We start from the raw sequence: 115343 nt of genomic DNA, 5'->3' as shown, positions 1-115343 counted from the left end.
CTTGAAGGATCTTTCTTTGGATCTTGTCCGCAGTTTCAGGATTTTTGTGCAGATAATTATCTAAATGTGTTTTTAAAAAGTCGTTTACGTAGGTTCTTACCGTTGGCAAATCCCCTCCCATATCAGTGGATCCCAGTTTGGTTTTGGTCTGACTTTCAAAAACAGGCTCCATAACCTTAATGGAAATGGCGGACACCACAGATTTTCGCACATCGGAGGCATCATAGTTTTTTCCGAAGAATTCTCTAAGAGTTTTCACCAGCGCCTCTCTAAAGGCCGCTAAATGTGTTCCTCCTTGTGTTGTATTTTGTCCGTTTACGAATGAGTGGTACTCCTCGCTATATTGTGTTTTACTGTGAGTTAACGCAACCTCTATATCATCTCCCCTTAAATGGATGATTGGATATGCCAAATCAGACTCATTGGTATTATCTCCCAATAAATCCTTCAAACCATTTTCACTATAGAATTTTTCACCATTGAAAACTATGGTCAATCCCGGGTTGAGATACACATAATTTCGGAGCATTTTCTCTACATACTCACTTCTATACTTATAGTTTTTGAAAATGGTATCATCAGGTACAAAGGACACTTTGGTCCCCTTGCGTCTAGAGGTATCCTCCAACATTTCTTGATTGGTAAGGTTTCCTTGGTGGAATTCTGCCGAAGCCGACTTTCCATCTCTAGTGGACTCTACCCTGAAATAAACGGACAAGGCATTTACTGCCTTGGTACCAACCCCATTTAATCCCACCGATTTTTTAAAGGCCCGGGAATCGTACTTCCCCCCTGTGTTCATTTTTGAAACAACATCCACAACCTTCCCTAAAGGGATACCACGACCATAGTCACGTACAATCACCTTATTTCCCTGAATGGAAATTTCGATGGTCTTTCCAGCTCCCATGACATACTCATCAATAGAGTTGTCTAAAACTTCCTTCAATAGGATATAAATACCATCATCTGGGGAAGAACCGTCACCAAGCTTCCCGATATACATACCAGGACGCATCCTGATGTGTTCTTTCCAATCGAGTGAGCGAATATTGTCTTCGGTGTAATTGGTTTGTTCAATCATATAACAAGCCTATGCATTTATTTTTTTGAGTTAGATGCTAATATAATATTTCGGCACAAAAATGCGAAATAAACGGATACAAATTACACATAAAAAAGCCAACATCCCATAGGATATTGGCTTTTAGATTTGTAGGAAAAGTAGTTTTATACGTTAAACAAGAAATGCATAACGTCTCCATCTTTTACAATATAATTCTTTCCTTCCACTCGCATTTTTCCAGCTTCTTTTACTTTTGCTTCACTACCGAAGTTCACATAATCTTCATAACCGATTACTTCAGCTCTAATGAAACCTTTTTCAAAATCGGTATGGATTACTCCTGCTGCTTGAGGTGCTGTCGCTCCTATATTCACGGTCCAAGCTCTTACTTCCTTTACTCCTGCAGTGAAATAAGTTTGTTGGTTCAATAATTTGTAAGCCGAACGGATCAATTTTGAAGACCCTGGCTCCTCCAAGCCAACGTCCTGTAAAAACATTTGACGTTCTTCATAATCGTCTAATTCATTAATATCTGCTTCTGTAGCAACTGCCAATACCAAAACTTCGGCATTTTCATCCTTAACAGCTTCGCGAACCTGTTCCACATATTTGTTTCCAGATACCGCAGATCCTTCATCTACATTACAAACGTACATTACCGGCTTGTCTGTAATGAATTGGGAAGGCTTTACAAAATCATTGTAATCATCCTCACTAAACTCCAAAGCTCTTACAGAAATACCTGCTTCCAAACCATTTTTTATAGTCAACAAAACAGCCTCCTCTTTTTGAGCTTCTTTGTTCCCGGTTTTTGCAGCTCGCTTAACTTTTTCCAGCTTTTTATCAACGGTCTCCAAGTCTTTCAACTGCAACTCCATATCGATGGTTTCTTTATCTCTAATCGGGTTCACGTTACCATCTACGTGCACAATATTGTCGTTCTCAAAACAACGCAAAACATGAAGAATCGCATCAGTTTCACGAATATTTGCCAAGAATTGATTCCCTAATCCTTCACCTTTACTAGCTCCTTTTACCAAACCTGCAATATCCACAATCTCTACCGTTGCTGGCAATACGCGCTCAGGCTTTACTAATTCCTCCAATTTTTGCAATCTAGGATCTGGTACGTTTACCACCCCAACATTAGGTTCTATGGTACAAAATGGAAAGTTTGCACTTTGCGCCTTAGCATTGGACAAACAATTGAATAAGGTTGATTTACCCACATTAGGCAATCCTACAATTCCTGCTTTCATATTTTAGTATTAGTTCATTACGTTATGTTCCACCGCCGTGGAAATGCGGTGGCAAAGTTAACCATTTATACGATGTTTTAAACAAAAAATCCCGAGTGTTTACTCAGGATTTAATGATGTGTTGTAAAAATTGCCTCTGAATTAATCTTCAGGGTGCATAAAGCGTTGTTTTCCTAACAATTCATCTTCCGTTTCCACATGGTCATCATCTGGAACACAACAATCCACCGGACATACCGCAGCACATTGAGGTTCTTCATGGAATCCTTTACACTCGGTACATTTATCAGGAACTATATAATATATTTCATCACTTAATGGTTCCTGTGCCTCATCAGCATTCACCGATTTACCGTCTGGCAAAATAACGTCCCCACTCAAACTGGTTCCATCATTGTACCTCCAATCATCGGCGCCTTCATATATAGCTGTATTAGGGCATTCCGGTTCACAGGCTCCACAATTTATGCATTCATCTGTTATAATTATTGCCATAGCATTTTTTCTATTTCAGCGTTTAAATTTTCTAACTTTGTACAAAAATAAAGCCAAAACCATTCATAACCAAACACAGAATGAATTTACCACAAAGAATTGATGCATTTGTAAAATTAGGTGATTTTTTAAGTCAGTTTGCACAAGATAATTTTATTAAAAAGGAACATATCCCTCATAACGACCTATTCTTTGACGGCTTTAAACATCAAATTAATTTGGCCAATGAACACAATGGCTGGTTCACAAAAGAAAATATTGTTTACGCGCTGAACGGATGGTCTAACTCATTGACAAAAAACAACATTGAAAAGTGGCTCTTAAAGTACCACTTTAACAACGAATCTCCTAAAAAAGTAGCCATTATTATGGCTGGAAACATTCCTTTGGTAGGATTTCATGACTTTGTTTCCGTGCTTATTTCTGGTCACGATGTTATGGTAAAGCAATCCAGCAACGATAAGCAGCTACTTCCCTTTTTGGCCAAATATTTAGAATTCGTTGAACCTGGTTTCAAAGGAAAAATAAGTTTTACGGAAGCAAAACTAGAGAATTTTGATGCCGTAATTGCCACCGGAAGTGACAATACTGCGCGCTATTTTGAATACTACTTCAAGGACAAACCTTCCATTATTAGAAAAAACCGCAATTCCGTAGCAGTTCTCACAGGAAACGAAACCGAAGAAGAACTCAAAGAGCTCTCCAATGACATATTCAGATATTACGGATTGGGCTGTAGAAATGTTTCCAAAATATTCATTCCTAAAGACTATGATTTCAATCACTTCTTTCAAGCCATGTATGATTGGAATCCTATTATTAATGAAGCTAAATATGCCAATAACTACGATTATAACAAAGCGGTGTATTTAATGAGTGAGTTTGACATTTTAGAAAACGGCTTTTTGATGATCAAGGAAGACCCAAATTATAGCTCACCAATAGCGACGGTTTTTTACGAATATTATGATTCCATTGAAGACTTAAAAAACAAATTAGAAAACGACAAAGAAGACATTCAATGTGTTGTTTCTAAAAATGTTATCATCAATGAAATCCCTTTCGGACAAACTCAAAACCCGCAACTTTGGGATTATGCCGATAACGTAGATACTATTGAATTTTTGCTAACGATTTAGCTGATAAATTATTAATTTATTAACGCCTTTTTTAATATAATTTATCAACTTTGCGGTCAACACAAACAAATTAATCAATAAAACTGTTTTTAGGACAAAAATCTATCAAACAACTTATTAAAACTACATTGTCGATCATACATTCTAACAAACACAATTATAATTATATTCAAAAATGAAAAGACACAATTTTAGTGCAGGGCCATGCGTATTGCCGCGTGAAGTAATCCAAAAAGCATCTGAAGCGCTATTGGATTTTGATAACGGCCTGTCACTTATTGAAATATCCCACCGTAGCAAAGCCTTTGTTGATGTCATGGAGAATGCCAGAGCTTTAGCATTGGAGCTTTTAGGTCTTGAAGGCAAAGGTTACAAAGCATTGTTTTTGCAAGGTGGCGCCAGTACACAGTTTTTAATGGTAGCTTTAAATTTACTTGAAAAGCGCGCTGGTTACCTTAACACGGGAACTTGGGCCGATAAAGCCATCAAGGAAGCTAAAATTTACGATGACATCTATGAAGTAGCGTCCTCAAAAGATGCCAACTATAATTATATCCCGAAAGGATACGATATCCCGACAGATTACGATTATTTCCATTGTACATCAAACAATACCATTTTCGGAACACAGATAAAGGAATTTCCAGACTGTCCGATACCGATGGTTTGCGACATGAGTAGTGATATTTTCTCTCGCACATTGGATTTTAGCAAATTCGATTTAATTTATGCGGGTGCTCAAAAAAACATGGGACCTGCAGGAACCACTTTGGTTGTTGTTAAGGAAGATATTTTAGGGAAAGTTTCCCGTAAAATTCCTTCCATGATGGACTACAAGCAACATATCGACAAAAGCAGTATGTACAATACGCCTCCTGTATTTGCGGTATACACATCTATGTTGACATTGGAATGGCTTAAAAATCTTGGAGGCATTTCAGAGATTGAAAAGATAAACGAGAAAAAAGCACAGCTTATTTATTCTGAAATAGATTTAAACCCATTGTTCAAAGGTTTCGCCAGCAACAGTGACCGTTCTATAATGAACGCCACCTTTAACCTTACAAATGAAGATTTAAAGGAAACTTTTGACACTATGGTGAAAGACGCAGGTATTAATGGGCTTAATGGTCACCGAAGCGTAGGCGGCTATAGAGCCTCTATGTACAACGCACTTTCCTTGGAGAGTGTGGCGACGCTTGTTGAAGTAATGAGTGAACTTGAGCGCAAAGCTTAAAACATCACCAATAAATCAAGATATAATTTGGAGCAACCAACATAGGTTGCAACTGTAAAACATAAGCTTTAATATTTTAAAATAAGAACATGAAAGTATTAGCTAACGACGGAATTTCTAAAAGTGGAATTGAAGCCTTGGAAAAGGCCGGTTTCGAGGTAAGCACCACTACCGTTGCACAAGAACAATTGATCAATTACATCAATGAGAATGAAGTAGATGTATTGTTGGTTAGAAGCGCTACAAAAGTAAGACAGGATATCATAGATGCCTGCCCAAGTATAAAAATCATTGGCCGTGGTGGTGTTGGTATGGACAATATCGATGTAGACTATGCTCGCAGTAAAGATATCCACGTAATCAATACACCTGCTGCTTCCTCTCACTCTGTGGCAGAATTGGTATTTGCCCATTTATTAGGTTTGGCGCGCTTTTTACACAATTCCAATCGTGATATGCCACTTGATGGAGATACGCGTTTCAAGGATTTAAAGAAAAGCTACTCCAAAGGAATTGAATTAAAAGGTAAAACTATCGGAATTCTAGGATTTGGAAGAATCGGGCAAGCTACCGCTAAAGTTGCTATTGGCTTAGGAATGAAAGTGGTTGCCTACGATCCATTTATGGAAACCGTAAACTTGGAATTAGATTTCTTTGATGGTCAAAAATTGAATTTTGAAATCAATACCATTTCAAAAGATGACGTTTTAAAGCAATCAGACTTTATTACCCTACACGTCCCTGCTCAAAAAGAGTATGTGATTGGTAAAAAGGAATTTGACGAAATGAAGGACGGCGTGATTTTGGTAAATGCTGCTCGTGGTGGCGTTATCGACGAGGTTGCCCTTGTAGAAGCCATTGGTACCGGAAAAGTTGCAAGAGCCGCTCTAGACGTTTTTGAAAACGAACCAAAACCGGAAATTCAATTACTTATGAACCCTTCCCTATCGTTGACGCCTCATACAGGAGCAGCGACCAATGAAGCTCAAGACAGAATTGGAACCGAATTGGCTTCCCAAATAATACAACTCCTTAGAGGATAAGGTTTTACAAATCTAAAACTTACTAACAAAAGCCTGTAAATCAATTTTTTACAGGCTTTTTTTCGTACATTATAGTCTCAATCAAAAGCACATTACAATGGACTGAATTTTAGATTTATTCAATACGGATTTAGGCAAATCCATCATTAACGGAGTGTCCCAACAAACCAATCAACCTCATGACAAAACACAGGACATTCTCACCATGGCACTACCCATAATGACTCAGGCCATGAAAAACAATGCACAATCACCACAAGGCGCCGAAGGACTTTTAAATGCTTTAAATAACCATCATGACACAGGACTTTTAGATGATTTGGAAGGATTGTTCAAGGGCGGTGTGGACCAAAATGTTCTAGCAGATGGCGAAAAAATACTGGGCCATGTATTAGGTAACAAACAACAAAATGTTACCAATGTTCTAGGGCACCAATCGGGAATTGATTCTGGTACTATAGCTAATATCCTAAAGGTTGCCGCTCCTATCCTTATGGGGTATTTAGCGAAACAATCCAGACAAAGCAATGTTTCGGGCTCCTCAGACCTTACAGACATGCTTGGAGGCTTGCTGGGAGGAAGTTCAGCACATAAACAACAGGATTTCTTAACCTCCATTTTAGATGCCGATGGAGATGGCAGCGCTATAGATGACATTGCCGGTATGGTTTTAGGAAACAACAAAACAAAGGGAGGCTTAGGTGGAATGCTTGGAGACATTCTGAAAGGAAACACCTAACCACCTTTCTTTTTAAATTCTAAAGGCCAAGACAATCTCTTGGCCTTTTTGCTGCAAAAGGATTTGTAAGGTAATTACAGGCATTTTTCGTATCTTTAATAGAAATTCAAGCCATGAGAACCTTTGTTTCTGCAATATTGTTCGTTATTCTACTCTACAGCTGCCACAGTACTCAAAAAGTGGCCAGCACTACTGACGACGCAAAAATATCGGAAACTGACACGGTAAGGATTGCCAATGACGAATTGGAATATGAAATTATCATTTTTGATCCGGGATTCAGCACATGGCTAAGAAGCATGGCAAGACCTGAAGGCTACTATTCCCAACAGTTTATGGAAAGTAGAAACTACCAATACGTGGTTGCCTGGAACCAAAGAGTGCTCCAACCTCAAGTTTATGATCCCAATTTATATGGCATGCAAATAAACTATGATTCCAATATTGATTATGGCTACGAGGTCAACTATAAACTCTACAATTATTTCATTTACTTTCAATTGACTTACCGACAACAATTAACAGGCTTTATTCCTAGAATTTAAAGTATATTTGCGCAGATTATTTTTGTCTATGGAAAAATTCAAAACAAAATGGGAAATACAGCGCAATTGGCAATTGATATTTCCCCTTTTCGGAGTTATAGCCCTACTCTACAGCAGTTATAAATTAGCAAACCTATTTTTTCAAAGCCCTACACTACTCTATATTACCCCTGTAACCTTAGTGATTTTTTATGCACTCATAAAACTTACGTTGTGGATTTTCAAAAAATTGGAGCATAAATGGGTAGTCACATATAAATGGGAAATGATCCGTATTTTTATTGTGTTTGCCATAACCGGTTCCTCTTCTGTTTTTGTGGGAAGACCCTTGATTGCATGGGCAGGAATTACTAAAGAAAACTTAAATCCTGCGCTGTATTGGGTATTATTCATTATCATTGGCCTCATTTTCTACCAAATCCTCTTGGTAACCTTTGGTTGGTTGCTGGGGCAATTTCAATTCTTTTGGGAATTCGAAAAGAAAATGCTTCGCAGATTTGGACTGGGAAAGTTGGTAGATTAGAGCTTTAACAAATGCAACGCAAAAAGCAACAACATACCGTTTTTAAGCTAGCCACTGCTCTTTTAGTGGTTGCCTTGTTGCTTCCTTTTATTACCAAGTTAACTCACGTTTTCACCCATCACCACCACGAAGTTTGCAAGGGAGAAAGCCAAACACACCTCCACAGTTTAGACCAAGACTGTAGCTTCTACCAGTTCAAAATAAATCAAACCTTCACTTTTGAACTATACGATTTCGAATTATTCACCCCTACAGATAATCATAAAATCCTAACATCCCAATATCAGTTTGTTAGCGAGTACCAAAGATTACATTTTTCCCTCCGGGGACCACCTACATATAGTTAATACCTTAAAAATGTGGAGTTAGACTTCACACAAAATATTATTAACTATAACATATAATTCATGAAAATAATTATAAATGTCTTGCTATTGCTGGCAACGACATATTCTTTTTGTCAAAATACCCTTTCTGGTATTGTCATTGACCGCAATACCCAGGAACCTATTATTTACGCCAACATTTATCTTCCTGAACTGGAAAAAGGTGCTGCAACCGATGAAAATGGGAAATTCACATTTAGCCGAATACCCAATGGGAGTCATAAACTTGTGATTTCTTACGTAGGCTATGAAACCTATTCACAAACCATTGAAGTCCCTAGCCAAACCAATTTAACCATTGCTTTGAATCCTACCGCGATTGAAATGGAAGTAGTAATTGTATCTACACCTTTCCATAAGCTGCAAAGTGAAAATGTCATGAAAGTAGAGCAAAAAAAGGTTGCCGAATTAAAAACAAATGGAGCAGTCACTCTAGCTGATGGCATCAAGGACATACCTGGAGTTGAAAGTATAACAACAGGTTTGAGCATTGGAAAACCTGTTATACGAGGGCTTAGCTCCAATCGGGTTTTGGTGTATACTCAAGGTGTAAGATTGGAAAATCAGCAATTTGGAGGAGAACATGGACTTGGCCTCAATGATGCCGGTGTTGAGAGCGTAGAAGTCATTAAAGGCCCAGCTTCACTGCTTTATGGAAGCGACGCTATTGGGGGCGTCTTGTACTTAAACCCTGAAAAATTTGCTCAGCCCGATCAAGTTGCAGCCGATTTCAACGGAAATTATTTCAGTAACACCCAAGGTTACAGCACCAATGCAGGATATAAATCATCTGGAGAACATTTTAAATTCCTTTTTAGAGGAAGCTTGACTGAGCACAGTGATTACAACACCGAAGATTATCGTGTTACCAACTCCAGATTCAGGGAGCAGGATTTCAAAGCTGGAATAGGCTATCAATCCACCCAATTAATAACCGAATTACGTTATAACGTTAACCATTCTAAATTAGGTTTGCCTGAAGAAATTGGTCTGCAATCTACCAATAAAGCACCTTTGCTACCATATCAAGATCTAACGAACCACATTTTAAGTTCTAGATCTACGGTTTATTTTGAAGATTCCAAACTTGACGTCAATCTTGGTTTTATCTACAACGATCGTAAAGAATTTGAAGAAGAACATGATCATGACCATCATGACGACGAACACGAGGATGAAGACGACCATGAAGAGGGACATGATGAACATGAGTTGGAGCACCCTGCTTTACACATGAAATTAAAAACCTTTAACTACGATATCAAATACCATTTGCCAAAAATGGGAAAATTTGAGACCATCATTGGCGCCCAAGGAATGCACCAAAAAAACACTAACTACGGAGAAGAACAGTTAATTCCTGATGCCACTACCAATGACATTGGAATCTTAGCGACTTCTCATGTGCATTTGGAAGCTTTAGATATTCAATTGGGTGCTAGATACGACAATAGATCCATTGATGTGAACAACCAATTCACTAAGGATTTTAATAGTTTCAACGGGGCTTTAGGGTTTAAAACAAACATTTTCAAAAAGATTACGGCACGTTTAAACTTCGCTTCTGGATTCAGGGCACCAAACCTGGCCGAGCTTACCTCGGATGGGATTCACCATGGTTCCAACCGCTATGAAATTGGAAATGCAAACTTGAACAATGAACAGAACTTCCAAACCGATTTGGCTTTGGAATTTAAAAATGAGCACATCGAAATTTTTGCCAATGGGTTCTACAATATTATCAGCGATTATATTTATTTAGCTCCAGACGGTACAGAAATAGACAATACGCCTGTTTACCATTACGTGCAGGAAAATGCCAATCTTTACGGAGGTGAATTTGGATTCCACCTACACCCTCACCCATTAGATTGGTTGCATTTTGAGAGTAGTTTTGAAACAGTTACAGGGAAGCAGGATAATAGTGATTACCTGCCTTTAATCCCGGCAAATTCCTTGAACAACACCATTAGAGTGGAATTTAGCAACACAAAGAAGCGTGACAACTCACCTAGCTTTTCAATGCAGAACAACTATGCTTTTGTGAAACTTCAATCTATCTTTAAGCAAAATAATGTCAGTGATTTTGAAACACCTACTGATGGATATAATTTATTAAGTGCAGGATTAGGTGGCACTTTAAAAATGAAGAATAATCGCCAATTAGACATTAGCCTTTCAGGGACTAATTTAACCAATGCCACTTATATCAACCATCTTTCCAGACTAAAGTCTGATGGTATTTACAATATGGGGCGAAACATAACTCTTGGTCTAAGTTATAAGATCTAAACTTAACAACAATTACAAAAAAGAGCGGCTATTTAAGCCGCTCTTTTCATTTATTAAACTTCGATAATGGTTTCTTTTTTCTTGCTAAAAACATAGGTGTACAACCACATGATGGTAAAGGTTGGAATGACATCTAAACCGGGCATAGCCTCTTCTACAAATGAAATGCCCGCAGCTATATTCCCTTTTTGGCCTTTATACATTTTGGTCATGATCCAGGCAGAAACTGGCGCCCAAATGATATCTGAAAATTCACCAATCCCAGGAATGGCAAAACTTACATATCCCATAGCATCCAAAAGCACACTAAGGGCCAACTTACCATAGGGTTTATTACTTTTATATTTCATTTTTAAATATTAATCATCTGAAAGCAAGAAGCATACCAAAAGAAAACTATGACAATTTTTCACTTATAAGCTTCAAAAACTCATTCCGGGTTTCTATTTTTTCAAACTGACCTCGAAACCCAGAAGTGGTCGTCACCGAATTTTGCTTTTGCACTCCACGCATCATCATACACATATGGGACGCTTCAATAACCACTGCCACCCCTTGAGGTTTTAGAGTATCGTTAATACAATCCAATATTTGCTCTGTTAGGCGCTCTTGCACCTGAAGCCGTCTCGCAAATACATCCACAATTCTAGGAATTTTACTCAGCCCGACGATATAGCCATTTGGAATATAAGCTACATGCGCCTTCCCAAAAAACGGTAAAATATGATGTTCGCATAAGGAATACAATTCAATATCCTTAACAATAACCATTTCGTTGTAAGATTCCTTAAACATGGCGCTTTTCAGAATTTCTGCGGCATCTTGAGAGTAGCCTTGGGTTAAATACAACATGGCCTTTGCTGCGCGTTCAGGTGTTTTCAATAGACCATCCCTTGTAACATCCTCCCCCAATTCTTCAATAATTCCATTATACCGAGCTTTAATATCATCGGTAATTTGGATGTTGTACTCTTCAAATTTTTCGTAAGGCATGATGTTAATAATAAGTTTACTTCCTTAAAAATAAACAAATTTACCGAGTTAAACCATTCAAACACGATAGCTTTCACTCATTTAAACGCCTCTGTTTTTATAATACATCAGCTCCCCTCCTTTTTATATGAATTTCTAATTGTGCATCACACCTTAAAATAGTATTTTCACCCTATGATTCACAACAATATGATAGAGGCGAAAAACATCCATAAATATTACAATAACTTACATGTTTTAAAGGGTGTAGACCTCTCAATTTCCAAAAGCGAGATTGTATCCATTGTAGGTGCTTCAGGCGCCGGAAAAACCACATTGCTGCAGATTTTAGGAACTTTGGATAAGGCGTCACAAAAAGAAACCAATAGCTTACTGATCAATGGCACGGATATTTTAAAGCTGAATGATAAAGCTTTGGCTAAATTCAGAAATGAGCATATTGGTTTTATTTTTCAGTTTCATCAATTGCTTCCTGAATTTACGGCTTTGGAAAATGTGTGTCTTCCTGCTTTTATTAAAAACACCCCAAAACCACAAGCCGAAAAACGCGCTAAAGAGTTGTTGGATTTTCTAGGACTGAGTAAACGTTACAATCACAAACCTAGTGAACTTTCCGGTGGTGAGCAACAACGTGTAGCTGTAGCCAGAGCTTTGGTGAATAATCCAGACTTGATTTTTGCTGATGAACCTTCAGGAAATTTAGACAGTGAATCTGCCGAAAACCTTCACAAATTGTTCTTTAGGCTTCGTGACGAATTTGGACAAACTTTTGTCATTGTAACCCACAACGAAGACTTGGCCAATATGGCGGACAGAAAATTAACGATGGTAGATGGAAATATTGTGGGATAATCTAAATTTCAAACGCTACTTTAATCCCTTGAATGATCATGCTTGTACCGATAATGGCAATGATTAATCCCATTATTTTACTGATTACTGTAATAACGTTATTACCCAATTTCCTAACAATAAAGTCGCTAATGTTAAAGGCTAGGTAGGTTAGATAACAGATAACTCCAAATACCACAATTACAATGGCTATTTCGGTTAAATCGCCTTTAGATACGAAGTTCATGGCTGTTACAATAGTTCCTGGCCCTGAAAGAATTGGGATAGCCAAAGGAGACACCGCAATGTTCTCATCGATTACCGCATTTTCCTTTAAGTGCTTCACACTTGATTTTTTGGACTGAAGCATTTCAAATCCAACAAAAAATATCAAAATCCCCCCTGTAATCTTAAAGGCAGGAATGGTAATGCCGAACAATTCAAAAATAAACTTACCCAATACCACAAACACTACCACAATAAGAAAGGCGATAATGGTTGCATTTTTACTGATTTTCTTTTTGGTAGCTTCATCAGCATCCTGTACCAAAGATGAAAATATTGGTACATTTGCAATGGGATTCATAATTGCAAAAAAGCCCGTAAAAACAGTTAATATAAAAGGTAAAAGTGTATTCATATATTCAATATGTGTATAAAGATAGCTTTTTTAATCAGCTATCAAAACACTTGCAAATGTATTAATATCGCGACAGCAAAATAATGTTTCAATCCACAAAAAAGTTCTAAATAAACAAATAAAATGCAGCAGCTTACTCCTGAAGAACTTACAGAGTTCCTCAATGAAAAGACCATCCTTTATAACAATCCTAAGTTCATTGAAAGCGACCCAATTCAAATTCCTCATAGTTTTTCCTTAAAAGAAGATGTTGAAATAGCAGGATTTCTGACAGCAACCATTGCTTGGGGCAACAGAAAAAGCATTATCAATAATGCTAAAAAAATTATGGCGTTCTTGGAAAATGCACCTTATGATTTTGTAATGAATCACCAAGAGCAAGATTTGGAACCATTAAATTCCTTTGTCCACCGAACTTTCAACGGCATAGATCTTATCACGTTTATCAAGGCATTACGTCATATTTACCAAAAGCACGAAGGATTGGAAAATCTGTTTCATAAACACGCTTCTCCAGCCAGTATGCAAAATGCCATCCATCAATTTAAAAATGTCTTTTTTGAAATTGAGCATCTGCCGCGCACCAAAAAACACATCAGTGATCCCTTGAAAAATTCAGCCGCCAAACGCATCAACATGTATTTACGCTGGATGGTGAGAAATGACAATGCTGGTGTAGATTTTGGCATCTGGAAATCCTTATCCCCCGCTCAACTCTCCTGCCCATTGGATGTGCATTCGGGCAACGTGGCAAGAAAATTAGGCATCCTAAAAAGAACTCAAAATGATGGTAAGGCTTTGGCTGAATTGGACACCGCATTACGCTCCATGGACCCCACAGATCCAGTAAAATATGACTACGCATTATTTGGATTAGGGGTTTTTGAAAAATTCTAAAAAGAAGACCTATCTTTAACCATATTTATTAAACATTACATAATGAAAATCAAATTACTAACACTATTCTTACTCTCTGCAATTAGCGGATTTTCACAAAACCGAACAATTCCTTCGGACACGTTAATCACGACGGCACATTCTATTGAGGTTAAAGGACAAAAAATTGATTATGATGCCACCTTTGGAATGCAGCCGGTTTGGGATGACAAAGGAGAATTGGTAGCCTCCCTTTCTTTTACCTACTACAAACGCAAAAACATTAAGGACGATAACCGCCCGATTATTTTTTCGTTTAATGGAGGACCAGGTTCTGCTTCAGTTTGGATGCACATTGCCTATACCGGACCAAAAATGTTGAATATTGACGAAGAAGGCTACCCTTTGCAACCATACGGCGTTAAGGATAACCCTTATTCCATCATTGATGTGGCTGATATTGTCTTTGTGGACCCTGTAAACACGGGGTATTCCAGAAGTATCGCTAACAAAGACGGAAAACTGCCAGACAACAACCTGTTCTTCGGAATTAATGCTGATATCAAATATTTGGCGTCTTGGATGAACACCTTTGTAACCAGACATAACCGCTGGCAATCGCCTAAATACATAGTTGGCGAAAGCTATGGCGGTACACGTGTGATGGGATTATCGCATGAATTACAGAATGCACAAAACATGTATTTAAACGGTGTGATTATGGTTTCCCCTGCCGATTATAAAGTATTGACCTCTGGAAATCCAATATCGGATGCGGTTCATGTACCCTATTACACTGCAACAGCATGGTACCACAAAATGTTGCCTTCCCATTTGCAAAGCAAAGATCTTGAAGACATCCTTCCTGAAGCTGAAAATTTTGCCATCAACACCTATTTGCCTGCCATTTCAAGAGGAGGTTTTGTTTCTGCAGAAGAAAAAGCAGCTATTGCCAAACAATTGGCCAGTTATTCAGGGCTAAGCGAGGATATCATCCTGAAAAATAATTTGAGAGTACCTTCAAGCTTCTTTTGGAAAGAATTATTAAGAGATAAAGGCATGATTATTGGAAGACTAGATTCCAGATATTTAGGGATTGATTACGACGATGCGGCTGACAGCCCAAGCTATAACCCTGAATTGGATTCTTGGTTGCATTCCTTCACGCCTCCAATCAACATGTACATTAAAAATGAATTGAAATTCGAAACCGATGTGCCTTATCACATGTTGGCCAATGTACATCCTTGGGACCGCCAAAATGACAACACTCGTGAAGGCTTAAGAATGGCAATGGCCCAAAACCCTTATCTAAAGGTGTTTTTCCAATCTGGATATTATGATGGCGCCACCACCTATTTCAACGCTAAATATACCATGTGGCAAATTGATCCGAGTGGCAAAATGAAAGACCGTTTTAGCTTTAAAGGCTACAGAAGCGGACATATGATGTATTTGAGACAGGAAGACTTAAAAACTGCCAACGAAGACCTTAGAACCTTTATAAAGGCTTCCCTGTCCAACGGAAAAGCTGCCAAATACTAGGAAACGTTTTCCTCAAACAAAAAAGAGCCCGAAATAAATCGGGCTCTTTTCATTTATAACTATTTAGCTTTTACATATTCTCGCTTTGATTCAACCATGCATTTCTTAAAGCAATCTGCTTTTTAGTAGCGTTTGGATTTTCAACCAAAGTTCTACTTGTGGTAAATGCAGGAGTCAGTGTTGTTTTGATTTCAATTGTTTCTCCATTTCTATCCAAAGTAACATCTACTTCCTTACCAGTTTCCCAAGCAAAAATCTGGCTTACCACAAATTTGATATTCATATCTGAAATATTGAAGCCATTAATGCCAACCAACTTGTCTCCTGGCTGTACCCCTTGTTCCTTCCAGAAAGAATTATCTTCTACATTATCCGTAAAGAACATTTCTTCGGTTTCCTTATTTCTGTCCATCACCAAACCGTTTGCAGCCTGAACATAATTGGTTGCTACTTTTGTTTCTTCATAATACAAACCTACTTTTTCAAAAAACTCACCATAATTGATTGGCTCACTACCCACTACATGGTTTTGCAAAAAAGCTGCCACCGACGGATAGGTCATATTTGAAATTTCATCAATGATGCTATCATCCTCAAAAGGTTTGTCCTTACCATATTTTGAAGATAATTCTTTGATTAAAGACAACATACTTCGTGTTCCGTCACTTTCTTCTCTCATCAAGATATCCATACACATCCCAATCAATGCTCCTTTTTGATATACGTTTACATAATTGTAAGCATAAGGCTCATCCGTGATGTTTTCGCTCATTTCCGTAAAGCTTAAAGCATCATTAAAATAGCTGGCATGATCAATCTTTTTATCCATAGTTGCAAAAAATTCCCTTGGCGTCACCAAACCTTCATACACTTGGAAATGTTGTGCAAAGTATTCCGTTACACCTTCATACATCCATAAATGCTTGGAGAATGTTGGATTGTTATAATCGAAATAATGAATGTCTTCAGAATGCACTGTAAGCGGCGTCACGATATGGAAAAACTCATGAGATACGATATCCACCATAGATTGGGCAAGAGATTCTTTGGTATCCCATTCTCTTAATACAACCACTGTAGACGTATGATGCTCTAAGGCTCCAAAACCTTTTGGCGCTTTGGCACTACCATCTGATAAATACAGATAAATGTCATATCTAGACGTACTGTTGATGGATCCCAAATAGTTTTTCTGAGCTTCTATCATTTTGTACATGGTTTCTTTTAAACTTTCAGCAGTGTGCTTTTTGTTTGGAGAATACACGCTTAATACAATCTTGACATCCCCAACCATAAACTCTTCAACATCCAATTTCCCATACATCATTGGATTGTCAGTTATATCAAAATAACGTGGCGCAAAATAGCTAGTTGTCATTTTTTCGCCATTGGCACTAGCGCTTTCCGCAACCTTTTGTAATGCTGAAGTTCTTTCAAAATTAGCAGGAGACACTACATCCAATGTATACTGGCTGTTTTTCAAGCTATCGAAATACCCTATAAATCCATGAAGATTCAACACATAGTTGTTAGGCTCGATATTGGTTCCTCCTGGAGAAAACAAATTAGGATAGTTGGGGTTGCTTTCAACATCAAAAGAATCGTTAACCCAATACGTCAATTTATCCAATTGGGTAGCATTGGTGATTACCCAAGTGTTTTTATCCACTTTTTCTACGGGAAGTGCCTTACCATCATAATCCAAGGCTTTAAAATCATCAACAAAGGCACCAAAATCACTGATATCGTAAGTCCCTTGTACTACGCGAGGCAATCTGTAGGTTACGGTATCTTGGATAAAACGTCCCGGATTAATGGTTACGGGCACCTTATCATTCACAACAGCGGTTAAGTCCATGGAGGATTCAATTGGGTTTGAAACTGCTAATTCATTAGAAGTTCTTGGGGAGGAACCACAGGATAACATCATCATTCCAAACCCTATTAGGGCCATTACTCTCTTCATAAGCTCATTTTTTTAAAACGAGGGGCAAATCTACGCAATCGGATGCGTTTTTTCAGTAAAGGTTTTGTTAAAATATTTTTGTATGTACCTTAGTACCATGCAACAAGCCCTCATAAGTGTGTTAACACCATTTAAAAATACAGCCGGTTTTTTGCCCGCCTGTATCAAGTCTATTCAAAGCCAAACTCATACGTTTTGGGAACTAATTATAGTAGATGACAATTCTACCGACAATAGTTACGAAATCGTCAATTCCTATGCTGAAAAAGACCCACGGATTAAACTTTTCAAAAACAATGGAACAGGAATCATTTCGGCACTTCGCCTAGCCTTTAACGAAAGTAAGGGAGCATTTATTACTCGAATGGACAGTGACGATATCATGAGTCCTGATAAACTACAATCCATGCTTCATGACCTTAAAGTTCATGGAAAAGGCCATATTGCTTTGGGGTTGGTTCAATATTTTTCCAATTCTGGACACTTAGGCAATGGATTTCAGCGCTACGAAACTTGGCTCAACAAACTTACCATAAAAGGCGATAATTTTAAGGAAATCTATAAAGAGTGTGCCATCCCCTCTCCTTGCTGGATGGTTTACAGGACTGATTTGGAGGCCTGCAAAGCCTTTCAACCTGAACGTTATCCTGAGGATTACGACTTAGCTTTTAGATTTTATAAAGGGCAATTGAAATGCATCCCTACCAATAAAGTATTGCATCAATGGCGGGATTACCCCGATAGAGCTTCCAGAACAGACGAACACTACTCCAAAAACCATTTCATTCCTTTAAAAATTCGTTATTTCCTCAAACTGGATTACGACAACAAAAGGCCTTTAGCACTTTGGGGAGCTGGATATAAAGGAAAAATGGTTGCCCGAAGACTGATAGCAAATAGAATTCCCTTTACATGGTTGTGTAATAATGAAAAGAAAATTGGAAAGCATATTTACGGTCAGGAGCTTCACAGTTTTGAACATTTAAAGACTTTTAAGCAACCACAATGCATCATCACCGTTGCAAATCCTGATGAGCAAACCAAAATCGTGCATCACTTACAGTCATTAGGTATGAAGTCCATAGAGGATTACTATTTCTTTTGTTAAAATTCTTAAAAGCCAAAGAGTATAATCCTCTATCATTTTCTATATTTGAATACTTGTACATTTAATCAACACGAATGCAGTTTAAATACCCGGAACTTCTTTACGCACTTTTCCTACTTATCATCCCTATAATTGTCCATTTGTTTCAATTAAGACGTTTTGAAAAAGTGCCTTTTACCAATGTGCAGTTTTTGAAGAATGTGACACTTCAAACCCGCAAAAGTTCCCAAATTAAAAAATGGCTTACCCTAATTACAAGATTATTGTTGCTTGCAGCCATTATCATTGCATTTGCACAACCCTATATTACAAAATCTAATAGCTTTATTAGCAGCACAGAAACCGTTATTTATTTGGACAATTCCTTTAGTATGGAAGCCAAAGGGAAAAACGGGACCTTATTGAATACGGCTGTACAGGATCTTTTGGAAACAGTTCCAGAAAATGACCAGATTACCTTTTTTACTAACGATTCTTATCACCCAAATACCACGATAAAAGCATTAAGAAATGAATTGATTCGCTTAAAAACATCATCCAATCAATTAACCTATGAGGCAGCTGTGCTAAAAGGAAGAAAGGCATTTTCCAATGACAAAAGTTCTACTAAAAATTTGGTAATGATATCAGATTTTCAGGAAAAGGGAACTCCTTTCACCTTTATGGCAGACAGTACTTTTCATTTAAATACAGTGCAATTGGAACCTGTCAACACCCGGAACGTGAGTATTGACAACGCCTACATTTCTAAAAAGGATGTTGAAAATCTAGAGCTAACTATAACTTTAAACAATCACAATCAAAATATTGCAAATCAATCAGTTTCACTTTTCAACAATGATAATTTAGTTGCTAAAAATTCTGTTGCTTTTGAAGAAAGTAACACAGCCGTTTTCACTCTTCCAATCAATCAGGAAATAGATGGTAAATTGCTTATTGATGATCCCAACCTTCTTTATGATAACACACTTTATTTTAACCTAAACCAACAGGATAAAATCAAAGTGCTGTCTATAAATGAAGTAGACGATACTTTTTTAAGTAAAATATTTACCAATGATGAATTTGTATATACTTCATCTCAATTCAAATCTTTGGATTACAATACAATTGAAGACCAAAATTTAATTATCGTCAATGAGTTGAAAGACATTCCAATGTCACTAACCACAGCCTTAAAAGCTTATAGTGACAATGGTGGATTTGTTTTAATTATCCCTTCAAATAACACAAACTTAAACACATTAAATCAATTATTTACAAATTTAAACACAAGCTCATTCAACAACTTCATTGAAAGCGAAAAGAATATTACCAATATTAATTTTGACCACCCCCTTTTCACCAATGTATTCGACAAAAAAGTAAACAATTTTCAATACCCAAAAACCAATTCTTATTTCACGTTACAAGCTCCCAATCCTTCAGCCGTTTTGAAATTTGAAGATGGCTCTTCATTTCTATCACAATACCAACATGTATTTGTCTTTTCGGCGGCCTTGAATGACGACAATTCCAATTTTAAAAACTCGCCTTTAATTGTTCCCGTAGTTTATAATATTGGCAAGCAAAGTTTGAAATTACCGCAATTGTACTACACTATAGGCAAGGAAAACACGATTGATATCAATACCCAACTGCAGCAGGATGATATCCTTTCCCTAAAAAGTGATGAGCAATCTGTGATTCCTCTGCAACAAACCTACATGAACAAGGTGGAATTGAAAACCAATGAATTTCCTGAAACCGCTGGAATCATCACGGTTATGAATAAAGACAAGGCGCTCAAAAAGTTAAGTTTCAACTACGATAGAAGCGAAAGCCAATTAACTTACCACAACCTTGCATCCCTTGATGGAATTTCAAGCAGTAACAGTGTTTCCTCCATGATTAACGAGATAAAAAGTGCCTCTAATGTTAATGAGCTATGGAAATGGTTTGTTATTTTTGCAGTAGCTTTTTTAATCATTGAAATGCTTATCTTAAAATTCCTAAAATGACCTTACTTATAAAATCTGCAACAATAGTTGATTCCAAAAGCGATTTTCACAATCAAACTGTTGATATTTTAATTGAAGACGGGAAAATCTCCCAAATTTCCGAAACCATTGAAAACACCAAAAACTACGAAGAATTAACTTTGGAAAACCTGCACGTTTCCCAAGGATGGTTCGATAGCAGTGTAAGTTTTGGAGAGCCAGGATACGAAGACCGCGAAACGATTGCAAACGGATTAAAAACAGCGGCACTTTCAGGCTTTACGGATGTGGCTGTAAATTCTAACACGCACCCTGTAATAGATTGTAATACGGACATTTCATTCCTTAAGGCAAAATCTTTTGGAAATGCAGTAAACCTTTACCCTGTGGGCGCTTTGACAAGAAACAGCGAAGGTATTGATTTGGCGGAATTATATGATATGCAAAATGCAGGTGCTGTTGCTTTCTATGATTACCAAAAACCTATCTCCAACCCTAACCTTGTAAAAATTGCGCTGCAATATGCAGGTAACTTTGGAGGTTTGGTATTGTCATTCCCTCAGGAATCAAAAATTACCGGGCTTGGAGTCATGAACGAACACATAACAAGCACTTCCCTTGGTTTAAAAGGAAATCCTGCCCTTGCGGAAGAACTGCAAATAGCTCGTGACCTTTTTATTTTGGAATACACTGAAGGAAAACTACACATTCCTACCATCTCTACTGCCAAATCTGTAGACCTTATTAGAAAGGCAAAAGCAAAGAGTTTAAATGTGACTTGTAGCGTGGCTGTACATAATCTCGTGTTTTCAGATGAAAGCTTGGTAGGTTTTGACACCAATTTCAAAGTATTACCTCCTTTGAGAACTCAAGAAGATATCGATGCCCTAATTGAAGGCTTGAAAGATGGCACGATAGATATGGTTACAAGCGACCACAACCCGATGGATATAGAACATAAAAAAGTGGAGTTTGATCACGCCTCTTATGGAACCACCGGTTTGGAAAGTGCCTTTGGTGCCTTAAACTCAACCTTCACTACTAAAAAAGCGGTAGAATTGCTCACGAAGGGTAAAGACCGTTTTGGCATAGAAAAGCATCCAATAAAAGTTGGCGAAACGGCTTGCATCACTTTATTCAACCCTGATGAATCTTATAAATTTGCTTCTGAAGACATTATAGCGACTTCCAAAAACAGCTGCTTCGTTGACCATGAGTTAAAAGGAAAAGCCTACGGGATTTTTGCAAATAATCAATTGGTAATAAAATAATGACAGAACAGACGATAAAAGAAGGCAAAACATTGGCGATTGTAAGCTACATGACGTTTGTTGGCTTGATTATAGCCATTATCATGAATTTGGAAAAGAAAAACCCTTTTACCAGCTTCCATATCCGCCAGATGTTGGGGTTAATTTTAATGCTATTGGTTTCCAATGTTTCCGAACAATATATCAATAGTTGGCTGGGAACTGTGCTTTGGACCATCACTTTTGTGTCTTGGTTGTTCGGTTTGTATAATGCCATTCAAGGTTCGGACAAACCAATTCCTGTAGTGGGTGAATATTTTCAAGACTGGTTTCGTAACATTAACTAATCCCAAATGACAAATTTAGCTCTATACCATATTACCAGACCTTCGTCTTTAAAAGAAAATGCACCGTTATTGATTATGTTTCATGGCTATGGCAGTGATGAAAACGACTTGTATTCCTTTGCTTCGGAATTACCAGAAGAACTATTTATCATCTCTGTAAGGGCACCCTACCCTATGCAGCCTTACGGCAACGCTTGGTATGCCATCAATTTTGATGCAGAAATGAACAAATGGAACGACAATGTGCAAGCTGCGCAATCTCGTGATTTAATTGCAACCTTTATCGATCAAGCCTGCGACACTTATCCAGTAAACAAAGATAATGTTACACTTTTAGGGTTTAGCCAAGGAAGTATTTTGAGCTATGCCGTAGCAATGACTTACCCAGAAAAAGTAAAGAATGTCATTGCTTTGAGTGGTTATATCAATGAAGAAATTTTGCCAGAAAACTTAGATAGTAAAGATTTTAGCTCATTGGACATTTATGCATCCCACGGCAGTGTCGATCAAGTAATTCCTGTGGAATGGGCTCGCAAAATTCCTAAATTCTTAAGCGCACACAATATCAAACACGCCTATTCTGAATTTCCTGTAGGGCATGGCGTTGCCCCACAGAACTTCTACGAATTCAGAAAATGGTTATCTGAACGCATTTAGATTGAAGGTGGTGGATACATAAAGTACTCCACCACTTTAAATTTCAGCTCCTCTGTTTCTGAAATTTCATAGGTCATAAAAATCTGCCCCCAGTATTTCCCATCACTAAAATCGGCAATGATCCATTTATGGTTCAATAATTTAATTTTATTGACCATCATCTTTCCGTCGGTCATTGAGGCATAAGGTACTAATGGATGGTCGTCACCTTCGTAAACATTCAACTTGTAAATTTCGTCCTTAATAAAAGGAATCAATTCTTCAACATCGTAACCTTTGTTTTCAAAATAAGAAAGGGCATCTTCATCTGTTTCAATATCAAAGTACATCAACTCCAAATTTTCATCATGCAACGCTTCAATTTCTACTTTGTCCTTTTCCAATTTTTCCTTTAGCTGCTTGATATCCTTTTCATAGGAATCCAAAATGTTTTTAGAATTCGCATATTGGAAAACGATTAACAATACCGAAAAAATAAACAGGTACATAAAAATTCTGCTCTTCATAATTTAAATTGAAATTTGTAGGTTATCATACGCCAAGAAAACATTGCTTGGTAATTTTTGTTGTACTTCGTCGTGAAATCCCAAAAGATGGCTTATATGCGTTAGATACGCTTTCTCTGGCTTCACTTTTTCTATAAAATTCAGGGCTTCTTCTAAATTAAGGTGTGACATATGTGGCTCTATACGCAGGGCATTAACCACCAAAACTTTTAAATTCTTCAACTTCTCCATCTCCTCTTCTTCTATGGTCTTCATATCCGTTAAATAGGCAAAATCACCAAAACGGTATCCAAAAACCTGGAGTTCGTGGTGCATTAAATTCACAGGGATGATTTCTAAACCTCCCAAAGTAAAAGGTTTGCTAGTGATAACATTAGATATTACGCCTGGCGCCCCTGGATATTTGTTTTCGGTTTCAAAAATATAATCGAAACGCCTTTGCAATTCCCCAATGACTCTTTTATGTGCATAGATGGGCATATCACCTTGCATAAAATTGAAAGGTCTAATATCGTCAAGTCCAGCGGTGTGATCTGCATGCTCGTGGGTAAACAAAATACCATCCAGTTTTGTACATTCTGCTCGTAGCATTTGCTGTCTGAAATCTGGACCACAATCTACAACATAAGCATGGTCATCCCACTCTACCAAAACAGATACTCGTAACCTTTTGTCTTTAGGGTTTTTACTCAGGCACACGGGATGTGTACTACCTATAATGGGGATTCCTTGGGATGTTCCTGTGCCTAAAAACGTAACTTTCAAATCATCTGAGTTTGGAACAAAAATAATGTTATTTTTTTGTTTACCATGGTATTTTAATACCTTTGTGCAGTACTTAAAACCCGGATTTAAAAGATGGAAATAACCTTAAAGGGAGATAAAGAATTCGATGATGTTCCTTCGTTAAAGTCGAAAGCACTTCGAATCAACCTTAATGAGAATATTTATGGAACTTTTGCTGAAATTGGCGCTGGACAGGAAACTGTACGCCAGTTCTTTAGAGCAGGAGGCGCTTCTGGGACCATCGCTAAGGCCATGTCTGCCTATGACAAAGACTTTAGTGATGCCATCTATGGTATTGAAGACGACAAACGTTACGTAACCGAAGCCCGTTTGCGTAAAATGCTTAACCACGAGGTTAACTTAATAGAAAAACGACTTCCTAGAGATAAACACCCACACAAATTGTTCTTTTCGTATGCCAACACTGTGGCTACCATAGATTTTGCAAAGAACTATAAAGGACATGGTTGGGTAGGTATTAAATATCAAGTAGATCCAGAGCAAGAATACAACGAAATTATCCTTCACTTGCGTTTTAAAGAAAACGACGCAAGACTGCAGCAGGAAACTTTGGGGGTACTTGGTACCAACTTGATTTATGGGGCATTCTATAAATACAACGAACCAAAAAAGCTTTTAAGATATCTATATGACCACTTGGACAAAGACCAATTGGAAATTGATACTATCAACTTTAGTGGTCCTATCTTTAGTGAGGTTGACAACCGCTTAATGAGTTTACAATTGGTAAAAAACGGCATGACCGATGCGGTAATGTTCGCACCAGATGGAAACAACGTACTTCCTGCGAGAGTGTTGTACAAAAAGAACATTTTGGCATTCCGTGGAAGTTTTAGACCGGTAACCAAAGTAAATATGGACATGTTCCATAAGTCTTACGACATGTTTGTTAAGGAGAATAAAGTAGATCCTAAAAACACTCAAGTGGTGTTTGAAATCACGCTTTCCAACTTACGTGCTGAAGGAGAAATCAATGAGCAGGACTTTATGGACCGCGCCAAATTATTGTGTTCTTTGGGACAAACGGTTTTGATTTCCAATTTCCAGGAGTATTACCGTTTGGTGGAGTATTTCTCTCAATATTCTAAAAACAGAATGGGATTGGCCATGGGAGTAAATAACCTGGTAGATATTTTCGACGAGAAATATTACCGTCACCTAAGTGGAGGTATTTTGGAGGCCTTCGGAAAATTGTTCTTTAAGGATCTTCGCGTATATCTTTATCCAATGGTTACCAAAGATGGTACGTTGGTAAACAGTGAAAACCTTAAGGTACACCCACGTATGAAAGAATTGTATAAATTCTTTAAATACAATGGAAAAGTGGTAGATATCACCGATTATGATCCAAGTGTTTTAAACATTTTCTCTAGAACCGTATTAAAAATGATTTCCAACAGCAAAAATGGTTGGGAAAACCTCCTACCTGAAGGAGTTGCGAAATTAATTAAGGAAGAGAACTTGTTTGGTTTTGAAACTGAAGAAGTTTACCACGAAGAATAGTTCGTGAAACGATATATTATAAAAAAGCCCTTTTGAGAACTTCAAAAGGGCTTTTCTTTTATGCCAAAATTTGATCGGCGTGCGCTTTGGTTTTCACTTTAAGGATAATATCCTGAATAATCCCATGTTCATCAATAACAAAAGTAGTTCTATGGATACCGTCAAACTCACGACCCATAAATTTCTTAGGCCCCCAAACACCATAGGCATTGATGACTTCTTTGTCTTCATCTGCCAATAAAGGATAAGGAAAGCCATATTTCTTCTTAAAATTGGATTGACGCTTTTCCGAATCGGCACTTACGCCTAAAATATCGTATCCCATGCTTTGGAAACGTTCATAATTATCACTTAAATCGCAAGCTTCAGCCGTACAACCAGGTGTACTTGCCTTTGGATAAAAGAAAAGAACCAGCTTTCTTCCTTTATAGTCTGTAAGTGATACTGTGTTTCCTTGTTCGTCTTTTGCCGTAAAATCTGGAGCCTTATCTCCTACCTTTAATTGAGTCATAATTATTAACTTTGAATTTTGTACAAAAATACAATTTATGACCAAGCAAGAAAAAGTGGATTTCGTAATTACCACTTTAAAGGAACTATACCCAACCATTCCAATTCCTTTAGACCATAAAGATCCTTATACCTTATTGATAGCAGTCTTGATGTCTGCACAAAGTACCGATGTTAGAGTGAACCAAATTACGCCTCTACTGTTCGAGAGAGCAGACAATCCGTATGACATGGTGAAACTTTCGGTGGAAGAAATTAGGGAAATCATTAAGCCAGTTGGCCTTTCTCCAATGAAGAGTAAAGGGATTCATGGATTATCTGAAATATTGATTGAAAAACATAATGGCGAGGTCCCGCAAACCTACGAAGAACTAGAAGCATTGCCTGCCGTAGGCCACAAAACAGCCGCAGTAGTGCTATCACAAGCCTTTGGCATTCCCGCATTTCCTGTGGATACGCATATTCACCGCTTAATGTACCGTTGGAATTTAAGCAACGGAAAAAATGTAGTCCAAACCGAAAAGGATGCGAAACGATTGTTCCCAGAAGAATTATGGAACGATCTTCATTTACAGATTATTTGGTACGGAAGAGAATATTCTCCAGCCAGAGGTTGGGATCTTGATAAAGATATCATCACCAAAACTATTGGAAGAACAACAGTAATTAATGACTATTACAAAATGAAAAAGCCCTGATGTCTCAGGGCTTACAAAGTCTAGTTTAGAAGTGCTTCAAACTTCAATTTATTACAATGTATAACACTTAAAGCCTTCGAATAATTTAAAAGAAACTCTATGGTCTCCTTTTTAGGATTCAGATTGTCTTTCTTTGGGGGTGTGCATTCTGAGTAAAGTTTTGCCATTATTAAATTTTTAGGTTCTTATAATTTCAATAACGTACAAAAAATCACTTTATTATATCAATTTGTTAAAATTATATTATTTTTTTCAATCACCTTTCGCAAATTGATCAAGGCATAGCGCATTCTACCTAAAGCTGTATTAATACTCACTCCCGTAATATCAGAGATTTCCTTAAAACTCATATCCTTATACATACGCATTACCAAAACCTCTTTTTGGTCATCAGGCAACTCTTCAATCAACCGTCTAAGATCGCTTTCTACCTGATCTTTTATAAGCTGCTTTTCGGCATTTAAGTTATCATCTCCCAATACAGAGAAAATACTGAATTCCCCTGCATTATCAAATTTGGGCATTCTGTTGTTCTTCCTAAAATAATCAATGACCAAATTGTGGGCAATACGCATCACCCAAGGCAAAAACTTCCCTTCTTCGTTGTATTTTTTCAACTTCAAGGTACGTATAACCTTAATGAAGGTATCCTGAAAAATATCTTCGGTAACATCTCTATCCAAGACTTTGGAGTAGATAAAACTGTAAATTTTTTGTTTGTGCCTATAAATAAGTACGGAAAGAGCGCTCTCATCTCCGTTAATATAATTCCTTACTAAAACAGCATCAGTGATAAGTTCGTTTTTCATAATAATTACTTTAATGGCTCGAAGTAAAACTTCCTAGCTTGGGGTTAATTTTTTTAAAGTAATATTATGCTATAGGCAAGTGGTTTTAGACTGATTAATGACCAAATATAACAACTATAAAGACAAAAAAGCAAAATTTAACAACAAACTTTAACATTTTATTTATACTAAAAGAGGAAAACCAATATAAAGCTTGCACAATTTTTACCGGAAATATTTTAGGATTTTCCGTTCAACTTTATCAATATCAAATTAATTTATTCAGATAAAATACTTGTAGTATCTTTGCAAATCTATTAGCAAAAGGCATTATGAACATTAATATTTCCGAAGTAAATCCAAAAGAGAATATCATCATTAAAGGTGCAAAACTTCACAACTTAAAAAATATTGATGTTGTTATTCCACGGAATAAATTAGTGGTAATCACAGGGCTGTCTGGTTCTGGAAAATCCAGTTTGGCGTTTGACACGCTTTACGCCGAAGGGCAAAGACGCTATGTAGAAAGTCTGTCCAGTTATGCACGCCAGTTTTTAGGAAGGCTCAATAAACCAAAAGTAGATTATATCAAGGGAATTGCCCCTGCCATTGCCATAGAACAAAAAGTAAACTCTACAAATCCGCGCTCTACGGTAGGAACCACCACCGAAATTTACGACTATTTAAAACTCTTGTTTGCCCGCATAGGTAAGACCTATTCTCCCATTTCCGGAAATGAGGTAAAGAAACATACCACACAGGATGTTTTGGAGTATATTAAACAATTTGAAGATGGCGCAAAATTGTTGCTTCTCTCTCCTATTATTCTTGAAGAGGGCCGCACGATGGAGAATAAACTTAAAGTATTACAGCAACAAGGGTATGCTAGAGTAAAATATCAAGACGAGGTCCTTAGAATTGAAGATGCCCTTCAAAAAGGATTGACTTCGGATATTGTTTTGGTTGTGGATCGCGTTATTGTAAGACATGAAGAGGACTTCTTTAACCGATTGGCCGATGCCATTGAAACTGCCTTTTTTGAAGGGAAAGGTGCCTGTACAGTAGAATCCCTTTCCAACGAAGAACAACGTTCCTACAATAACAAATTTGAACTGGACGACATGACCTTTTTGGAGCCTAACGTCCATTTGTTCAGCTTTAACAATCCTTACGGTGCCTGTCCTAAATGCGAAGGCTATGGAGATGTTATTGGTCTTGATGAAGATTTGGTCATCCCAAATACAGGCTTATCCATTTATGAAAATGCCATTTTCCCATGGAGAGGAGAAAGCATGAGTTGGTACAGGGATCAATTGGTGAACAACTCACATAAATTCGATTTTCCTATTCATAAACCTTATTACCAATTATCCGACGCGCAAAAACAATTGGTTTGGGAAGGCAATAGCTATTTTGAAGGCTTGAATTCCTTTTTTGAAGAACTGGAAGCCAAAGCTTATAAAATCCAAAACAGGGTCATGTTATCCCGTTATCGAGGCAAAACCAAATGCAGTACTTGTCACGGAAAACGCTTAAGACCTGAAGCGAATTATGTAAAAATTGGAGGAGCAACCATAACGGATTTAGTAGAATTGCCATTAAATCAATTAGCTGATTTTTTTGATACTCTTGAACTAAACGAATACGACACAAAAATTGCCGAACGATTGCTGAAGGAAATCACCAATCGCTTATCCTTCCTAAAAAATGTAGGACTTGAGTATTTAACCTTAAATAGACGTTCCAACACCTTGTCTGGAGGAGAAAGCCAACGTATTAACCTTGCTACATCTCTTGGAAGCAGTTTGGTAGGTTCCATGTATATTTTAGATGAACCTAGTATAGGGCTCCATCCAAAAGACACCCAAAAGCTTATTAAAGTTTTGGAAGCCCTTCGTGATTTGGGCAATACGGTGATTGTGGTAGAACATGATGAAGATATCATGAACGCCGCAGATGAAATCATTGATATAGGCCCCGAAGCGGGAACTTTTGGAGGTGAAGTTGTGGCTACAGGTACTTACAAGGATATCCTAGCGTCCAATTCATTAACGGCCCAATACCTTAATGGACAATTGGAAATTGAAGTCCCACAAAAAAGACGCACGTCAAAATACCATATCGATATTCTTGGAGCTAGAGAAAACAACCTTCAAAATATCGACGTAAGATTTCCTTTGGAAATGCTCACGGTAATTACCGGGGTTTCTGGTAGTGGAAAAAGTACCTTGATCAAAAAGATCCTCTATCCCGCCATTCAAAAGAAACTAACCGATTTTAGTGAGAAACCAGGCCAGTTTACAGAGCTTCAGGGCAACTTTAAAAATATCAAACATGTGGAGTTTGTTGATCAGAACCCAATTGGAAGGTCGTCACGCTCCAACCCAGTTACTTATGTTAAGGCATATGATGATATCAGGGCGTTGTTTGCTTCACAAAAGCTGAGCAAGATTCGTAACTATCAAGCTAAACACTTTAGTTTCAATGTAGATGGTGGCCGATGTGAAACCTGTAAAGGTGAAGGTGAAGTGACTATTGAAATGCAGTTTATGGCCGATGTGCACCTAACCTGTGAAACCTGTAACGGAAAGCGCTTTAAAAAGGATATTTTGGAAGTGACGTTTGAAGGCAAAAGTATCGACGACATTTTAAACCTTACCATTGATGAGGCCATTGCATTTTTCACCCAACATAAAGAAACCAGAATCCAATCGAAGCTGCAACCTCTCCAAGATGTTGGTTTAGGCTACGTAACCTTGGGACAAAGTTCATCTACCCTTTCCGGTGGAGAAGCTCAACGTATTAAGTTGGCTTCTTTCTTGGGAAAAGGAAGTAAAAGTGATAATGCCCTATTTATTTTTGACGAACCCACCACCGGGCTGCATTTCCACGACATTCAAAAACTGCTCAAGTCATTTCAGGCACTTATTGCCAAAGGCCATTCCATAATTGTTATTGAACACAATTTGGATCTTATAAAATGTGCCGATTTTATTATTGACTTAGGTCCTGAAGGCGGAAAGCAAGGCGGACAACTAGTAGCTGTGGGGACTCCTGAAGAAATTGTAAGAAACGAAAACTCGATTACAGGTAAATTTCTCAAAGAAAAACTTTAATCGATTTTAACAATTATTAGACTTTTTATTCCTCTAAAATACAGTATCTTGCAGCCCTCTTTAAAAGAAAGAGCAACGTTATTGAAACCCCTTTAATTTATTAATCTACATATAGCAGGAAGCTTGTCTCATTAGTTTGAGGCAAGCTTTTTCAGTAAAATAGAAATGCTGTAAGTCCCATTACTATCACTGCCAACGGAATTACAAACAATAAGAAAGCAAAAGAGATAGTGCTGCTCTTCAAAAAACATACAAACCATCCTTGCCCATAAAATCTTTTAATGGCTATCCACAGATAAAAGAATGTAGAAAACATAATGACACTGTTGATCCAACCAGGAAATCCCTTCCAAATTAGATTGCAGATTACCAAAATGCTAAACACCATAAATAAGAACGAAAAGAAATAAAAGGTAAACACCAAATGGTGCGCATACTTCCCTTTTCTGTAGAAAAACACTTTTAGAATCAAAGCAAAAATTGGAAGCAAAATGAACATGGAAATGGGGATACTATCATAGAAAGCCTGAAGGATAGACCCTCCGCTTCTGTTCTTATAAAATTTTAATGCTTGATGGTACAAACGTCTCGAAAAAGCACTGTTATCGTCGTCCATACCCATTTCTTTGTAAATCTCCTCATCTGAGGCTCCCGAAGCAATTAATGAATCTATGGCTTCCTGATTAAAATTAAATCCTGTTTTCACTACCTTTTTGTCTTCTGAAGATTTTATGGAATCCAACACTTTAAATCCAGATTCATCCAGTTGAAAGCCCACCTTGGAATCCTTTAACTTCTGATTCACCTCCGCCACTTTCACCGAATCTGAAACAGCTTGCTTGATGGAATCTATATATTCTTGTTTATGTTCAAATTCCGTTTTTAAAACGGTATCCAATTTTTGTGTTTGTTCACGAGTCACAAATGAGAACACAAAGAAAAAAATCACGGAAATAAACAGATACATCTGTGCTGGATGTAAATACAATAAGCGCTTCCCTCCTATAAATTTACTCGCCAAATAGCCAGGTCTTGTCATTAATGGAATGAAACTCTTGAAAAACCGAGCATCGAAAGAAAAATAATTACTAATGGTATTGTAGAACAAGACTCCTAAAGTTAACTGCTCATCTACCTTTTGACCGCAAAACGGACAAAACTCAAAATTGGCATCAAATTCGTTTTCGCAATTTTTACAAGTAATCTCAGATTCACTCATCTGCTATAATTTGGCGGTTAATAAGTTAAAAGTAATAAAAAAGAATTTTACTACATATTTAAACGCATGGATTAAAATGACTAAACCACAAATTAAATTAACCGCATAAAAAAGACCTTAAATAAGGTCTTTCCAAATTCATATTTTCATTGAATCTTACCTAGCCACAAAATCACTTAAGAAAATAAAGATATGTCCAGTTTTACTATCTATTTCCATATTGTATTTCGTTGGATAGTTGCTTCCTGGGTTTTCAAACTGCAAGGGCTGGGTAAAATCTGAAGTAAACTCTGTAGCGGTTTGCAAAAAATCTAACGCAAACTTTGTTTCTACAAACACATGTTTTTGATTATAAGATCCATGTATGATTCCTGTGTCAAAGTCATTGTTTACTGCTAAGAAATCAAAAGGCAACCAATGCTTTCCAGCATAAGGGTAATACCCCAATTGTCCTGGTAATTTTAAAAAGCCCACAGGCATTTTATTCACATCGGGGAACACATTTACAGCATCTACAATGGCTTGATTATTGTCATCATACGGAAGGATTTGCAAGCGTTCTTCTTCAGGAATCTCAAAAAAATGAACATCAAAATGAGGAATCCAATAGGCCGGTGCGTGCCCCATTGGTTCCCAATTAAGGGTAATATGCTCATAGGCCGTCAATTGTTTGGCCTTTAAATGAAGAGGAATTGAAGTAATTGCATCATCTTCTGGCAAACTTTCTAAATCTCCCAATGCTTCAGGGGTAATTTCAATGCCGAATGCCACAGGAAAATCATTGTCATCCACACTTACCCAAGATCTCACCTTCCCAATTCCAAAAGCAACCTGAGGGCCTTTAAACACTAGTAATTTATCAGCCTCTCGCTTGGCTGATGGAACATTTTCCGTTGGTATTGACACAACGGATTCTTCAATTAAATCTGTTTCCTGAGTAGAACAGGAATACATCAAAAAAGCCACAAATATCCACAGATATACAGTAGCACAACTGCAACGTTTTTTCATGATTATTGGTATTAGAATTAATAATAATAATAATAATAATAATAATATTGCTCAAGTATATGCTGGCATAAACTCTTCAAAGAGCTTATGACTCTGCCTACTATTTTTCAGAATACCTTAGAGAGAAAATTTCAGTTTAGGGATAACAACTGCATTACTACATAAAAATAGGTAATTTAAAAAGAGGAAATTGTTGTGATAGATAAAGGAAATGGTTTGGTGGATAGAAACATGTTTTTAAAAGACAAAATGAAAAAGCTACACCCTTCCTTCATACAATTGATCTATAACGTGGCCATAACTACTTCCCACGGGAATGGACACATTCCCTATTTCAATATCGTAATTGGTGAACGCCGTAATTTTTTTAATCGCCAAAATATACGAGCGATGTGTCCGAATAAATAAGTGTTTTGGCAAAATGGCTTCGGTGACGCTTATGGACTGCTTCACTTTGAGCTCAGGATGATCTTCACGATGGATGATGATATAATCCTTGAAACTCTCTATATAAAGAATGCTTTTCAAAATTACCTTAACCGTTTTTCGTTGTGCCCTGAAATACAAAAATTCCTTGTTTAAAGCTCCTTCTGCTGAAAGGTCAAAATAATAACCATTGGTGTACTTTTTTACGGCCTCCAAAAACCTATCGTAAGAAATGGGTTTGGACAAATAATCCAATGCTTCCAACTGAAAGGCCTCTATTGGTTTGTTTTTATGGGAAGACATGTAGATAACCTTAGGTGTATTTTTATGAATTTTCATAAATTCCATAACGGGTAAACCTAAACAGCCCACATCCAAAAACAGCAAATCTACCTGCTCTCCTTCAAATGCACCAAAAGACTGTTGGGCACAACTAAATACCCCCACTACTTCCATTTGTTCAATAGATGCAATATGGTCCTTCAAAATTTTAATTGAAGGAGGTTCATCATCTACTATCAAACATCTACAGATCATGATTGGTTAAAAAGCACAGAAGTGCAGTTAGCTATTCTAAAGTTACATAATTATAAATTATGTGATACTTTTTTTTAATTATATGGATTTTAACTGGTATCACTCAGTATACAATTCAATAAATATCCATCTAATAAACAAGGCTATAGCCAAATAAAATCGAATGTTTTAAAATAATTTTCACTAATTCATTTCAATATCGAATCAGATTTGGCACGCTGTTTGTTTTGTATAAACCGAACCCTTAAAATCTTCTAATATGAAAAAGATTATTTTATTATTTACGAGTTTACTTCTAGCAGGGGTATCTGTAAACGCAACATCTACTTTTAACAATACAACAGTTTCCCATACGTATGTGGGAGGTTATGGCAATTCTTTTATCTTTATGGAGGACGGCATTGAATTTTCGGTATTTCCAGATGGACAATTTGATTTTTATGTTCCAAAATATGGCCCCGATGTAAATGTAGCTTTCTCTTCTCCAAACTTCTCCATTAGTTTCAATTCTGGATACAACTACAGCCCATATATTCAGTATGACGATTTTGGAGCCATCATTCAAATTGAACATGTGCCAATTTTCTATGATTACTATGGAAGAATTGTACGTGCAGGAAACGTAAACATATTTTACAACAATTTTGGTCGCATTGCGAGAATAGGTGGTTTATATGTTCACTACAACAATTACAGAACTTATACCCACTGTACTGGTTACATTAACGTGTACAATAGAGCCTATGTATACCGCCCTTGGCATAAATATTATGTAGTTCCAACCTACAATTATTGCATGGTAAGTCCGCAACCTTATAGAAGATATTATACACCGGTAAGACATACTTATTACAGACCTTACCATAATAATGTAAGACATGTGAATGTAAATGGACACAGAAATGCTGTTGCCAACAATTCTAGACGAACCAATGCGCAACAAACCCGAACTCACGAGCGATATAGACAAGAAGCTGTTCCGCAAAGACAGGTAACTAGGACCAATAACAGCAATAATAGAAGCACAAACCGCTCTCAAGTGAATACCAACGAGCGAAGAACTGCAAATTTTTCAAATAACAACAGTAGAAGTCAAAATTCTAGAACACAAACAACTAGAACGACCAATTCTAGACAAACCGTTAGTACTTCTACAGAAAGAAGAAAAAAATTAGAATCGAAACAACCAAATCGATCTAATGAACGTACATATACTAGCAGACAAACTAACAATAGATCTGCTCAAGTAACACAAAGTAGAAAGACTACTTCTTCAAACAAAAGAGCAAGCAGCAATGCTTCTCAAAGAAGTTCTGGAAGAAGATAACATATAGACGACTTTTTGGTTGGTTAGTTAGAAATCCCCTGTGAGAAGTATGCCTCAAAGCACCTCACGGGGTTTTCTTATTTTATACCTTATTTAGATTTTGGTAAGAAACTTTTTTACGACACTATTAATGTCCTCCGAAATGTGAAGCTTGAAAACTAATAGACCATAGCCTAACACAATCAACAAAGACTTTAAGGTCATATTGATTAAGGGATGAAATGGAAAGTCCCAAAAATAGAAGACTGCAAACCCAACTAGAATTACCAAACTTAATACCAGACTCTCTTTGGAGAAGGGCCACATCCCGAATTTCAGTTTTACAAAGTAAATTTTTATAGAGTTATAAATAAATATTGCAATAAAAGTAGCTATGGCAGCACCATTCATTCCATACTTAGGGATGAAGGCTAAATTCAAAAATACAATTAAAATGGTCAACAAAACTCCAAAAAACAAGACCATTCTATAATAATCACTATTGAATAAAATGGCGTTATTGTTCCCCATTACATTATCATATAATTTCGCAGCACTTATCAAAAACACTACCAATAACCCTTCTCTAAATTCCTTTGGAATTATTAAATATAGTTCATTGATATTCAAAACAATCAACAAAAAAATCAAGCCACTTACTACGTAGAGGTTTAGAGATGACCTTTGGTAAAGTCCCTTTAGCTCCACCATGTTTTTATCATTTAACAACTTTGCGGTTAAAGGCATCATAATTTGGTGCATCGCCCTTTGAGGCACCGCAATAACCGTTGCAATAAAAATGGCCACACTGTAATAAGCCACTTCTTCAATATCGGGGCGTAATTTCCCCAGCATGAACTTATCGATATCCAAAATAAGCGTCGCTATAGAACCTGCTATGATGATAAGTGACGAATACTTTAAAATAGCGCTCAGATTTTCAATTTTATTAAATCGAATTACGGGCCAACGCACATTGTAAGCATATAGTTTCATCACCACCATTCTTAACACATATACACCCACCAAAGCATTTATAAACTGTTCTACGGTAAGCCAATTGAAATAAACGGCAAATAGGAGGATCATAATTGCTATTCGGTGGAAGACTTCCTTCATGAAATTTCCAAAAACCGTTTGCATCTGTACTTTGGCCCAAGCAAAAAACACTTCAAAATAGGCCATGGCAACAGCTGTGATAAAAATATGCCACACGTAGCCTTTCACGATTTCATTTTCGGCACCTAGCCAATTGGAAATAAAATCATGGGCAAAAAATCCTATAATCCCTATTGGAATGGCCATTGCCAAAGGCAAAAACAACATTAAGGTTAAAAAGCTGTTGATGCTATTTTTGGTTTTATAGGTAGAATAAAACTTAATCATGGTGTTTTGCACCCCAAAAGCCATTAAAGGCATCATTATATTGGCAGCAGACAATATAAAACCAACCAAACCATAATACTCATCAGAAATGAAATTGGTATACAAAAACAAGGTATTGATGGCCCCAATACCAAATCCTAGATACGTACTGACGGTGTTTTTAAAGGATTGTTTAATGACAATTCCCATAGAAGTTCAGGTTGATTTAAATTAGTTTGGACAGTTTTTCAGTCAATGATTTTCTACTGTATTGTTGTAAGCCAATAGGCTGAGTCACCAATGAATTTGTTTTGTAAGCTTCAAAATACAATAATATTTGCGACTTTATACGTTGCTTTTCATCATAGTAAAAATAGTGTCCTGTGTTGGTTTCCTTAATGATGCGCTCCACATCGGATTGCATAGGCCCAATTGCAATGATTGGTGTGTTGGAAATCATATACTCAAATAATTTCCCTGGAATGATCACTTTGGTATCTTCAGAATCTATTTCAATTAGCAACAACACTTGCGATTGCATTTGAGCTTTTATCGCTTCGATATGCGACACATATCCCTGCAAGTGAACATACTCCTTTAGGTTATAATTATAAATGCTTTGCAATACGTCGTCACTAACCACCCCTGTCAAATTCAGTTGAAATGCTTTCCGAAAGTCTTCATTTTCATCAATCAACTCAGAAATAGCTTGCCACAATTCAACAGGATTACGTTCAGACAATAAAGACCCAATATGGGACATCGTAAACTTTTTATCCTTCTCTGGTCTAGCTACCTTATGAGTATCATATCCGTTGGTGATCACGGTAATGGGCTGACTCGTTTTGGTTTCAAACTCCAATTTGGTGTTATTGCTGGTTACCAAAATATGGTCGGCAGTTTGCAACACTTGCTGCTCCAATTTCAAGTGCTTTTCTTTGGAAGATTTCGACAGCTTAAGTTGCTTGTGATAACCAATCGTCGTCCAAGGATCCCGGAAATCAGCAATCCAAGTCACTCCTAACCTAGCCTTCAATTGCATTCCTATTAAATGCAAGCTATGTGGCGGTCCTGTGGTTATAATCGTTTCAATGTCATTCTTAGAAATATATTCTGAAAGAAATTCAACCGAAGGCCTTACCCAGTTTTTGCGAGCATCCGGAATAAAAAAGTTACCACGTACATACAGCAATAGCTTTTGTAAAAAGGATTGCTTTTTGGCTTTTGGAATCACACCAGAGCTAATCTCACTGGCTTTGTTCTTGGAAATGAAATTGGCAAAACGATACGGTTCCTTAATGGGAAGTTTTAAAACCGTGGTGCCTTCCGGAACTTCATTCAACATATTTTGGTCCACAATGGGATAATTGGGGTTCTCCGGACAAAACACGATAGGTTCCACACCAAACTGTGGCAAATACTTTACGAATTTCAACCAGCGTTGCACCCCAGGTCCTCCAGCTGGAGGCCAATAATATGTTATAATGAGTGCTTTTTTAGGCACTTTCATTCATTTTTTTATATCCAAAAAATACGCCTCCAAGAAGCAACAATACCAACACAATGGAACTCGCTAAAGAAATCTTGCTACCAGTAGCAATTACTTTTGGTTCAAACTTAAACTCTATGGTGTGCGTACCTGATGGCACGTTCATTCCTCTTAATACATAATCTACTCTCGTATGGTCTGCAGCCGCACCATCTACATAGGCCTGCCAACCATGACCGTAGTAAATTTCAGAAAACACTACAAAACCATCATTTGAGTTATTGGAAGTATATTTTAAGTAATTCGGTTTAAAATCTGTTAATGTGATGGTCGCCAAAGAATCTACAGTAAATTTTTTCGCTTCAATTGACAAAGAAGAAATCGCCGTAGTTTTGGTATTCAAACTATCCAATAACAACATTTCCTCATTAGCGGTTTCTACAGTCTTCAACTCCGAAACAAACCACGCATTACCATTGGCTTCTTCATTAGTGTAAGGAAACACATTTCCTTTTTCATCTTGCGCTATGATGTACTTTGTATTCAGCATATTGAGCACTTCCATATTGTTTCGGGACACATGGAACTCATACAATTCATTATAACGTCCCAATTTTGCCGCATGATACCCACTTAAAGAGTTATGGAAATAAGAAGCTCTAGCCCCTCCAGAAGTTAAATCGAACACACGGTAATGCGATTGATCCTTCATGATTTCCATATCTACTGCAGAAGCTTGATAAGGATTGTTCACTTTTAAAGAGGACACAAAATTATCATTGTTCACATAACGTCTATCCACACCAACCAAGTCAAAAGCAATCAATAATGCCATTATCAAAATGACTTTCCCTTGAGATAATTTCTCGCGAAGGAATAAGAAAACAGTTCCAGAAGCCAATAGTACCAAAACCAAAGTTCTAATGGTATCTGCAGTAAACATAGACTTTCTATCCTCTCTTAAAGCATCTACAAAACTTTGCCCATATTCACCATAAGCCTGACGAAAATAGCCATCATTAACTCCCACAAAATCCAAGAAAGAAGATTTAAACAATAAGAAAACTAAAGCCAAACCACCCGTAATCATCGCCGAATACTTTAAGGCCTTTTCCTTGGTTTCCTTGTCGTCTTCATTTTTAAATAATTGGGTAAGTCCCAAAATAGCCAATACAGGAATACATAATTCCAAAATCACCTGAATAGAACTAACTGCTCTAAACTTGTTATATAATGGGACATAGTCTATAAATAGATCTGTTAGGAACCCTAAATTCTTTCCATAAGACAATAATAAAGATAGTATAGAGCCTCCCACAAGCCACCATTTCAAGCGACCTTTCACCAAAAACAAGGCTAAAACAAAGAGAAATAATACCACCGCGCCAATATAGGCTGGTGCTTCCACAATGCTTTGGTCTCCCCAATACGTAGGTGTGGCCTGCACTTCTCTCGCAGCCTCAACCGGAGATGCACCAATATTGGTATAAAATTTATACATGGCCGAATCTGGCCCAACATCTTCATGGCTACCACCTCCCATAAATCTTGGGATATACAAGTTGAAAGTTTCCAACAATCCATAACTGTACTCCGTGATGTAATCTTTACTTAAGCCACTGGTTACTTCTTTTGGAGAACCATCAGCATTAATGGTCAATTCACTTTTACCACGGGTACTTTCTTTAACATATTCCTGAGTAGCCATGATGTTCGTGGCATTCAGTCCGACAGCTAAAATAGCAGCTATAGCCATTATCCCAACGGATTTAAAAAAATGTGGTAATTCCTTTTTTCTATAAGCATCCACCAAATAAGCCACACCCAAAACCAATACCAACAACAGTAAATAATAAGTCATTTGAAAGTGATTAGCACAGATTTCCAATGCCAAAGCAACGGCGGTTAATAGAAAACCTCCGATATATTTTTTTCTAAAAGTGAGCAAAATTCCACTCAAAACCAATGGCATATAAGCAATGGCATGCGCCTTGGCATTATGACCAACTCCCAGAATAATAATAAGATAGGTTGAAAAACCAAAGGCTAAAGCACCTAAACCTGCCAGCTTAAAGTCCACCTTTAGTACCAATAGTAGAATATAAAACCCTATAAAATATAGAAATAGATAATCGGCTGGTCTTGGTAAAAACCGAAGTGCCAAATCTAATTTCTTGATGTAGTTATGTGGGTAATGGGCCCCTAATTGATATGTAGGCATGCCTCCAAAAGCACTATTGGTCCAATAGGTTTCTGTTCCCGTTTCCTCTCTAAAATCGTTTTGTTGTTTGGCCATCCCCTTATAGTGCATAATATCACTTTGGAAGATTTCCTTTCCTTTTAAAACCGGGCTAAAATATGCTAATGAAACAACAATAAAACCTACTAAAACCAATAGGTGTGGAAGAATTCTTTTAATTGGAAAATGCATGAATATATATTATCGAATGATTGCGAAAATTAATCAATTTCTTCGTAATCTATATATTCTCCTACGGTTTTATTTGAAGCGTTATCGGTTTTGGGCATCTTGTCAATGACCGTTTCCCCTACCTTTTCTTTTTCTTTTTCTCTATATGGTTGTTGCTGTTGAAATTGTCCTCCAAAACGTTCCTGCATTTTTTTGGACATATAACGCACCAAAAGCGGCGCAAAAATCCTGGAAAGGATTTTCAATCCGTAATAAATCAGCAGTATTATTAATATTGTTCTTAAAAGGCCCACCGCAGATGCTGTTTGCAACATGAATTATTTTTTGTCAAAAATACAATTCTCTTTCCTTAAACACCCGCATAAAACCTTAAAAAAAATATAAAATAGAATTGACATTCCATCGTTTTAAGGGTATCATATTAGAATGAAAAAATTTATGTAGTTTTGAAATCAAACAGTACACTAACAAAGCCCAACCTCTAAAACGCTATGTACCAAATGAAACCCATGAAAACCTATTTATTATTACTAGCCTTTTTGGCGTCTTCCATATCCTTTGCCCAATATACCGATGTTATCAACTCCAACCGCCCAGGGGTTTCGAGCAGTGCTTTTTCTGTTGGAACCAATGTGCTGCAATTCGAAATGGGGCCATATTATGTGAAGGAAAAGCACACGCCTCTTCAATACGAGGTATCTGGTTTTGGAGTAGATTTTATGGCGCGTTACGGTCTGTTTTTTGAGCAATTGGAAATCAATTTAGAAGGTGTTTATCAAAACGACAAGTTCACCGATAACCGCTCTGCCATTTCTGAGGAAACCAAGCGCTCCAACTTTAAAAACTTTACCCTTGGTGCCAAATATTTAATTTATGATCCTTATAAAAACCAAGAGGACAAACCTAATATTTATAGCTACCATGCTAACAGAAAATTTCAATGGAAATCGTTAATTCCAGCTGTTTCGGCCTATGTTGGTGCCAATTTCGATTCTAAGGACAATCCCTATACTGCACCGGATGTAGAAGGCTTTAGCCCAAAAATTATGATTGCCACCCAAAACAATTTTTCCAACGGTTGGGTATTGGTCTTGAATTTTGTAAAAGATAGAATAGGCTCTGAGTATTCGGATTTTCAGTACATCATCACCTTAACCAAGTCCTTAAACGAACAATGGGTACTGTTTGGTGAAACTCAAGGCATCAAAAGCGACTTTTACGCCGATAATTTGTTTAGATTTGGCGGTGCTTATCTTTGGAACAAAAATTTCCAATTAGATACAGCCGTTACTTTGAATACCAAGGACACACCTTCAGTATTCAATTTTAATATTGGAGCGTCTTACAGATTTGATTTCCACAAAGACAAAGAGCCCGATAACAACAATTCGGCCAAAGACGAAATGAAGCGTAAGCAACGTGCCAATAAGAACAAAAAGAAAATAGACACAGATTTTTAATGACAGTGGCAAATACAATTATTTTGCCCGAGGAGACACATGATTACAGTAAAAGAAATACATTCCAAAAAAGACCTAACAGCATTCGTTAAATTTCCCTTCAAGCTTTATAAAAACAATAAATATTGGGTACCTCCCATGATTAAAGATGAAGTGGAAAGCTTCAATCCGGAATTAAACCCCGTTTTTAAGCATGCCCAGGCTTCTTATTTTTTAGCTTACAAAAACAATGAAATTGTTGGAAGAATTGCAGCCATTATCAATTGGACTGAAGTAAAATCCCAAGACAAAAAAGTGCGGTTTGGTTGGTTTGATGTGATTGACGACATAGAGATTACCAAGGCACTTTTGGATAAGGTTATTGCATATGGAAAAGCCCATAACCTTGAATTTATTGAAGGCCCTATGGGATTCTCCAATCTGGATAAGGTTGGTGTGTTAACCGAAGGCTACGACCAATTGAGTACAATGGTTACTTGGTATAATCATCCTTACTACGTCACCCATCTCGAAAAACTTGGTTACGTTAAACAGAAAGAATATATCGAAGGTTATTTTGATGTTGATAAGGTAAAAACTGAACAATTTGAGAGAATGGTTCCGCTTATTTCCAGAAGGTATGGTGTACGTTCCCTTAATTTCACAAAAATTGATGAGCTGTTGCCTTATGTAGACAAAATGTTTGACCTGTTCAATGAAACCTACTCCAAACTAGCTTCTTTTGTGGCTATTTCAGAAGAACAAAAGGATTATTTTAAAAAGAAGTATATCCCTTTGATCAACCCTAACTATATCAAATTCATTTTGGATAAAGAAGATAATATCATTGCGTTTGCCATAGTATTACCTTCCTTTTCGAAAGCCATACAAAGGGCTAAAGGAAAAATGTTCCCATTTGGATTTTATCACTTATTGAAGGCTAAAAAACATAGCGAAGAAGCCGTCTTTTATTTAATAGGCGTGCATCCTGAATACCAAAACAAGGGTGTTACTGCTCTAATTTTTAAAGAATTCTACGACTCCTTCAGAAAAGATGGTGTAAAGCGATGTATAAGAACCCCTGAACTGGAAGAAAACATAGCCATTCACCAATTGTGGAAAAACTTTGAATCTCCAATAACAAAACGACGCAGAACCTACAGAAAAGATTTCTAGCATAAAAAAAGCCACTTTAAAAAGTGGCTTTTCTATTTTGTCTATTTTCCTATTACTGCTCCATTGCAGCGGCAACAGCAGCAGAAAGTCTTTTATAAGTTCCATTCTCCAAACGCTCACGGATTGATGAGAAGGCCTCTAAAGTTTCTTGGATATCTTCCATAGTGTGAGTAGCCGTTGGAATCATTCTTAAAAGAATCAATCCTTTTGGAATTACAGGATAAACTACGATAGAACAGAAAATTCCGTAGTTCTCGCGTAAATCCTTAACCAAAGCCATAGCCTCAGGAATACTTCCTTTAAGGTAAACTGGAGTTACACAACTTTGTGTAGTTCCCAAATCAAAACCACGGTCTCTTAAACCAGATTGTAATGCGTTTACATTCTCCCAAAGCTTGTTTTTAAGCTCAGGCATGGTTTTCAACATATCCAAACGTTTCAAAGCACCAACCACCAATTGCATTTGCAATGACTTGGCAAACATTTGAGAACGTAAGTTGTATTTTAAGTAATCTATGATTTCTTGATCTGCAGCAATAAAAGCTCCCGTACTGGCCAAGGACTTAGCAAACGTTGCAAAGTACACATCGATACCATCTTGAACTCCTTGCTCCTCACCTGCTCCAGCTCCAGTTTTCCCTAGAGTACCAAAACCGTGGGCATCATCCACCAAAAAGCGGAAGTTGAATTTTTCTTTAAGGGCTACAATTTCCTTCAATTTTCCTTGCTCTCCACGCATACCGAATACTCCTTCAGAAATTACAAGAATTCCTCCTCCGGTTTGCTCAGCCATTTTAGTAGCTCTTTCTAAGTTTTTCTCTAAACTTTCAATATCATTGTGCTTATAGGTAAAACGTTTCCCCATATGCAAACGAACACCGTCAATAATACAGGCGTGTGCATCTACATCATAAACGATGATATCATCTTTAGAAACCAAAGCATCAATGGTAGATACCATTCCTTGGTAGCCAAAATTTAAAAGGTAAGCAGCTTCCTTATTTACAAAATCAGCCAACTCACTCTGCAATTTTTCATGCAAATCTGTGTGACCAGACATCATACGAGCACCCATTGGGTACGCTGAACCATAAGCGACACCTGCTTCGGCATCTACTTTACGAACTTCTGGGTGGTTAGCTAATCCTAAATAATCATTAATACTCCAAGTGATAACTTCCTTTCCTTGGAATTTCATCCTGTTGGAAATTTGTCCTTCCAATTTTGGAAACACAAAATAGCCTTCAGCCTGAGAGGCCCATTTTCCTAAAGGTCCCTTATCCTTGTATATTTTATCAAATAAATCTTTCATTAAAGCTAAAATTTGTCTAGTTATAGCGGCAAAATTAATTAATTCTATCCGCTTTGCATAATTAATTTATAAACTTGTGTTCATAATTTTAATGCACAAAAAAACCTATCATCTAAACGGTTATATGATAGGCTTTCTTACTGAATTATGAATCTTATTTTACGTATTGAATCGCTTCGATTTCAGTTTTGCTATCAAAGAAACCTTGTTCTTCCATCCACTTATCACTGTATACTTTACTCATATAACGTGATCCATGGTCTGGGAAAATCACAACAACTTTATCGCCTTTTTTAAACTCACCTTCAGCACTTAGTTGCTTAATGGCTTGCATGGCAGCACCACTGGTGTAGCCCACAAAAAGACCTTCAGTTCTTGATATTTCTCTAGCAGTATGGGCACTTTCCTCGTCTGTTACCTTGATAAATTTATCGATAACATCAAAGTCTGTAGCCGAAGGAATCAGGTTCTTACCTAAACCTTCTATTCTGTATGGATAGATTTCCTTTTCGTCAAACTCTTTGGTTTCGTGGTACTTTTTCAATACCGAACCATAAGCGTCTACCCCTATCACCTTTACATTTGGATTTTGCTCTTTCAGGTACTTAGCAGTTCCTGAAATAGTTCCTCCTGTACCACTACAAGCAATCAAATGCGTGATTTGACCTTCGGTTTGTTCCCAAATTTCAGGACCCGTGCTATTGTAGTGAGAATCTGTATTTAATTGATTGAAATACTGGTTAATGTAGACAGAGCCTTTAATTTCTTCGTGTAAACGCTTAGCTACTTGATAATACGAACGAGGATCATCTGCTTTTACATGGGCTGGGCAAACATAAACTTTGGCTCCCATAGATTTCAGCATGTCAATTTTATCTGCTGAAGATTTTGAGCTCACCGCAAGGATACATTCGTAGCCTTTGATAATGCTCACCATTGCCACACTAAATCCAGTATTTCCAGAAGTAGTTTCGATTATGGTATCTCCCGGTGACAAAATTCCTTTTTTTTCTGCTTCTTCAATGATGTGCAGTGCAATTCTGTCTTTAGAAGAATGTCCTGGGTTGAAAGCTTCTACTTTAGCATAGAAGTCACCATCGAAGTTTGAAGTCATCTTGTTTAATTTGATAAGTGGTGTTTTCCCTATGAGTTCCAACACATTATCAAATACTTGTAAGTTTTCTTTCATAAATGCTATTTATCAGTCACAAATTAAAAAAATGTCACCTAAAACCTCGCAAAAATAACGTTTTTTTTTTAACTAGTTATTAATATTCTCTAGGTCCAGCAAAAATGCGTACTCTTCGGCATCTTCCTTTAAGGCTTCAAAACGTCCTGAAGCCCCGCCATGACCTGCAGTCATATTGGTTTTAAGCAGTAATTTGTTACTGTCGGTTTTCAATAATCTTAGTTTAGCTACCCACTTAGCTGGCTCCCAATATTGCACTTGTGAATCGTGCAAACCAGTGGTCACCAAAATATTGGGGTAATCTTGGGCTTTGACATTGTCATAAGGCGAATAGGATTTCATGTAGTTGTAATATTCCTCTTCATTCGGGTTCCCCCATTCGTCATATTCTCCTGTAGTTAAAGGGATGCTGTCATCCAACATGGTGGTAACCACATCCACAAAAGGAACGGCTGCAATTACCCCATTGTAAAGTTGAGGCGCCAAATTTATAACAGCTCCAATAAGCAATCCACCTGCACTGCCTCCCAAGGCATATAAATGTTCTTTAGAAGTGTACTTCTCAGATATCAAATGCTTTGAGCAGGCAATAAAATCTGTAAACGTGTTTGTTTTGGTCAATAATTTTCCATCCTCATACCATTGGCGTCCCAAATATTCACCTCCACGAACATGTGAAATCACATAAATGAATCCGCGGTCCAACAAACTCAAGCGAATGGTTGAAAAATATGGGTCAATGGTTGAACCATAAGAACCATAGGCATATTGCAACAATGGATTGCTACCATCCTTTTTTATTCCCTTGCGATACACCATAGACATCGGAATTTTGGTGCCGTCATCGGCAGTGGCCCAAATACGCTCGGAAACATAATTTTCCTTGTCGAATTTACCACCCAAAACTTCCTGTTCTTTCTTTACCGTTTTTGTTTTGGTAACCATGTTGAAATCGATGGTAGATGATGGCGTTGTCAATGAATTGTAGCCATATCTTAAAATATCGGTATCAAAATCTACGTTGGTTCCTGTATACGCTGTATAGGTTTCGTTATCAAAAGGAAGGTAATAATCTTCTGTGCCATCCCAACGGATGATTCTAATTTCATTCAATCCATTGCTACGCTCACTAACCACCAAAAAATCCTTAAAAATGTCAATATCTTCAATCAGCACATCCTCACGATGCCCTATAACCTCTTGCCAATTTTCAATTTCGGTAGCCATTTCAGGGGTTTTCATCAACTTAAAGTTGATGGCGTTATCTGAATTGGTTACCACATAAAAGTTATCACCATAATGCGAAATACTGTATTCCACTCCCCTAATACGTTCTTGGAACAATTTGAAACTTTCGTCAGGTGTATCGGCATTTAAAATATGGTATTCGTTCGTTAAAGTACTGTAACAAGCTATCACCAAATATTTTCTGGATTTGGATTTGTATACGGTCACTCCAAAGGTATCATCCGTTTCATGGAACACAAGGGTATCATTGGTTTCATCATTGCCTAACTTGTGTTTGTAAATCTTGTCAGATCTTAAAGTTTCCGTGTCCTTTTTAGTGTAGAACAATGTAATATTATCATTGGCCCAAGAAGCAGAACCTGTCGTATTTTCAATAGCATCCGGCAATATTTCATTGGTTACCAAATTTTTCACTTTCAATGTGTAATTTCTACGTCCAACAGTATCCAACCCAAAGGATATAAGTGTATTATCAGGACTTACATTTAGTCCCACCAATCGAAAATAATCATGACCTTCTGCCATTTCATTACAATCAAAAAGCAGTTCATCCTCAGCTTCTAGAGTTTCCTTTTTTCTTATGTAAATAGGGTAATCTTTTCCTGTTTCGTATTTTACAATGTACCAATAACCATTGTATTTATAAGGCACAGATTCATCGTCTTCCTTGATTCTAGACTTCATCTCCTCAAACAACTGCTCTTGAAATTCCTTGGTATGAGCCGTCAGTTCATCACAATAGGCATTTTCGGCATTCAAATAATCAAGAACCTCCTGATCCTCACGTTGATTCAACCAAAAATAGTCGTCTACTCTAACATCACCGTGAATCTTTAACTCTTTAGGAATACGTTTAGCAACAGGGGGCTGTACCTTTACTTGTGTCATTAAGTTTATTTTTTGAAGAGTGCAAAAATAGGGTTTTAATTACAATTTGGCTGTTAACTTAATATTAATGCTTTTTTTGGAGAGAATTGGTAATTTTGCAGGAAACCATAAAATTGAATATTATGTTTGGAGATATGATGGGCATGATGAACAAATTACAGGAAGCCCAAAAGAAAGTTGAAGCTACTAAAGAGCGCCTAAATACGGTATTAATTGACGAAGCCAGTAACGACAATAAATTGAAAGTTACCATCACCGCCAACAGAACCATAAAATCCATTTCCATTGACGATGAATTGCTTGAGGACAAGGAAATGTTGGAAGATTATTTGTTGTTAACCCTTAACAAGGCCATCGAGCGCGCCACTACCGTTAACGAAACCGAAATTGCTGCCGTAGCCAAAGAAGGCATGCCAAACGTTCCAGGAATGGACATGTTCAAATAAGTTAAAATTTCAAGGTTTTTAAACTGGATAAAAAATAGTCATGCATTTGCGATGTATAATCCAAATGTGTGACTATTCTTAGTTTACCTCCTCCCATTCCAATAATGTGGATGTTTTTATGTTTTAAAGTATTTACAAAAACATCTTCTTCAAGTCCCTCATTCAACTCAAAAATTACAATGTTGGTTTCAATAGGCTCAATGCTTTTAATAACCGGAAGTTCCTTTAAAACTGCTCCAATTTCTTTGGCTTTGTCGTGATCTTCTTGAAGCCTTTCAATATGATGATCTAGAGCATACAGTCCCGCAGCTGCCAAAAATCCCACCTGACGCATATTGCCTCCAAAAAGTTTTCTATAACGAATAGCGTGCCCCATAATATCCGCATCACCAACCAACACAGAACCTACTGGACAGCCCAAACCTTTACTCAAACACACCGAAATGGTATCGAACAGCCCACCGTATTGTTGGGTACTTTCCTCTTTTGCCACCAAAGCATTCCACAACCTAGCTCCATCCAAATGGTATCCCAATTGATTCTCATTACAGATTTCCTTTATACGTTCCAATTCCTTAAAATCCCAACACGCACCACCGCCTTTATTGGTCGTGTTTTCAATTTCTACCAAAGACGTATGGCTGTAATAATATTGCGGAGGGTTGATAGCTTCCTTAACCTGATTGGCCGTAAACATACCTCTGTGCCCGTCAATTAATTTACAGGACACACCGCTATGAAACGATGCTCCTCCTGCTTCATAATTGTAGATATGGGCATATTTATCGCAGATAACCTGTTCACTTGGATTGGTGTGCAATTTTATTGCCACTTGATTGGCCATGCTTCCCGAAGGAAAAAACAAAGCACTTGACATTCCAAACATATTTGCAATCCGTTCTTCCAATTCAAGGACCGTTGGGTCTTCCCTAAACACATCGTCACCCACTTTAGCAGCCATCATGGCCTCCATCATTTCTGGAGTTGGTTTTGTTACCGTATCACTTCTTAAATCTACTATCATATCAATCTAAAACATAATTACACATATCGGTTCCAATGGGTGAGCCATCTGGAATTTTTGGCGCAACTTCAATCTCAAACTCCTTAGGCTCTTCCTTGAATTCATCAATTAATCTAATATAATGAGTTGCATAGCTGTTTTTGCTTTGCTTGAGTTCTGCATAAATAGTGTCCAAAGCATTGCTAGCAATAGCATTCACTTGGAAATAGGCCTTTTCTGTAACGGCCAAATTCATTATATATTTTAAAACATTCACATTAACCATCTGCTGTACTTCATTTAAATAAGCATCTTTATATGTTTTATGAAACGACTTTTCAATCAATTCATTTAAAACGTCTTCCAGACCTATTTGATTTTTATCCAAACTCTTTTGCGTCACTAATCTATTGGCTCTTTCTGGATGTAATAACAATTTTAAAGTCATCTCACTTGAGGTTGCTGCAGCGCTTAACGGATCAAAAGCCACACCTACCTTTCCTGAGAAGGATTCGCGCCCTCTGTTATATTGAAAAGCCCGTGGCGGAAATAATTCCAATTTATCCTTCGGAATGGCTAAATTTTCTGCAGATAGTGTTCCTAAAACAGCTTCCAAAGCCTCCTTTTGAACTTTTGCATCCACTATTTTTGTAGTTAATTGCCCATCGCCTTTTACAGCATAATTGTAATCCAAACCACCCACTACTTTTGCAGCAGCCTCTGTTTGATATCGATGAAAGAAATACAGTGGCACAAACACATCTTCCAAAACCGAATAAGGCTCATAAGTCCTGATATTACTCACTGAAAAATTGGCTATGGCTTGTTCCCTAACCTTCATCACCCGATTTAATTCTTCAGAGGCACTTTCTCCGTTATCCCATAAATGGGCCAACAAATGGGCACCTCCCTGTGCTCTAGCATCGGAATCAGTGATAAAACGCAGCCCTTCTTTTTGAGCTGCATCCAAAATAGCATTTAAAGCTTCTCCATCATTTGTAGTATTTGAAAATTCTGAATAGCTGTAAGCCACCGTAACCTTATCCCAAATTCCTATTCCCGTTGCATAGGCATTAGTTAAATCGATATTCTTTCCTTGAAGTTCTATCAATGGATGGGGATAATCCATTACCGAAGCCCTGTCATTGGCACTAGCTGCAAAATTATGGGCAAAACCCAATGTATGCCCTACTTCATGTGCGCTCAATTGCCTAATTCTTGCTAATGCCATTTCCAACATTGGTTGGTAATTATCATCACTCTTAGCAAATGGTTGATTCAATAAAGCTTGAGCAATCATAAAATCCTGACGAATCCTTAAACTCCCTAAACTCACATGACCTTTGATGATTTCTCCTGTTCTAGGATCTATGACGCTGCTACCATAGCTCCATCCGCGAGTTGAACGGTGCACCCATTGAATCACGTTGTATCTGCAGTCCATAGGATCTGCATCAGCGGGCAACATTTTTACTTGAAAAGCATTTTTAAAACCTACCTCTTCAAATGCTTCATTCCACCAACTAGCACCCTCTAATAACGCCGAACGCACGGGTTTCGGTGTACCGGGATCCAAATAATAAATAATAGGCTCTTTGGCCTCACTTATTTTTTCATTCGGAAACTGCTTTTCCAATCGATGTCTAATGATGAAATGTTTTTTTATAGGCTCTTGAATTGGGGTAGCATAATCCAAATATGATATAGAAATCGCCCCACTTCTAGGATCAAAAACCCTTGGTTGATAGCCATCATCTGGCAATTCCACAAAGGAATGATGTTGAATCACACTCACTAAAGATGGTGTTGGTGTAACGGTTCTCAGTTTAGTTCCCGAAGGTTCCCCTGAGAAGGTCAACAAGGCCTCAAATTCTACATTTTTGGGAAACGCCTTAGTTCTTTCCAAGGACAAAGCGCTTTTACTTAAATCTACCTTGTAGTTTCCTTCTTTTGAGCGTTTCAGTGTATTGGCTACCTCATGTCTGTCCTCCAATAAAAAAGGCGTTAAATCAATGATGTAAGCTCCATTACTTTCCTTCTCTATCTTAAACCCAAAAAGAACTGATTTTGCAAAAGCCTGCTCAATGCTTTTTTTCTCCAAGTCATTGTCTGTATTAGCCCTGTAATCAATATTTCTTTGCACCAACAACAGTTTGTTTCCTGCTTTAGTAAAGCTCACCACCCTATTATCTCCAAGCTGCCCCCTATCCAAACCAATATCATTAGAACCAACCCCTGTGGCTAAGGAATTCACATACAGAAATTCGGTATCTAATTTATCTACTTCCAAATAAATCTTGTCCTGCGCTTCTTCGTAATAAAAATTAAAGAATCCCTTATAGGATTCTAATTGCTTCCCTTCCAAAACTTGTGAAAATACTGAAGATATATAGAGAAAAAATACAATTGCTAATAGCTTGTTTTTCATAGAAAATAAATTAGTCTATAAAACTAATTATTTAAATGGCGTATTCAAATTATTACCAAAAATTGTGAAGTGTCTAAGATGAGCTTTTTTGAATTCCCACTCCTTTTTAGTATTTTATTAATTAATCATTAAATAATTGCAAAAACCTCATTTTTACACACCTATTATTATATTTTTCAACCAACTTAAGTTAAAACTTATCTTTATTTTAGAGAAAATTAGCACAAATGAAATCGAAAATTACAAATCCATTATTTTCCTCGTACATCAAAAATGAAGGCCTTTTCGATGAAATATTTGATGACAACAAAAAAGTTCGTAAAACCTACAAGAAAATCTTTGAACTATATAGAGACCATTCCAATTCGGATTATGCAGCTTTGAATGAGAAGGCCAAAGCCGCCTTTTTCAATCAAGGAATTACCTTTCAAGTCTACAGGGATTCACAAGCTCAAGAAAAGATTTTTCCTTTCGATTTATTTCCCAGAATCATTGAAGCCAAAGAATGGAAAACCATTGAAAAAGGAGCTTTGCAGCGCAGTAAGGCCTTAAATGCCTTCCTTTGGGATTTATACCACGACAAACAAATTATCAAAGCTGGAATAGTTCCTATGGAACTTATCAGTTCCTCGGCTAACTACTTGAGGCAAATGCAAGATTTGGATCCTCCAGGTGGCATTTATAATCATATTTCAGGAACCGATCTCATAAAACATTCCGATGGCAACTACTACGTTCTTGAAGACAATATTAGATGTCCTTCGGGGGTTAGCTATGTGATCTGTAATAGAAATGCCTTAAAGCGTGCCTTATTCGGGGTATTTAACCACTACCAGATCCACAATGTCACCAATTATGCCGAAAATTTATTGGAAATCATGGAATCGGTAAAACCACATGGCGTTGACATTCCAACCTGCGCGGTGATTACGCCGGGCATTTACAACTCGGCCTATTATGAGCACTCCTACTTAGCCAAAACCATGGGAATAGAATTGGTGGAAGGTCGTGATTTGTTCGTGGAAAATGATTTCGTCTATATGAAAACCATTACTGGTCCTAAAAAAGTAGATGTTATCTACCGCCGTATTGACGATGGCTTTATAGATCCTTTGGAATTTAGGCAAGACTCAGCCATTGGGGTGCCAGGACTGTTTGCAGCCTACAAAAAAGGAAATGTCAGTTTGGTGAATGCTCCAGGAACAGGTGTTGCCGACGACAAAGCCATTTACACCTATATGCCAGAAATCATTAAGTTTTACCTTGGCGAAAAACCTATCCTCAACAATGTTCACACCTACCACTGTAGTCGCCCAGACGATTTAAAATATGTCTTGGAAAATGTTGACAAATTGGTGGTAAAACCTGTAGATGAAGCTGGTGGTTATGGTATTTCCATTGGAAACAAACTCACTAAAGAGGAAATTGAAAACGTAAAAATAGTCGTTAAGGAAAATCCTCGAAAATACATTGCACAGCCCATCATGTCGCTTTCTGTACATGCCACTTATATTGAAGATTCCAATTCCTTTGAGCAACGCCATATCGACCTAAGAACCTTTACGCTTTTGGGTAACAATAAGGAATTTGTACTTAAAGGCGGACTAACACGTGTTGCACTTCAGAAAGGAAATCTAATTGTGAATTCTTCGCAAGGAGGAGGCTCCAAGGATACCTGGGTATTAAAAAAATAACACAATATGCTAGCAAGAGTAGCCAATAATCTTTTTTGGATGGGACGTTATATTGAACGTGCTGAACACACAGCCCGTTTTATGAACGTGAATTACTTTTCGTCGCTTGATGCACCGAATAAACTATCGCAGTCCCGAAAATTTGTATTACAATCTATAGCCACAATGGTTGGAGATGTTCCAAAAAAAGAAAAAGATCTCAGTGAAGAAGATATCATTTTTAATGTAGGCTTAAACCCAGAAAAGCCCTATTCCATTTTTAACTGTATAAAATATGCACGAGAAAATGCCAATACTTCCAGAGATTCCATGTCCACAGAATTTTACGAATCCATTAATAAGTTTTATCACTATGTCAATGATTTCCCTAAGGAACTTTTAATTAAAAGTGGACTTCACGATTTTACTACACATGTTATAGAGCAGACCTCAATTTTAAGGGGAAGAATACGCAGCACCTTATTACACGACGAAATTTATGCCTTGGTGCTCCTAGGAATCAACATTGAACGCGCCACACAAATCATCCGCATCATCAAAACCAAACACGAGGACGCCCAAAAGGCCTTGGGAGGCTATTCCAAACCTATTGAAAACAGTTTTGAATGGACCACCCTTTTAAAGTGTTGCGAATCATACGATATGAACAGACGGTTTTACAAAAAAACGCCTAATCAAAACACTACGCTGGAATTTTTGTTACTCAACCCCAATTGCCCCAGATCTGTGATGAATTCCTTAAATCAAATACAAAACCATATGGCAACCATAGATTCCTTAAAGGAGCGAGATAAAACATCGGCAGCCTTTCTTGTTGGAAAAATGCGGGCAGAATACGAATTTAAAACCGTGGAAGAAATTGAAAAAGATGTTTCCAAATTTATAGATTACACTTTACAGGGTTTAGCTAACATCTGCACAAAATTAGATTATGAATACTTCAACTATTAACTTTTTTTAACTCAAACTGTTCCTCTCAATAGGTTATTTTTGCATCCCTATTTTATTGAAGACATGGCATTTGACTACACTATTAAATATAAGTCCAATAATACTTACGAAAACCCAGTTTTTGAGGCATATTGGCAATTTATGATCATTCCTGAAAACAATGTTTCCCAAAAGTTGGTGTTCAGTGATTTTAAAACTTCCGTTAATGCCCGAATCGAAAAATCCATCAACGGTTACAACTTTCAAACGGCCAGGATTCATTGTAAGCAACCCTTTGAAGATATTCAGTTTGAAGCGGAATTTAAATTGACCAAAAAGGAAATCAATCCGTTTCAGTTCACCTCTAAATTGGAGCCTTCACAAGAATTTGAAGCTATCAACAATTTAACCTTCAAAGTTGAACACGAAAGTTACCTTACCCCCACAGAGCTTACCAAGCTACCATCTAAACATCTAGACCTCTATAAATTTGATCCGTCAATTTCAATTTTAGACAATCTTGTTGCCCTCAACAAATGGACTTACCTATATATCTACTTTAAAGCTGGCGTGACCCATATTGGTTCTTTATTGGATGAAATTATTGAACATCGTCATGGAGTTTGCCAAGATTTTTCACATCTGTTTATTGCCCTTGCACGTCAAAACAACATTCCTGCCAGATATGTTTCCGGATACCTACATCAAGGAGATGGCTTTTTTGGAGATTCACAAATGCATGCTTGGGTAGAAGCTTATATTCCAGAAGTCGGATGGGTTGGTTTTGATCCTGCTAACGATATTTTGGCCGATCACAACCACATAAAGGTTTCACACGGAAAAGATTACAACGATTGTTCACCAATTAAAGGTGTTATCTATTCCTCTGGTAAAAATGAAACCCAACATTCCGTAGAAGTCACCTACGAACAATAAAAGCTACCAAAGGTTTAGTCATTTCAAAAATGTGTGTTATTTTTGAAAAAAAAAATTAATCTTTATGACTACATCCGATCAAATAAAAGATCTTGTAGAACGCCTGGGAGCGTTGAGGAGGTATCTTTGACATTGATGCCAAACTAATCGAAATTTCTAACGAAGAAGAAAAAACATTCGACCCTAATTTTTGGAACGACTCTAAGCAAGCCGAACTAATCATGAAATCCCTCCGGGAGAAGAAAAAATGGGTTGAAGACTACAACACTTCAAAAACACTGGTTGAAGATTTAGAAGTCCTTTACGAATTCTATAAAGCCGATGATGTTTCTGCTGAAGAAGTAGACGCTCAATATGCTAGCGCTTTAGAGATTATTGAACGCTTGGAATTCAAAAACATGTTGTCTGATGAAGGTGACAGTTTAAGTGCTGTATTGCAAATTACTGCTGGTGCTGGAGGGACAGAATCCTGCGATTGGGCAAGCATGCTTATGCGTATGTATTTGATGTACGCCGAAAAAAACGGATTCAAAGTAAAGGAACTTAACTTTCAGGAAGGTGACGTAGCCGGTATTAAAACCGTAACCTTGGAAATTGAAGGCGATTTTGCCTTTGGTTGGCTAAAAGGTGAGAACGGTGTACATCGTTTGGTGCGTATTTCTCCTTTCGATAGTAATGCAAAAAGACACACCAGCTTCGTGTCCGTGTATGTGTATCCTTTAGTGGACGATACCATTGAAATTGAGATCAACCCTGCCGATATTGAAATTACAACAGCAAGATCCAGTGGTGCGGGAGGACAAAATGTAAACAAGGTGGAAACCAAAGTACAACTTGTTCACAAACCTACAGGGATTCAGATTTCCTGTTCCGAAACACGTTCGCAACACGACAACCGTGCCAGAGCCTTACAAATGTTGAAGTCGCAGTTATATGAAATTGAGCTTCAAAAACAGATGGAACAACGCGAAGACATTGAAGCCGGTAAAATGAAAATTGAGTGGGGAAGCCAAATTAGAAACTACGTAATGCATCCATATAAATTGGTGAAAGATGTCCGTACGGGTCATGAAACCGGTAATGTAGATGCCGTTATGGATGGCGATATCGAACCATTTTTAAAAGCATATTTAATGATGATGGGACAACAGGAAGCTCCCGAAAATTTATAAACAACATGATTGAGATTTATCACAACCCAAGATGTAGCAAATCCCGAGAAGGCATTGAAATCCTAGAAACTTACGGAGCGCCATTTAAGGTGATTAAATATCTTGAAGACACTCCTGACAAAGCACAAGTGGCCAACTTGGTGAAACTCTTGGGGATTTCACCTATTGAATTGGTTAGAAAAAATGAAGCTATTTGGAAAACGGAATTTAAAGGGAAAGACCTTAGCGATGACGACATCATTACGGCTATGGCAAACAACCCAAAACTTATTGAACGTCCAATAGTTATTAAAGGAAACAAGGCCGTTGTTGGAAGGCCTGCATCCAAAATCCTTACCATTCTATAGCCCTTTCTTTAGGGTTTCTTTAACATAACTTTAACCTATGCTGGCTAAACCTTAAGCTATTTTTGCGGTCAAACACGTAAAAATAGAGGTTTATGCATAGGTTAATTTTGTTTTTTATACTCTTCACATTAGGAACAACTACAGTAGTTTCCCAAACTAGCGACAGCCAAAAAAGGGAAATGGAACGCTACAAAGAAAAACTAGAAGAGGAAAAAGAAAATTTCATTCAAGAATTAGTGGATAGTTTGGAAGTGGACGACTTCCAAAAACACATTATCAGACAAAAACTCTACTCCTATTTTGATGCCAAGCAAGAGCTTTATGAGGCTCGTTTGGAAAGTTATGTTCTACAAGAACAACTTGCCGAGCTTGACAGAACCCATTTTGCAGATTTAAAAGACATTTGTTCGGAAGAAACCATCCAGAAAGTTCAAGACGCTGTCCAACATCCACAAGAGCAAATTAAGAAGAATAAAAAAAACAAACGAAAGAGAAAAAAAGCTGACAACTAGAAATGAAGTATTTATTAACGACCCTTATTGCTTTAATTTGCTTAAGCAACAGTATTTACGCCCAAAAACACAAGGAAATTGTAGTTACAGGAAAGGTTATGGACGCCGATGTGAACCTACCATTGGAATATGCCACGGTTTCCTTTTTTAATACAAAAGAAAACAAAATAACCACTGGAGGTGTTACCGATACGGAAGGTAATTTTTCCATAAAAGTGCCCACAGGAACTTATAACATTTCTATTGAATATATTTCATACAAGAAAAAAACACTAGAAAATAGAACTCTAGACCACAACACTAATTTAGGAACCATCAACCTATCGTTGGACGTGGAATCCTTAAATGAAGTAGAAGTAATTGCCGAACGTACTTCTGTGGAAATCAAACTGGATAAAAAAATCTATAATATAGGAAAAGACATCACCACTGCCGGTGGTACGGTCAGCGACGCTTTAAATAATGTGCCCTCCGTTTCTGTAGATACCGAAGGAGCTATTAGCCTACGTGGTAACGAGAACGTGCGTATTTTAATTAATGGAAAACCTTCTGCCATGGCAGGTTTTGGAGACTCGAATATTTTAAGTCAGTTGCCTGCTGAAGCCATTGAACGCGTAGAGGTAATCACTTCTCCTTCTGCCCGCTACGATGCTGAAGGAACCGCTGGGATTTTGAACATCATCTTACGTCAAAAAGAGACCCTTGGTTTTAATGGTTCGGTGAACTTTAACCTTGGTACACCCGATAATGTTGGGTTAACAGCCAATTTAAATTATAGAACCGAAAAGTTCAATTTGTTCTCAAATATTGGGTGGCGTTATTTTGATGCTCCTGGATATTTTTTCAGAGATGTGAACTATTTTGACAAGGAAGAAGATGGTGTGATTGAGGAACCGGAATTCCGTCGTATTCGTGAAAAGCAAGAAATGGAGCGATTAAACAGGAACTACAACGGAAACATTGGGATTGAATATTTCCTAACAGAAAACTCTTCGCTTACTGGTAGTGTATTCTATAGATATGGGGAAGATGCCGATCTTTCCACAAACAATAGCCAGCGCTATGATAATGATGGTACTGAGGTTGAAAAAACGCTTCGTCGCGAAAAACAAACTGAAGATGACAACAATTACCAATTCTCTTTGAATTACATCAACCATTTCAACAAAGAAGGACATCAAATTACGGCCGATTTTCAATACGAAAACGACCATGAAAACCAATATACCTTTATTAATGAGAATTATGTTTTAACAAACCAGACCACCCCTGAGCCTTTTCAATCTGAACAAATATTTTCGATAGAAGACAAGAATGAATTCCTTTTCCAAACAGATTATGTGCTTCCTATTGGGAAAGATGCTCGATTCGAAGCGGGCTACCGCGGAAATTTCAAGAATTCAGTGACAGATTATGTTTTGGAACAGGAAGACCTTGATACTGGAGACTACCTGTTGAACGAAACCCTTTCCAACATTTTTGACTACACTGAAAACGTAAACGCGGTATATACACAATATGGAAACAAGTTTGGAAAGTTTTCATTCCTTTTAGGATTGCGTTTGGAACAAACGCAACTTAAGGGAAAAATTGATTCCAGGTTAACGGAAGAGGAATTGAACGAGGCTTATGGTTTCCCCATTCAAACTAATTTTAAGAAGGACTATTTAGGATTGTTCCCAACGCTAAATGTGATTTACAACCTTTCAGGAAACTCATCAGATTCAGAAGAGAACATTTCTTTTGGTTACAACCGAAGAATCAACAGACCTAGAGGCTGGTTTATCAACCCCTTCCCTACACGATCTAGTCGTACCAATGTATTTCAGGGAAACCCTAACCTAGAACCAGCTTTTGCGAGTGCCTTTGATTTGGGCTATCTAAGACGTTGGGATAAATTGACCTTTACGGCTTCGGTATACTACCAGCATGAAACCAATTCTTTTGAACGTGTTGAAGAAAATACAGGGCAACAAACCAGTGACGGAATTGATATTATTAGAACTATTCCCGTAAATCTTTCTACAAATACAAGAACTGGTGGAGAATTTGGAATCCTATACAATCCAAAAAAATGGTTACGATTAAATACAAGCTTTAACTTTTTCCAGTTTAACACAGATGGGGACTTTAATGGTGTAGACTATAGTGCCAAGAACAACAGTTGGTTTGCAAGATTTAGCTCTAAAGTTACTCTACCTTACAAAATAGATTGGCAAACCAATGCCCATTATAGAGGTGCTGTACAGGATGCTCAAAGTGATACCGATGGGATTTTCTCTATGGATTTGGCCTTAAGTAAAGAGATTATTAAAGACAATGCCACTATTTCGTTAAACGTAAGAGACGTATTTAATTCCCGTAAACGAACTTCGTTAACAACAACCGAGTTCTTTACAAGATACAGTGAAAGCCAATGGCGTCAGCGCTCTATAAACCTATCGTTTATATACCGTTTCAACCAACAAAAGCAACGTCAATCAAGACAAAACAATGGTAATGGTGGAGATGATATGGACTTTCAAGGATAGTTCCAAAAAAGATTAGAAACAAAAAAGGAAGCCAAATGGCTTCCTTTTTTTATATTGTAAAAAAACAATCGTAAATTAACTGTTAATACGACTTGCCTTTTTTTCTTCTCTCATTTCTTTAAGACGTTCCATTAAAGCTCCTCCAATCCAATAAGGAATTACAAACGTCAATAAAAATATCATTAACCAGAATCCAATAGTCAATATGGTTAAAAATGCTAAAAATCCTAAATACTGATCAAACTCAAACATGTGGTGTCTTTTTTATAACTCCCGCAAAGATAACACAAAGTGTTTTGTTTTACAATAAGAGAATGAATTTTATTAACATAATATTAGGAATGCTCATATAAAGCCAAAACCATAGCAAAACAAAGGCATTTTAATATCTTGTGAATAACTATTTTACGCAAAACCTCTCGTGCTTAAATGACTAAAAGTTCTCAAATCGTAATTCTTGATAACATTTAGTTTTCAGATAATTCCTTTACCTTTTTTAACGCTTTCGGAAATGTCTCATTGAAATAACCATCAAAACCAGGCACCGTATCCAACTTGACTTCCAACAAAGTGTTTCCTTCATTTTCAGTCAATGTATAAATCTCTTTGGAACCTGCCCAAGACTTTGTTTGTTCATCAAGTGGTTGCTCTTTACCATCCTTGAACATTCCCAAGTGTTCAAATGCCATCAATTCGTTGGGTTCCATTTTATTTATTTTACTGAACATCCCCTCTCCTTTTCCGTCCAGAAACAAAATCTTGCCGCCTTCTTTCCAATCGGTTTCAAAATGGGAACCTTCCGTAAATACACTTGTCCAGTTTCTGTAATTCTCATCTTCCCAAAGGGCCTTCCAAACTTTTTCTTTTGGCGCTTCAATAGTAGTAGAAAACGCAATTGTCTGTAACATAATTTAAATTATTAAGCATTTTTATTAAAACTCACCATCCACATCACACCAAATTGGTCTATTACCATTCCAAAATAGTCACCCCAAAATACATCTGCCATCGGCATGGTAATTTGACCTTTTTCCGAAAGGCCGACAAACAGTTTATCAGCTTCTTCTTTGGTTTCCGCTGAAATTGAAATATTAATGTTCTGTCCAAAACTTACCTCTCCATAAGCAGGATGATTGTCACTTCCCATCAATATGTCATGCTTCCCAATAGGGAGAGAAACATGCATGATCTTGTCTTGATACGCTTCGGGAATTCCCGGTCCACTTTCCCCTGGAGGAATTTCGTTAAACCTTCCCAAATACACAAACTCCCCTCCAAAAACCGATTTGTAAAAGTTAAATGCCTCTTCGCAATTACCGTTGAAAGTCAAATAAGGATTTATAGCTGCCATAATTTCAAAACTATTTCACCTTAATTAAGGTTTGGGTGTGGTGTGATACGTAAATAGGGCTTCACTTCGGTATAACCCTTTGGGAACAATTTGGCGATTTCTTCTGTAGTTACCGAGGGTGAGATTACACAATCATCGCCTGCTTGCCAATTAGCTGGCGTTGCCAATTTATGATAAGCCGTAAGCTGCAAAGAATCTATCACGCGTAACAGTTCATCAAAATTTCTACCTGTAGACGCTGGATATGTAATAATCAATTTCACTTTTTTATCCGGATCAATCACAAACACCGATCTTACCGTAAACTTTTCACTGGCATTGGGGTGAATCATATCATAAAGCTCTGATACTTTCCTATCTTCGTCTGCAATGATTGGAAAATTCACAGTTGTATTTTGTGTTTCGTTAATATCGTCAATCCACCCCTTGTGGGATTCCAGTCCATCTACACTCAAAGCTACCACTTTAACGTTGCGTTTGTCAAATTCCTTCTTGTACTTAGCCACGGTCCCTAATTCGGTGGTACACACTGGTGTATAATCGGCTGGATGGGAGAATAAAATTCCCCAACTATCCCCCAGCCATTCATGAAAATTGATATCTCCTTCGGATGATTGCGCCGTAAAGTTGGGCGCTTCATCTCCTAATCGTAATGCTGCCATAATAATTGTTTTTTAATTCCTCTTTAAAGGTAGCAATAAAGCTGCTGAAAACGAAACAGTTAACACAAACATCACTTTTTATTCATCTTAATTTCAACACCTTAAAACACCTATCAACTACCTTTTCCATCTCCAAACTTTCACCATAAATACAAGGAATTTTCATCTCAAACACTATTCAAATTTGATATAGAAAACCACTGTCAATAATTGCGGATTCGTTATTAATTCACCATCAAATAACTTAAATTTGTGTTTTTAAATAAAATCCTAATCATCATGAATTATAGAATAGAAAAAGACACCATGGGTGAGGTACAAGTGCCTGCAAACAAACTATGGGGTGCACAAACCGAGCGTTCAAGAAACAACTTTAAAATTGGAGCACCTGCTTCGATGCCATTGGAAATCGTTTATGGATTTGCCTACCTTAAAAAAGCGGCAGCCTATACCAACTGTGACCTTGAGGTACTTTCTGAAGAAAAAAGGGACTTAATTGCTCAAGTATGTGATGAAATTCTAGAAGGAAAACATGATGACCAATTTCCATTGGTAATCTGGCAAACTGGTTCTGGTACCCAAAGTAACATGAACGTTAATGAGGTTATTGCCAATAGAGCCCATCAAATTGCTGGAAAAGTGATTGGAGAGGGAGAAAAAACCATTCAACCTAACGATGACGTAAACAAGTCACAATCTTCCAACGATACGTTCCCAACAGGAATGCATATTGCTATCTACAAGAAAATTGTAGAAAACACCATTCATGGAGTAATCAAATTACGTAACACACTTCATGAAAAATCTTTAGCTTTTAAAGATGTGGTAAAAATTGGTAGAACCCACCTTATGGATGCCACTCCACTTACTTTAGGTCAAGAGTTTTCTGGTTATGTATCGCAATTGGATCACGGTTTACGTGCTTTAGAAAACACCTTACCTCACTTAGCTGAATTGGCTCTTGGAGGAACTGCTGTTGGCACAGGTCTTAACACACCTAAAGGTTATTCGGAATTGGTTGCTGAATACATTGCAAAATTCACTAACCACCCATTTGTATCTGCTCACAACAAATTTGAAGCTTTGGCGGCTCACGATGCCTTGGTAGAAACCCACGGAGCATTGAAACAATTGGCTGTTTCCTTGAATAAAATTGCGAACGATATTAGAATGATGGCTTCTGGACCACGTTCAGGAATTGGAGAAATCATTATCCCAGCAAACGAACCAGGAAGTTCTATCATGCCTGGAAAAGTAAATCCAACCCAGTGTGAAGCTTTAACTATGGTTTGTGCCCAAGTAATGGGTAATGACGTTGCTGTAACTGTTGGTGGTACACAAGGACACTACGAATTGAATGTATTTAAACCAATGATGGCTGCCAACGTATTGCACTCTGCACAACTTTTGGGTGATGCCTGTGTAAGCTTTGAAGAGCACTGTGCTTCTGGCATTGAACCAAACCACGCCGTTATCAAGCAATTACTGAACAACTCCTTGATGTTGGTAACAGCTTTGAACACCAAAATTGGTTACTATAAAGCGGCCGAAATAGCCAATACTGCCCATAAAAATGGCACTACTTTAAAAGAAGAAGCCATCAATTTAGGGTATGTAACCGCAGAAGACTACGATGCTTGGGTGAAACCAGAAGATATGATTGGAAGTATCAAATAATTGGCTCCAAAATTCAAAAACTGATAAATATCATGATATCAGATGAAAACGCCGACAATTGATGTCGGCGCTTTTTTTTTAACAAAAAATTGAAGAAATTTGAAAAAAATACTACGTTTTGTCAATACTTATCAAAAACATTAAGGAATTGGTACAGGTTCGAGAAACCAATGTAACCATTGTAAAAGGTAAGGATATGAAAGTCTTACCAACCCTAAAAAACGCCTATTTACTTATTGAACATGACACTATTGTGGAGTTTGGCCCTATGGAAGATTGTGAAGACATCTACGCCGAAGAGGTAATTGATGCTACAGGCAAAACAGTGCTCCCTTCTTGGTGCGACTCACATACCCACATTGTGTATGCGGGCAATCGTTCCAAAGAATTTGTAGACCGCATCAATGGGCTTAGCTATGAAGAAATAGCTAGCCGTGGTGGCGGCATTTTAAATTCTGCTGAAAAACTACAAAACACAAGCGAAGAGGAACTTTATAAACAATCTTTGGAGCGTTTGAACAACGTTATCAAACTTGGAACAGGTGCAGTTGAAATAAAATCTGGTTATGGATTGACAGTTCCTGCCGAACTCAAAATGTTACGTGTCATCAGACGTTTAAAGAAAGAATCCCTAGCCTTTATAAAACCCACTCTTTTGGCTGCTCATGCAGTACCTACAGAATATAAAAATGACAAGCAAGGCTTTGTGGATTTGGTTGTTGATGAAATGATTCCGAAAGCTGCCGAAGATCGGTTGGCTGATTATATAGATGTGTTTTGCGAACAAGGATATTTTTCCTTGGAAGATACAGAACGCATCCTAAAAGCAGGAATAGAACATGACCTCATTCCCAAAATTCACGTGAATCAATTTAATGCGTTTGGAGGCGTTGAATTAGGTGTAAAATACAATGCGTTGTCCGTAGACCATTTAGAGGAAATGGTCCCCGAAGATATCGAAGCCCTCAAAGACAGTAACACAATGCCGGTGGCCCTGCCTTCCTGTTCTTACTTCTTAAGCATTCCTTACACACCTGCCAGACAAATTATTGATGCTGGATTGCCTTTGGCTTTGGCATCCGATTATAACCCTGGTTCTACCCCAAGCGGCAATATGAACTTTGTAGTAAGTACCGCATGTATTAAAATGAAAATGACTCCAGAGGAAGCGATTAATGCTGCAACTATTAACGGAGCCTATGCTATGGGAATTAGTAATATGTATGGTAGTATTTGTAGAGGTAAAAAAGCAAATGTTATTATTACGAAACCTATTTCAGGCTACGAATACCTGCCTTATGCCTTTGGCGACAATTTGATAGATCAAATCATCATCAATGGCCAACTTCTAAAATAATTGTATAAAAAAAGCCGAAAGTTAAACTTTCGGCTTTTTGCTATCAATCAATCAAAATCTGTGGTTTACTGAAGTGTAAACTCTGTAGTAGATATTAATTCTTTTTCATTGAAAACGTTTACTACATAACGTCCTTCTTCAAAGTTCTCATCAGCTGGAGCAACAAACTCACAAATATTCAAACTTCTGTTCTCGTAGTTAAACTTGCTTATCAAACTATAGTTTAACACTTTATCTTCAAATTGAATTTGCTCATTGGCACCCAATACATTGTCATGTGGATCCAATACCTGAACATACAATTCTTTGTCGCCTGCTCCTACCAAAGTGTTTTTGGCAACGGTAAAACAAACTCTAATTTTATCACTTCTACGAGCTCTTTCAGTAGGAATCAATTTTCCTGAGCTTCTTTCAATTACTCCAAAACCTTTCAAACCTACTGTTTGCAAAGTAGAAGCATTAGCCATTACGGTTGCCAATTCTGTATTCTCAACCAAAAGAGAATCCGTAAACATGGTACGTTCTGCCAATTCTACTTGTGTACTGTCCAAAGACGCTGCCAAAAGCAATTTTTCAGCTTTCAATTGGTCGTTTTCAACCAAAAGTTGATCAAACTCTTCTTGTAGGGCCAAAAACTTCTTTTTGTATCTCCATAGACTGTTTACACTGTTTTGAGAGATTTTTAATGAATCCATCAAGCCTTGGATACGCTCTCTAGCTTCTACCAAGTTCTCATTGGCTACTTGATTTTCATTAATGGCAATGTCATACTGCTTTGCCATGTTGGTTAAATCGGCCATCACCTGATCTTTTTCCTTGATTAGTGTGGCTTCAGTTTGCTTTTTGTCAGTGTACAGTTTAGAAGTATAAAATCCAGTCCCGATAAACAGAACCAATAAAATACCAATGGCTACCTTTAATCCCGTACTCTTACTGTTTGTATTCTCCATAATTGTTCTTTTTTTAGTGAGTGTAACGTTAATTCTTAATTGTTTTGTGAGTCGAAAATAAATAAATAAAACTGTATTTTTACGTTTTTAAAACTAAAAATCCTACATGGATCAACTTATACTTTTTAAAGACCAAGATTTAAAAAACCTAACTAAAAAAGGTTCAGCCGATTCCAAGTTTGGGGCACAGGTCAAATTACTTTCGGGCCTCACAAATATATACGACGATATTGTTAATTTGGACGTTGACTATGTTCTTTTTGGTATTCCTGAAGATTTAGGAATCTTCGCCAACACCAGTAAAATAGGGACTTCGAAGACATGGGAAGTGGTTCTAAAAAATTTAACAAATAGAAACCGTAATACTATTACTACACCTGAAAAAGTACTCATTCTAGGGTCTTTAGACTTTAAAAAAATCCAAAAAAAACTACTTTCCTACGACCCAAATAGCAAAAAAGATATTGCTAAAGCGCGACGTAAAATGGAGTTGATAGATCAAAAAGTATCCTATGTTGTCCATCAAATCATCAAAGCTGGAAAAAAGCCTATAATTATCGGAGGCGGACAGAACAATGCCTATGGAATTCTTAAAGGTGCATCCCTTGCACTCAACACTAGATTGAACGCCATTAACCTATCTTCTCAAACTGGTTTTGTAAAAAAAGAAGGAAGACACAGCGGAAACGGTTTTAGTTACGCATACGCCGAAGGATTTCTAAAGAATTATTTTGTGCTTGGCATTCATGACGAAGCAACTGCTGAAACCACTCTAAGAACCTTGGATAAACTAAAAGCTGTTAAATATGGTAAGTTTGCCGCTTTACAGCAGAAATACGATAAGCAACTACGTCGTGCCACCAAACATATCACTGCAGCCTCATTTGGCTTGGATATAGATTACGGCATTGTCCATGACATTGAACCAACACCTACCTCCATTCCTGTTGAAAAGGCTCAGGAGTTTATAACACATTTTAGTTCCATGCCAGAGGTTTTGTACCTCCATATAAGCAACGCCGTTTTAAATTCTGAAACGGACAAAACGGTGGCATTCAACGTGACCAACATGATTGTGGATTTTATAAATGGGAACTCGCGTTAATACAAATCAACGCATTTTAGTTTTGTACACTTTTTAATGAATCCAACTGACGCTCCAAACGTTCTATTTCTGCCTTATTGGGATCAACTTTTGGAATGACTTTTAAAGAATCTTCTACCTGTTCTTGTAGGACATCAATATTTTTCGATTGTTCTACATAGTACTCCCCTATCCCTTCACTGGAACGCCAAGCTTCATTCAGTTGGTCGTACACAGCCTTGTCCCAAGTACTAGGACGCTTTACGTCAATCCAAACCACATCGCGATACTCGCTGTCTACCAAAGCTAAATCTGGAGTTGCCGCGCCATCAAAATTTTCAGAATCCTCACGTACCGCAGAAATAGTTCCTAAAAAAAACATGCGTTTTTTACCCGCAATATTTTTAATATAAGGGCGAAACTCTACAGGTTTGTTCACACTCCAATCAAATTCCTTCCTAGATTCAATTACTTTTAGAGGCATGGCGGAAACCCCGGCATACCCTTGCTTTTTAGCTGCATGGTCGTAATAATACAAGGCATCTGTTCCGTCTGCAGGTATGAATACGCTAAACGTTAAACTGGTACGCTCATCGCCAACCGGCTCTAACCCAAACCAATGGTACAAACCACTATAAGCTCCTATTTTCGTATCCGAAAAATCACAATCGGTTACGAAAGGTTGCTGGTTTTGGTCGTCTGGAAGATTTGGAATTTTAACTGCTGTTTTCATGTTCCATGGCAACGGATCTGAAAAACCACCCAAAAATTTTAAGGATTCAGCCTGGATTCGTGATACCTTTTCGGAAAGAATGTTTTGTCTCAAAAGAAAATCATAGCCTTGCATGTTATCTGGACTTACAAAGGTTCCCTTGCCAATAAAAATACGTTCTAAATAATCCTTGAAATCATGCTCTCCGTTTTCAATAATCATCACACCTCCAAAAGTTGGGTAAGGAAAGAAAAAACCATTCCATTTAATAAGGCTTACCACTTCTACCCATTTATCGGAATCATCCTTCATATAAAACACATCGCCTGGCTCATAGTTTAGCAACATCCACGGATTGAATTTCTGTACTACCGCATTGTAGGTGTTTCTACTGAATTTTAAAGACTCGCCTATGGAAAAGGTTACCGGAATTCTATTGTCACTTGAAAATCGAGGAAATGGCGTGGTACTGGAAACCGCAAAGACTTCTTCTGTATTGTCATTGATACGTTGCCACACATATTTCTCGGTTGGCTGAATAGCCATGGTCCATTTGTTTTCGCCATCTACCCTAACCAAATGTGGCAAGGACACATCCTTGGTTTCGCCAACACTTTCGTTGGCCATGGAAAAAATATTCTGAAGCGGTTGGATGCGCTCATTTTGTGTAAGGGGCAAATCGTCTATCTCCACTCTGTTTAAATGGTTAAAGACGTTATAGGTTTTCATGTAATCGTACATTTTAAAATGCCAACCCAAGGCATATAGAAATGCAAAAAACACCAACAAAAGCCCTAGAATTAGAATTCGTTTTCCTGTATGGGCTTGATTACGGAATTTATACAACCCAAAGGCCAATACAATTCCCGACAACAAAATGAAAAAGATATATTTTCTAATGAACAACAGCGCTGGTTGATAATCGTCTCTTAAAATGAATAGTGCAAGCAATATCACGATTCCCAAAATGACAGTGATTTGTTTTTGGCGCTTTCCTTTGTTCCAGTAATTTTTTATCATGGTAGAGTTAGTTCAATTTATAATAGCCCCTTGTCCTTTAAGCGCTCGCGAGCACTTTTTTGTTCCTTATCGGTTGGAGGTGTTTCTTTGGGTAATGCTTCCTTTGGAGCTTCCTTATCCAAGTTTTTTTGTTTGAAATCTTCAATAAAATCCTTCCCTTTTTCTAGGGTTTCCTGAACCATGCCCTCTAGGGATTCACTTTGTTCATCAATGACCTCATTCGACTTGAATATCAATTGTGCCAAATACGTACCTAAAATAGTCCCTACAATCATTGAAGCAAACAGGGAAATAGCAGCTAGGTCAATGGGTAATAAAAATTGAGCAATGACTATAGCGATCAAAAACAAAAATGTAATGGATACCAACCGGATTAAAAACGATTGCTTATATACAAAACCCGTTTTATCTTCGGCCTTCATCTGCAGCTTTTTGGAATTAATTATTTTGTTAAAAGTACGATACATTCCATTTCCGTTGGACTCACGCCAATAGATAAGAAGTCCAAACAGAATTGAAGCAATAAATACAATGAGTTCGAGTGTCATGACAATGCTTTAAAGGTTATGATACTTACTAAATTAGTCTAAAAAACTTAGATATTGTTACGAATGGTTTGGATCACCCAATCCTGAAGGGAATCCTCCCAATTATTAAATTCTTGGTAAAACGCTTCCTTGTCGTACCAGTATAAAAACAGCACATCTTTAGGTGAAATATTCACCAATAACTGCCAAATCAAATCTTGGTGTTTCGCTTTCAAGGAAGAATGCGGACTATGAAGCGCTTCGTACATTTTTGAGTCTACGATATCTGAAATTTTGTATTGATTGCTCACTTCCATTTTCTCCAAATAACGCTCAACACTCATCACACGCTTACGGCTTTCAATATCCAGTTTGTTCAAATAACTTTTAAACAGAACACTGTCGTTAAGAATATCGCAAATAGGATGATTTGGTTCCGTTAGGCTTTCCGCCAGTTCCATTTTCTTGACACGGTCATACCTATCAGTTTTCACAACCTTTTCCAAATCGCATTCAATCAATACATGGTCACGTAATTTTTCCATCAATTCAGGTTGGGAAACATGATAAATCAACACTTCATAAACCGTATCCTTAATAGCCTCCTTGTACCAATGCAAATCTTCAAACACCACTATAGGCATTATGAAATCTCGCAACACATAAACCCCTCCAAATGCTCTGGTATAGAAAGACTCGGTAGTAAATTGTAAATCAGGTAATTCTAAATCACGATTGCGTAAATCCCCATATTTCTTGGCCGATTCCAGCAATTTTGAATGAAGTCCTTCATCTATAAAGTTTTGATCTTTTTTGAACCTTTCAATAAGTTGCAATTGTTTTTTCTGCGCTTTATCAAGGTCATTGATTAAATGAAACCGTATTTGAACATCCTTATACTTGAGCAAATCCAAGGGTTCGTAAAACACGTCTATTTTTTGATCAAAATCCAAGCAAATGGCACAATCCCTTGTGATATCGGTGATTTTTTGACCATGTACCCTAAATACATATTGCATGATTTCCCTATCAAACGTATGAAAGGGCACATACACAGGTTTCCCTTTTTGTAACGGTGAAATCAAAATCCCATGTGGATTGGCTTCCCCATTATTGAGGTAGTGCATTTCGCTTTTTTCTTCAGCAATTTCTGGACTCCAGCCTATGCAATCAATCGAAAACTGTGTCAATTTTGTAGGCGTAAACCCCAACTTTACCAAGCATTGGTTATACCTCTCTACCAATTTTCCACTTACGGGAAGCAACTCACTTCTAAATAAATTTGCCGCTTTTAGCTTTTCCATCACAATAACTTATGAATTTGGGCATATTGTACTAAAATAATCGTTTTGGCATCTTGGATTTGACCATTGCCTACCATTTCAATAACTTCTAAAAACGGTAATTCCATGACTTCTATATCTTCCAGCTCACTCGCAAGACCACCACCTTCACTAACTTTCATGTCTTCGGAATATTCTCCAATAAAATAGTGCATTTTCTCGGTGACTGCTCCAGGAGAAGAATAGGCCTCCATTACTTTTTTTACTTCCTTAATTCTGTAGCCTGTTTCCTCTTCTACCTCCTTAATGATACAGTCTTCCGGATGGTCCTTATCCAACATACCGGCACAGGCTTCTACTAAAAAACCATCGGTATTGTCATTCAAATAGGTAGGCATTCGAAACTGCTTCGTTAAGACCACTGTACCTTTTTTTGGATTGAAAAGTAAAATAGCGGCACCATCACCTCTATTATAAGACTCCCTATTTTGACGCACCCACTCTCCAGATTTCAATTGGTAATCATAATTGACTTTTTCCAACAAAGCCCATCGGTCCGATAGTATTTCCTTGTTAATATTTTTTACACGATTATTGCCCATTGTCAAACATTTTTCTTGCTTCTAAATCTATATTCAATTGTGCTACACGCTCATCAACTTTACGTTTAAAGTCGGTATCAGCAATAGTTGCTACATTGTCCAAATAACGAACTACCTCCTGTCTTCTAATCTCCGAAAAGTTCAAACCATTCATATTCTCACGCATTAATTCTTTCAACATCCCAAATTTGGTTTCATAATCCTTTTTGAAATAGATTTCTGGATTGTCAAACCAATTCTGATCAAGGTTAAAATCTGTTAAACGCAATGAAATGGCTGATTGGATATTACGAACATCTCTAGACGAAAAGAAAGGAAAAGAAGTTTGAATTTCCTTATACAAATTGGCATAAAACAAATGTGAATTGGAAGGATATGAAGCTTCCACTCTATCATAAATGTCATGTACCCTTGCTTCTGTTGGTTTATCAACAATTTGAAGAATCTCTCCCATATTTTTAGCCAATCCCTGATGCTGTAAATAGGTGTAATCCTTTGGATTTTCCATATTCACAAAATCTGGCATGGTGTCTTCAAATTTACGCCACCATAAATAATCCTGATCCAAAAAGTCATGCTCTGTCTGAGCGCCATCAATTTTAAAGCGTCCCTGTACACGTGAAATCACCGCTTTATCCAACATTTCCGGGAGGTTGGTAAACAAACCGATGGAACTATTCCCATAATTCACCGCGTAGGCACCTTCTGTATAGCGCAAAAAGACGCCAATAACTTCCTTAACTCCTGCCGAGACCCCTTGAGAGGTTCGCTCCTGAAGATTGTTTTCCGCATCGTCAATAGGTGCAAAAATCAATTTTGAAGGATCTTGCAAAGGCTTCATCCATTCCACCATTTTCTCTGCGGAACCACCCTGAAACGTACTAATCAACGTATCCGGCATTGGGTGAAACAAAAACGGAATGTCCAAATTGTCACAATGCTCTTTGAGTCTTGTGGCAATAGCGGCAATCAGCATACTTTTCCCTGTACCAGGGATTCCATACCCCATAAAAACGGGCATAAAACCTCCCAATTCCTGAAAAGGATTCTTCTTCTCTACAAAATCATAACTCAACAAACGTTCTGTTAAACGTCGAGCAAAGTGTTTAGCATCTCGGTTTCCAACGATTTGTTCAAATTGAACTTTATTGAACTCCACACTTTTCGCCGCTCCCATAAACACATTTTCCCATCCTGAAATGGCAAAGTCTGAATGCTCTAGTTTATAAGTGCGATCCAAAATGGTTTCTTGATATTCCAAAGTGCTTTTGCGCATTTGGATTTCAGCAATCATCGCTTCAAAATACACTACGCTAAAGTCAACCACATCTTTATCTGACTTGATAATATCTGGATGTGACAAATATTTGTCATAGTAAAATAGCATACAGGAAATCCCTTTCAAAGGAGACAACAAGGACACTTCTGGAATGCCTGCAAACTTTTGCTTCATCACACTTAAATCTTCTGAAGCGACAGACTTTAAACGAAACAAAATATTATAGGCCGTTGCATACAACATAAAAGCCGTGACCGTTTGCATTTTGCTTTCGTACTCACGCTTCCCTGAAGTATCCAAAGCCGATTTACGTTCATTCAAACTGGAAAGTCCTGAGGCATCGTAATAACTATCCTTAATCCAAATACCTAGAGTAATCCCTTCCTGAACTGCATAAAGCGTCTCATTTAAATACAATGGAATGGCTACAGATTCTGGCAACAAACGCTTCTTTAAACCTAAAATAGTTTTGGAAATAGACGTGATTTCAGTTGCGGTTCCTCCGTTATTTGCTCTAGATAAATACAGCAAAATGGAATCGTCCTTACTATCCTTATCTCGATTTTTTGCACGCTGGCCCTGTTCCCATTGGATACTTTTTAAATATGAAGTTGCTTCATCACGAAGCATGTCCAATTCATTCTGTTTTATAGGGAATGTGGAATTATGTTCCATATATTTTCACTCAATATTTTGAAGGTCATTTGTTCTTATCCTTTTCTCTAAAATGACCTAGGTTGATTACAGTTAAATTTTTAGTTGGTTGGCAAACCGCTAATTTCTATAGGCGGTTTTGCCAGTTGATTCATTACCTCTGGAGTCTTGCTGTATAACATTTGGATGATTCTGTGAGGCGCGAACACATACTTTTCCTTTGTTGGTTCACTCCATTTTTGAAAGGTTTGCTTCGAAAAATAACCACCTTCACTAAAATCACCTCTGGAACGCACTTCGTCAATTTCCAAAGACATGGCATAAGATTCCAACGGAATTTCCTTTTTCCCTATTCCTTGTAAAATGGCATGGGTAATTTTGTTTTCATCCTTGGCAAATACATTATGAAGCGGTCCTAAATCAATTCGTTTGATAAGTTTTGGATGGATATTCGGCAATTTTTTATCAATACCATAGGCCATGGTGTCCATTGCCATTTTTCTATCCCCAACCATTTTAAGCGCTTCATAAATATCATTTTTAATGTCTTCAATACGATTGCTTCCTTTTAAGTCGAAATACATAAAACATATAAAAGGGCGGTTGAGTACCACATCAAAGAAACTCCAACTGGTCATTAATTCGGTTGAAGCTGTTTCTGGTGCTGCGATAATTTTCCCCTGAACAAAACGATTAAAAATGTAATTTTTGTTCACCGATTGATAATAAGAAATCGAAGCTGCCTGAAACAACCTACTACGCTTAACTGGTTGTTTTTTTCGCAACAGCGTATCCAGAAATTCCTCTTGCAACACAGGGATTGGCGTTAACTTTTCCAAATATTGGTCACGAAGTTCAAGGTCGTTGAACAAATACCGGAATTCCAAGTAATTTGGAAAGCCAGATTCTGTTAGATCCACCTTCATGTTATCCTCGTCATCATACATATATTTAATACGCATGGCCTCTATGGAATACATCAACAAATCACAATATTGCTTAAAGAAGATAATTTCCTGATTGGTGCACAATGCATTGCGCTGTACACTAACAATCAATTCCTTCAAAGCAAAATCTACCATATTGTGGTAAAAATTATAATGTTCCTTTGAATCGAGGAAGGCAGAATCCAAGGGGGTTACAATATGCTCTACAGACATGTAAAAATTACTTTAAACTTTTATTTGATTAGATAGACAGTCATGAAGTTTCCAAGTATCTAACATTTGATCAATTCACCTAAGCGGTGTTTAAAAAAAGAGATTCCCTCTTTCGAGGGAATGCTTCTATTTAACTTAACAAATCGTCGTTACCTTCGTTTGTTTTTTTTGCAGGTTTTGTAGTTTCTACTTCAACCGATTCTTTGGCATCTGCTTTATAGTAATCTTCAAAAATTTCTTTCATATCGATACCATAACGCTCCGCGAAATTCTTTTGAATATCCATATCCTTCTCTCTGATTTCCTGCAAAGCTTCAGCATAACTACTATACACACCTTGCATAACTTTTTCATGAACAGGAATGTTATCCATCATTTCCTGACGAGCTTTAGCACTAGCAGTATGCATTGCTGCTAAAGTCTCCCCAATGTGCTCATCTGTTTTAACTCCCAGATGTTCCAAAATAGCAGCAAATTCTTGATCGGTACGAGCTTTTAATGCCACTACATAACCATCATAGTATTTTAAACGCTCTTCAGTATCACTCTTCAATTTCGCTCTATGTGTCTGCAGGTTGCTTCTTAAAGATGTCAATACCTTAATGGTTAAATTATGCTTGTGCACAAAGCTGTCCTTGGAAGCCGCCAAAGTAGTGTAGGCATTTTTAAGACCTTCCAACTCTTCAACCTTTTGCTCAAGTTCGGTAACTTTTCCAACGGCTTGCGCATATTCAGCAGATTGTTTATCGGCAATCTCCTCCAATTCCTGACGAGCTTGTTTCAACAAAGCATATTGCTCTTCAAGTTTTGCTTCAACTTCCTTTTTCTTTTCAAGCGCTTTAGTATGGTTTTTGGTAGCTTCTACAATGGCATCCTGAAGCTTATCTTCAACTTCCTTGATTTCCATTTCACGGTTCTTTAATCTAGATACCGCCGCCTGACTCTTGAAAGACAATTCGCTTAACAAAGTTTGAATATCGGCAGACTCTATGCGTTGCTGAAATAACGCTTTGGCTCTATTATCGGCTGCATCTCTATCTTTTTGCGCATTTTGCAATTCTTGCTCAGCTTCCTTGATTTTGCTTTTACGCCCCCAAAGATTATTCCACCATGTGTCTGGTTTCCCCTCGGCATCTTCAAGTTCAACCCTGGCACGCTCCAAACGTTTTATAGCATCATCTATAACTTTTTGCTCTTCAGCATTTAAATGAGAAAAGTCCTCAAATATGATTCCTACTTCGTCTTGATAGTCTGTTAAATCCTTTATGGCATCCAACAACGTAGAACGGTCCTTTTCGGCCATATGAACTACGTCATCCAAAGTGGCATTCAAAATCTTTTGACGCACTTCAGGATCGTCCTCTTGAGCTAATTTGGACTTCATGGTGTCAATGGCTTTTCCCCAATTGACATCTACTTTTTCTTGGCTTTGATTGGAGTTGGTTTCCAATAAATCGAAATCATCAGACATATTTAGTTGTAATTTTTTAGTTGAACGTTAATTTTTCGGAAAGGCAATTTCGTTAAAAAAATACCATTTATAAAATTAAATCTCTCTAAAAATATAAGTAGTTTAACAATTTAATTTGTTACATGATATTTATTTAAAATTTCTTATTCTATATTTAACTAAAACTAAAATCTTATGAACAATAATTTCTACCTTACAATAAGTTTAGCTTCGACCTTACTATTATTTAATTGTAAAAACGATAAAAAGGAACCAATTGAAACGCCTCCAACCGTAGAAAGTCCAACGGCCACTCCTCCTGAAGATATTGAAGAGGTAGAAAAGGACTCTTCGGTAACTAATGAAGTTCCCACTAAGAAAGAAACTCCTGCCTCCACTGAAAAAAAATCTGATGTTAAAAAGAACATTGCGAGCAATATCTCTGTAGAAAGAGACATCAAAATTACGGCCATAGAGCATGCTTCGCTGGTTTTAGAAACTAAGGGGACAACAATCTATATTGACCCTGTTGGTGGAGCGGGGCTTTATGAAGGTATCAATCCGCCTAATTTCATTTTGATTACAGATATTCATGGCGATCATTTGGATGTGCCTACTTTGGAAACAATAACCTCTCCTAACACCATTATTATAGGACCGCGAGCAGTAAAAGAGAATTTACCCACATCTTTACTTAAAAACTTTGAACTAATGTTCAATGGCTTGAGTAAAGGGTTTAAAACTTCCCAAGTAGAACTGAATATAGAAGCTATCCCCATGTATAACCTAAGACCTGAAGCACAACAATTTCACCCAAAGGATCGCGGTAATGGCTACGTACTAACCATTAATGGAACAAACGTATACATTTCTGGTGATACGGAAGACATCCGTGAAATGAGAAGCCTTAAAAATATAGATATTGCATTTGTATGTATGAATCTTCCTTATACTATGACCATTCAAAGTGCTGCGAGTGCCGTTCTTGATTTCAAACCTAAAAAAGTATATCCCTACCATTATAGAGGAACAAAGGGTTACAGCGATGTGAAAAAATTCAAGAATTTGGTAAATGCCGGTAATAAAACCATAGAAGTTGTACAGTTGGAATGGTACCACCAAAATATGTAATTCAATTTATTAACAAATTTAGAACGAATAGTTTATGTTAAAATTTATATTGTATATTTGGTAAGCAAACCCTATCTATCTGTATAATTATGACAACCTTAGCCTATACTTCTCATTTTTTGGTCAGTACCACAGAGCTTACTTTAATTCTAATTCTAACTGCTGCTGTGTTTATTTTTTTTATAGTCATTGCTATAATTAAAATGTACAAACTAAAAGCAGAAAACAAAAGGCTAACGGAAATGGAATCCTTTAAAGCTTCGGTAGACGAAAGCTACAAAGACTTTACCGAAGGCCATTTATACGATAATAATTAAGAACCCTATAAGGTTCTTTTTTTATGCAGAAATGTTTTCCCTATTTTATATTTTGAATCAAAATCCGTAATTGTTTCACAATTATACGGTAAGGTTATTCTCATTCATTTAGAATTGAACATACCCGAATAAATTCGCATTAATTTTAACAGCTTTTTTTAGATTATTAATTATATAAGTATATCTTTGGCAACGAAAATTTAATTTTAAAACAACAACTATGAAAAAACTTTTATTATTGTGTTCTCTTTTCGTGGGAACATCTGCCCTAGTTTCTTGTAGTAGTGATGATGATTCTTCTTCTACTCCTGAAACAGCTACCTCAATTACATTGACTGCTGACGTTACAACTATTGAATTAGGTTCCTCTGTAACACTTACTGTTATGAATGACCTTGACGAAAATGTAACAAGCACTTCAATGTACTATGCAAGTGGTTCTACATTGTCTTCTAACGTATTTACTCCTACTGCCGGTGGAGAATATACTATCCATGCAACAAATGGAGAATTAGTTAGTAACACAATTACAGTAACTGTTGATTTGCCTTTAGTAGAAGCTTCCGATTCTTTTGTGATTGATGGAACTCAAGAGTTTACAACCTCAGTTGGTGCTTTTGCTTTTGCCGGTATTGCTGAAGGAGGTATGACTTACATGTACTTTAATGCTTACGAAGTAGTTGGTGAAGGGTATCCAAACGACTTATATATTGGTGTAGCTTTCCAAGCTGCTGATCCATCTGGTACTGATGAAGAAACTGGAGAACCAGTTTATACACTTGCTGACGTTACACCGCCAACAGGTTCTTACACTTGGTATGGTGCTGCTTGGGATGGTGTTTCTGTACCTGCAGCATATGAGGCCTATGTAATTGCTGGAGATGAGGATGTCGTTGGTTTCGAGGATGATCAAGCAATCATAGAAAGTGTTGAGTTCACTTTAGACGCTATTAGCTGGGCTACAGAAACTGAGGAAGGCGTTCTTGAAGCAACCTATACCATTACATTGACTGATGGAACAATTATTGAAGGTGAATATAGTGGAGCTTCTGGATTCTACTCTTTAGGAGGAGGAAGATTTAACCTAGATCTTTCTAATGTATCTTCATCTGTTTTTAAAACAAAAACTTCAAACTTGAAATAAAATTTATATTTTAAGTTGTTTTTATAAAAAAAGCCTGCAAATTGCAGGCTTTTTTTTATCCTACTACGAATGCCAATTACACAATGATTTATCAATACAATCCATCATAGTTTCTTGATTTAGATTGAGGCCAATAAAAGAAATAATTTCTCGTAAAATCTCTTTTGGATTTACGATTAAGTCGTTATAATTAACATACAAAAGTTCCACGCCCGGTTCCTTATCTTTCCAAATTTCAACTTCCTTTAAATGTTTTCGGTAAGCATTCAACAAATTCACTGGTAAATTATCAGTATCCTTACCAATCATTTTTTGTTGAGATTTCACTAGATCTGTCAAATCTCGATTCATAAAAATTACTTTATAGCGGTATTGCGGATCTAAAAATTTCAACAACGGTGCTACCACCTTTACAGATTTACCTCTAGCCAAATGCAACCAAGAATTATCCTTATGTAACGTCATCACAGGGTTATACTCAAAATATCCCTTGGGATTAGATTCATCTGGTTTCCTAGAGAAATCTGTTAAGATCTCCATACCTCCATTGTGTAACATTTGCATCATTAAAGAAGTCCCTGAACGGGGCAAACCAGACACAACTACTATTTGATTCTTTCTATAGATTGAAGACAATTTACCGGTAGGCTCATTTTGATTGAGTAGTTTTTCTTCTAAATTCTCAAGAGCCATGTCCATTCTAGAATTCTTTTTAACTACAAATCTTGAGGCAGTTTCATAAGCAATCTTTGCATTTTGCAAATCTCCCAACTTCTCCAAAGCCTCACCCAATGTGTAGTGTGCAGCAGGATAATATTTTATAAATTTAATACTAGATAGAGCATGATGTGCGGCCTGTTCAAAATCCCCTGTTCGGATGAGAGTTTCAGCCAGTGCCTGGTGATATTTCGCCGAATCACTTTCCATCTTAATAGCTTCTTCGAAAGCCGCCTTGGCATCATCAAATTTCTGAAGTTGCCTATATATGGTTCCTATTTGATACCAGACTTCGGAATTTGGTTGCCGTTCTTTTGCAGCGAGAAGTAATCTTAAAGCTTGATTCAACTTTCCTTTTCCTATAAGAATTTTGGCTTCTGAAAAATAAGTGTTTATCTGAAACATTTTGTTCATTGTACGCAATTTCCCCAAATACTTTTCACCCGCATCAAAATCTTGTTCAGATAAACTGATGGATAATAAATCCATATAATAAGGAATGACATCTATGAGCTTTTCATGCTTTATGAGCTCCAAAAGCAATGGCTTTGCCGATTCAAAATCATGCTTTCCTATAAACACCCTTGCCAAATTATGTTTTAAATCGCATTGGGTCTTCAAAATGGCTACTTCAAGTTTTTCATCTGGTTTCTCCACATATCCCAAATCAATGAGTTGCTGCATCGTTTCTGTATCTGATAGTGCTTCCTCTAATTCATTGGAATCATGTTCTCCAAAATCACCTTCCACTTGTTCCCAACTATCAATAAACCTAGGGATTTCAGGATTTTCAAATATATCCAGTGCAACATTGCCATCCATATCTTTACCAATTGGTAAACCATACATGTGCAAAATGGTAGGAGCAATATCAATAAGTTTTAAACCGAATACCTTTTCATTCTTTTTTATATTGGGGCCTGCGGCTACAAAAATGCCAAATTGCCGATGCTCCAGAGCTGGTGCTGCTGGATATTTTGGCATTTTCAAAATACGTTTGGCACCCGATTCAAAACCGTGGTCGGACATTACAATTATGGTGGTTTCCCCATCCACCAATTCCATCACTCGTTCCAACATCATATCTTGAAAACGATAGGCTCCAATGACCGCCTTATTATAAATATCGTATTGCTCTAGGGAAACACCGTTCAGCTTAGGAGGGTGATACTTCATAAAGGAATGGCAAAAATGGTCTATCATGTCATAATAAACCGCCATAAAATCCCATGCTGTCTCTCGCATAAGATAAGTTGCCACAGCATGTACCGAAGTATTTTGAGCAATTATATTTGCTAACGACTGTAATCCAAAATCCTTTTCTTGATCAATCTGTGCCGCTTTGGGAATAAAAGGCAAAATATGAGCTTCCGTAACTTCATAGGGGAACATTCGCAAATCCTTGATATCATGAGTCAATTCTTCAGGATGAATTGTGCCGATTTTTATTGGAGTTGTTTTTTGTGGGTTTGGATCTATTTTTTGAAATTTATCTGATACTACAACCCCATTAATTGGTTCAACTGGAAAACTGGGCCACCATCCCACCACATTGCTTTTAAGCCCTTCATGATGCAATATATTCCAAATAGCTCTAGACTTTCTTGAAGTAACCGTAACAGGTCTGATTCCATTCATATTTGGAGTCACTTCCATAAAACCCAACACTCCGTGTTTGTCTGGGGTTTTTCCTGTTGCAACGGACGACCATAACATTGGTGAAAAAGGAGGATTCATAGTTCCCATATTCCCTGAAACCCCATTTTCCATCAAACGCTTCAATGCTGGCATTTGATCTTTCTCCAAAAGCGGTCTTATAATATTCCAATCAGCCGCATCCCAACCAATTAAAAGCACCTTAGTCATTGGGGAAATTTTGTTGGTGTACCTGTCTCTCCTTGACTTCTCTCCAAGCTCTTAATCCAATATCCCCCAAAGCCAATAATCCCAAAGATCCTTCTGGTGTAATTGTGTACTTGTCTTGCTTAATAGAATGGTTGGTTTGCGATTTCATACAACTAAAATTAAAGTATATGAAATTAATAAAATTCTACTACTAAAACAATTTAAAAACCTAATTTCCAACACATTAAACAAATTCACTTCAACTGATGATACATCTTATATTTCATCCATCGACAAAACATTTTTGTTTGTCTACAAAACCCCTACTTTCGTCTTCAAATGCTTTTATTACTGGTATATTCAGTAACTTAGTTAATAATACAGTTTCTCTATTTCCCCTGTATTACATTATTCTCTCTATTCCTTGGAAATTAATTTTTAGTTGAAGTTTGACATGTTTAAGTCTGTTTTGAATCTCGCTTTTGCTTTCAACCAGACTAGTGTACCAATGAGGTTTATTCGAAATAACATTTTTCACCAAAACAATTGCCATGGATACTCCCAACAATAAAAATTTTATTCTGAATTTAACACAATATAGCACACTAGCCATGGCTTTAGCTAGTGCCACAGATACCAATGGACAAATTATCTACACAGATGTTGATCCAGATACTACTACTGCATACTACAACTTGGACCTTAACAATGATAATACAATCGATTTTCAACTTAATATCCCAGTTTCAGTTCCTTGGGCGGCTCTCTTTAATCTTTATATATTAAATTCTAATTCTGTTTTGGGCTACACGTCCTCTTGGGGTTACTTTTTTCCATCTGCTCTTAACAATGGGCAAACCATTTCAGACGGACCGGTTAACTGGACATCAAACAATGTGTTTATGTGTTACAATAGTAGCTGGGGCAATTGGTGTGGTGTTACCGACAAGTATCTCGGATTACGCTTTAATATAGGTGCAAACACACATTATGGTTGGGTACGACTTAGTGGAGGAATAAATACTTTTACCATTAAGGACTATGCATATAATGTAACACCTGGAGAATCTATCAATGCTGGTCAAACTGTTTTAAGTACAGATGATTTTTACCCAAAAGAGATAAAAGTGGTTTCCCTAACCAACCAAATTCAGCTTTACAACTTACCTGAACCGCTGGATTACCGAGTATTTTCTACAACCGGACAAATTATCCTTGAAGGCAAAACCGATGAAAACACATTTATAATTAACACCAATACATTTGCAAAAGGTGTATATATCATCGAACTGTTTGACAAACAACGGAAATCAACATTAAAAAAGAAGATCGTCATTTAATCAAAATTAAGTTTACTTGATATTTTTAAATACTTTATAGGCTATGAAAACTCCAACCTCTTCAAATATATCCAAAAGCATAGCACAATATAGCGCCATGGCAATGGCTTTAATGGGTTCGACAAATGTATTGGGACAAATTGTTTATACTGATATAGATCCGGATATAACCACACCAAACTACAATTTGGATCTCAACAATGATAGTACTGATGATTTTCAATTTGACATATCTAATTCTTTAGATACATGGTTTAATCTACAACCTCTAAATTCTAATGCTGCTTTGGCATTAAATGGACCTTGGTATAGTACCTTACAAGTCTTAAACAATGGTCAAGTTATCAGTTCTGGGTTATTATATTGGACAATGGGAGGAGCATTCATGTGCTATGGATCATTTGGAAATTGGTGTGGAGTTACAGATAAATTTGCAGGCCTACGTTTTAAAATAGGAACAAATACCCACTATGGTTGGGTAAGGCTAGATGTAAACATGAATACATTTACCATTAAAGATTATGCCTATAATGCAACCCCTGGCGGATCCATCAATGCTGGGCAAACAGTTTTAAGTACAGAAGATTTTTACATAAAAGAAATAAAAGTGGTTTCCCTAACCAACCAAATTAAGCTTTACAACTTACCTGAACCGCTAGATTACAGAGTATTTTCTATAACCGGACAAATTATCCTTGAAGGCAAAACCGAAGAAAACACATTTATAATTAACACCAATACATTTGTAAAAGGTGTATATATCATCGAACTGTTGGATAAACAATCTAATTCAACATTAAAAAAGAAGATTGTCATTTAATCAAAATTAAGTTTACCTGATATTTTTAAATACTTTATAGGCTATGAAAACTCCAACCTCTTCAAATATATCCAAAAGCATAGCACAATATAGCGCAATGGCAATGGCTTTAACAGGCTCCACAAATGCATCAGGACAAATTGTTTATACCGATGTTAATCCAGATATTACAACTACTTATTACAATTTAAATATTAATAATGATAGTTCTATTGACTTTCATATTCAAATGACTTTTCCTTGGACAAATAATTTATATCTGCAAACTATAAACACCAATTCCTTTATGGGATATAACAGTGGTTGGGGCTATTTGGTTTTTACAACCCCATTAGATATTGGTCAAACCATAAGTTCAGGCCAAGATTGGTTTCAAGGTGATGGCTTTATTGCCTGGGGATATTCCGCTTCTATTGCTACACCTAATAAATATGTGGGCCTACGTTTTAAATTAGGTTCAAATACCCATTATGGTTGGGTACGTTTAGATGTAAACGCCAATAACATTACCATTAAAGACTACGCCTATAATGCAACCCCAGGAGAATCCATCAATGCTGGACAGAGCACATTAAGTGTTGAAGATTTTAATTTAAAAGACGTAAAAGTGGTTTCCAAAAACAATAAAATTGAGCTATATAACCTATCAGAACAATTGGATTACAGATTGTTTTCCATAACCGGACAAATTGTGCTAGAGGGCAAAACCGAGCAAAACACGTACACAATCAACATTGAAACTCTTGTAAAAGGCGTATATATTATAGAATTATTTGACAAAAAATCGAAATCTATATTAAGAAAGAAGATTGTGATTTGATAAGAAACATATCAAACCAAAAACAGCCTGCAAATGCAGGCTGTTCTATTTTATGTAGTTAAAAAGTATTATCTCACCAACTTCTTATACTTGATACGTTTTGGCATTAGATCACCTCCCAAACGTTTCTTTTTATTTTCTTCATACTCGGTAAAGCTACCTTCAAAGAAATATACTTGGCTATCACCTTCAAAGGCTAAAATATGGGTACAGATACGATCTAAAAACCATCTATCGTGACTGATGACTACCGCACATCCTGCAAAGTTTTCCAAACCTTCTTCTAAAGCCCTAAGCGTATTTACATCCAAATCGTTGGTAGGCTCATCCAAAAGCAATACGTTTCCTTCTTCCTTCAGCGTCATGGCCAAATGCAAACGGTTACGCTCACCCCCAGAAAGTAAGCTTACCTTTTTGTTTTGTTCGCTACCAGAAAAATTAAAACGGCTTAAATAGGCTCGAGAATTCACTTGACGCCCTCCCATCATAATCAACTCCTGTTCATCACTGAAATTTTGCCAAATTGACTTTTCAGGATCAATGTTAGAGTGACTCTGATCGACATAGGCAATCTTAGCAGTTTCACCCACCACAAATTCACCTTTGTCTGGAGTTTCTTCTCCCATAATCATTCTAAAAATTGTCGTTTTACCAGCACCATTAGGTCCAATCACCCCTACAATTCCTGCTTGTGGTAAGTTAAAATTCAAATCTTCATAAAGCAATTTGTCTCCATAAGCCTTGCTCACACCTACTGCCTCAATAACATTGGTACCCAAACGAGGTCCATTTGGAATGTAGATTTCCAATTTTTCATCCAATTGCTTTTGGTCTTGGCTCATCAACTTATCATAATTCTTCAAACGCGCTTTTTGCTTGGTTTGACGTCCTTTAGCACCTTGACGTACCCATTCCAACTCGCGCTCTAACGTTTTTTGACGTTTAGAGGCCAATTTGCTTTCTTGAGCCAAGCGCTTGGACTTTTGATCCAACCAAGAAGAATAGTTCCCTTTCCAAGGAATACCTTCCCCTCTATCCAACTCCAAGATCCAACCGGCCACATTATCCAAGAAATATCTATCGTGTGTTACGGCAATTACAGTTCCTTTATACTGTGCCAAGTGATGTTCCAACCAATGTACCGATTCTGCATCCAAGTGGTTGGTAGGCTCATCCAATAACAAAACGTCCGGTTCTTGCAACAACAAACGACACAACGCTACCCTACGACGTTCCCCTCCTGATAGGACTCCAATTTTTTTGTCGCCTTCTGGTGTTCGAAGTGCGTCCATGGCAATTTCCAATTTGGTATCCAATTCCCATGCATTGGTGGCGTCTATTTGGTCCTGAAGTTCCGCTTGGCGATTCATCAACTTTTCCATTTTATCTGGATCGCTGTAAACCTCCTCCAAACCAAACATATCGTTGATTTTGTTGTATTCTTCCAAGATGGCCACTGTTTCGGCAGCTCCTTCCCTTACAACTTCCATCACCGTTTTATTGTCATCCAATTTTGGTTCTTGCTCCAAATACCCAACAGTATATCCCGGAGAAAACACTACATCCCCTTGGTAATTTTTATCTACACCTGCTATAATTTTGAGTAAGGTAGATTTACCAGAACCGTTAAGTCCCAAGATGCCTATTTTAGCCCCATAGAAAAAGCTTAAATAGATATTTTTAAGCACCGGAGTATTGGCACTTTGAAATGTCTTGGTAACACCAGACATTGAAAAAATCACTTTTTTATCGTCACTCATGTGTTTTGAAATATTATTTCATTAAACTAAAAAGACTCTTAATACTATAGACTGGTTACACCCTTCCTTTAAGAGCATTAAATACCCAAGCAATTGCAAAAAAGCCAACACCAACGGCAGCAAAGCCCCATCCCGCTACTTCATTGTACCTAAAAGCACCCAATGCAATTAAACCTATTCCTACAAATATCATAATAGTAGTGGCCCAAGCCAAAACCGTATTTTTGTTCATCGCCATAATCTCTATTAAATTTAGATCGTTAGTCGAGTACAAATATCGTGTTTTTAAACTAAAAAATGCGCCACTTTCATGACGCATTTATATTAAATATATTCTGAAAAAGCCCTATATCATTGGTACTTCAATAAATAAAATCTCAGAATTTTCATGGGCTGTTACTTCAAAAGTCTCCGTATCCCAAATACCAATGGCATCTCTAGTATTCAAAACTTGGTCTCCAATTTTAAGTTCCCCATGAATATTCATCACGTAAACTCCGTGGTTAGATGATTTTAATTGATACTCGAAACTTTTTCCCTCATCTAGATCAATTCTTGACAAGACGGCATCCTGGTGGATTTTCAAACTTCCTTCAAAATCTTCATCAATAGAAGACACTAAAGTCTGTAATTTGTTTTTACGCTCGGAAGCATCAAATCCCTTTTGGTCGTAGCGAGGTGCTACATTCTGTTTGTTTGGAAATACCCAAATTTGGAACAAACTTAGATGTTCTTCCTCTGAACCATTAATCTCAGAATGCTGTACTCCAGTACCTGCCGACATCACCTGCACTTCCCCTGGAAATACAGATTGCCATTCGTTGTGCATAGAATCTCTATGTTTTAAAACACCTCCCAAGGGAATGGTAATAATTTCCATATTATCATGTGGATGTGTCCCAAATCCCATTTTTGGGGCAATAACATCATCGTTAAGTACCCTTAAAGCTCCAAAGTGGATCTTTTCTGGATTATAAAACCCTGCAAAACTGAAAGAGTGATTTGCCTGTAACCAACCATGGTTGGCAAAGCCTCTACTATCTGCTTTATGAACTACTGTTTTCATTGTAATTTCCTTTCTTTTTTCTTCCTTTTGGAAGATTTATTCAACTTAAATAGTTACTCTAATTCTCTTTAACGCATTTTATCTAAAAGGTCACTTAATTGACCCGCTTCTTCTTCAGTAAGATTCTTTACCAATTGCACATCAAAATCATCTGCAATAGCATCCAAAAGCTCTAAGCCTTTTTTAGTAATTTCAATAAATACCACCCTTCTGTCGCTCTCGCATGGAATACGTTCAATCAAACCCTTTGCGCATAATTTATCCATGAGTCTTGTGGCATTGGGTGCTCGATCTATCATGCGTTCCTTTATGGTCTGAACCTTTAAAGAGGACTTTGCTCCTTTTAATATTCGCAATATGTTGTACTGCTGAGGAGAAATGCCAAAAGGCTTGAAAAAATTGTTTTGATGATTTGTTATCCAATTTGAGGTATACATCACATTTATCAAGGCCTTTAATTTATTGTTGGCAAAACTTGAATTGATGTCTTTTGAAATATCTCCCATGACTCCAATAGTTTTCTATTTTAAAGCTTCCTTTAATTTGGCAACTTCAACCTTTAATTGTTCATCCAAGTCTTTATTTACGATACTCCCTTCTGAAAAATTATCATTGAAGGATGGTAAGGAAAATTTAGCAACAATATTGGCTCCATGCCTTGGAAACCTCTCGGAAGCCATACCTAAAACCGAAGCCCCTCCTCTTCCACCAGGCGAAGTAGCCATCAATAACATAGGCTTCTCATTGAACAAATTTCTATCAATTCTGGACATCCAATCAAATATATTCTTAAAAGCAGCCGTATAAGCGGAATTATGTTCAGCCAATGAAATTACTAAACCATCCGCCGATTGTATTTTTTCCAAAAACAATTTCGCCTTATCGGGATATCCCTGCTCTTTTTCCAAGTCTACCCCAAATAGTGGCACTTTGAAATCATTCAGATCAAGCAATTCAGTTGTAACATCTTCCATTTGCTCCAAAGTATACTTTACCAATTGTTTATTGATAGAAGTCTTACTATTGCTGCCCGCAAATCCTACAATATGTTTCATAATTTTGAAATTAATTTCCATGGTAAATATACAACAAAATAAATTATTTTCCAAGGGAACTATTTACATGTAATTTAATAATTCCTATTTATTCTTATCAAAAATTATACTTTCAGCAAAAAACTTATTTTTTTACTTTAGCGAAAATTAAAATTCAGCTATGGACATCAACTTCAACAAAAACGAAGACCACAATAAATTACTGCTCTCAGATTTAAAAAGACGTTTAGCTACTGTGAAATTAGGTGGCGGTAAGAAACGAATAGAAAAACTTCACGAAAAAGGGAAATTATCGGCCCGCGAACGCATTGATTATCTTTTGGATAAAAATTCTAAAAGTATTGAAATAGGTGCTTTTGCAGGCGAAGATATGTATCAAGAACATGGAGGTTGCCCTTCTGGAGGTGTGGTTGTGAAAATTGGCTATATAAAAGGGAAACAATGTATTGTTGTTGCTAACGACCCAACCGTAAAGGCCGGCGCTTGGTTCCCTATTACAGGCAAAAAGAACCTGCGTGCCCAGGAAATAGCCATTGAAAACAAACTTCCTATCATTTATCTCGTGGACAGTGCCGGTGTGTACTTACCACTGCAAGATGAAATATTCCCAGATAAGGAGCATTTTGGAAGAATTTTTAGAAACAACGCCGTGATGAGCAGTATGGGAATAACCCAAATTGCAGCCGTTATGGGAAGCTGTGTGGCTGGTGGTGCCTACTTGCCAATTATGAGTGATGAAGCTTTAATTGTAGATAAAACAGGCAGCATCTTTTTGGCAGGAAGCTATTTGGTAAAAGCTGCCATTGGTGAAACTATTGACAATGAAACCTTGGGAGGAGCTACAACACATTGTGAAATTTCAGGTGTTACGGACTATAAAGCCAAAGATGATGAAGATGCTTTGGACACTATTAAGAACATCGTAGATAAAATTGGTGATTTTGATAAAGCAGGTTACAATAGAGCTGCAAGCGCAAAGCCTAAAGAATCTCCAGAAGACATCTATGGAATCCTTCCTAAAAGTCGTGCCGAACAATATGACATGTACGAAATCATTAACCGTTTGGTGGACAATTCAGAATTTGAAGAATACAAAGCTGGTTATGGACAAACTATTATTACTGGATATGCACGTATAGATGGTTGGGCTGTTGGAATTGTGGCCAATCAACGCAAATTGGTAAAAACCAAAAAAGGCGAAATGCAATTTGGAGGGGTAATATATAACGACTCAGCCGACAAGGCCACGAGATTCATTGCCAACTGTAACCAAAAGAAAATCCCATTGGTGTTCCTTCAGGATGTTACAGGGTTTATGGTAGGTAGTAAAAGTGAACATTCTGGAATCATCAAAGACGGTGCAAAAATGGTTAATGCCGTGAGCAACTCCGTAGTTCCAAAATTCACCATCGTTATTGGAAATAGTTACGGTGCTGGCAATTACGCCATGTGTGGAAAAGCTTACGACCCTAGACTTATTGTGGCTTGGCCAAGTGCAGAACTTGCAGTGATGAGCGGTAACTCGGCTGCAAAAGTATTATTACAAATTGAAACCGCTGCTTTAAAGAAACAAGGTGAAACGATTACCAAAGAAAAGGAAGAAGAACTGTATAAAAAGATCAAAGACCGTTACGATAATCAAGTATCTCCATACTATGCTGCCGCACGTTTATGGACCGATGCCATAATCGATCCTTTGGACACTCGAACATGGATAAGTATGGGAATTGAAGCCGCTAATCATGCCCCTATTGAAAAGCCTTTCAACTTGGGCGTGCTACAGGTATAATTTCCTTATCTCGCTTATTTTTTGTAATTTAAAGACTAATAATCAACACTTTATTAGTCATGGGTACCATAAAAACATTGAACAAATGGGCCAATGCACATACCTATTATCCACTAGATTTATTACGTATTGTGCTGGGAGTCTTTTTGTTTACAAAGGGCATTAGTTTTATGGCCAATAGCCAAATTTTAATGGACCTCTTCTCTCCTATCCAAAATATGGCAGGAGGCATGATAACGGTTCATTATGTTGCACCTGCTCATTTTATCGGGGGTGCTTTAATAGCTTTTGGTCTCCTTACCAGATGGGCCATTATCGCTCAGCTTCCAATATTAATCGGGGCCATTCTGATTAATTTTGTAGGAGAAATGAATACCACCAATTTGGTGGTGGCCACTATTACACTTTTGGTGTGTATTTTCTTCTTGTTCTATGGATCAGGAAAACATTCTGCAGATTATTATTTTAAAATGCAGCAATGAGAAGGCATAAAAAAAGCCACTCTTAAAAGAGTGGCTTTTTTTTTTACTTATTAAAATTCTAAAGTTTATTCAATACTATAACAGATTCCACTGTACTAGTAACTTGAACTCCTTGTTGGCTTTGACTTAAATCTTGAGATTGTGTTATTGTTAAGGTTTGTCCATTATTAGTCAAGGTATATTGACCAGTTTGAGCCTCTCCAAGTGCAGAAGTATCTAGACCGTCCACTTCTAATTCAAATAGAGAACCATCAAATGTAATTGTGTTACCACTTGTTGAATAATTTCCATTCCCATCAACATCTGTAAGTGATGATGTGGTTGTGCCATTATCAATTCCATTTACAGTCAAATCAGTTTCAATATCATAACTTCCGGCTGAAGTAAACGAATTTTCTGTAAATGTTACTAAATAATCCATATTCACGGCTTCCATAACAGCCTCTACATCCATATTCATCCCTCCCATTCCTGTAGAAGTATTCATGGTAGCATTAAAAGAAACCGTCTCCCAATCGCCAACTAATGCTCCATTAGAGACTCCATTATTGCTTCCATCGGCTCCAGAAATATCACTATCTAAAGGTTCATTTTCACAAGTAAATGCCGAAAGAAGCACAAATAATGACAAAAGCATTCCTAATTTTTTCATAACAAAGTAGTTTTTTAGTTAATCAATAGTTTTGAGTTGATTCCACAAACATAAACATTTTAATCAGTTTGCAAAACTTGTTTTGGGACACGAAGCAACAAAATGATACCAATTAAAAAGAAAATAAATAAAAATAGAATAGAGTTTCGCATGCTTCCCGTTATTTGATCTATTGTTCCATAAATCACCATACCTATGACAATACCAATTTTTTCAGAAACATCAAAAAAGCTAAAATAGGAAGTGGTGTCCTTGGTTTCTGGTAAAAACTTGGAATAGGTAGAACGCGACAATGCCTGAATGCCTCCCATCACCAAACCTACAAATGCCGCAGTAATGTAAAACTGAATGGGAGTTTCCACAAAATACCCATAAAAACAGAGAGCCATCCAAATTAAATTGATGACAATCAATGTTGGAATATTACCAAATCTCTCTGAAGCCCTAGACGTTAGAAATGCTCCCAGGATAGCCACTACCTGAATTACCAAAATACTTACAATTAACCCAAGAGTCTTTTCACTTTCCCCTCCCCAATTAATTTCCTGCTCTCCAAAATAAGTAGCTACCAACATAATGGTTTGAACCGCCATACTATATACAAAAAACGCATATAAATAGCGCTTTAATCTTAAATTATGCGTCAATCCGTCCCATACCTTTTTAAGCTCCTTAAAACCATTAAAAAGTACTTGTTTATTCACTTTTCCATTGCTTTTAGAAAGGCCTTTTGGCAACACCCTAAAAGTATATTGACTAAACAACACCCACCATACACCTACGGTAATAAACGAATAACGCATAGCTTCAATAGAGGCATCATCTTTTGCTTTTTGAAGTGCCTCTGCAATTTCAAGTTCAGAGCCTGTTTCTCTTAAGGTTTGTGATATACTGATATCAAACCCAAAGACATTTGGGAACATTACCATGGCCAAATTCAAAAGCAACAATAAAACACTTCCTATATATCCCAAACTAAACCCTTTAGCACTGATTTTGTCCTGCTGTTCTTCAAAAGCTATATCTGGTAAATAGGAATTGTAAAACACCAAACTTCCCCAATAGCCAATCAATCCAAAAAAATAAAAGAGTAAGCTTAAATAAATATTATCCAGACTGAACCAATAAAGTCCTAGGCAACCCACAGCTCCTAAATAGCAAAAGAACTGCATGAACACTTTCTTATTTCCAATATAATCGGCCACCCCTGATAAGATTGGGGAAATAAAGGCTACAACCAAGAACGTAAAAGCGGTTATAAAAGTGATTAAAGCTGTGTTTTTAAATTCATAGCCAAAAGCATGAACTTTATTGTCATCAACAAAATTTAATGTTCCATAAAAAATGGGGAAAATGGTTGAAGCAATGGTTAAAGTATAAACGGAATTGGCCCAATCGTAGAAGGCCCAGGCATTCAGAAGTTTTTTACTTCCCTTGGGGTATGTTGTCATAAAAAGTGGTTATAAAAAAAAGCTACACCTAAGGCGTAGCTTCGAAAGTAAACAAATTTTTAAAATTATAACTTTATTTGATAAAGGATGTCACTCCAAACTTTTTGGCCTCTGCCCTCGCAGTTGGCACCAAAGCTTTCAAATTATTTATTCTTGTTTGATTGGAAGGGTGTGTACTCAACAATTCTGGTGGCGCCTGTCCTCCACTGTCAGCCGCCATACGCTCCCATAAACCTACCGCTTCCGCAGGATCGTACCCCGCAATGGCCATTAAAGTCAAACCTATTTTATCGGCTTCGCTCTCATGGCTACGGCTAAATGGCAACATTCCCAATACATTGGAACCTACCCCATAATAAGAGTTGAAAGCATCCCTATCACTCTCATTGTTGATGGCCATATTACCTGCCAAGGCTATTCCCTGTTGTACATACGCGGCGCTCATTCGCTGTTGGCCGTGATTGGCCAAAGCGTGCGATACCTCATGTCCCATAATGGTTGCTACTCCAGCTTCTCCATTGGCAATAGGTAAAATACCAGTATAGAACACAATTTTTCCTCCAGGCATACACCAAGCATTCTTTTGGTCATCCTTGATAAGATTGTACTCCCACTTGTAATCCTTTAGATAGCCTTGATATCCATTGGCATCCAACCATAGTTTTGCAGCTGCTGCAATTTTTTCTCCTACACGTTTAATCATTTCAGCATCTTTAGTGCCCTTGATTATTTCGTGTTCATTTAAAAACTGATCATATTGTTGAAATGCAGCTGGAAACAATTCTGAGTTTGGCACAATGGCCATGGTCTGTTTTCCTGTAAACGGGTTGGTTGCACATGAAATAAATGCAAAAGTTATAACGGCAGTAGCGAATAGATTTTTTGAGGTCATGTAATAAAAAGTTCGATTTGAAAATCTAAATTACAAAAATCATTCAAGACAAATTATAATTTAAATTTTCAAAATCTGTTATTTTTCGCCCCTTAGTCGCCAATAATGTGTAACTGAGTGAAGTTCTCGCTCACAATCATACTATTACTTCCGTTCATTTTAACTTCAGACAAAGGAATATCGACATTGTCAATTTCAATCTTTGTAGCATGAAACGGCAAACCGTGGAATTTCACCATAAAGGTTTTAAGATCCGATTCATACTTACCTTCTTTATGCTGTTGAATAATGAGCTCTTTTGGCTTTCCTGTCAATTTAAAGGTTCTTAAACTATAACGCCCTTTGGTATAATCGTAACCATCATGGGCATCATCGTACAGCACAGAATCTTCCTTACCTTCCTTATAATAAACTTCCAAGGTCATTTGTTCGATCTCCTTTTCATCTACATATTGCTGAACGGGATACTTTGGAATGATAGCACCTGCCTTAATAAACAAAGGAATAAAGTCAATATCAGCATCTACCCACAATTCTCGACCACCGAGGACTACTTCATCACTCCAGTAGTTATACCATTCACCTCTAGGAATAAACATTCTTCGTCCTCTAGCATTTGGCTCAAGAACAGGACACACTAAAATTTGATCGCCAAACACAAATTCGTCTGTTCTATAGTGGGTGTGAATATCTTCTTGATCAAACAATACCAAAGATTTCAAAATTGGAGTGCCTTCGTCCACCAATTGCCAAAAGGTGGTGTATAGATAGGGCAGCAATTCATATCTCAACTCAATGAATTTGCGTACAATTTTGGTAACATCGTCGTCAAAAGCCCATGGTTCCTGATTTCCATGATCTCCCGAGGAATGCACACGACAAAACGGATGGAAAACCCCCAACTGAATCCAACGGGTGAATAATTCGCCTTGAGGTTGCTCGGCAAAACCACCAATATCACTCCCTACAAAAGAATATCCAGACATGGCCATACGTTGCACTTGGATATTGGCAATCCATAAGTGTTCCCAATTGGCTACGTTATCTCCCGTCCAAGTGGAAGTGTAACGCTGGGTCCCTGAATAAGCCGCTCTTGTTATGACAAACGGACGTTTTGGATAGGTATAGCGCTTAAGCCCTTGATAGGTAGCTCTTGCCATTTGCATTCCATAAACGTTATGTGCCTTTCTATGACTACAAGGGTTTCCTTCATAATCGTGACGCACATCATCTGGAAATGTTTTGTTAGGCACCTCCATTACGGCTGGCTCGTTCATATCGTTCCAAACTCCCCTTACCCCTGTTTCTTCTATAAGTTCCTTAAAAAGTCCAGACCACCATTCCCTTACTTCTGGGTTGGTGAAATCGGGGAAATAACATTCTCCTGGCCAAACTTTTCCTTTCATATATGGGCCATCGGCACGTTTACAGAAATAGTCATTATCCAAACCTTCCTTAAAAATGCTGTATTCCTTGTCTATTTTAATTCCGGGATCAATAATCACGACTGTTTTAAATCCGTCGTCCATGAGTTCCTGCACCATTCTTTTCGGATCAGGGAAATGCGTTTTATCCCAAGTAAAACATCTAAAACCGTCCATATAATCAATATCCAAGTAAATGGCGTCACACGGAATTTTAAGGTCCCTAAATTTTTGGGTAACCTCCTTCACCTTGGATTCCGGATAGTAACTCCATTTACATTGATGGTATCCCAATGCCCATAATGGTGGTAATTGGTGTGGCTTACCCGTTAAATCGGTGTAATTGGCCACCACATCACTCATTTGCGGACCGTAAATAAAATAGTAGTTCATTTCCCCACCTTGAGCCCAAAAACTGGTAACGTTACGTCGCTCTTGTGCAAAATCGAAAAATGATTTAAAAGTATTATCGAAAAAGATTCCATAGGACTTGTTTCCATTCAACCCCGTATAAAAAGGAATGGCCTTATAGATGGGATCGGTATTTTTGCCATAGGCATAGGAATCTGTTACCCAATTTTCAAACCGCTTCCCTTTCAAATTCAGCTTTACCGGTTTATCTCCCAAACCAAAATAACTTTCGCCATCATGGGAGGTCTTGCTCATCTTTACAATATCCCCACCAATCTCATAACTTTCTTCCCAATGAAAGCCTAATTCATCTTCATTAATCAGTGTTAAATCCTTGGCATCAAACAAAGACACCCTTAAATTGGACTTTGATATATGGCAAATAAGTTTTGACGTGGTGATTTTATATAAGGTTGCTTCTTCTTCTATTTCCAAAAAATTGTAGCCTGTGCTGGCATATTTTGTAATGGCATAGGAAAAATCATTGTCGAATGTTCCTGAAGTAGTATATCGAAATCGTAACACACTATCTCTTACAACTGTTAACTCCAGAATAACATTATTCTCTGTAGTAAAATATAAGGTATCAACATCCTTATTATATGCTACAATCTTAGAAGGAAATAAATCTCCCTTTCTTTCTAATTCAGTATTTAAAATCATAAGTAATAGTTCTTATATACAAACAAAAAAACGCATAAGTTTAGAGATAAAAAACACTTGGTAACAAGTTTTACCAATAGTAACAATTTAGCTGTGGTATTTTAGCAATAAAACAACAAAACCCTCTGTTTTATAATAAATTACATTTTAACATTTTGATATTTAAAGGCTACCATTCCCAAAGGTGGAATGGTTATTTCCACAGATTGATCCCGAAAATGCCAAGGCACATTTTGAGACGTTTTCACTCTGTTTTTATACTCCCCGGTTCCTTCGTACTTTTTAAGGTCGCTGTTGAAGACTTCTTTTAGTTTCCCTTTATGTGGCAAGCCTATTCTGTAGTCTATTCTTGGAGTTGGGGTCATATTACAAGCTACCAACACCAGATCCTCTTCATTTTCTCCTTTTCTGAAATACACCAAAACTGAACTCTCAGCATCACTGAAATCTATCCATTCAAATCCATCGTTGCTAAATTGTTTTTCATGAAGCGCCGGCTCTGCCCTATAGAAGGCATTTAAATCCTTTACCAAGTTTTGCACACCTTTATGCACTTTGTACTGTAGTAAATGCCAATCGATACTTTGTAAAAAATTCCATTCCTCTCCTTGTCCAATTTCTCCTCCCTGAAACAGTAATTTTGTGCCTGGGTGTGTAAACATATAGGCGTACATCAACCTAAGGTTAGCGAAACGCTGCCATTCATCTCCGGGCATTCTTCCCAATAAGGAGCGCTTTCCATAGACCACTTCATCATGCGACAATGGCAAAATAAAATTCTCTGAAAAGGCATAGGTCATAGAAAAGGTCAAATCGTTTTGATGGTATTTTCTATAAACCGGTTCCTTGGAAAAATAGACCAAGGTATCATGCATCCATCCCATCATCCACTTCATCCCAAAGCCCAAACCTCCTAAATATGTGGGTTTGGAAACCATTGGAAAAGCTGTAGATTCTTCGGCTATGGTTTGAACATCCGGGAAACTTTTATACACTTCCTCGTTCAATTCCCTTAAAAATGAAATGGCTTCCAAATGTTCCCTTCCTCCAAACATGTTAGGTTCCCACTCGCCTTCTTCACGAGAATAATCCAGGAACAACATAGACGCTACAGCATCTACACGCAAACCATCCGCATGGAACTGTTCCAACCAAAACATGGCATTGGAAATCAAAAATGATTTTACCTCATTTCTTCCATAATTAAAAATCAAACTTTTCCAATCTGGGTGATAGCCTTTTCGTCTATCGGGATGTTCGTAAAGACTGGAACCATCAAAATAGCCCAAGCCATGGGCATCTTCCGGAAAATGGGAAGGTACCCAATCCAATATTATCCCTATATCGTTTTGGTGCAGTTTGTCCACCAAAAATTTAAACTCTTCGGGGTAGCCAAAACGTGATGTTGGGGCAAAATACCCTGTAATTTGGTAACCCCATGACGGATCATAAGGAAATTCCATAATGGGCATGAGCTCTACATGTGTAAAGTTCATGTCCTTTACATATGTCACTAAGTCTTCTGCAAATTCGGCATAGGATAAATAGTCCTCGCCATTATTCTTTCTTTTCCAAGACCCTAAATGCACTTCGTATACAGAAAAAGGCGCATTCAAGGCATTGTAATCCTTTCTTTTTGCCATCCAATGCTTATCCTTCCATTTGTAAGCATCGTCCCAAACAATAGAAGCTGTTTTTGGAGGCAACTCGCATCGTCTACCATACGGATCTGCCTTTTCTGTGACGATGCCATCATGATGGCTGTGGATTTTATATTTATATAAACTTCCTTTGCCTACGCCAGGTATAAAACCTTCCCAAATCCCGCTTTTGTCCCAACGCACATGCAATTGATGTTCTTGATCATTCCAATAATTAAAGTTACCCACAACAGCAACCGATTTGGCACTAGGTGCCCACACAGCAAAGTAGGTCCCTTCTTTACCGTCCAAAGTCATGATATGAGAGCCAAACTTCTCGTATAAACGATAATGCTTTCCAGCTTTAAAAAGGTCTATGTCAAATTCTGAAAACTTACTGTGTACAATTACTTCGGCCATATAGTATGAAGGTTTTGGTATAACTGCGATGGATGTATTATCAATCCATACACACAATTCATAGCTTGTAAAGTTCTAAATTAGCAATTTTAAACGCATAAACCCATTAAGCAACGTAAATAAAATCCTAAGAATTTATTATAACGATTTCGTAATGACATTCTTCCTACCTCGACTAAACCCAAAATGTAAGTTTTTTGAATTTGTCCTATCATGAAAAAGATCCTAACCGTTATTCTTATCAGCCTTGCATTTAGCTGTAATACTACGGCTCAAAAAGCCAATGAACCTAAAAATGAAACATATAAAATGAATAAAACAGAAGAAGAATGGCGCAAAATACTCACGCCAGACCAATACCATGTGCTTAGGGAAAAAGGTACCGAACGCCCCTATACAGGAGAGTACAACCTTCATTTTGAAAAAGGGTCCTATACCTGCGCTGCCTGTGGCACTAAATTATTTGAAAGCACCGATAAATTCAGATCAGATTGTGGTTGGCCTAGCTTTGACAATGCCATTGAAGGCACCATCACTTACAAAGAAGACAGAACCCATGGCATGGTAAGAACCGAAATACTCTGTTCAAACTGTGGAGGCCACTTAGGCCATGTATTTAATGACGGGCCTACCCAAACGGGATTGCGCTATTGTGTCAACTCTTTAAGCTTGGATTTTGATAGTGCCGAAACCCAAAAAGATTCTACAGAAAATACGTCGCCAAAAAATTAAAAATTTCATTTAGGCATTTTAAGGCACTCGCTTTATTTATATGGGAGAAGTGCCTATTTTTTTGTTGGCTAAATTCATATTTAAAAATAGGTTTCGTAAATTCGTAGCGTCAAAAAAATACACTAAACAAATTCTCATGAGTAAATATGATATAATTGTTCTAGGTAGTGGACCTGGAGGCTACGTTACAGCTATTAGAGCGTCTCAATTGGGCTTTAAAACTGCAATAGTAGAAAAGGAAAGTCTTGGTGGAGTATGCTTAAATTGGGGTTGTATTCCTACTAAAGCCTTATTGAAATCGGCACAGGTTTTTGAATACCTTAAGCATGCCGAAGACTACGGCCTTTCTGTAAAAGGTGCCGATAAAGACTTTGGTGCTATTGTAAAGCGCAGTCGTGGTGTTGCCGAAGGGATGAGCAAGGGTGTTCAATTCTTAATGAAAAAGAACAAAATTGACGTTATTCAGGGCTACGGAAAACTTAAAACTGGAAAGAAAGTTGACGTAGATGGAAAAGAATATTCTGCAGACCACATTATCATTGCTACCGGAGCACGTTCTCGTGAGTTGCCAAGTTTGCCACAAGATGGTAAGAAAGTAATTGGCTACCGTGAAGCCATGAGCTTAAAAGAACAACCTAAGAAAATGATTGTAGTTGGTTCTGGTGCTATTGGGGTAGAATTTGCTTATTTCTACAACTCTATCGGTACCGAAGTAACTATTGTTGAATATTTGCCAAATGTAGTGCCTGTTGAGGACGAAGAAGTTTCTAAACAATTAGAGCGTAGCTTCAAGAAAAATGGCATTAAAATCATGACTTCTGCCGAAGTAACTAAAGTTGACACTTCTGGAGCAGGAGTAAAAGCTACAGTTAAAACCAAAAAAGGCGAAGAAGTATTGGAAGCTGATGTTGTGTTATCTGCTGTAGGTATCAAAACCAACATTGAAAACATAGGCTTGGAAGATGTAGGTGTTGCCGTAGACCGCGATAAAATCATGGTTAACGATTACTATCAAACCAATATTCCTGGATACTATGCTATTGGAGACGTAACGCCTGGTCAAGCTTTGGCCCACGTTGCTTCTGCTGAAGGAATCCTTTGTGTTGAAAAAATTGCAGGAATGCATGTAGAACCAATCGACTATGGAAATATTCCTGGTTGTACTTACTGTGCTCCTGAAATTGCAAGTGTAGGTTTAACCGAAAAGCAAGCTAAGGAACAAGGATACGAGATTAAAGTTGGTAAGTTCCCATTCTCGGCCTCTGGTAAAGCTAGTGCTTCTGGTGCTAAGGACGGATTTGTAAAAGTAATCTTCGATGCCAAATATGGCGAGTGGTTAGGTTGCCATATGATTGGTGCCGGTGTTACCGACATGATTGCTGAAGCCGTTTTAGGTAGAAAATTGGAAACTACAGGGCACGAAGTGCTTAAGGCAATTCACCCTCACCCAACTATGAGTGAAGCGGTAATGGAAGCTGTAGCCGATGCTTATGATGAAGTAATTCACTTATAAGAAACAAATTCATTGATATATAGAAAAGACGATACTTTTGGTATCGTCTTTTCTTTTTTATTAAAACTTGTAGCCTACTCCTACTCTCAATGTATTTCTATATCCCCCATAAAAATCTTCAATATATATTTGATCTACCAAACCATACCCAAACCTAGCTTCTGCAAAAAATTTTCTTGAAAAATCATATTGGACACCAATTTCAAGTGTAAGCCCCATTCTCCTTAAATGCTCCTTAGTCAGCTCATCGTTCAAAATAAGATCTATTTTTGCTCCTCCAAAAACACTAAATTTATCCGTAATATGATATTTCATTACCAAAGGAATCTCTAAGAATAGGTATTCATCGGTGTAAGAGAATACCAATTCATTTTGAAAACTCCATTTCTCCGTCAATCGTGTTTCCGAGAAAAAACCACCATAAAGTTCCAACCCTTGATAGCCATCAATAGAATAATGTCCAGGAACAATAAAACTTTGATTCAGTCCTGCTTTGAAACCAAAGGTAGTAGTGTGTAATTGGTAGTCTTGTGACTTTTCCTGTGAAAAAGCAAATTGTGTCAGCCCAAGGAATAAGCTGAAAAGAAAAATAAATTGTTTCATCCGATTTAATTGTTTGGTTAATAATTAACAAATCTATTCTTACAGATTGTTAAAAATTCCTAACCATTTCCCAAATCGAAGCCAAGAAAAGGTTAAATAATTCCCAAAAATCTAATCTTTTAACTTAATAACGAAGTTTATGATTTCAATCCCACATTAAGATGAATTTAAAATGCTTCAATTCCATTTGGTATACCTATCCGCCATCATTTAAAAAAATTCATCAAGAGTAATGAAATATCAGGTCTTGTTTGTTGAGAGTTGAAAGTTGGGACTCTTGATAATTAGCTCATTGTGAAGCATCAAACTAAACCAAGACATAAAAAAACCGAAGCACAACACTTCGGTTTTAATTTATAGAACTTTCAAAATATTAAAATTTGTAGCCAACACCTACTTTCAATAAATTTCTATTCCATTTACCGTTAATTTCAGAATCAACATAAGTGTCGAGTCCGAAACTATATCGCGCTTCAATAAAAAAATGTTTGCTCATATCAAACTGAGTTCCAATTTCAAAAGAAGGCGTTAATTTTGAAACTTTGTCGGATGAATTAAATTGAAAAGAATCTCGCCAGTGTATACTATTTCCTAAATAAATATCCAGCTTCGGGCCAGCAAAAACACTCCATCTATTATCAAAATAGTACTTTGCAACTATTGGTATTTCTAATGTTGTTGAACCATAATAAGTAAAGTGTCCAATTACATCTCCCTCAATGGCCCAACTTTTTGTAAGGCGTTTTTCTGCAAATAAGCCTAAATACAAAGCTCTAATGTAGTTGTTCTGGTGAAATTTGGAAATATTGGTGTGGCTTTCCCCTAACTTAGCGCCAAAAGTCCAACTTTTGATTTGTGTAGAGTCGTTTTGAACCTGAGAATCTTGAGCATGCATCCATTGAATACTGCTAAGGAGGCAACATAAAATAATGTAATACTTTTTCATTAAAAATTTGGTTACGGTTAATATTTAACAAATATATTCTTACAATATGTTAAATATTCCTAACCATTTCCCAAATCGAAGCCAACTAAAGGTTAAATAAATCACAAAAAACTTTGGATGCCCAATTCGTAGCTTTGAAGCCCAAAACCAACAATGACACCTTTCGTATTTGGAGAAATAAACGACATGTGCCTAAAAGACTCCCTATCGAAAGTATTGGAGATATGCACTTCTACTACAGGGGTTTCAATGGCAGCCACGGCATCGCCAATGCCCACTGAAGTATGCGTATAGGCCGCTGCATTTAAAATAATACCATCATAACTAAACCCAACTTCTTGAAGTTTATCTATCAACTCCCCTTCTATGTTAGACTGAAAATGTTCCAATGCTACTTGTGGGTATTTGTCAACTACCGTTTCAAAAAATTCATTAAAAGTGAGACTTCCATAAATATCAGGTTCTCGTTTCCCCAATAGATTAAGGTTTGGGCCGTTGATGATGATGAGTTTCTTCATAAAGTAAATATATTAAAAATAGCACATAAAAAAACCGAAGCTGAAAAGCTTCGGTTTTGAATATTCTAAAGAACCTTCTAAAACTGGAACAACACCCCAATGTTGGCATTTCCCCAATTAAATCGATCGGAATAATTCTCATAAGAAACATTAATTTCAATAAAATCTCCCACATCAATTCCTGCAATAGGCCGTACGTAAAAACCCCCATCGAGATAGTCCGATATTCCAAAAGCATAACCAACATCTATTCCCCCCGTGAATATCCCGAATACCTTCACTCGGGCAGCTCCTGCCACAGGTACAAATTGCGCATCGTCCCTATAAAAGTAGCGGTTATTGTTATCAATAAAGAAGTTTCTGTATCCTACCGTGGGTCCAAAACTTAAAAAGGCATCATTATACCCAAACATATAATAGGCATCTACACCTAAGGACAAATCGGAGCCATTCAACGCATCGGATGAAGCCAATCCTACATTGGCCCCTAACTTGAAAATTCCTTGCGCTTTGCCACAGAAGGAGATTCCAACAATAAGAACCACAGTTAATAATAGTTTTTTCATGATTAATAGCTTTATATTTACATTTTAAAAAGAGTATTCAATACCAATATTGAGAGAGTTAAATCCGTTGACATTGTAGAAATAGTCTTGTGCCGAATGATCTACTTCTGCAGTAATTACCTGAAAGGAAGCCAATAGATTAATCATTCCCAAATTGTACCCAAACTTAGGTCTAAAGTACATTCCTGTATCCGCATCTCCCGACACATTAAGGGCAAATCCAAGATCTAAACCTGCAAAAAATGCATGATCCATAAAATGATAACGAGCAGTAGCGGTAATAGGTAAAAATGAATTACTATCGTTCTCGATTCTAATTGTTGTATCACCTTGATGACGGAAATAATAACCGTCTCCGGAAAAATGGGTATACCCAACCAAACCTCCTACTTCAAGATCTTCTGCAACTTCAACTAAATAAGTACCATAAAACCCAAAATTAAAATTGGAAATATCTGTCGTCCCGCTCAGTGGAAATCCTACATCCGCTCCAATTTTAAACCCTCCTGTCTTTATTTTTTCTATCATATCATTACTTACTTCTTCACTATCAGTTTGAGCCTTAGCAGCAATAATTGACATGGACATAAAGATGGCTAAGCATACAATTCTTTTCATACGTATTTTAATTTTAATGAATTACTATTTAGTTAATTGGAATTTTAATCATTGTTTCTCTTACCGTCAACAACACTAACAAATTTACTTATATAACTTATTTAAAACACTTTATCTGCATATTTTTTTTACAATCCCTACGAAACCCCCTTCTAATCTGTATTTTAAATTTTGAATATTCCCTTAAAATAATAGTACATTTAGCCAATGAATTGGCAAAACGCGCTTCAAGATTACAAACACTATTTAAAGATAGAACGGGGCCTATCCCAAAACTCTATTGATAATTATGAGTACGATATCCTAAAGCTCATTAATTATTTACAGCAAAATGATATTTCTGTTTTACCTCTAGATATTACAAAGGAAACAGTTCAGCCTTTCATTTATGAAATCTCCAAAAGTATCAACGCCAGATCGCAATCACGATTGATTTCTGGACTGCGAAGTTTTTTTGGCTATTTGGTATTTGAAGAATATAGAGATACCAACCCAATGGACCATATTGAATCGCCTAAAATTGGTAGGAAACTACCTGACACTTTAAGCGTTGACGACATAGACCATCTTATTGCCGCCATAGATTTAAGTAAAGACGAAGGTGAACGCAACCGAGCTATTTTGGAAACACTTTATAGTTGTGGTCTTCGTGTGAGCGAGTTGACCAATCTAAAATTGTCTGATCTCTATTTTGAAGAAGGCTTTATAAAAGTAACTGGAAAAGGAGATAAACAACGCTTTGTGCCTATTGATCCACAAACACAGAAATACATCAATATTTACAGGAAAGAAGTGCGCGTTCATCTTCCAATAAAACCTGAATTTAAAGATACGTTGTTCCTTAACCGAAGAGGCAGACAGCTTACTAGAGCCATGATTTTTACCATCATCAAGCAATTGGCTGTTACAATCAATCTTAACAAAAGTATTTCTCCCCACACTTTCCGACACTCCTTTGCAACACATTTATTGGAAAATGGTGCCGATTTAAGGTCCATACAAATGATGCTTGGCCACGAAAGCATTACCACAACAGAAATCTACATGCATTTGGACAGAAGCCACTTAAAAGAAGTACTGATGACGTATCATCCTAGAAAACCAAAGGAAGAGGAAAACGAGGGAGAAGGTATTAAAGAACAAATCGATTCTGACAACTCTGGTAAATAACAAAAAAGGCATCCGAATTGGATGCCTTTTTTATGATTAATTTTCTTAAGTTATTTAGCAATGTTTACCGCTCTAGTTTCTCTAATTACGGTAACTTTTACTTGTCCTGGATAGGTCATATCTGTTTGGATTTTTTGTGAAATCTCAAAAGACAATTTAGCCGCTTGATCATCAGAAACCTTTTCACTTTCTACAATCACCCTTAGCTCTCTACCAGCTTGGATAGCATAGGCTTTGTTTACACCGCTAAATCCAAAAGCAACATCTTCTAAGTCTTTCAAACGTTGGATGTACGAATCCAAAACTTGACGTCTTGCCCCTGGTCTTGCTCCTGAAATAGCATCACACACCTGAATAACTGGCGCCAATAAAGTCGTCATTTCTATTTCATCGTGGTGAGCTCCAATGGCATTGCAAACTTCTGGTTTTTCGCCATACTTTTCTGCCCACTGCATTCCCAAGATAGCGTGAGGTGTTTCAACATCTGCTTCGGAATCTGGCACTTTTCCTATATCGTGCAATAGTCCTGCACGTTTTGCTAATTTTGGATTCAAGCCCAATTCCGCGGCCATAACTCCACAAAGTTTTGCAACTTCTCTGGAGTGCTGCAATAAGTTTTGACCATAAGAAGAACGGTATTTCATACGCCCGACCAATTTGATCAATTCTGGGTGCAATCCATGAATACCTAAGTCGATTACTGTACGCTTACCAACTTCGATAATTTCCTGCTCAATTTGTTTTTGGGTCTTTTTAACCACTTCCTCAATACGGGCAGGGTGAATTCTACCATCGGTAACCAAACGGTGTAACGATAAACGTGCTACTTCACGACGCACAGAATCAAAACAAGACAAAATGATAGCTTCTGGTGTATCGTCTACTATAATTTCAACACCTGTAGCGGCTTCAATGGCACGAATGTTACGTCCTTCCCTACCAATGATTCTTCCCTTCACATCATCCGATTCAATATTGAAAACTGATACACAGTTATCAATAGCCTCTTCGGTACCAATACGCTGAATGGTATTAATAATGATTTTCTTGGCTTCTTGCTGAGCGGTTAGTTTAGCCTCTTCAATGCGGTCTTGAACATAAGCCATAGCATCTGATTTTGCCTCATTTTTAAGAGACTCTACAAGTTCTGCTTTAGCGTCTTCTGCAGACAGTCCAGAAATCACTTCCAGTTGCTTGATTTGGCTTTTGTGAGCCTTTTCAATCTCAACTTTCTTCTTTTCCAAAAACTCCAAACGAAAATCGTAATCCTTGATCTTATCTTCAATGGATTGGTTAGCCTTTTTATGCTTGGCCAACTCATTGGATACCTGAGATTCCTTATCCCTAGTACGCTTTTCTGCTTCGGCAATTTTCTTATCGCGCGATAAAATCACCTTTTCATGCTCCGATTTCAGCTCAATAAATTTCTCCTTAGCCTGAAGTATTTTGTCCTTTTTGATAGATTCTCCTTCGGCAGTAGCCTGCTTGATGATTCCTTCGGCCTCTTGCTTTGCATTGGCGACAACTTTTGATGCATTGTTCTTTTCAAGAGTCTTTGCAACAATATATCCAATGACTACACCAAGTACCACGCCTCCTACAATCAATAAAATTGTGTTCATTTCCATGTTTAGTTAGTTAATATATATAAAAAAGCCTACATCGGTTTAACATTTTGTATAAACTCCTTAAAAACAAGTTTAGGGCTAACAAGCTGATCAACCCTCTGTTCAGAGACAGCTCGGTTTTACAACTTAAACTCACCCTTTTTAAAGAATTAACGTTGAGTTTATCAAAAAAAATAACCAATGTAGGCAGTAACCTTATTTTATTTAAAGAACGTTATGAGTTTAAATGTAGCTGCAGGAGTTCATCCAGGGCCAACAACTTGTTTTCCACCTCTTCGCTTACATTTTCTCGATCTATAGATTTTTGCTCTAATTGGGAGGCAAACTGCAAGGCACACATGGCCAATACATCTTGCTTATCCCTTACAGAATAATTTTGCTCAAACTGGCCTATCATTGCTTCAATCTTCTTCGCCGCCTTTCGCAACCCTTCCTCCTGGCTTGGAGCTATTGTTAAAGGGTACACCCTGTTTGCAATGGAAAGCTTTATCTTAAGCTGTTCTGACATACATCATACAATTACATTATTCAGACAATTGCGCAATACAGTGGTCAATATCCCTGATTAATGCGTTTATTTTGAGCTTCGTTTCTCTGTTATCTTCGTCACTGCCCAGTAAGGATTTTGCTACCTTGAGCGCTTCGTATTTTTCAACCCAAGCACTTATTTCTTCCTGGTATTGTAAATTCTTTTGCTGTTGAAGAGCTAATTCCTGCGAAAGCTTAGCATTTGTTTGCCTTAAAACCTCGAGTTTGTGCAAAAGCTTGCTAATTTTATTCTCTAAAGAATCTACAATCTCTTCAATTTTACTCATTTGCAATATCCACTACTGTCTCAACAAAGTTAACATACCAAAACAAAAATCACAATTGTTTTACAATAATTTTTAAAATAATTAATTATAGAATGTAAAGTGCTGTTTTCTACTATTTATGGGCAAACCCTTTTGAAGATTAGTACCAAATTAATATTTTAGCCTCTCAAATTTGCTTATGAAAAACACCCTATTTTTCCTACTGTTACTGTGCCATATCAGCTTTTCACAAACCGAATACCCTCAGGACTATTTTAGAAATCCTATGGAGATTCCAATTGTGCTTGCTGGGACCTTTGCCGAGTTGCGTCCCAACCACTTTCATGCCGGATTGGACATAAAAACACAACAGCGCGAAGGACTAAATGTGCATACTTCGGCACCGGGATATGTGAGCAGAATTAAGATTTCGCATTTTGGCTATGGAAAAGCACTATATGTCACCCACCCAAATGGTTACACCACAGTATATGCCCACTTGCAAAAGTTTTCAGATAAAATTGAAAAGTATATCAAGGAGTGTCAATATCAAAAGGAAACCTACGAAGTAGAAGTCTTCCCTACGCCAGATGAACTTCCTGTGACACAGGACGAAATCATTGCACTTTCAGGAAATACCGGAGGTTCTTTTGCTCCCCATTTGCATTTTGAAATTCGCGATAACGAAGAGCGCCCGATGAACCCCATGCTATTTGGTTTGGATGTAAAAGACTCCCGAAAGCCTACCATAAATGGGATTTTTGCGTACGCTAAAAATGAAAAATCGCATGTAAATGGGTCTCAAAAACGAATCGAGCTTCGATTGATTCCAACGGCAGGCAGCGACTTCAACGTTGAAGAAATTGAAGCCTTAGGAGATATTGGATTCGGAATTAATACCTACGACAGATTGGATGATGCGCCCAATAAAAATGGCGTAAACAGCATTCAGTGTTTTTACAACGGAAGTAAACATTTTGAAATTGATTTTAAACGCTTTAGCTATTCAGAAACGAAACATATCAACCGCTTGATAGATTTTGAAAACTATAAGACCAAGCATAATTACATCCAAAAACTCTTTGTTGAACAAAACAATCCATTGAGCCTTTATAAAGATGTGGAAAACAACGGCTATGTAACTATTCAAGACAGTACATCCTCTATATATAAAATCCGGGTAAAGGATTTTAAGGACAATGATGTTTGGATTACCATTCCTATTAAAGGAACCGAACTTGAGTTGCCAAAACAAGAGGAAGACATCAAACCTATGTATTATGCGTTGCCTGGAAAAGCTACCAACTTGGAAAAAGGTAATATTTCAGTTTATATTCCCCAAGGAACCTTTTATGATGACACCTATTTGGATTTTGATGTGAAAGCAGACACGCTTTTGTTAGGCAAAGATATTGTTCCGCTTCAAAAAAGTTTCACCATTAAATATGATATCAGTAATTATCTAGATGACGACAAAGAGAAGCTTTACATTGCCGAACTAACAGGTTATAACAAAACGCCAAGATACCTCACTACCTCCCGTCAAGGCGAAACCCTTGCTGCTAAAACAAAATCTCTGGGGACTTTTACCCTAGAATCCGATTTGGTACCACCAACCATTACACCCGTAAATTTTTACGATGGTAAATGGATGAGCAATGCCTCTGAATTAAAGGTGAAAATTGGTGACAAAGACTCAGGCATCAGCAACTATCGCGCAACCATTAACGGAAAATGGATTTTAATGGAGTATGAATACAAAAAAGGCACTTTGACCTATAACTTTGAGGATAACATTATTAGTGATACAGAAAACAATTTGAAGGTCATCGTTACGGATAATGTAGGAAATAGTTCTACATTTGAAGCTACGTTTTTTAGAAAATAAAATCTCAACTATTGAAACCTAACGTTTATCTCGTAATTTTTGCATTTTTCTGTTTCTCCCTTTTAGGATTTTCGCAGCAGGCTACTATTAAAGGAGTTATTTTGGACGACACCCAACTTCCGGTGCCAAATGTTTCTATAAAAGCAGGTGCCTCAGGCACTTCTTCCAACAGTAATGGATTTTATGAGCTAAAAATTCCTTCCAATACAAAGGTGACCATTGAGTTTACTCACCTCTCCTACAAACGTGTGGTGGTGACCTTCAACCTTAAAAATGGGCAAGAATTGGAGTTCAATCCTGTGATGAAGGTGGATGTAGAGCAAATCGCTACTGTGGTTATTAATACCAATACCAGACAATCTGTAAATGGGGTTACCACAATTACCCCAGAAGTTATTAGAACCATTAAAGGCGCACAACCGGGAGTTGAGAATATTTTGAAGACACTTCCAGGAGTCAATGTTTCCAATGAATTGAGTACGCAATATTCTGTTAGAGGTGGAAATTTTGATGAAAACTTGGTGTATGTCAACGAGATTGAAGTCTACAGACCGTTCCTGATCCGTTCTGGGCAACAAGAAGGTTTGAGCTTTGTAAATACCGATTTGGTTCAAAATGTAGATTTTTCCGCCGGTGGATTTCAAGCAAAATATGGAGACAAGCTTTCTTCTGTGCTTGACATCACTTATCGTACGCCTGTTAAATTTGGAGTTCGAACCGATTTAAGCCTACTTGGCGGAAGCGTTGCAGCTGAGGCCATCAGTAAAGATTCAAAGTTCTCTGGAATTGTTGGATTACGTTACCGCGACAATAGTCTGCTTATCAATTCCATGGAAACGGAAACTAATGTGCGACCAGTATTTGCCGATGCCCAAACCTATTTGACTTATAAATTTTCAGATAAATTTCATTTGAATTTCTTAGGAAATTTCTCTGTCAACAAATACCATTTTGAACCACAGAACAGACAGACCAACTTTGGAACTTTAACCGACCCTATTGCCCTTTTGGTATTTTATGAAGGTCAGGAAAAGGACGAATACGTTACCAATTTTGGGGCATTTAAAGCCAATTACTTTGTGTCCGATAAATTGACCTTAAAATTAATTGCTTCTGGATATCACACCACAGAGGAGGAATATTTCGACATTTTGGCCCAATACCGTCTTGGAGAAGTCAACAGTAGTATTGGAGATCAAAATTTGGGAGAAGTGGAATTTAGTGAAGGGATTGGTTCACAATTGACACACGCCCGAAATGATTTAGACGCCCTTATTTTTAATGCTGAACACAAAGGAGATTACAAACCAAGTGAAGACACCACTATTGAATGGTCTGTAAAATATACCCATGAAGACATTAGAGACCGTTTGGTAGAATGGGAAGTTATTGACAGTGCAGGTTTTTCCATCACACCTCCTACGCTGCACATTCCCAATAACCAGCCTTACAATCCATACGAAGGTCCTTTGGTGGCGTTCCAAAACGTGCGAGCCACAAACAAGGTTCAGATCGATCGTTTACAGGCCTATGCCCAATGGAGCAAACGCTCAACTTTAGGAAATCATGAGGTCTTTTATAATTTAGGAGCTAGAGCCCATAATTGGACAGTGAACGGTGACGGGGTTGAAACCGTAACCCAAACAGTTATTAGTCCTCGTGGACAATTTGCCATAAAACCAGATTGGGATAAAGACATGCTCTTTAGAATTGCTGGAGGATTGTACTATCAACCGCCTTTCTATAGAGAACTTAGGGATTCTTCCGGAGTGGTGCAACCTCATGTAAAAGCCCAAAAGTCTACCCATATCGTACTTGGGAATGAATACAGCTTCGAGCTTTGGGACAGGCCTTTCAAATTGGTTTCCGAAGCCTATTACAAGCACCTTTCAGATGTGAATCCATATACATTGGAAAATGTTCGTATTCGCTATCGCGCAAAGAATAATGCCAAAGCATACGCCTATGGATTGGACATGCGACTTAATGGAGAATTTGTAAAGGGAACAGAGTCTTGGTTCAGCTTTGGATATTTAAAAACTGAAGAAAACATCGAAGATCAGGGCTATATTGCCAGGCCTACAGACCAACGTTTAAAGTTTGGAATCCTATTTCAGGATTATGTGCCAAGCATCCCAGAACTTAAAATGTACCTGAATTTGGTTTACAATACGGGAGTTCCTGGAGGTTCGCCAAGTTATGCCAATCCTTATCAATACCAAAACAGGCTTCGCGACTACAAACGCGCCGATTTGGGAATCAGCTATGTATTGGTCGATCAAAACAAAACTTACGATAGTTGGAAGCGTCATTTTAAAGACCTTACCTTAGGATTTGAAATCTTCAACATGTTTGATGTTCAAAACTCCATTACCAATACTTGGGTGAGGGATGTTTACAGCAAGCGTCAGTATGCCATTCCAAACTATTTAACGCCTAGAGTTTTCAATGTAAGGTTATCTGCTCGTTTATAACCTCAACCAAGCTGCCTATATTTTTGTAAATTAGAGAAGCTAATTCACAACCTTAAAAATATGGGCAATAGACGATCATTCATAAAGGCTTCAGGGATTCTTTTAGCGGCAAGTGCCATGCCTCTATCCAGTTTTATGATTCCCCAAAGGAAAACAAAATTGGGAGTAGCTTTGGTGGGTTTGGGCTATTACAGTAAAGATATTTTAGCACCAGCTCTTCAGTTAACCAAATATTGTGAGTTGAGAGGTATTGTAACCGGATCCCCTGAAAAAATTCCTATTTGGCAGAAGAAATACAATATCCCGGATGCCAATGTTTACAATTATGAAAACATGCATACCATTGCTAATAATGACGATATCGATATTGTCTACATTGTCCTTCCCAATGCACTTCATAAACCGTATAGCATTATTGGAGCCGAAGCAGGGAAACATGTGTGGTGCGAAAAACCCATGGCTTTAAATGCTTCGGAATGTGAAGCCATTATCCAAGCCTGTAATAAAAACAAAGTGCAGTTAACCATCGGTTACCGTCTTCAGCATGAACCAGTAACCCAAACCATCATAAAATGGTCACAAACCAAACCGTATGGCGCTATAAATTCCTTATATGCTGAAGCGGGTTTCTATAATAGAGCAAGCGACCATAATAATTGGAAACTTCATAAAACTTTAGGTGGGGGCGCTATGTATGACATGGGAGTGTATCCACTCAATGCGGTTCGTTATGCTACAGGACTGGAACCAATTTCTGTGAGTGCCTCCCACGAATATACACGTCCAGATATTTTCACTGCTGATGAAATTACCCATTTCAACTTAGAATTTCCAAATGGCATAACGGCTCAATGCAAAACGTCTTTTGCTGAAAACATTAATACCATGAAAGTTGACTGTGCCAATGGCTGGTACAAAGCCGAACCTTTGCAATATTACAGCGGGGTTAGTGCACAAGGAAGCGATGGACAAAAAGTATCACCATTTCAAGGAAACCAACAAGCCAAACAAATGGATGATGACGCATTGGCAATCATTAATAAAACGTCACCAATAGTTCCTGGTGAAGAGGGTTTGAAAGATATTAAAGTGGTGGAAGCCATCTACAAATCGGCGGCACAAAATGGAAAAAGAATTACAATAGCTTAGTATCCGCATAGGTTCAGAACTTAATTTTCAGCTTAACATTCCATAGTCAATCTTCGAGTAATTTGGAATAACTATTCAATAAGAATACTTTATATTTATACCAATAAATGACGTGTCACATTGAGAAATATACAATATCTTATACGCATTAATTTTAATACTTTAAAATATTGTTTTAAGCCCATGGTTTTTACCATGTTTTATCTCTTTGTTTTGGGGTGTACTACAACCAATTCCACAGATAAAAATGATAATTCTAGGGAACGTATTTCCATAAATGAAGGTTGGAAATTCATGAAATATGAATCGGAAACATTGGCCGACAATCTCATTTATGATGTAAGACCTCCAATTAAAAATGTTGATGACACCAAAGAAGCGGATTCCAAACCAACCGAAGCTGTTGAAATGGCTACTTCTGCCGAAGTTCTAAAACCCTATATTTTACCAACCGCTAATCCTTTTATTAAGGACAGTAACAAGCATCACGAAAGACCACAGGGTAATCCTGGAGAAAACTTCCCTTTTGTACAAACCAATTTTGACGACAATACTTGGGAAACGGTGGATCTGCCCCATGACTGGGCTTTTAAAGGTCCTTTTATGAAAGGTGATGATGCTGAAGTTGGCGGCGGCATGGGACGGCTACCTAGTAATGGAGTGGCTTGGTACAGAAAGCAATTGGAAATTCCCGAAACAGATAAAGAAAAATCTATTTTTTTGGACATAGATGGAGCCATGTCCTACGCCATGGTCTGGCTGAATGGTCATTTAGTTGGAGGTTGGCCCTATGGTTACAATTCATGGCGATTGGATTTAACACCATATATCAAATTTGGAGGAAGTAACCAACTAGCAATTAGAGTTGATAACCCAAACCATTCCGCTCGTTGGTACCCTGGAAGTGGGATTTATAGAAATGTTTGGCTAACCAAAACCAACAAAATCCATGTTGGTCAATGGGGAACATATGTAACTTCCAAAGAAGTTTCTAAAGACTCCGCAACCATCGATTTTGAAATAGCTATCGCCAATGATTCCTTAATAAATGAAACTGTCGATGTCGTAACAGAAATTTATCCCTTGGAAAATGGCTTCAAAAGATTAGGATTAAGAGCTGCGAGCATTAAGGAAAATAACATAATCCTAAACTCTAACAGTCAAACAACAATAAAAGGATCAGCCGTCATAAAAAGTCCAAAACTATGGGGACCACCACCAACCCAAACACCAAATCTCTACAAGGCGATTACAACTATTCATTCTCAAGATGGCACTATTATAGACAATTATGAAACTGTTTTTGGCATTCGCGAAGTTATTTTTGATGGCGAAAAAGGACTTATAGTGAATGGAGAACCTATAAAAATACAAGGTGTTAATCAGCACCATGATTTAGGCGCTTTGGGAGCAGCCTTCAACCTAAAAGCGGCCAAACGTCAATTGGAAATACTAAAAGAGTTAGGATGCAATGCCATTAGGATGGCGCACAACCCTCCTGCTCCAGAACTTTTGGAGTTAACAGACCAAATGGGATTTTTGGTAATTGATGAAATATTCGATAGCTGGGAACGTAAAAAAACACCTCATGATTTCCATCTTATTTTTGATGATTGGTTTGAAGCCGACACACGCTCTTTTGTGCGACGAGACAGGAACCATCCTTCCATAATATTATGGAGTTTTGGCAATGAAGTTGGAGAGCAGTATACAGATGAAGAAGGTGCCAAAGTGGGTGGTAAATTAAGTGCTATTGTGAAAAGTGAAGACCCCACACGGCCAACAACCGCCTCCATGAACTATGCCAAGCCCAACATGCCCTTCCCTTCCATTATGGATGTTATCAGCTTAAACTATCAAGGAGAAGGCATTAGGGATGCTCCTGCTTATTCTCATTTGCAAGGCATCAAAACGTCTCCCTTATATCCAGCCTTCCACGAAGCATTTCCAAACAAAGCTATTATCAGCAGTGAAACGGCTGCGGCCTTAAGTTCTAGAGGAACTTATCTGTTTCCAGTGACAGGAGATATCAGTTCTCCTATTTCAGATGGTATTGGAGGTGATCCCAAAACTGGTTATGTCAGTTCGTATGAATTGTATACTGCCAATTTTGGATCTTCCGCAGATAAAGTATTTGCATCGCAGGACAAACACCCCTTTGTAGCAGGGGAATTTGTCTGGTCCGGATGGGATTATTTGGGAGAACCTACTCCTTACTATTCATCTAGAAGCTCCTATTTTGGACTTATTGATTTGGCAGGCTTTAAAAAGGACCGTTTTTATTTATACCAAGCCAGATGGCGACCTGATTTACCCATGGTACACATTCTTCCTCATTGGAATTGGCCAGAACGTATCGGACAAATTACTCCTGTGCATATTTTTACCTCTGGAGATGAAGTAGAATTGTTTTTGAATGGGAAATCCTTGGGACGCAAAAAGAAAGGACTTTTTGAATACCGTTTACGTTGGGATGATGTTGTATATAATCCGGGAACTCTAAAAGCTGTAGCTTATAAAAATGGCCAATTTTGGAGTGAAGAAACTGTTCACACCACTGGGGAACCTTCAAAATTGGTATTAAAAACAGATCAGGACGATTTGTTCTCAAATGGGAAAGACTTGGTATTTATAACAGTAAAAATCACGGACAACAAGGATCATTTTGTGGCCAATGCCAACAATCCCATATCCTTTACAATTGAAGGCCCTGGTGAAATAGTTGCCACTGACAACGGAGATCCTACAAATTTGACCTCCTTTGCTTCCACAGAAAGAAATGCATTTAATGGATTGGCTCTGGTTATTATTAAAGCAATGAAAGGTGCAAACGGCCAAATAAAAGTTACGGCGAATTCTAGTGGTTTACAGAGTGGTTCTGTAACCATAAATTGCCAATAAACAGGATCACGACTATTTACCTATAATCCAATAAAAAAGGAGTATAAAATTTATACTCCCTTTTTTTTTATACGTTTTGAAATATTAGGCTTCCGGTTCCTCATTTTTACCTCCAAACAAACGCTTTCTAAAACCACTGAATAAAGCCACAGCTCCAACGGCAATAACTTTCCAAAATTTTAGAAGCAATGCAAAAAAGCCTGCTTTAGCCAGTACTTTACCTGCAATAAGTCCACCAATTCCATAGGCAGCCACTTCGTCTAAATCAGGGTTAAAATCGGAGTAGCGATTACCTTCTGAAAATCTTACACTCTCAATAATTTGATCTCTGTCTCGGTTGAATGTATCCAACATATC

103 protein-coding genes and 1 other RNA gene (2 of these 104 cut by a window edge) are annotated in these 115343 nt (G+C 37.4%); 47 read left to right on the top strand and 57 right to left on the bottom strand.

Going from position 1 to position 115343, the window contains the following annotated elements; genetic code table 11:
- The 3 genes from AC6I5C_RS08690 to AC6I5C_RS08680 form a co-directional block, all read right to left on the bottom strand.
- A protein-coding gene (locus AC6I5C_RS08690; protein ID WP_497904809.1) for a DNA topoisomerase IV subunit B crosses the window boundary here: on the bottom strand, window positions 1-1084 show its 5' portion. Its footprint begins 773 nt before the window's first position; 1084 of the gene's 1857 nt are visible here — the first part of the coding sequence; its start codon is at window positions 1082-1084; the stop codon falls past the left edge of the window.
- Between the two features lie 146 nt (window positions 1085-1230).
- Complete coding sequence (gene ychF / locus AC6I5C_RS08685; protein WP_497904808.1) at window positions 1231-2325, bottom strand: redox-regulated ATPase YchF; 1095 nt, start codon at window positions 2323-2325, stop codon at window positions 1231-1233.
- Window positions 2326-2466: 141 nt separating this feature from the next.
- Window positions 2467-2820: a 4Fe-4S dicluster domain-containing protein gene (locus AC6I5C_RS08680; protein WP_053977921.1), complete on the bottom strand. Its 354-nt coding sequence runs from the start codon at window positions 2818-2820 to the stop codon at window positions 2467-2469.
- A gap of 80 nt (window positions 2821-2900) precedes the next feature.
- Here AC6I5C_RS08680 and AC6I5C_RS08675 point away from each other — a divergent pair, with 80 nt between their 5' ends.
- The 7 genes from AC6I5C_RS08675 to AC6I5C_RS08645 all read left to right on the top strand — a co-directional run bounded on the left by AC6I5C_RS08675 (window position 2901) and on the right by AC6I5C_RS08645 (window position 10724).
- Window positions 2901-3959, top strand: coding sequence for an acyl-CoA reductase (locus AC6I5C_RS08675; RefSeq protein WP_497904807.1), 1059 nt, complete (start codon window positions 2901-2903; stop codon window positions 3957-3959).
- A 175-nt stretch (window positions 3960-4134) separates the two neighbouring features.
- The gene (gene serC / locus AC6I5C_RS08670) at window positions 4135-5196 is read left to right on the top strand and encodes a 3-phosphoserine/phosphohydroxythreonine transaminase (protein WP_053977923.1); all 1062 of its coding nucleotides are present in this window, start codon (window positions 4135-4137) and stop codon (window positions 5194-5196) included.
- A gap of 89 nt (window positions 5197-5285) precedes the next feature.
- A complete protein-coding gene (locus AC6I5C_RS08665) occupies window positions 5286-6239 on the top strand; it encodes a D-2-hydroxyacid dehydrogenase (protein ID WP_053977924.1) in 954 nt (317 codons plus the stop codon).
- A 106-nt stretch (window positions 6240-6345) separates the two neighbouring features.
- On the top strand, window positions 6346-6978 hold the full coding sequence (locus AC6I5C_RS08660; RefSeq protein ID WP_497904967.1) for a DUF937 domain-containing protein: 633 nt from the start codon (window positions 6346-6348) through the stop codon (window positions 6976-6978).
- A 113-nt stretch (window positions 6979-7091) separates the two neighbouring features.
- Window positions 7092-7523 (top strand): DUF6146 family protein, encoded by a 432-nt coding sequence (locus AC6I5C_RS08655; RefSeq protein WP_497904806.1) that lies wholly within the window; start codon window positions 7092-7094, stop codon window positions 7521-7523.
- A gap of 28 nt (window positions 7524-7551) precedes the next feature.
- Window positions 7552-8046, top strand: a complete 495-nt coding sequence (locus tag AC6I5C_RS08650) for a DUF6787 family protein (protein ID WP_497904805.1) — start codon at window positions 7552-7554, stop codon at window positions 8044-8046.
- A gap of 407 nt (window positions 8047-8453) precedes the next feature.
- Complete coding sequence (locus AC6I5C_RS08645; protein ID WP_497904804.1) at window positions 8454-10724, top strand: TonB-dependent receptor; 2271 nt, start codon at window positions 8454-8456, stop codon at window positions 10722-10724.
- Between the two features lie 53 nt (window positions 10725-10777).
- On the opposite strand, the gene AC6I5C_RS08640 is transcribed toward AC6I5C_RS08645, so the two are convergent.
- Both AC6I5C_RS08640 and folE read right to left on the bottom strand, forming a co-directional pair.
- Entirely contained in the window at window positions 10778-11074 is a 297-nt protein-coding gene (locus AC6I5C_RS08640; RefSeq protein ID WP_497904803.1) for a hypothetical protein, read from the bottom strand.
- A 46-nt stretch (window positions 11075-11120) separates the two neighbouring features.
- The gene (folE, locus tag AC6I5C_RS08635; protein ID WP_053977931.1) at window positions 11121-11717 is read right to left on the bottom strand and encodes a GTP cyclohydrolase I FolE; all 597 of its coding nucleotides are present in this window, start codon (window positions 11715-11717) and stop codon (window positions 11121-11123) included.
- Window positions 11718-11906: 189 nt separating this feature from the next.
- Between folE and AC6I5C_RS08630 the strand changes: the two genes are divergently transcribed.
- The gene (locus AC6I5C_RS08630) at window positions 11907-12569 is read left to right on the top strand and encodes an ABC transporter ATP-binding protein (RefSeq protein WP_497904966.1); all 663 of its coding nucleotides are present in this window, start codon (window positions 11907-11909) and stop codon (window positions 12567-12569) included.
- A gap of 1 nt (window position 12570) precedes the next feature.
- Here the strand turns inward: AC6I5C_RS08630 and AC6I5C_RS08625 are convergent, their stop codons facing one another.
- On the bottom strand, window positions 12571-13188 hold the full coding sequence (locus tag AC6I5C_RS08625; RefSeq protein WP_076663749.1) for a MarC family protein: 618 nt from the start codon (window positions 13186-13188) through the stop codon (window positions 12571-12573).
- A gap of 123 nt (window positions 13189-13311) precedes the next feature.
- Between AC6I5C_RS08625 and AC6I5C_RS08620 the strand changes: the two genes are divergently transcribed.
- A complete protein-coding gene (locus AC6I5C_RS08620) occupies window positions 13312-14085 on the top strand; it encodes a TIGR02757 family protein (protein ID WP_497904802.1) in 774 nt (257 codons plus the stop codon).
- Window positions 14086-14127: 42 nt separating this feature from the next.
- Entirely contained in the window at window positions 14128-15609 is a 1482-nt protein-coding gene (locus tag AC6I5C_RS08615) for a S10 family peptidase (RefSeq protein WP_497904801.1), read from the top strand.
- A gap of 70 nt (window positions 15610-15679) precedes the next feature.
- Here AC6I5C_RS08615 and AC6I5C_RS08610 read toward each other — a convergent pair whose 3' ends face one another.
- Window positions 15680-17575: a M61 family metallopeptidase gene (locus AC6I5C_RS08610; protein ID WP_497904800.1), complete on the bottom strand. Its 1896-nt coding sequence runs from the start codon at window positions 17573-17575 to the stop codon at window positions 15680-15682.
- An 82-nt stretch (window positions 17576-17657) separates the two neighbouring features.
- Between AC6I5C_RS08610 and AC6I5C_RS08605 the strand changes: the two genes are divergently transcribed.
- The 5 genes from AC6I5C_RS08605 to AC6I5C_RS08585 all read left to right on the top strand — a co-directional run bounded on the left by AC6I5C_RS08605 (window position 17658) and on the right by AC6I5C_RS08585 (window position 22916).
- Window positions 17658-18683, top strand: a complete 1026-nt coding sequence (locus AC6I5C_RS08605; RefSeq protein WP_497904799.1) for a glycosyltransferase family 2 protein — start codon at window positions 17658-17660, stop codon at window positions 18681-18683.
- Window positions 18684-18757: 74 nt separating this feature from the next.
- Window positions 18758-20683, top strand: coding sequence for a BatA domain-containing protein (locus AC6I5C_RS08600; RefSeq protein ID WP_497904798.1), 1926 nt, complete (start codon window positions 18758-18760; stop codon window positions 20681-20683).
- Window positions 20680-21933 (top strand): dihydroorotase, encoded by a 1254-nt coding sequence (locus tag AC6I5C_RS08595; RefSeq protein ID WP_497904797.1) that lies wholly within the window; start codon window positions 20680-20682, stop codon window positions 21931-21933. Before AC6I5C_RS08600 ends, AC6I5C_RS08595 begins: the two co-directional genes overlap by 4 nt.
- The gene (locus AC6I5C_RS08590; protein ID WP_053977939.1) at window positions 21933-22259 is read left to right on the top strand and encodes a DUF4870 domain-containing protein; all 327 of its coding nucleotides are present in this window, start codon (window positions 21933-21935) and stop codon (window positions 22257-22259) included. The genes AC6I5C_RS08595 and AC6I5C_RS08590 overlap by 1 nt, the downstream gene beginning before the upstream one ends.
- A 6-nt stretch (window positions 22260-22265) precedes the next feature.
- Window positions 22266-22916 carry an alpha/beta hydrolase gene (locus tag AC6I5C_RS08585; protein WP_497904796.1) on the top strand — a complete coding sequence of 217 codons (651 nt, stop codon included), beginning with the start codon at window positions 22266-22268 and terminating at the stop codon, window positions 22914-22916.
- Here the strand turns inward: AC6I5C_RS08585 and AC6I5C_RS08580 are convergent.
- Together AC6I5C_RS08580 and AC6I5C_RS08575 are read right to left on the bottom strand one after the other, a co-directional pair.
- The gene (locus AC6I5C_RS08580; protein WP_497904795.1) at window positions 22913-23422 is read right to left on the bottom strand and encodes a hydrolase; all 510 of its coding nucleotides are present in this window, start codon (window positions 23420-23422) and stop codon (window positions 22913-22915) included. The two genes, AC6I5C_RS08585 and AC6I5C_RS08580, sit on opposite strands and share 4 nt — an antisense overlap.
- A 3-nt stretch (window positions 23423-23425) precedes the next feature.
- A complete protein-coding gene (locus tag AC6I5C_RS08575) occupies window positions 23426-24187 on the bottom strand; it encodes an MBL fold metallo-hydrolase (protein ID WP_497904794.1) in 762 nt (253 codons plus the stop codon).
- A 93-nt stretch (window positions 24188-24280) separates the two neighbouring features.
- Here AC6I5C_RS08575 and AC6I5C_RS08570 point away from each other — a divergent pair, with 93 nt between their 5' ends.
- Window positions 24281-25732, top strand: coding sequence for a hypothetical protein (locus AC6I5C_RS08570; RefSeq protein ID WP_053977943.1), 1452 nt, complete (start codon window positions 24281-24283; stop codon window positions 25730-25732).
- Between the two features lie 58 nt (window positions 25733-25790).
- Here the strand turns inward: AC6I5C_RS08570 and bcp are convergent, their stop codons facing one another.
- Window positions 25791-26243 carry a thioredoxin-dependent thiol peroxidase gene (bcp, locus tag AC6I5C_RS08565; RefSeq protein ID WP_497904793.1) on the bottom strand — a complete coding sequence of 151 codons (453 nt, stop codon included), beginning with the start codon at window positions 26241-26243 and terminating at the stop codon, window positions 25791-25793.
- Window positions 26244-26280: 37 nt separating this feature from the next.
- Here bcp and AC6I5C_RS08560 point away from each other — a divergent pair, with 37 nt between their 5' ends.
- Entirely contained in the window at window positions 26281-26940 is a 660-nt protein-coding gene (locus AC6I5C_RS08560; RefSeq protein ID WP_497904792.1) for an endonuclease III domain-containing protein, read from the top strand.
- Window positions 26941-27164: 224 nt separating this feature from the next.
- On the opposite strand, the gene AC6I5C_RS08555 is transcribed toward AC6I5C_RS08560, so the two are convergent.
- A complete protein-coding gene (locus AC6I5C_RS08555) occupies window positions 27165-27749 on the bottom strand; it encodes an RNA polymerase sigma factor (RefSeq protein WP_497904791.1) in 585 nt (194 codons plus the stop codon).
- 311 nt (window positions 27750-28060) lie between these two features.
- Between AC6I5C_RS08555 and uvrA the strand changes: the two genes are divergently transcribed.
- Window positions 28061-30844 carry an excinuclease ABC subunit UvrA gene (uvrA, locus tag AC6I5C_RS08550; protein ID WP_497904790.1) on the top strand — a complete coding sequence of 928 codons (2784 nt, stop codon included), beginning with the start codon at window positions 28061-28063 and terminating at the stop codon, window positions 30842-30844.
- 151 nt (window positions 30845-30995) lie between these two features.
- Here the strand turns inward: uvrA and AC6I5C_RS08545 are convergent, their stop codons facing one another.
- The 3 genes from AC6I5C_RS08545 to AC6I5C_RS08535 all read right to left on the bottom strand — a co-directional run bounded on the left by AC6I5C_RS08545 (window position 30996) and on the right by AC6I5C_RS08535 (window position 34037).
- Window positions 30996-32063 (bottom strand): DUF3667 domain-containing protein, encoded by a 1068-nt coding sequence (locus AC6I5C_RS08545; RefSeq protein ID WP_497904789.1) that lies wholly within the window; start codon window positions 32061-32063, stop codon window positions 30996-30998.
- 156 nt (window positions 32064-32219) lie between these two features.
- Window positions 32220-33074, bottom strand: coding sequence for a hypothetical protein (locus AC6I5C_RS08540; RefSeq protein ID WP_497904788.1), 855 nt, complete (start codon window positions 33072-33074; stop codon window positions 32220-32222).
- 258 nt (window positions 33075-33332) lie between these two features.
- Window positions 33333-34037, bottom strand: coding sequence for a LytR/AlgR family response regulator transcription factor (locus AC6I5C_RS08535; RefSeq protein WP_497904787.1), 705 nt, complete (start codon window positions 34035-34037; stop codon window positions 33333-33335).
- A 259-nt stretch (window positions 34038-34296) separates the two neighbouring features.
- Here AC6I5C_RS08535 and AC6I5C_RS08530 point away from each other — a divergent pair, with 259 nt between their 5' ends.
- Window positions 34297-35364, top strand: coding sequence for a hypothetical protein (locus tag AC6I5C_RS08530; RefSeq protein WP_497904786.1), 1068 nt, complete (start codon window positions 34297-34299; stop codon window positions 35362-35364).
- 93 nt (window positions 35365-35457) lie between these two features.
- Here AC6I5C_RS08530 and AC6I5C_RS08525 read toward each other — a convergent pair whose 3' ends face one another.
- From AC6I5C_RS08525 to AC6I5C_RS08510, 4 genes are read right to left on the bottom strand one after another with little or no spacing between them, the layout of a single operon-like run.
- Entirely contained in the window at window positions 35458-36918 is a 1461-nt protein-coding gene (locus tag AC6I5C_RS08525; protein WP_497904785.1) for an oligosaccharide flippase family protein, read from the bottom strand.
- Between the two features lie 16 nt (window positions 36919-36934).
- Entirely contained in the window at window positions 36935-38218 is a 1284-nt protein-coding gene (locus AC6I5C_RS08520) for a glycosyltransferase family protein (protein ID WP_497904784.1), read from the bottom strand.
- On the bottom strand, window positions 38205-40628 hold the full coding sequence (locus tag AC6I5C_RS08515; RefSeq protein WP_497904783.1) for a YfhO family protein: 2424 nt from the start codon (window positions 40626-40628) through the stop codon (window positions 38205-38207). Before AC6I5C_RS08515 ends, AC6I5C_RS08520 begins: the two co-directional genes overlap by 14 nt.
- A 29-nt stretch (window positions 40629-40657) precedes the next feature.
- The gene (locus tag AC6I5C_RS08510; RefSeq protein ID WP_497904782.1) at window positions 40658-40942 is read right to left on the bottom strand and encodes a DUF4834 family protein; all 285 of its coding nucleotides are present in this window, start codon (window positions 40940-40942) and stop codon (window positions 40658-40660) included.
- 195 nt (window positions 40943-41137) lie between these two features.
- Here AC6I5C_RS08510 and AC6I5C_RS08505 point away from each other — a divergent pair, with 195 nt between their 5' ends.
- Window positions 41138-42088, top strand: coding sequence for a transporter (locus tag AC6I5C_RS08505; protein WP_497904781.1), 951 nt, complete (start codon window positions 41138-41140; stop codon window positions 42086-42088).
- Window positions 42089-42127: 39 nt separating this feature from the next.
- Entirely contained in the window at window positions 42128-43243 is a 1116-nt protein-coding gene (locus tag AC6I5C_RS08500; RefSeq protein ID WP_497904780.1) for a GNAT family N-acetyltransferase, read from the top strand.
- Between the two features lie 52 nt (window positions 43244-43295).
- On the opposite strand, the gene capB is transcribed toward AC6I5C_RS08500, so the two are convergent.
- The 3 genes from capB to AC6I5C_RS08485 all read right to left on the bottom strand — a co-directional run bounded on the left by capB (window position 43296) and on the right by AC6I5C_RS08485 (window position 47880).
- Window positions 43296-44555, bottom strand: a complete 1260-nt coding sequence (gene capB, locus AC6I5C_RS08495; RefSeq protein ID WP_497904779.1) for a cysteate-C-fatty acyltransferase — start codon at window positions 44553-44555, stop codon at window positions 43296-43298.
- 154 nt (window positions 44556-44709) lie between these two features.
- Window positions 44710-45744, bottom strand: a complete 1035-nt coding sequence (gene capA, locus AC6I5C_RS08490) for a cysteate synthase (RefSeq protein WP_497904778.1) — start codon at window positions 45742-45744, stop codon at window positions 44710-44712.
- 72 nt (window positions 45745-45816) lie between these two features.
- Window positions 45817-47880 carry a S9 family peptidase gene (locus AC6I5C_RS08485; protein ID WP_497904777.1) on the bottom strand — a complete coding sequence of 688 codons (2064 nt, stop codon included), beginning with the start codon at window positions 47878-47880 and terminating at the stop codon, window positions 45817-45819.
- Between the two features lie 122 nt (window positions 47881-48002).
- Here AC6I5C_RS08485 and AC6I5C_RS08480 point away from each other — a divergent pair, with 122 nt between their 5' ends.
- Window positions 48003-48326, top strand: a complete 324-nt coding sequence (locus AC6I5C_RS08480) for a YbaB/EbfC family nucleoid-associated protein (RefSeq protein ID WP_497904776.1) — start codon at window positions 48003-48005, stop codon at window positions 48324-48326.
- A 1-nt stretch (window position 48327) separates the two neighbouring features.
- Here the strand turns inward: AC6I5C_RS08480 and AC6I5C_RS08475 are convergent, their stop codons facing one another.
- Window positions 48328-49350 carry a threonine aldolase family protein gene (locus AC6I5C_RS08475; protein ID WP_497904775.1) on the bottom strand — a complete coding sequence of 341 codons (1023 nt, stop codon included), beginning with the start codon at window positions 49348-49350 and terminating at the stop codon, window positions 48328-48330.
- A 1-nt stretch (window position 49351) separates the two neighbouring features.
- Entirely contained in the window at window positions 49352-51757 is a 2406-nt protein-coding gene (locus tag AC6I5C_RS08470) for a zinc-dependent metalloprotease (protein WP_497904774.1), read from the bottom strand.
- A gap of 227 nt (window positions 51758-51984) precedes the next feature.
- On the opposite strand from AC6I5C_RS08470, the gene AC6I5C_RS08465 reads away from it, so the two are divergent.
- The 7 genes from AC6I5C_RS08465 (at window position 51985) to AC6I5C_RS08435 (ending at window position 59879) form a co-directional block, all read left to right on the top strand.
- Window positions 51985-53451 (top strand): circularly permuted type 2 ATP-grasp protein, encoded by a 1467-nt coding sequence (locus tag AC6I5C_RS08465; RefSeq protein WP_497904773.1) that lies wholly within the window; start codon window positions 51985-51987, stop codon window positions 53449-53451.
- Window positions 53452-53457: 6 nt separating this feature from the next.
- On the top strand, window positions 53458-54402 hold the full coding sequence (locus tag AC6I5C_RS08460; protein WP_497904772.1) for an alpha-E domain-containing protein: 945 nt from the start codon (window positions 53458-53460) through the stop codon (window positions 54400-54402).
- Between the two features lie 63 nt (window positions 54403-54465).
- On the top strand, window positions 54466-55317 hold the full coding sequence (locus AC6I5C_RS08455; protein ID WP_497904771.1) for a transglutaminase-like domain-containing protein: 852 nt from the start codon (window positions 54466-54468) through the stop codon (window positions 55315-55317).
- Between the two features lie 64 nt (window positions 55318-55381).
- Window positions 55382-56489 (top strand): peptide chain release factor 2 gene (gene prfB, locus AC6I5C_RS08450; protein ID WP_497904770.1). Its coding sequence is split into 2 segments (ribosomal slippage): window positions 55382-55444 and window positions 55446-56489, totalling 1107 coding nucleotides; the frame shifts between segments, so codons are not numbered across the junction.
- Between the two features lie 5 nt (window positions 56490-56494).
- Window positions 56495-56836 carry an arsenate reductase (glutaredoxin) gene (arsC, locus tag AC6I5C_RS08445; RefSeq protein WP_497904769.1) on the top strand — a complete coding sequence of 114 codons (342 nt, stop codon included), beginning with the start codon at window positions 56495-56497 and terminating at the stop codon, window positions 56834-56836.
- A 92-nt stretch (window positions 56837-56928) separates the two neighbouring features.
- The gene (locus tag AC6I5C_RS08440; RefSeq protein WP_497904768.1) at window positions 56929-57348 is read left to right on the top strand and encodes a hypothetical protein; all 420 of its coding nucleotides are present in this window, start codon (window positions 56929-56931) and stop codon (window positions 57346-57348) included.
- A gap of 2 nt (window positions 57349-57350) precedes the next feature.
- Complete coding sequence (locus tag AC6I5C_RS08435; RefSeq protein ID WP_497904767.1) at window positions 57351-59879, top strand: TonB-dependent receptor; 2529 nt, start codon at window positions 57351-57353, stop codon at window positions 59877-59879.
- Between the two features lie 75 nt (window positions 59880-59954).
- Here the strand turns inward: AC6I5C_RS08435 and AC6I5C_RS08430 are convergent, their stop codons facing one another.
- The 4 genes from AC6I5C_RS08430 to AC6I5C_RS08415 all read right to left on the bottom strand — a co-directional run bounded on the left by AC6I5C_RS08430 (window position 59955) and on the right by AC6I5C_RS08415 (window position 61892).
- Window positions 59955-60131 (bottom strand): hypothetical protein, encoded by a 177-nt coding sequence (locus AC6I5C_RS08430; RefSeq protein WP_168155232.1) that lies wholly within the window; start codon window positions 60129-60131, stop codon window positions 59955-59957.
- Between the two features lie 215 nt (window positions 60132-60346).
- Window positions 60347-60787, bottom strand: a complete 441-nt coding sequence (locus tag AC6I5C_RS08425) for an SRPBCC family protein (RefSeq protein ID WP_497904766.1) — start codon at window positions 60785-60787, stop codon at window positions 60347-60349.
- Window positions 60788-60798: 11 nt separating this feature from the next.
- The gene (locus AC6I5C_RS08420) at window positions 60799-61230 is read right to left on the bottom strand and encodes a VOC family protein (RefSeq protein WP_497904765.1); all 432 of its coding nucleotides are present in this window, start codon (window positions 61228-61230) and stop codon (window positions 60799-60801) included.
- 20 nt (window positions 61231-61250) lie between these two features.
- Window positions 61251-61892: a peroxiredoxin gene (locus tag AC6I5C_RS08415; protein WP_497904764.1), complete on the bottom strand. Its 642-nt coding sequence runs from the start codon at window positions 61890-61892 to the stop codon at window positions 61251-61253.
- 279 nt (window positions 61893-62171) lie between these two features.
- On the opposite strand from AC6I5C_RS08415, the gene fumC reads away from it, so the two are divergent.
- Together fumC and hutI are read left to right on the top strand one after the other, a co-directional pair.
- Window positions 62172-63569 (top strand): class II fumarate hydratase, encoded by a 1398-nt coding sequence (fumC, locus tag AC6I5C_RS08410; RefSeq protein WP_497904763.1) that lies wholly within the window; start codon window positions 62172-62174, stop codon window positions 63567-63569.
- Window positions 63570-63687: 118 nt separating this feature from the next.
- Window positions 63688-64926, top strand: a complete 1239-nt coding sequence (gene hutI / locus AC6I5C_RS08405) for an imidazolonepropionase (protein ID WP_497904762.1) — start codon at window positions 63688-63690, stop codon at window positions 64924-64926.
- Window positions 64927-64991: 65 nt separating this feature from the next.
- Here hutI and AC6I5C_RS08400 read toward each other — a convergent pair whose 3' ends face one another.
- On the bottom strand, window positions 64992-65876 hold the full coding sequence (locus tag AC6I5C_RS08400; RefSeq protein ID WP_053977973.1) for a DUF8428 domain-containing protein: 885 nt from the start codon (window positions 65874-65876) through the stop codon (window positions 64992-64994).
- A gap of 106 nt (window positions 65877-65982) precedes the next feature.
- Between AC6I5C_RS08400 and AC6I5C_RS08395 the strand changes: the two genes are divergently transcribed.
- Entirely contained in the window at window positions 65983-66981 is a 999-nt protein-coding gene (locus AC6I5C_RS08395; RefSeq protein ID WP_497904761.1) for an arginase family protein, read from the top strand.
- A 16-nt stretch (window positions 66982-66997) separates the two neighbouring features.
- On the opposite strand, the gene AC6I5C_RS08390 is transcribed toward AC6I5C_RS08395, so the two are convergent.
- The 7 genes from AC6I5C_RS08390 to AC6I5C_RS08360 all read right to left on the bottom strand — a co-directional run bounded on the left by AC6I5C_RS08390 (window position 66998) and on the right by AC6I5C_RS08360 (window position 75668).
- Window positions 66998-68692, bottom strand: coding sequence for a hypothetical protein (locus AC6I5C_RS08390; RefSeq protein WP_497904760.1), 1695 nt, complete (start codon window positions 68690-68692; stop codon window positions 66998-67000).
- A 17-nt stretch (window positions 68693-68709) separates the two neighbouring features.
- Window positions 68710-69240 carry a hypothetical protein gene (locus AC6I5C_RS08385; protein ID WP_497904759.1) on the bottom strand — a complete coding sequence of 177 codons (531 nt, stop codon included), beginning with the start codon at window positions 69238-69240 and terminating at the stop codon, window positions 68710-68712.
- 47 nt (window positions 69241-69287) lie between these two features.
- Complete coding sequence (locus AC6I5C_RS08380) at window positions 69288-70523, bottom strand: DUF6638 family protein (RefSeq protein WP_497904758.1); 1236 nt, start codon at window positions 70521-70523, stop codon at window positions 69288-69290.
- On the bottom strand, window positions 70523-71104 hold the full coding sequence (locus AC6I5C_RS08375) for an NUDIX domain-containing protein (protein WP_497904757.1): 582 nt from the start codon (window positions 71102-71104) through the stop codon (window positions 70523-70525). Before AC6I5C_RS08375 ends, AC6I5C_RS08380 begins: the two co-directional genes overlap by 1 nt.
- Window positions 71094-73058, bottom strand: coding sequence for an AAA family ATPase (locus tag AC6I5C_RS08370; protein WP_497904756.1), 1965 nt, complete (start codon window positions 73056-73058; stop codon window positions 71094-71096). The genes AC6I5C_RS08375 and AC6I5C_RS08370 overlap by 11 nt, the downstream gene beginning before the upstream one ends.
- 80 nt (window positions 73059-73138) lie before the next feature.
- Window positions 73139-74197: a hypothetical protein gene (locus AC6I5C_RS08365; RefSeq protein WP_497904755.1), complete on the bottom strand. Its 1059-nt coding sequence runs from the start codon at window positions 74195-74197 to the stop codon at window positions 73139-73141.
- A gap of 130 nt (window positions 74198-74327) precedes the next feature.
- Complete coding sequence (locus AC6I5C_RS08360) at window positions 74328-75668, bottom strand: microtubule-binding protein (protein ID WP_497904754.1); 1341 nt, start codon at window positions 75666-75668, stop codon at window positions 74328-74330.
- Between the two features lie 174 nt (window positions 75669-75842).
- On the opposite strand from AC6I5C_RS08360, the gene AC6I5C_RS08355 reads away from it, so the two are divergent.
- From AC6I5C_RS08355 to AC6I5C_RS08345, 3 genes are all read left to right on the top strand, one after another.
- Window positions 75843-76778 carry an MBL fold metallo-hydrolase gene (locus AC6I5C_RS08355; RefSeq protein WP_497904753.1) on the top strand — a complete coding sequence of 312 codons (936 nt, stop codon included), beginning with the start codon at window positions 75843-75845 and terminating at the stop codon, window positions 76776-76778.
- 89 nt (window positions 76779-76867) lie between these two features.
- Window positions 76868-77095 carry a hypothetical protein gene (locus AC6I5C_RS08350; protein WP_497904752.1) on the top strand — a complete coding sequence of 76 codons (228 nt, stop codon included), beginning with the start codon at window positions 76868-76870 and terminating at the stop codon, window positions 77093-77095.
- Between the two features lie 238 nt (window positions 77096-77333).
- The gene (locus tag AC6I5C_RS08345) at window positions 77334-78239 is read left to right on the top strand and encodes a hypothetical protein (protein ID WP_497904751.1); all 906 of its coding nucleotides are present in this window, start codon (window positions 77334-77336) and stop codon (window positions 78237-78239) included.
- A gap of 63 nt (window positions 78240-78302) precedes the next feature.
- Here the strand turns inward: AC6I5C_RS08345 and AC6I5C_RS08340 are convergent, their stop codons facing one another.
- Together AC6I5C_RS08340 and AC6I5C_RS08335 are read right to left on the bottom strand one after the other, a co-directional pair.
- Window positions 78303-80822, bottom strand: a complete 2520-nt coding sequence (locus AC6I5C_RS08340; protein ID WP_497904750.1) for an alkaline phosphatase family protein — start codon at window positions 80820-80822, stop codon at window positions 78303-78305.
- Window positions 80815-80970, bottom strand: a complete 156-nt coding sequence (locus AC6I5C_RS08335) for a hypothetical protein (protein ID WP_157503266.1) — start codon at window positions 80968-80970, stop codon at window positions 80815-80817. The genes AC6I5C_RS08340 and AC6I5C_RS08335 overlap by 8 nt, the downstream gene beginning before the upstream one ends.
- Before the next feature lie 382 nt (window positions 80971-81352).
- Between AC6I5C_RS08335 and AC6I5C_RS08330 the strand changes: the two genes are divergently transcribed.
- The 3 genes from AC6I5C_RS08330 to AC6I5C_RS08320 are packed head-to-tail and all read left to right on the top strand — an operon-like array spanning window position 81353 to window position 83781.
- Window positions 81353-82141, top strand: a complete 789-nt coding sequence (locus AC6I5C_RS08330; protein WP_497904749.1) for a T9SS type A sorting domain-containing protein — start codon at window positions 81353-81355, stop codon at window positions 82139-82141.
- 43 nt (window positions 82142-82184) lie between these two features.
- A complete protein-coding gene (locus AC6I5C_RS08325) occupies window positions 82185-82961 on the top strand; it encodes a T9SS type A sorting domain-containing protein (RefSeq protein WP_497904748.1) in 777 nt (258 codons plus the stop codon).
- A gap of 43 nt (window positions 82962-83004) precedes the next feature.
- Window positions 83005-83781: a T9SS type A sorting domain-containing protein gene (locus tag AC6I5C_RS08320; protein WP_497904747.1), complete on the top strand. Its 777-nt coding sequence runs from the start codon at window positions 83005-83007 to the stop codon at window positions 83779-83781.
- Between the two features lie 68 nt (window positions 83782-83849).
- Here AC6I5C_RS08320 and ettA read toward each other — a convergent pair whose 3' ends face one another.
- The 5 genes from ettA to AC6I5C_RS08295 form a co-directional block, all read right to left on the bottom strand.
- Entirely contained in the window at window positions 83850-85541 is a 1692-nt protein-coding gene (gene ettA / locus AC6I5C_RS08315; protein ID WP_497904746.1) for an energy-dependent translational throttle protein EttA, read from the bottom strand.
- A gap of 55 nt (window positions 85542-85596) precedes the next feature.
- Window positions 85597-85779 (bottom strand): CAL67264 family membrane protein, encoded by a 183-nt coding sequence (locus AC6I5C_RS08310; protein WP_053977990.1) that lies wholly within the window; start codon window positions 85777-85779, stop codon window positions 85597-85599.
- 108 nt (window positions 85780-85887) lie between these two features.
- The gene (locus AC6I5C_RS08305) at window positions 85888-86607 is read right to left on the bottom strand and encodes a pirin family protein (protein ID WP_497904745.1); all 720 of its coding nucleotides are present in this window, start codon (window positions 86605-86607) and stop codon (window positions 85888-85890) included.
- A 68-nt stretch (window positions 86608-86675) separates the two neighbouring features.
- Complete coding sequence (locus tag AC6I5C_RS08300; protein ID WP_076663690.1) at window positions 86676-87113, bottom strand: MarR family winged helix-turn-helix transcriptional regulator; 438 nt, start codon at window positions 87111-87113, stop codon at window positions 86676-86678.
- Window positions 87114-87128: 15 nt separating this feature from the next.
- A complete protein-coding gene (locus tag AC6I5C_RS08295; RefSeq protein ID WP_497904744.1) occupies window positions 87129-87662 on the bottom strand; it encodes an NADPH-dependent FMN reductase in 534 nt (177 codons plus the stop codon).
- A gap of 160 nt (window positions 87663-87822) precedes the next feature.
- Between AC6I5C_RS08295 and AC6I5C_RS08290 the strand changes: the two genes are divergently transcribed.
- Window positions 87823-89451 carry an acyl-CoA carboxylase subunit beta gene (locus AC6I5C_RS08290; protein WP_497904743.1) on the top strand — a complete coding sequence of 543 codons (1629 nt, stop codon included), beginning with the start codon at window positions 87823-87825 and terminating at the stop codon, window positions 89449-89451.
- 59 nt (window positions 89452-89510) lie between these two features.
- Window positions 89511-89933 (top strand): DoxX family protein, encoded by a 423-nt coding sequence (locus AC6I5C_RS08285; protein WP_053977994.1) that lies wholly within the window; start codon window positions 89511-89513, stop codon window positions 89931-89933.
- 58 nt (window positions 89934-89991) lie between these two features.
- On the opposite strand, the gene AC6I5C_RS08280 is transcribed toward AC6I5C_RS08285, so the two are convergent.
- From AC6I5C_RS08280 to glgB, 5 genes are all read right to left on the bottom strand, one after another.
- Window positions 89992-90570 (bottom strand): hypothetical protein, encoded by a 579-nt coding sequence (locus AC6I5C_RS08280; protein WP_497904742.1) that lies wholly within the window; start codon window positions 90568-90570, stop codon window positions 89992-89994.
- A 74-nt stretch (window positions 90571-90644) separates the two neighbouring features.
- Window positions 90645-92036 (bottom strand): MFS transporter, encoded by a 1392-nt coding sequence (locus tag AC6I5C_RS08275; RefSeq protein ID WP_497904741.1) that lies wholly within the window; start codon window positions 92034-92036, stop codon window positions 90645-90647.
- A 73-nt stretch (window positions 92037-92109) separates the two neighbouring features.
- Window positions 92110-92928: a M48 family metallopeptidase gene (locus AC6I5C_RS08270; protein ID WP_497904740.1), complete on the bottom strand. Its 819-nt coding sequence runs from the start codon at window positions 92926-92928 to the stop codon at window positions 92110-92112.
- Window positions 92929-93020: 92 nt separating this feature from the next.
- Window positions 93021-95426: a glycoside hydrolase family 31 protein gene (locus AC6I5C_RS08265; RefSeq protein ID WP_497904739.1), complete on the bottom strand. Its 2406-nt coding sequence runs from the start codon at window positions 95424-95426 to the stop codon at window positions 93021-93023.
- Window positions 95427-95566: 140 nt separating this feature from the next.
- Window positions 95567-97486 (bottom strand): 1,4-alpha-glucan branching protein GlgB, encoded by a 1920-nt coding sequence (gene glgB / locus AC6I5C_RS08260; protein WP_497904738.1) that lies wholly within the window; start codon window positions 97484-97486, stop codon window positions 95567-95569.
- A gap of 309 nt (window positions 97487-97795) precedes the next feature.
- Here glgB and msrB point away from each other — a divergent pair, with 309 nt between their 5' ends.
- Together msrB and lpdA are read left to right on the top strand one after the other, a co-directional pair.
- Window positions 97796-98218, top strand: coding sequence for a peptide-methionine (R)-S-oxide reductase MsrB (gene msrB / locus AC6I5C_RS08255; protein WP_497904965.1), 423 nt, complete (start codon window positions 97796-97798; stop codon window positions 98216-98218).
- A gap of 136 nt (window positions 98219-98354) precedes the next feature.
- Window positions 98355-99731, top strand: coding sequence for a dihydrolipoyl dehydrogenase (gene lpdA, locus AC6I5C_RS08250; protein ID WP_497904737.1), 1377 nt, complete (start codon window positions 98355-98357; stop codon window positions 99729-99731).
- A 60-nt stretch (window positions 99732-99791) separates the two neighbouring features.
- Here lpdA and AC6I5C_RS08245 read toward each other — a convergent pair whose 3' ends face one another.
- The 5 genes from AC6I5C_RS08245 to AC6I5C_RS08225 all read right to left on the bottom strand — a co-directional run bounded on the left by AC6I5C_RS08245 (window position 99792) and on the right by AC6I5C_RS08225 (window position 102982).
- Window positions 99792-100334 carry an outer membrane beta-barrel protein gene (locus tag AC6I5C_RS08245; protein ID WP_497904736.1) on the bottom strand — a complete coding sequence of 181 codons (543 nt, stop codon included), beginning with the start codon at window positions 100332-100334 and terminating at the stop codon, window positions 99792-99794.
- Window positions 100335-100707: 373 nt separating this feature from the next.
- Window positions 100708-101280, bottom strand: coding sequence for an outer membrane beta-barrel protein (locus tag AC6I5C_RS08240; RefSeq protein ID WP_497904735.1), 573 nt, complete (start codon window positions 101278-101280; stop codon window positions 100708-100710).
- Window positions 101281-101381: 101 nt separating this feature from the next.
- Window positions 101382-101798, bottom strand: coding sequence for a type II 3-dehydroquinate dehydratase (aroQ, locus tag AC6I5C_RS08235; RefSeq protein WP_497904734.1), 417 nt, complete (start codon window positions 101796-101798; stop codon window positions 101382-101384).
- A 77-nt stretch (window positions 101799-101875) separates the two neighbouring features.
- Entirely contained in the window at window positions 101876-102364 is a 489-nt protein-coding gene (locus AC6I5C_RS08230) for a hypothetical protein (RefSeq protein ID WP_497904733.1), read from the bottom strand.
- Window positions 102365-102388: 24 nt separating this feature from the next.
- Window positions 102389-102982 (bottom strand): hypothetical protein, encoded by a 594-nt coding sequence (locus AC6I5C_RS08225; protein ID WP_497904732.1) that lies wholly within the window; start codon window positions 102980-102982, stop codon window positions 102389-102391.
- Between the two features lie 207 nt (window positions 102983-103189).
- Between AC6I5C_RS08225 and xerD the strand changes: the two genes are divergently transcribed.
- On the top strand, window positions 103190-104152 hold the full coding sequence (gene xerD / locus AC6I5C_RS08220) for a site-specific tyrosine recombinase XerD (RefSeq protein ID WP_497904731.1): 963 nt from the start codon (window positions 103190-103192) through the stop codon (window positions 104150-104152).
- A gap of 50 nt (window positions 104153-104202) precedes the next feature.
- Here xerD and rny read toward each other — a convergent pair whose 3' ends face one another.
- From rny to AC6I5C_RS08200, 4 genes are all read right to left on the bottom strand, one after another.
- Window positions 104203-105780 carry a ribonuclease Y gene (gene rny / locus AC6I5C_RS08215; protein ID WP_053978005.1) on the bottom strand — a complete coding sequence of 526 codons (1578 nt, stop codon included), beginning with the start codon at window positions 105778-105780 and terminating at the stop codon, window positions 104203-104205.
- 53 nt (window positions 105781-105833) lie between these two features.
- A non-coding RNA gene (gene ssrS / locus AC6I5C_RS08210) (6S RNA) lies at window positions 105834-105941 on the bottom strand.
- 53 nt (window positions 105942-105994) lie between these two features.
- The gene (locus AC6I5C_RS08205; RefSeq protein WP_053978006.1) at window positions 105995-106288 is read right to left on the bottom strand and encodes a cell division protein ZapA; all 294 of its coding nucleotides are present in this window, start codon (window positions 106286-106288) and stop codon (window positions 105995-105997) included.
- Between the two features lie 16 nt (window positions 106289-106304).
- On the bottom strand, window positions 106305-106595 hold the full coding sequence (locus AC6I5C_RS08200) for a coiled-coil domain-containing protein (protein ID WP_053978007.1): 291 nt from the start codon (window positions 106593-106595) through the stop codon (window positions 106305-106307).
- A gap of 178 nt (window positions 106596-106773) precedes the next feature.
- Here AC6I5C_RS08200 and AC6I5C_RS08195 point away from each other — a divergent pair, with 178 nt between their 5' ends.
- From AC6I5C_RS08195 to galB, 4 genes are all read left to right on the top strand, one after another.
- Window positions 106774-108462 (top strand): M23 family metallopeptidase, encoded by a 1689-nt coding sequence (locus AC6I5C_RS08195; protein ID WP_497904730.1) that lies wholly within the window; start codon window positions 106774-106776, stop codon window positions 108460-108462.
- 11 nt (window positions 108463-108473) lie between these two features.
- Window positions 108474-110936, top strand: a complete 2463-nt coding sequence (locus AC6I5C_RS08190) for a TonB-dependent receptor (RefSeq protein WP_497904729.1) — start codon at window positions 108474-108476, stop codon at window positions 110934-110936.
- Between the two features lie 60 nt (window positions 110937-110996).
- On the top strand, window positions 110997-112085 hold the full coding sequence (locus tag AC6I5C_RS08185) for a Gfo/Idh/MocA family protein (protein WP_497904728.1): 1089 nt from the start codon (window positions 110997-110999) through the stop codon (window positions 112083-112085).
- Window positions 112086-112280: 195 nt separating this feature from the next.
- Window positions 112281-114986, top strand: a complete 2706-nt coding sequence (galB, locus tag AC6I5C_RS08180; RefSeq protein WP_497904727.1) for a beta-galactosidase GalB — start codon at window positions 112281-112283, stop codon at window positions 114984-114986.
- An 84-nt stretch (window positions 114987-115070) separates the two neighbouring features.
- On the opposite strand, the gene AC6I5C_RS08175 is transcribed toward galB, so the two are convergent.
- Window positions 115071-115343, bottom strand: the 3' portion of a protein-coding gene (locus tag AC6I5C_RS08175; RefSeq protein ID WP_497904726.1) for a DUF2167 domain-containing protein. It continues 630 nt past the right edge of the window; the window shows 273 of its 903 coding nt (coding positions 631-903); its start codon lies beyond the right edge, outside the window — the gene reads right to left on this strand; the stop codon is at window positions 115071-115073.

The organism is Mangrovimonas sp. sgz306409 (assembly GCF_059735265.1).
The sequence above is the reverse complement of the archived record's forward strand: the minus strand, read 5'-3'. Positions and strand labels throughout refer to the sequence as shown.

Bases quoted from the DNA above. Each gene is read 5' to 3' on its own strand.
- AC6I5C_RS08425 (WP_497904766.1), bottom strand. From the start codon at position 60,787: ATGTTACAGACAATTGCGTTTTCTACTACTATTGAAGCGCCAAAAGAA.
- AC6I5C_RS08610 (WP_497904800.1), bottom strand. From the start codon at position 17,575: ATGAAGAGAGTAATGGCCCTAATAGGGTTTGGAATGATGATGTTATCC.
- AC6I5C_RS08350 (WP_497904752.1), top strand. From the start codon at position 76,868: ATGACAACCTTAGCCTATACTTCTCATTTTTTGGTCAGTACCACAGAG.
- AC6I5C_RS08230 (WP_497904733.1), bottom strand. From the start codon at position 102,364: ATGAAAAAACTATTATTAACTGTGGTTCTTATTGTTGGAATCTCCTTC.
- AC6I5C_RS08290 (WP_497904743.1), top strand. From the start codon at position 87,823: ATGGACATCAACTTCAACAAAAACGAAGACCACAATAAATTACTGCTC.
- galB (WP_497904727.1), top strand. From the start codon at position 112,281: ATGTTTTATCTCTTTGTTTTGGGGTGTACTACAACCAATTCCACAGAT.
- AC6I5C_RS08400 (WP_053977973.1), bottom strand. From the start codon at position 65,876: ATGGAGAATACAAACAGTAAGAGTACGGGATTAAAGGTAGCCATTGGT.
- AC6I5C_RS08605 (WP_497904799.1), top strand. From the start codon at position 17,658: ATGTACCTTAGTACCATGCAACAAGCCCTCATAAGTGTGTTAACACCA.
- AC6I5C_RS08480 (WP_497904776.1), top strand. From the start codon at position 48,003: ATGTTTGGAGATATGATGGGCATGATGAACAAATTACAGGAAGCCCAA.
- AC6I5C_RS08370 (WP_497904756.1), bottom strand. From the start codon at position 73,058: ATGGAACATAATTCCACATTCCCTATAAAACAGAATGAATTGGACATG.
- AC6I5C_RS08570 (WP_053977943.1), top strand. From the start codon at position 24,281: ATGGAAATAACCTTAAAGGGAGATAAAGAATTCGATGATGTTCCTTCG.
- AC6I5C_RS08470 (WP_497904774.1), bottom strand. From the start codon at position 51,757: ATGAAAAACAAGCTATTAGCAATTGTATTTTTTCTCTATATATCTTCA.
- AC6I5C_RS08455 (WP_497904771.1), top strand. From the start codon at position 54,466: ATGGCATTTGACTACACTATTAAATATAAGTCCAATAATACTTACGAA.
- AC6I5C_RS08205 (WP_053978006.1), bottom strand. From the start codon at position 106,288: ATGTCAGAACAGCTTAAGATAAAGCTTTCCATTGCAAACAGGGTGTAC.
- AC6I5C_RS08510 (WP_497904782.1), bottom strand. From the start codon at position 40,942: ATGTTGCAAACAGCATCTGCGGTGGGCCTTTTAAGAACAATATTAATA.
- AC6I5C_RS08195 (WP_497904730.1), top strand. From the start codon at position 106,774: ATGAAAAACACCCTATTTTTCCTACTGTTACTGTGCCATATCAGCTTT.
- AC6I5C_RS08225 (WP_497904732.1), bottom strand. From the start codon at position 102,982: ATGAAAAGAATTGTATGCTTAGCCATCTTTATGTCCATGTCAATTATT.
- AC6I5C_RS08340 (WP_497904750.1), bottom strand. From the start codon at position 80,822: ATGACTAAGGTGCTTTTAATTGGTTGGGATGCGGCTGATTGGAATATT.
- AC6I5C_RS08330 (WP_497904749.1), top strand. From the start codon at position 81,353: ATGGATACTCCCAACAATAAAAATTTTATTCTGAATTTAACACAATAT.
- AC6I5C_RS08645 (WP_497904804.1), top strand. From the start codon at position 8,454: ATGAAAATAATTATAAATGTCTTGCTATTGCTGGCAACGACATATTCT.
- AC6I5C_RS08625 (WP_076663749.1), bottom strand. From the start codon at position 13,188: ATGAATACACTTTTACCTTTTATATTAACTGTTTTTACGGGCTTTTTT.
- ychF (WP_497904808.1), bottom strand. From the start codon at position 2,325: ATGAAAGCAGGAATTGTAGGATTGCCTAATGTGGGTAAATCAACCTTA.
- AC6I5C_RS08185 (WP_497904728.1), top strand. From the start codon at position 110,997: ATGGGCAATAGACGATCATTCATAAAGGCTTCAGGGATTCTTTTAGCG.
- AC6I5C_RS08640 (WP_497904803.1), bottom strand. From the start codon at position 11,074: ATGAAATATAAAAGTAATAAACCCTATGGTAAGTTGGCCCTTAGTGTG.
- AC6I5C_RS08300 (WP_076663690.1), bottom strand. From the start codon at position 87,113: ATGGGAGATATTTCAAAAGACATCAATTCAAGTTTTGCCAACAATAAA.
- AC6I5C_RS08280 (WP_497904742.1), bottom strand. From the start codon at position 90,570: ATGCTTTTGTCATTATTTGTGCTTCTTTCGGCATTTACTTGTGAAAAT.
- AC6I5C_RS08440 (WP_497904768.1), top strand. From the start codon at position 56,929: ATGCATAGGTTAATTTTGTTTTTTATACTCTTCACATTAGGAACAACT.
- serC (WP_053977923.1), top strand. From the start codon at position 4,135: ATGAAAAGACACAATTTTAGTGCAGGGCCATGCGTATTGCCGCGTGAA.
- AC6I5C_RS08285 (WP_053977994.1), top strand. From the start codon at position 89,511: ATGGGTACCATAAAAACATTGAACAAATGGGCCAATGCACATACCTAT.
- AC6I5C_RS08385 (WP_497904759.1), bottom strand. From the start codon at position 69,240: ATGACACTCGAACTCATTGTATTTATTGCTTCAATTCTGTTTGGACTT.
- AC6I5C_RS08460 (WP_497904772.1), top strand. From the start codon at position 53,458: ATGCTAGCAAGAGTAGCCAATAATCTTTTTTGGATGGGACGTTATATT.
- AC6I5C_RS08600 (WP_497904798.1), top strand. From the start codon at position 18,758: ATGCAGTTTAAATACCCGGAACTTCTTTACGCACTTTTCCTACTTATC.
- AC6I5C_RS08485 (WP_497904777.1), bottom strand. From the start codon at position 47,880: ATGACACAAGTAAAGGTACAGCCCCCTGTTGCTAAACGTATTCCTAAA.
- AC6I5C_RS08580 (WP_497904795.1), bottom strand. From the start codon at position 23,422: ATGAAGAGCAGAATTTTTATGTACCTGTTTATTTTTTCGGTATTGTTA.
- AC6I5C_RS08515 (WP_497904783.1), bottom strand. From the start codon at position 40,628: ATGCATTTTCCAATTAAAAGAATTCTTCCACACCTATTGGTTTTAGTA.
- glgB (WP_497904738.1), bottom strand. From the start codon at position 97,486: ATGGCCGAAGTAATTGTACACAGTAAGTTTTCAGAATTTGACATAGAC.
- AC6I5C_RS08355 (WP_497904753.1), top strand. From the start codon at position 75,843: ATGAACAATAATTTCTACCTTACAATAAGTTTAGCTTCGACCTTACTA.
- AC6I5C_RS08595 (WP_497904797.1), top strand. From the start codon at position 20,680: ATGACCTTACTTATAAAATCTGCAACAATAGTTGATTCCAAAAGCGAT.
- AC6I5C_RS08500 (WP_497904780.1), top strand. From the start codon at position 42,128: ATGATTACAGTAAAAGAAATACATTCCAAAAAAGACCTAACAGCATTC.
- fumC (WP_497904763.1), top strand. From the start codon at position 62,172: ATGAATTATAGAATAGAAAAAGACACCATGGGTGAGGTACAAGTGCCT.
- AC6I5C_RS08310 (WP_053977990.1), bottom strand. From the start codon at position 85,779: ATGGCGATGAACAAAAATACGGTTTTGGCTTGGGCCACTACTATTATG.
- msrB (WP_497904965.1), top strand. From the start codon at position 97,796: ATGAATAAAACAGAAGAAGAATGGCGCAAAATACTCACGCCAGACCAA.
- AC6I5C_RS08305 (WP_497904745.1), bottom strand. From the start codon at position 86,607: ATGAAAACAGTAGTTCATAAAGCAGATAGTAGAGGCTTTGCCAACCAT.
- AC6I5C_RS08265 (WP_497904739.1), bottom strand. From the start codon at position 95,426: ATGATTTTAAATACTGAATTAGAAAGAAAGGGAGATTTATTTCCTTCT.
- AC6I5C_RS08540 (WP_497904788.1), bottom strand. From the start codon at position 33,074: ATGAAAAAACGTTGCAGTTGTGCTACTGTATATCTGTGGATATTTGTG.
- AC6I5C_RS08270 (WP_497904740.1), bottom strand. From the start codon at position 92,928: ATGACCTCAAAAAATCTATTCGCTACTGCCGTTATAACTTTTGCATTT.
- capA (WP_497904778.1), bottom strand. From the start codon at position 45,744: ATGAAAGAAAACTTACAAGTATTTGATAATGTGTTGGAACTCATAGGG.
- AC6I5C_RS08430 (WP_168155232.1), bottom strand. From the start codon at position 60,131: ATGTTTGAGTTTGATCAGTATTTAGGATTTTTAGCATTTTTAACCATA.
- capB (WP_497904779.1), bottom strand. From the start codon at position 44,555: ATGAAAGATTTATTTGATAAAATATACAAGGATAAGGGACCTTTAGGA.
- AC6I5C_RS08375 (WP_497904757.1), bottom strand. From the start codon at position 71,104: ATGGGCAATAATCGTGTAAAAAATATTAACAAGGAAATACTATCGGAC.
- arsC (WP_497904769.1), top strand. From the start codon at position 56,495: ATGATTGAGATTTATCACAACCCAAGATGTAGCAAATCCCGAGAAGGC.
- AC6I5C_RS08240 (WP_497904735.1), bottom strand. From the start codon at position 101,280: ATGAAAAAGTATTACATTATTTTATGTTGCCTCCTTAGCAGTATTCAA.
- rny (WP_053978005.1), bottom strand. From the start codon at position 105,780: ATGGAAATGAACACAATTTTATTGATTGTAGGAGGCGTGGTACTTGGT.
- aroQ (WP_497904734.1), bottom strand. From the start codon at position 101,798: ATGAAGAAACTCATCATCATCAACGGCCCAAACCTTAATCTATTGGGG.
- AC6I5C_RS08275 (WP_497904741.1), bottom strand. From the start codon at position 92,036: ATGACAACATACCCCAAGGGAAGTAAAAAACTTCTGAATGCCTGGGCC.
- AC6I5C_RS08320 (WP_497904747.1), top strand. From the start codon at position 83,005: ATGAAAACTCCAACCTCTTCAAATATATCCAAAAGCATAGCACAATAT.
- AC6I5C_RS08555 (WP_497904791.1), bottom strand. From the start codon at position 27,749: ATGAAAAACGAACTTATCACTGATGCTGTTTTAGTAAGGAATTATATT.
- AC6I5C_RS08245 (WP_497904736.1), bottom strand. From the start codon at position 100,334: ATGAAACAATTTATTTTTCTTTTCAGCTTATTCCTTGGGCTGACACAA.
- AC6I5C_RS08560 (WP_497904792.1), top strand. From the start codon at position 26,281: ATGACCAAGCAAGAAAAAGTGGATTTCGTAATTACCACTTTAAAGGAA.
- AC6I5C_RS08585 (WP_497904796.1), top strand. From the start codon at position 22,266: ATGACAAATTTAGCTCTATACCATATTACCAGACCTTCGTCTTTAAAA.
- AC6I5C_RS08465 (WP_497904773.1), top strand. From the start codon at position 51,985: ATGAAATCGAAAATTACAAATCCATTATTTTCCTCGTACATCAAAAAT.
- AC6I5C_RS08295 (WP_497904744.1), bottom strand. From the start codon at position 87,662: ATGAAACATATTGTAGGATTTGCGGGCAGCAATAGTAAGACTTCTATC.
- AC6I5C_RS08390 (WP_497904760.1), bottom strand. From the start codon at position 68,692: ATGATAAAAAATTACTGGAACAAAGGAAAGCGCCAAAAACAAATCACT.
- AC6I5C_RS08325 (WP_497904748.1), top strand. From the start codon at position 82,185: ATGAAAACTCCAACCTCTTCAAATATATCCAAAAGCATAGCACAATAT.
- AC6I5C_RS08665 (WP_053977924.1), top strand. From the start codon at position 5,286: ATGAAAGTATTAGCTAACGACGGAATTTCTAAAAGTGGAATTGAAGCC.
- AC6I5C_RS08360 (WP_497904754.1), bottom strand. From the start codon at position 75,668: ATGTCTGATGATTTCGATTTATTGGAAACCAACTCCAATCAAAGCCAA.
- AC6I5C_RS08395 (WP_497904761.1), top strand. From the start codon at position 65,983: ATGGATCAACTTATACTTTTTAAAGACCAAGATTTAAAAAACCTAACT.
- uvrA (WP_497904790.1), top strand. From the start codon at position 28,061: ATGAACATTAATATTTCCGAAGTAAATCCAAAAGAGAATATCATCATT.
- bcp (WP_497904793.1), bottom strand. From the start codon at position 26,243: ATGACTCAATTAAAGGTAGGAGATAAGGCTCCAGATTTTACGGCAAAA.
- AC6I5C_RS08620 (WP_497904802.1), top strand. From the start codon at position 13,312: ATGCAGCAGCTTACTCCTGAAGAACTTACAGAGTTCCTCAATGAAAAG.
- AC6I5C_RS08415 (WP_497904764.1), bottom strand. From the start codon at position 61,892: ATGGCAGCATTACGATTAGGAGATGAAGCGCCCAACTTTACGGCGCAA.
- AC6I5C_RS08655 (WP_497904806.1), top strand. From the start codon at position 7,092: ATGAGAACCTTTGTTTCTGCAATATTGTTCGTTATTCTACTCTACAGC.
- AC6I5C_RS08200 (WP_053978007.1), bottom strand. From the start codon at position 106,595: ATGAGTAAAATTGAAGAGATTGTAGATTCTTTAGAGAATAAAATTAGC.
- AC6I5C_RS08530 (WP_497904786.1), top strand. From the start codon at position 34,297: ATGAAAAAGATTATTTTATTATTTACGAGTTTACTTCTAGCAGGGGTA.
- AC6I5C_RS08680 (WP_053977921.1), bottom strand. From the start codon at position 2,820: ATGGCAATAATTATAACAGATGAATGCATAAATTGTGGAGCCTGTGAA.
- AC6I5C_RS08365 (WP_497904755.1), bottom strand. From the start codon at position 74,197: ATGTCTGTAGAGCATATTGTAACCCCCTTGGATTCTGCCTTCCTCGAT.
- AC6I5C_RS08630 (WP_497904966.1), top strand. From the start codon at position 11,907: ATGATAGAGGCGAAAAACATCCATAAATATTACAATAACTTACATGTT.
- AC6I5C_RS08590 (WP_053977939.1), top strand. From the start codon at position 21,933: ATGACAGAACAGACGATAAAAGAAGGCAAAACATTGGCGATTGTAAGC.
- AC6I5C_RS08420 (WP_497904765.1), bottom strand. From the start codon at position 61,230: ATGGCAGCTATAAATCCTTATTTGACTTTCAACGGTAATTGCGAAGAG.
- AC6I5C_RS08520 (WP_497904784.1), bottom strand. From the start codon at position 38,218: ATGAAAGTGCCTAAAAAAGCACTCATTATAACATATTATTGGCCTCCA.
- AC6I5C_RS08380 (WP_497904758.1), bottom strand. From the start codon at position 70,523: ATGGAAAAGCTAAAAGCGGCAAATTTATTTAGAAGTGAGTTGCTTCCC.
- AC6I5C_RS08675 (WP_497904807.1), top strand. From the start codon at position 2,901: ATGAATTTACCACAAAGAATTGATGCATTTGTAAAATTAGGTGATTTT.
- AC6I5C_RS08525 (WP_497904785.1), bottom strand. From the start codon at position 36,918: ATGGGAATTGTCATTAAACAATCCTTTAAAAACACCGTCAGTACGTAT.
- AC6I5C_RS08535 (WP_497904787.1), bottom strand. From the start codon at position 34,037: ATGATCTGTAGATGTTTGATAGTAGATGATGAACCTCCTTCAATTAAA.
- xerD (WP_497904731.1), top strand. From the start codon at position 103,190: ATGAATTGGCAAAACGCGCTTCAAGATTACAAACACTATTTAAAGATA.
- AC6I5C_RS08435 (WP_497904767.1), top strand. From the start codon at position 57,351: ATGAAGTATTTATTAACGACCCTTATTGCTTTAATTTGCTTAAGCAAC.
- lpdA (WP_497904737.1), top strand. From the start codon at position 98,355: ATGAGTAAATATGATATAATTGTTCTAGGTAGTGGACCTGGAGGCTAC.
- AC6I5C_RS08505 (WP_497904781.1), top strand. From the start codon at position 41,138: ATGAAAACCTATTTATTATTACTAGCCTTTTTGGCGTCTTCCATATCC.
- ettA (WP_497904746.1), bottom strand. From the start codon at position 85,541: ATGAGTGACGATAAAAAAGTGATTTTTTCAATGTCTGGTGTTACCAAG.
- AC6I5C_RS08615 (WP_497904801.1), top strand. From the start codon at position 14,128: ATGAAAATCAAATTACTAACACTATTCTTACTCTCTGCAATTAGCGGA.
- folE (WP_053977931.1), bottom strand. From the start codon at position 11,717: ATGCCTTACGAAAAATTTGAAGAGTACAACATCCAAATTACCGATGAT.
- AC6I5C_RS08650 (WP_497904805.1), top strand. From the start codon at position 7,552: ATGGAAAAATTCAAAACAAAATGGGAAATACAGCGCAATTGGCAATTG.
- AC6I5C_RS08475 (WP_497904775.1), bottom strand. From the start codon at position 49,350: ATGATAGTAGATTTAAGAAGTGATACGGTAACAAAACCAACTCCAGAA.
- AC6I5C_RS08335 (WP_157503266.1), bottom strand. From the start codon at position 80,970: ATGAAATCGCAAACCAACCATTCTATTAAGCAAGACAAGTACACAATT.
- AC6I5C_RS08545 (WP_497904789.1), bottom strand. From the start codon at position 32,063: ATGAGTGAATCTGAGATTACTTGTAAAAATTGCGAAAACGAATTTGAT.